Here is a 112,134-nt window from a genome sequence, read left to right on the forward strand (position 1 = left end):
GTCCGACCCTCAACATCACCAGACGCCGAAACCCCATTCACAACCATCTCAATCCGAGACATCTCAAAAACTCCCTTATTAATGCTTGTTGCGGCGAGTTAAGCACGCCCCTCCCCGGTTGAGAACCTAAATCTTCGTCCAATGCGAGACGCTGCACCCTGCTGCATCGCCCTAGCGGGCCGCTCGCTCAGGCGCGCGGCTTGGCTGCACGCGGCTGTGGACGAGATGGGATTTCCTTCAACAGGCCCCCAACGCCCATCGCCGCGATATCATCGTCGCTCACATCCAGCCCGCAGATGACGCGCGCCAAAACCCAATCCGCCCCGTTCAGCGCAGGCGACCGGGCGCACCCCGGCAAGCCGATCACCGGATGGTCCGCAAAACTGCCCAGGAACAACAGGTTGCCGGGATCTACCGGCATGCCGAAACGCTCAACACGCCCGCCCGCCAAACGCACAGCCGCAGGCGCGGTATCGTCGATGTCGGAGGTGGCGGATCCGTTCAGGATCAGGATCAACTCATCGTCACTCTTCAACAGCGCCTGGGACAAGGACTGCTCTTCATGGGGCACAACCTGCGGCTCCGACAGGGTCAGATCGTAGGCCGCCACCCGGTCTGCAATCGCCTTGAGCCCTTTTGATCCGGCACCACCTTTGATGTCGGTGATGATCAGCCCGACGCTGCGGATCTTTGGCGGCGCGAGCCGGATCGCCGCCTGCGCCAGCGCACAGGCTTCCTGCAACGCGCCTTCCGGCACCGCATAGGAGATGATCTTGATCGTTGCGACCATGCCCCCCTCTGCCATCTGCTGAAACGGCGGGACCGTGGCCAGGGTGATCATGGGATGCACCCGGTTGACCGCCTCCAGCGCAGCGACATCCAGCACGGCAACGCCCGGCCCCTGGGCGAGCAGGTTGACCCGCCCGGTGAAGGCCTCCGTCAGGCACAGATGCTGCCCTGCCGGATCGGGCACCAAGGCCTGCGCCAGCGCCAGGGCGGCGTCGTTCTCGATCACATCACCCGCTTCCAACCGGGCCACGGTCACCTGATCAATGCCAGCGCCCGTGAGCGCAGCAATATCATCGGCGGCCAGCACACGCCCCTTGCGCAGGCGTCCGGCAGCGCCAAGCGCGACCGAATGGGCCAGCACCGCGCCTTCGGCCAGGGCGGTCTCGACGGGCCCGAATTTCACGCGCCCTGCCTTAACACACGGGTCATCTCGGCCAGAATGGACACTGCGATTTCGGGTGGGCCCGCTGCCCCGATGTCCAGCCCGATGGGACCGTGAATGCGCCCGATCTGATGTGGTTCAAAACCGGCTTCCGCCAGCCGCTCCAACCGGGCGGCGTGGGTGCGTTTCGATCCCAACGCACCGACATAGAACGCATGGGATCGCAGCGCGATATGCAGCGCAGGATCGTCAAGCTTGGGATCATGGGTCAGCAACACAACCGCGGTGCGACTGTCGACACCAACATCCTCCAGAGCTTCATCCGGCCAATCGGGCAGAATGCGCTCCCCGGGAAACCGCGCCTCGGACCCGAATGCCGCGCGCGGATCGACGATATAGGGATCATAGCCGGCAATCCGCGCCATCGGCACCAGCGCCTGTGCGATATGTACCGCGCCGACCACGACCAACCGCAGGGGCGGGTTGTGAATGGCGACAAAGACATCGCCATCTTCTTCAAACCCGGATCTGTCCATAGCAAAGCGGTCTTCGTAGATGTCGGCGACCAACCGCCGCGCGCCAGTTTTGAGATTGGCCTCATAAGCCACGGGTTTGCGCGCCGCGCGCGCCTGCATAAGGCCCTGCAACACATCTACCGGCAAAACCGGGCCGACCGGCTCCACCAGAATGCGGATGGTGCCACCACAGGCCAATCCGACGGCAAAGGCGTCACCGTCACTCACCCCATATTCCAGCAGCCGCTGTTCACCCTTCTCCAACGCCTCGGTGGCCTCCAGCACGACAGCACCTTCCACGCAACCGCCGGAAACGGACCCCTGCATTTCGCCATCACCGGCAATGACCAACTGCGCGCCCACCCGGCGGGGCGCCGAGCCCCAGGTTTCCACCACAGTGGCCAGCACTGCACCGCGGCCCGCCTCATGCCAGGCCAGCGCCTGTTCGGGGGCGTTTTCGAAAATTTCCATACCGTCTCTCCTTATCGGCGACTATTCACCATGATTTTCGGATTGTCTTCCCGAAAACCACACGCCCCCCAGTTGATGATCCTTGCGTGACGCGCGCAATTTGGCATCTTGTCCCCGCCCGCCCCGCCTACTACATCTGGTACAAGACTAAGTTGGAGCCGACCCCATGCCCATGCAAGCCCGCGAAATCGAAGATCTGCTGCGCGAGAGCTTTCCCAATGCCCAGATCACGGTGGAGGGAAACGATGGTGTGCATATGGCCGCCATGGTGGTGGATGAAAGCTTTCGCGGCAAAAACCGGGTGCAACAGCAACGCGCCGTCTATGCCGCGCTCAAAGGCAAGATGGATGGCTCGAATGGCGAGCTGCACGCGCTGGCGCTGACCACCAAGGCGCCTGACTGAGCAAATTCAATTCCGGCGCCGTCTGACATGGACCCAGCGCCCCGCGATCCGAAGGGAAGAAATATGACTGACGCAACCACACAAATTCAGGAAACAATCGGCGCAAGCGACGTTGTCTTGTTCATGAAAGGCACCAAGGAGATGCCGCAATGCGGGTTTTCCAGCCGCGTGGCAGGGGTGCTGAACTACATGGGCGTGGAGTTTTCCGACGTTAATGTGCTCTCAGACGAAGGCATACGGCAGGGCATCAAGGATTTCTCCGACTGGCCGACGATCCCGCAGCTTTACGTCAAGGGCGAGTTTGTGGGCGGCTGCGATATCATCACCGAAATGACCCTGTCGGGTGAGCTGGACACGCTGCTGGAAGAAAACGGCGTGACCTTCGACAAGGATGCAGCCGACAAGATCCGCGAAGCCAACGGGTAACCCCGCGCGCCGTCTGCGATCCGATGTGAGGGGAGCTTTGCGCTCCCCTTTCTTTCAGGTCCCGAAGTGCAGGCTTAGCGCTCGACTTTGGTGCACTCCGAATAGACCGGTGTTTCCTGGCCGGAAGACGCATCAAACCACGTGAGCAAAGCCGCATCGCCCTTTGTCCACCAGACATAACCCGACAGATCTGGCGAGCCTGCATACCGGGCGCCGGACGCCGCCGATGTGGTCTCCAGATTGACCATTTCGCCCTCGACCAGCAGGACAACCACACCGACCCCGGTTTCACCGGAGACATATATCACCGGCAATTCCACCGTCCGTTCGCATCTGTAGATTTCAGCGATCGATGTGGCGGCAGCGGGCATCGCCATCATCATCTGCACCAGGGCCGCGGCGATGATGTGCCCTCGGCACATCACGCTTTTGCTTTCTCTTCGACCGACGCGGCCAGCGCTTCGGCCCGCGCGGCGAGCTCGGCCAGCGTATCGGTCACGGTTTGCGGCACAACGGGCACTTCGACCCGCTCCGGTGTTGCCGCGGTTTCGCGCAGGTTGGCCAATTCGGCTTCGCGCTCGGTCAGCTTGGCCTGCACCTCTGCCACGCGATCTTCGACACTCGCGGTCTTGTCTGCCAGCATCAGGCCCGCCATCAGCAACATCCGGGCCTCTGGCATGCGCCCGGCCTGATCCGATAGCACCTGCGCCTCGTCATCCAGCATTTTCGCGGCTGTGTGCAAATAATGTTCTTCGCCCGCCTGGCAGGCCACATCGAACTGGCGACCGCCAATGGTAATTGTCACTTCAGGCATCAGGCGGTCTCCTCTGTCTGGGCATCATTTGCGTCAAGCAGCGGCGTGAGGGCCGCGATAATCTCATCCGCCTGCGAAATCTCTGCGGTCCGGGCCGCGCGTAAGGCCTCCAGTTCCGCCATCATCGCCTTGTTGATCAGATGCGGCTCACCGACGCCTTCGGCATTGGCGTTGCGCAGCGCCTCGCAGGCCTCGCTCAATTGCCCGTTGGCCCGGCGCAGCCGCTGCAAATCCTCGTCAAATTTGCTCATGCGGCCCGCCGTTTCCTCAGCGCGCGCTTCCAGTTCTTCGAGCGCCTTGGCCTGGCGTTCACCCAAGGCCCGCACCCGCTCGTTCAACTGCGCATTGACGGTTTTTTCTTCATCAAGCGCCTGCTTCAAGGCCTCCACGCTCTCGCCGCCATCGCCAAGCGCATCCACGCCCTGTGCCACACGGTCCAGGGCCTGCATAATCCGGCTGTTGAGTTCTTCGATTTCGCTCATGCCCACCTCATTTTCCCACATGCGATCCCGCCCATTTTGTTTCGCGGCTGCCGAATCGCTCTTTCGTCGTTCGAGGTTAACGCTATTCATGTGGCGCAACAAATGCGCCTTTGTTTGGGATCAAGCGCTTGGCGGACGCTGTTGAAGTCCTCCGCCCGGCAATGGCCTCCCCCGGCTCTTGATCTTTGCGAAGCGACTGTTATGCAGCGCTGAAACCTTGGCCCAAAGGCCTCCAAGCCCCGAACTGGGGCCGCTTCGAACCGACAAAGGATTCTACCTCGTGGATTTAAAAGCCCTCGCTGCCGCCAACCCTGATCACTGGTCGAAAGCCACCGCCATTCGCGCTCTGACGCTGGATGCCGTGGCCGCCGCAAACTCAGGACATTCCGGCATGCCCATGGGGATGGCGGATGTCGCCACCGTGCTCTTTGAAAAGCATCTGAAGTTTGATCCGACACAGCCCAACTGGCCGGATCGCGACCGGTTTATCCTGTCCGCAGGTCACGGCTCGATGCTGCTCTATGCGCTGCTGCACCTCACGGGCTATGCCGATATGACGCTGGAAGAGATCAAGAATTTCCGCCAGTGGGGTTCGCGCACTGCGGGGCACCCGGAATATGGCCATGCTTCCGGCATTGAAACCACCACCGGGCCTTTGGGCCAGGGCATTGCCAATTCGGTCGGCTTCGCCATGGCCGAGGAAATCCAGCGCGCGCAATACGGCAAGAAGGTCATTGACCACTATACCTATGTGATCGCGGGTGATGGCTGTTTGATGGAAGGCGTGAGCCAGGAAGCCATCACACTGGCCGGGCGCCACCAGCTCAGCAAACTGATCGTGCTTTGGGACAACAACAACATCACCATCGACGGGCCGGTCACGCTCTCGGACCGCACCGATCAAGTGGGCCGTTTCAAATCCGCTGGCTGGGCCGTGCTGGAGATCAACGGCCATGATCCCGCGGCCATCGACGCCGCGCTGACACAAGCCAAAAAGGGCAACAAGCCCACGATGGTGGCCTGCAAGACCCATATCGCCCTGGGCCATGCCGCACAGGACACCTCCAAGGGTCACGGCGCGCTGACGGATGCCGAACAGCTGATTGCCGCCAAAGAGGCCTATGGCTGGAAAACCGGTCCTTTTGAGGTGCCGGCGGAGGTAAAGACCGCATGGGAGGCCATCGGCGCGCGCGGCGCCGAGACACGGCACGCCTGGGAGGAGCGGTTCGACACCCTGCCCCGGGGCAAGCGCGAGACCTTCAACCGCGCCTATGCGCTGGAGGCACCCAAGAAGCTGACCGCCGTGATCAAGGCGTTTAAAAAACAAATGTCCGAAAGCGCGCTCAAGCTGGCCACCCGTGCAAGCTCCGAGAAGGTGCTGGAAGTTATCAACCCGGTGATGCCGGAGACCGTCGGCGGATCTGCAGACCTCACAGGCTCCAACAACACCAAAACCGGCGATCTGGGTGTCTTCGACGTCGACAGCCGCGCAGGTCGCTATGTCTATTGGGGCATCCGCGAGCATGGTATGGCGGCGGCGATGAACGGTATGGCGCTGCATGGCGGCATCCGCCCCTACGGTGGCACCTTCATGTGTTTCACAGATTACGCGCGCCCCTCGATGCGTCTGGCGGCCCTGATGAAAATTCCCACGGTCTTTGTCATGACCCACGACAGCATCGGTCTGGGCGAAGACGGCCCGACCCACCAACCGGTCGAGCATCTGGCGATCAGCCGGGCCACGCCGAACACCCATGTGTTCCGCCCCGCCGACACCATTGAAACGGCGGAGGCCTGGGAACTGGCGCTGACCTCGAAAGAGACGCCATCGGTATTGTCGCTCACGCGTCAAGGGCTGAGCACCGTACGTACCGAGCACAAGACCAAGAACCTCACCGCGCAGGGCGCCTATGTGCTGGCCGATGCCGAAGGGAAACGTCAGACGATTTTGCTGGCCACCGGGTCGGAGGTGGAAATCGCCATGGCCGCGCGGGACATCCTGCAGGCGGAAGGGATCGGCACCCGCGTTGTGTCGATGCCCTGCTGGGAGCTCTTTGAGGAACAGGACGAAGCCTACCGCAAGCGGGTCTTGCCGGGCGGTCCGGTGCGTGTGGCTGTCGAAGCAGGCATTCGCTTTGGCTGGGATCGCTGGCTCTTTGGCGAACGCGGGCGGCGTGAAAAATCCGGCTTTGTCGGCATGCATGATTTCGGGGCCTCCGCCCCCGCGGGCACGCTCTACAAGGAATTTGGCATCACGGCGGAAGCTGTCGCAGAGAAGGCAAAATCCCTGATCAAGTAACACGGGGGGTGCCAAGCCCTAGAAATGCGCCGCGATTTCGCGGCGCATTTTCGTTTGCGGCTGTCCAATCGCTGACGTCACCGGACCCTCGAACCAGCCCTGAAGTGACCATTACCGACCAATGCCTGCGCGCTGGCGATTTCTGGCCGAAACTGCGCGATTTTCAGCCGAGTTAACACAACCTTAAGTAGTGTTAACTAGACAGGGTGCAGGAGGAGCTTTGATGGTCATTGCCTTTGCCCTGGTGGGCGGCATTTCCGGTTTTCTGTCCGCAATTGTCGCTTTGCTCTTGGGTCACGGCATATGGCAGGCGCTGTTGATCTATTGGCTGGTTGGAACCCTTGCCGCGATCAGCCTGCTGCTGTGTCATATGACGCGGCGGGCCTTGTGCCGGGTTACCCCGGTTGCCCACGAAACGTCAGAGCCTGCCCCGCATCCCAAAAGACAGGTCTGAATCGCACCGGGCGAGGCGGTTTCAACCGATTGTCTTGCGCAAAATGGGCGTGATGAGTTTCTCTCCCACTGGGATCAGTGCAAATCCAAGCGCCAGACCAAAAACGCCATCCATGAAGGCCTTGACCGCCCATTCTCCGGCACCGATCAGGTTTTCCGGCAAGGCGTGGCCCACCGCATAGGCCACATCATGGATGAAATGCCCCAGCCAGGGCGCGCCCAGAACTTCGAGCCCGTGCACGATGATGCTGCCACCAACCCAGAGCATCGCCGCCGTACCAACCACCGTCAGGGTCCACATCACGCCCGGCATCGCCTTGACGATGCCCCGCCCAAGCGCGCGTGTGACGCCCAGACGCCCCGTGCTGGCCAGCGCCAGGCCGACGTCATCCGCCTTCACAATCAGCGCAACGGCGCCGTAAACCGCGACGGTGATCATGACGGCCACCGCCGCAAGCGTCGCGGTTTCCATCCAGAAATTGCTGGGCGGGATCGCCGCCAGCGCGATGGTCATGATCTCGGCGGAGAGAATGAAGTCGGTCTTGATGGCGCCCGCCGCCTTTTGCTCTTCCAGATGCGCGGGGTCCTTGACCTCGGTTTCCGCACCGGGATGGTCCTCATGCCCGTGCCCGCCTATGCCCATCGCATGGGCGACTTTCTCAGCCCCTTCAAAACACAGATAGCAACCGCCGATCATCAACAGCGGCGTGATTAACCAGGGTGCGAAATTCGACAGCAACAGGCCCACCGGCAGCAGGTACACCAACTTGTTGATCATGGAGCCTTTGGCAATCCGCCAGATCACCGGCAGTTCGCGATCCGCTGAGAACCCCTGGACATACTTCGGGGTCACGGCGGCATCGTCGATCACCGCGCCCGCCGCCTTGGCCCCGGCTTTGGCCGCCTGACCGATGACGTCATCCACCGAGGCCGCTGCCACCTTGGCGATTCCCGCCACGTCATCCAACAATGCCAGCAGCCCACTCATCACAATGCCCCTTTTTTCAACATCTGTGCTTTGCGATGACCTAGAGCGCCCGGTCCGGATTGGCAATTGTGGTTAATATGCACGCAATGCGTGTGTGCAACAGTCTGTTGCCGAGGTTTAACGCTAACATTCTGAAAACACGCCGTTTTACGCGTTTCATCAAATTGCGATTAAAGGTATAGAGCCCGCAAATGATCCGAGTGGAGTGCAAGTATGACCATCAGAGTTGGTATCAACGGGTTTGGACGCATCGGACGGTGCACCCTGTCTCACATCGCAACATCCGGCCGCAACGACATTGATGTCGTCGCCATCAATGCTACGGGCCCGCTGGAAACCTCGGCGCATCTGATCAAATACGATTCCGTGCACGGGCGCTTCCCCGGCGATGTGATCGTCGGTGCAAATTCACTGGACCTGGGTCGCGGCCCGATCCGGATGATGTCCACCTACGACATGAACGAGCTGGATTGGGACGGCGTCGACGTGGTGCTGGAATGCACCGGCAAATTCAACGACGGTGACAAGGCCAAAACCCACATCGACCGTGGTGCCAAGCGAGTGCTGATCTCCGCTCCGGCCAAGCGCGTGGACCGGACCATCGTCTACGGTGTCAACCACCGCGATCTGCTGCCCTCTGATGCGGTGGTCTCCAACGGCTCCTGCACCACCAACTGTCTGGCACCGCTGGCCAAGGTGATGGATGAGGCCATCGGGATCGAACGCGGGATCATGACCACGATCCACTCCTACACCGGCGATCAGCCGACGCTGGACCGTCGCCATGATGACCTCTATCGCGCCCGCGCGGCCGCCATGGCGATCATCCCAACCTCCACCGGTGCCGCCAAGGCTTTGGGCGAAGTGCTGCCAAACCTGGCGGGCAAGCTCGACGGGACAGCCATGCGGGTGCCGACGCCCAATGTCTCCGCCGTTGATCTGACATTTGAGGCACCGCGCGACGTGACGGTAGAAGAAGTCAACGCTGCATTGGAGGCCGCTGCATCCGGCGCGATGGCGCGGGTGATGGGCTATGATGCCGAGGCCAAGGTCTCCATCGACTTCAACCACACCGAACAAAGCTGCATTGTCGCGCCGGAACAGACCAAGGTTGTCGGCGGCCGCACCGTGCGCGTTCTCGCATGGTACGACAATGAATGGGCCTTCTCTGCCCGGATGGCAGATGTCGCCGTCAGCATGGGGCATCTCGGTTGATCGCACAGGTGCTTGCGGGCGCCTGAACAGGCTGTCATACCCTCACATGAAACCGACCGCTGAAACAGTCGGTCGGTTTTTCGCAATGCGACAAGGGTGGCAGGGAACAAGGCGTCATGACCAATAGCATCGCAATCGCGCTTGGGCTGCTCCTGGTTTGTCTGGCGGTCGTGGACGTCTTCATCTTTGGCACAGAGCATCTTGTTTTTCTTGGAAAAAAGCTGTTTGAGTTGATCGAATGGCTCGCCTTCTGGCGATAAGGCGTAGTTCAGCCACAGGCGGGATTTGGAAGACATCGGATGACACTCAGGCTTGGTATAAATGGGTTTGGCCGCATCGGGCGGACGGTACTGCGCGTGCTGATGGAAAGCGCGCGCGACGACATGCAGGTGGTGGCGATCAACGACCCCGCCCCGGCAGAGACGCTGGCGCATCTCTTTGAATTCGACTCGGTGCACGGCCCCTATCGCGGCCCGCTGAGCTATACCGACGCAGGGCTGGACCTCGGCTATGGCGCCATTCACATGACGTCGGTGCCGGACCCCGAGATGATCACCTGGCCGGATCTGGACATCGTTCTGGAATGCAGCGGGCGCTTCACCGATCCCGTGCGCGCCCGCACGCACCTGCGGCGCGGCGCACGTAGGGTGCTCTTATCGGCACCCGCTAAGGGGGCTGCAAAAACCATCATCCGAGGCGTGAACGACGATTTGATCCTGGCGGATGATCGGCTGATCTCCAACGGCTCCTGCACCACCAATTGTCTCGTGCCCATCGTGAAGGTCCTGCACGACGCCTTCACGATCAAACGCGGGATGATGACCACGGTGCATTGTTATACCAGCAATCAGAGCCTGCATGACGCGCCGCACACCGATCTCTACCGTGCGCGAGCGGCGGCACAGTCGATGATCCCCACAACAACCGGAGCCGCGCAAACCTTGGGCGAAGTGCTGCCCGAGATGGTCGGGCGGATCACCGGTCAGGCGATCCGCGTGCCCGTGCTCAACGTCTCCTGCATTGACTTATCGGTCGAGGTCGCCTCGGCAACGGATGTGGATGCGGTCAACGCCGCTTTTCGTGCCGCGGCACGAGGCCCGCTTGCCGGGATTGTTGCAACCACCGACCGGAAACTGGTGTCCTCCGACCTCAAGCAGGCCGCCGCCAGCGCCACTTTCGCCGAAGATCAGACCCGCGTGCAGGATGGCACCTGGGTGCGGGTGCTGGCCTGGTATGACAATGAATGGGGATTTTCCAACCGGCTGCTCGACACCGCCCGCCGGATGGGCGACCTGCTCTAGGCTTTGCCCAGACGCGCCAGCAATTGCGAATTTACCCGTGGGGTGACGAATTTGCTGATGTCCCCGTCCAGCCGGGCAATCTCTTTGACCAGCTTGCTGGCAATGGCCTGATGCTGGGCTTCGGCCATCAAAAACACGGTTTCAATCCCATCATCCAGCTGCCGGTTCATGCCAACCATCTGATATTCGTATTCAAAATCCGCCACGGCCCGCAGACCCCGCACAATGATCTGCGCGTCCACATCGCGGGCGCAGTCGATCAGCAGATTTTCAAAGGGATGCACGAGGATCTCGACCCCCGTCTGCGTGGCCAGGGCGGCGCATTCGGCCTCGACCATCTCCACCCGCTCTTCGAGGTCAAACATCGGGCCCTTGTCACGATTGATGGCAACGCCGATGACCAATCGGTCAACCAGCACGCAGGCCCGGCGAATGATATCAAGATGGCCCAAAGTGATCGGATCAAATGTGCCGGGATAGAGGCCAACGCGCATGTGGTCTCTCCTGTCGTGAGTATTGCGGTGAAACGATCACTTTGATCCCGGGATTGCAAGCCTTTTGACAATGCCGCGGGAACGGATCAGTGGCCCATGATCATGCCTTCGAGGGCGTCTTTTTCCATCGCCAGTTCCATCAGCTTGGCCTTGACCACGTCGCCCAGCGAAATCACGCCAATCAGGCCGCCACCGCTCAACACAGGCATATGCCGAAACCGACCATCGGTCATCTTTTGCAGGACCGCATCGGCGGCGTCATCCTGGCTGCAGGTCACAAGTTTGGTGGTCATCAGTGTCTCCACCGTATGCGTCAGACACCCGGCCCCCCGGGCGCCGATCTCGCGTACGATGTCGCGCTCGGACAGAATGCCGTCCGCCGTGGCCCCGTCACGCGATACAACCACCGTACCAATACGCTTTTCCGAGAGTATTCTGGCCGCCTCGGCGATTGATAATGTGGGGGAAACCGTCACAACGTCTTGCAGCGATTTGGTTTTCAGGATCTGGGACACCAACATGTCGGACCTCCTTGCAACGTGTTGAACACCTCTCCAGCGTCACCGCAAAGCGGCATCAAGTCAAGCCAGCGCTTCCAATCTTGCAACTTCTGCGCGCAGGCGCGCGCTCAGGGCTTCGGCGAAACGGCTCAACCTCGGGTTACGCCGGTCATCCGCATGCCGGATCAGGTAGAAGGCGCGCTTGAGGCTGATCTGATCGGTGAGGATGCGGCGCACGCCAGGCATCGCGGGCACCGAGAAATCATGCGCGATGCCCACCCCACCCCCCTGCCGGATCCAGTTGATCTGCACCGAGACCGAATTGGACGCCAGCGGCACGCGTTTGATCCCCAAATCGCTCAGATAATCGAGCTCCCGGTCGAAAATCATATCCGGGATATAGCCGACCAGCCGGTGCTGGCCGAGATCATCGATGTTCTGAATGGGCGGGTGCCCTGCCAGATAGCTCTCTGAGGCGGCGAGGTGGAGATGGTAGTCGGACACCTTCTGCACAACCAGACGCCCCGCTGTGGGCGCGCTCACCGCGATGGCCATATCCGCCTCGCGCCGCGACAGGTTGAACACCCGCGGCAGGGCCACGATCTGAATGTCGAGATCCGGGTTTTCGTCCGAAATCGCGGCGCAAACCTGTGGCAACAGGTAATTCGCACTGCCATCCGGCGCGCCAATCCTGATCTGCCCGGACAGCTGGTCACTTTGCGCGGGCAGTTCAGCAATGGCGCTGCGCATGGCACGCTCCGCCGTCTCGGCGCGCGACAGCAGCGAGGCCCCGGCATCGGTCAGCGTATAGCCCTGCGGCGATTTGGCGAAGAGCGTGGCCTGCAGGGTGGCCTCCAACCGTTGCATGCGGCGCCCGACAGTCGCCGGATCGAGCCGCAGCACCTTGCCCGCGCCTGACAGGGTTTCTTCGCGCGCGACGGCAAGAAACAAACGCAGATCATCCCAATTCGTTTGCAAACCGTCGATCTCCCAGTTGCGCCGCTGGCCGTGTCTGTCGCGCGTCAGAAGTCTGAGACGCCACCGGAACAACAGCAAACCCTGCAAAAACGCAAAATAACTTTGCCACCTTGCCCCTTTCGCCTTGGTTTTTGCAAGACTATCATCACCCCAATCGCGTTTTCAAAGGTCGGTGCACAGACAAGGGCCTGCGCACCGGCGCTACAACAACAGTCCTGCAACTCGGAGAGATTGATGCAAGAACTCACCCACTACCTGAACGGTCAGCATGTCAAAGGCACATCCGGTCGTTTTGCTGATGTCATGAACCCGGCCACCGGCGAGGTGCAGGCCCAATGCCCGCTGGCCTCCAAGGCCGAGGTGGAACAAGCTGTCGCCTATGCCGCCGCGGCGCAGCCTGCCTGGGCCGCAGTCAACCCGCAGCGCCGCGCCCGCGTCATGATGAAATTCGTGGACCTGCTGAACCGGGACATGGACAAACTGGCCGAAGCGCTCAGCCGTGAGCATGGCAAGACCCTGCCTGACGCGGCGGGCGACGTGCAGCGCGGATTGGAGGTGGTGGAATACTGCATCGGCGCACCGCAGCTGCTGAAAGGTGAATACACCGACAGCGCGGGCCCCGGCATCGACATGTATTCGATGCGCCAGGCGCTTGGGGTGACCGCAGGCATCACGCCCTTCAACTTCCCTGCCATGATCCCGATGTGGATGTTTGCGCCCGCCATCGCCTGCGGCAATGCCTTCATCCTGAAACCCTCCGAGCGGGACCCTTCCGTGCCCCTGATGCTGGCGGAACTGATGGAAGAAGCCGGTCTGCCCAAGGGGGTCCTGCAGGTGGTCAATGGCGACAAGGAAGCGGTCGATGCCATCCTCTATGATCAGGTGATCCAGTCCATCGGCTTTGTCGGCTCTACGCCCATTGCCGAATACATCTACGGCACCGGCTGCGCGCAGGGCAAACGTGTGCAATGTTTCGGCGGCGCCAAGAACCACATGATCGTCATGCCTGATGCCAATATGGATCAGGCGGCGGATGCGCTGGTCGGCGCAGGCTATGGGGCTGCCGGGGAGCGTTGCATGGCCATTTCGGTTGCGGTTCCGGTTGGCGATGAAACGGCGGACCGTCTGATCGAAAAGCTGGTCCCGCGCATCGAAAAGCTAAAGGTCGGCCCCTATACCGCGGGCAAGGATGTGGACTATGGCCCGGTGGTCACCGCTGCGGCCAAGGCCAATATCGAGCGCTTGGTGCAGACCGGGATCGATCAGGGCGCCAAGCTGGTCGTTGATGGCCGTGATTTCAACCTTCAGGGCTATGAGGACGGGTTCTTTATCGGGCCACATCTTTTTGACAATGTGACCAAGGACATGGACATCTACAAACACGAGATCTTTGGCCCCGTCCTGTCGACCGTCCGCGCGCAAAGCTATGAAGAGGCGCTGGGGCTGGCGATGGACCACGAATACGGCAATGGCACCGCGATCTTCACCCGCGACGGCGACGCGGCGCGTGATTTCGCCAACCGGGTCAACGTCGGTATGGTCGGGGTGAATGTGCCGATCCCGGTGCCGCTCGCCTACCATACCTTCGGCGGCTGGAAGAAGTCGGTGTTTGGCGATCTGAACCAGCACGGGCCGGACGCCTTCAAGTTCTATACGCGCACAAAAACGATCACATCGCGCTGGCCATCAGGCATCAAGGAAGGCGGCGAATTCTCCATTCCCGTGATGGAGTAAGCGCGCCGTCAGTGCGTCGAGACACAAAGCGAAAGCGGCTCTGAAAAGAGCCGCTTTTTTATTGTCCAGACTTTCGAACGGGTGCTCAGGCCGCTTTCTTGCGACGGCGCATCCCGACAAGACCACCAACACCGGCCAGGAGCATCCAGCCCGCTGCCGGCAGCGGCACCGCACTTACTTTTTCAATCTCCGCATTAATGATCAGGCGGCTGGTGCCATGCTCATCTGTCCGCCATTTGGTCTTGCCATTCTTCTGACGCAGCGCACCATCCCCGTCGAGGGAGACAGAGAAGCTTTTCAGCGTGATCCCTTTTCCGAGCACGAAGGGCAATGCCAGATCAAAATCGTCGAATTGCGTGATCACGGCCAGATCGCTGGGATCGCTTGCGTTGTTGTTGGAGGTGTCGATCTTCAGCTTGACCGTATCATTTGTCGTCTGGTCCAGCGGATCGTCCAGGTCCAGCTGCAGATTTGCAAAGACACGGAACAGATCGTCAAAATTATACCAGGTCGCGTTGAACCATTCCAGCGCGCCAATCTGGTAGGAATTGGTGCCCGACTGGAGGCTGTGGCTGAACGAATAGTCCAAAATCTCCATCGTGCTTTTTCCGGGGCGACCCCATGCGATGCTGGAGGTTCCGATGCCCGTCAGCGAGCCGGAGCCATCAAATCCATTGGCCCGCAGAAAGGTGCCGCTGGTGCCGCCAGAAAACGTCGCCGCCTGGGCGGCCCCCGTCAAGAATGTCACAGCAGTCAAGCCAATTACTAAATGCTTAATACTCATTTTCAAACGCCTCTTTATCAAAAAAACTGCGTGACATTCTGGGGCACTCAATACGCCACTGACTACGGAAGCATGTCTAACATGAGCGGATTTCCGCTGCAATTGATTTTCCTAAAATTTTCTATTTTTGACTTTTTGTCATTTTTCATCAGATAGATGCACGAAGACGCCAGCACTAGAAAGGATTACTTTCAGAGGTGTCACAAGCATATCGGCGAAAATCCACGCAGATTAAGAATCCTTTTGATGCCCTTTTCGGCAGCCAACAGCCCGGCGATTTCCGGATGCGCCACGCAGGCCCTGCACCGGAAGAAATCTGGCACAGCGGGTCTTCATTCGGTTGCTGTAGCCAAAGCGCTCCCGTATTGAAACGGATATGCAAGACGTCCTGATCCGCACCATCGGCCGCACCGGCCGTATCACCCTGAACCGGCCCTCCGCCTTGAATGCCATTACCTATGATATGTGTCTGGCGATTGAGGCCGCATTTGAGGCGTGGCGCGACGATCCGGGTGTGGTGCAGATCGTGCTTGATGCTGCCGGAGATCGTGCTTTTTGCGCGGGCGGCGACATCGCCGAGCTTTACGAGACCGGAACGCAGGGCAACTTTGCCTACGGTCAGAAGTTCTGGGCCGATGAGTATCGGCTGAACGCGAAAATCTTCCTCTACCCCAAGCCGGTGGTGTCATTCCTTCAAGGCTTCACCATGGGCGGCGGCGTTGGCATCGGTTGTCACGGATCACACCGGATCGTTGGCGAAAGCAGCCAAATCGCCATGCCGGAATGTGGCATCGGGCTGGTACCGGATGTGGGCGGCTCGCTGATGCTGGCGCTCGCGCCGGGACGTTTGGGTGAATACCTTGGGACGACGGCTGCGCGCATGTCTGCAGGGGACGCGATTTTGGCCGGGTTTGCGGATATCTATATCCCGCAGGAAAAATGGTCTCACGTGATCAGACAGCTTGAAGAAGGCGGGACACCGGATCTGTTGAACGTGGCAGCGGAAACCCCGCCCGAGGGCACGCTTGCGGCACATCTGGAATATATCGATCAGCATTTTGCAGGTGAAAGGCTGGGCGATATCCTGACCACGCTGCGCAAAGACGACAGCGATTTCGCGCAACAGAGCCTGAAACAAATCAGCCGGAACAGCCCCCTGTCGATGGCCTGCACAATCGAGATGATCCACCGTCTGCGCGGCCCCTCGCTGACCATCGCCAAGGCGTTGGATCTGGAATACCGGTTCACCTATCGCGCGATGGAGCATGGTGATTTTCTGGAGGGCATTCGCGCGGCGATCATCGACAAGGATCGCGCGCCCAAATGGCAATTCAGCGATCAGAACGTACCCGCAGCGGCTGTAAGCAAGATGCTGATGCCCTTGGGAAATGACGCATTGAAACTGGAGGGGACCGAGATGGAAGCGCTGAACGTTGGATTTATCGGATTGGGCAATATGGGCGCGCCGATGGCGGCCAATCTGGCCAAAGCGGGCTGCGTGGTGCGCGGGTTTGACACCGCCGGTACCAGTGCGGAAGGCGTGCAGATGGTCGCCTCCGCGACAGAAGCGGCAACAGGGGCGGATGTTGTCCTCACCATGCTGCCGAACGGCGCGATTTTGCGCAGCGTCGCAGCGGAAATCCTGCCTGCGATGAAACCCGGCGCCCTGCTGCTGGATTGCTCTACCGTGGATGTGGAAAGCGCCCGCGATGTGGCCGCTCAGGCCGAAGCGTCAAAGCTGCTCTTCGTGGATGCGCCGGTCTCAGGCGGGATCGGCGGCGCCGCGGGGGGTACGTTGACCTTCATGGCCGGGGGCACAACCGCGGCATTCACCAAGGCACGGCCGCTTTTCGACATCATGGGGCAAAAGGCCGTGCATTGCGGGGATGCGGGTGCAGGTCAGGCCGCAAAAATCTGCAACAACATGATCCTTGGGGCCACGATGATCGCCACCTGTGAGGCCTTTGCTTTGGCGGATAAACTCGGGCTCGATCGGCAGAAAATGTTTGACGTGGTCAGCACGTCATCGGGCTACAGCTGGACCATGAACGCCTATTGTCCTGCCCCGGGCGTCGGCCCGCAAAGCCCGGCAGACAATGATTACACCCCAGGATTTGCTGCCGAATTGATGCTCAAGGACCTCGGGCTGTCACAGCAGGCCGCAGAGGCGGTCGACGCCGATACCCCGATGGGCGCGCTGGCGCATGCACTTTACGCCAAATTTGTCGAAGATGAGGATGGTATGGGCAAGGATTTTTCAGCGATGTTACCACGGTTTTCGGCGCGCGGCAGAACATCATAGGTCGCAAACAGACGCATCGATGGATCAAGCCACGGTAAGCTGCGGTGAGATCATAAAGAGCTTGTATGCCCAAAGCCTTTCACGAATTTGCCGCCGACCTGACCTACGATGACCTGACTGAGCCGGTCTTGCAGGTCCTCAGGCGATCCTTTCTCGATACCATGGGGGTGGCGGCGGTGGCCTCGACCACCACCATGGCTGGTATTGCCCGACAGGGCGCGATGGCGCTCTTTGGCGCCGGACAGGCTGGCAGTAGCCGCATCCTGATGCACGGCGCGCGCGTCAGCCCCGCAGGGGCCGCCATGGCAGGCGCCTTCACGGTCGATAGTGTCGACGCACACGACGGGACATCCCCGTGCAAAGGTCACGCGGGCTCCGCGGTTTTCCCCGCCCTTCTGGCGATGAGCGACGTTCAGGACGGGATGCAGGGCGCTGATTTTGCGACGCTTTTGGCGATTGCCTATGAGGTCAGTTACCGCGCGGGCCTGGCACAACACGCGACCTGTGCGGAGTATCACACCTCCGGCGCCTGGACGGCTGTGGGTGTCGCCACCGCCTGCGCCCGCGCGCTGGACTGTACGCCAGACCAAATACGCCATGCCGCGGGGATTGGAGAATACCACGGCCCGCGCAGCCAGATGATGCGCTGCATCGACCACCCGACCATGCTGCGGGACGGGGTGGGCTGGGGCGCACCTTCGGGTGTCACGGCAGCCTATCTCGCTCAGATGGGTTTCACCGGTGCGCCAGCGTTGACCTGTGAAGACGCGCCCGCGTTCTGGGAGGATCTTGGCACGGCCTGGCGCATGGTCACAGACACGCATTACAAACCCTACCCCTGCTGCCGCTGGGCTCATCCCGCCATTGATGCAGCGCGGGATTTGATGCGGGAGCACAGATTGCATCACAGCCAGATTGCAGGGGTCGATATCCGAACCTTTCATAACGCCATCCGGTTGGCCGGGCATCACCCTGCAACGCCGGATGAATTCGCCTATGCCATCGCTTTTCCGGTGGCCACCATGATCGTGCGCGGCCAGGTCGGTGTGCCGGAACTGGCCGAAAGCACGTTGCAGGATGCCGATATCCTGCGGGTCAGCGGTGCCATCCGATTGATTGAGGATGACCACTTTACAGCCATCAGCGAGGGCAAACGATGGGCGCAGGTCACGTTAAGACTTGTGGACGGCGCGGAACTGTCATCGCCCCCGCGCACGCCGCGCGGCGACACCGATTTGCCGCTGTCGGACTTGGAGATTTCGGAAAAATTCCACCTCTTTGCCGACCCGGTTCTGGGCACCAAGCGCGCTGGCGAGATTGAGGCGCTCTGCGCGGAGTTTGATACACTCGCCGCAGATGATTTCGCACGGCTATGTGATCTGTGCCTTGAACCGGCGGTATAGCGACCCGCCCGCCGCCGCCTGCCCAGTGCCTCTCGCCACCTACTCCGCAGCAACCTTTCGACGGGACTGCAACATCGGTTTCAGGTACTTTCCGGTGTAGCTTTCGGCAACCTCCGCCACCTGTTCCGGGGTGCCGGTGGCGACGATCCGACCACCCCCATCGCCGCCTTGAGGCCCGATGTCGATGATATGGTCGGCGGTCTTCACCACGTCCAGGTTGTGTTCGATCACGATGACCGAATTTCCCTGATCCACCAGTTCATGCAGCACTTCCAACAGCTTGCGCACATCCTCGAAATGCAGCCCTGTGGTGGGTTCATCCAGAATGTAGAGCGTCCGCCCGGTGGAGCGTTTGCTCAGCTCTTTCGATAGTTTCACCCGCTGCGCTTCCCCGCCCGAGAGCGTCGTCGCCTGTTGACCCACCTTGATGTAGCCGAGCCCCACACGCATCAGCGCATCCATTTTCTCGCGGATTGACGGCACCGCCTGGAAAAACGCCTGCGCGTCCTCAACTGTCATGTCAAGAACGTCTGCTATACTCTTGCCTTTAAAGGTAACTTCCAGCGTCTCACGGTTGTAGCGCTTGCCCTTGCAGGTTTCACATTCCACGTAGACGTCAGGCAAAAAGTGCATCTCGATCTTGATCACACCATCGCCCTGACAGGCCTCACATCGCCCGCCCTTGACGTTGAAGCTGAAGCGTCCGGGCTTGTATCCGCGCGTTTTGGCCTCCGGCAGCCCGGCAAACCAATCGCGGATTGGCGTGAAGGCCCCGGTATAGGTCGCGGGGTTTGACCGTGGCGTGCGCCCGATGGGGCGCTGATCGATATCGATGACCTTGTCGAGATGCTCCAGCCCCTTGATGGTCTCACAGGGAGCGGGCGTCTGGCGCGCGCCGTTGAGCCGCATCGAGGCAGTCTTGAACAGGGTCTCAATCGTCAGCGTGGATTTGCCACCGCCCGACACCCCCGTCACGCAGACAAATTTGCCCAGCGGGTAGTCAACCGTGACGTTTTGCAGGTTGTTGCCGGTCGCCTTGACCACCTGAACCTTCTTCTTGTTGCCCTTGCGGCGGGTGGCTGGCACCGGAATTTCCCGGGTCCCGGTCAGGTACTGGCCAGTGATGGACTCGGTGTCGCCCGCAATCACATCCGGCGTACCGTGGCTGACCACCTGCCCGCCGTGCACGCCCGCGCCCGGACCGATGTCAAAGACATAATCCGCCTCGCGAATGGCCTCTTCGTCATGTTCAACCACGATCACGGTATTGCCCTGATCGCGCAGGTTTTTCAGGGTGAGCAACAGGCGGTCGTTATCGCGCTGGTGCAGGCCAATCGAGGGCTCATCGAGTACGTAAAGCACGCCCGTCAAGCCCGATCCGATCTGGCTGGCCAGCCGGATACGCTGGCTTTCACCGCCCGAGAGCGTGCCAGCATTGCGGCTGAGCGTCAGATATTCGAGACCCACGTTGTTCAGAAAGCCCAGACGTTCGCGGATTTCCTTGAGGATCGCACGGGCGATCTCGTTTTTCTGCACAGTCAGATGATCCGGCACGGTTTCGCACCAGTCAAAAGCCTCGCGGATCGACATCTGAACGACCTCGCCGACATGCAGCCGCTGCTCCGGCGCACCATCGACGGGTCCGATCTTGACGGCCAGCGCCTCTTCGCGCAGACGGAAACCGCCGCAGGTGCCGCAGGAGCGGTTATTCTGATACCGCTCGAATTCCTCGCGAATCCAGTTGCTGTCGGTCTCGCGGTAGCGGCGTTCCATATTCGGGATCACGCCTTCGAACACACGCGTCACCTGATAGACGCGCCCACCCTCATCGTAGCGGAAAGCGATCTCTTCTTCACCAGAGCCATAGAGGAAGACCTGTTGCACCTTCTTGGGCAGGTCCTTCCACTTATCGGTCTGTTTGAACTTGTAGTGTTTCGCAATGGCTTCAATGGTTTGCAGGAAATATGGGCTCTTGCCCTTGCGCCAGGGGGCCAATGCGCCATCGGCGATTTTCAGGTTCTGGTCGGGTACAACAAGGCGTTCATCAAAAAACAATTCCACGCCCAGACCATCGCACTCCGGGCAGGCCCCAAAAGGTGCGTTGAAAGAGAAGAGACGCGGCTCGATCTCCGGGATCGTGAAACCGCTGACCGGACAGGCGAATTTTTCGGAGAAGGTTGTGCGTTCCGGATCCCCCTCGCTCGGCGCGGTCTCCAGAATGGCGATGCCGTCCGCCAGATCAAGCGCCGTGCGCAAGCTGTCAGCCAACCGCGTTTCCAACCCTTCGCGGACCACGATCCGATCGACCACCACATCGATATCATGGCGGAACTTCTTGTGGAGCGTGGGCGGTTCGTCCAATTCATAGAACTCCCCATCCACCTTAACCCGCTGGAACCCCTGCTTGCGCAGCTCCAGAAACTCCTTGCGGTATTCGCCCTTGCGGTCCCGGATGATCGGGGCGAGCAGGTAGGCACGCGTCCCCTCCTCCATCGCCATCACACGGTCCACCATGTCCTGCACCTGCTGCGCCTCGATGGGCTTGCCGGTGGCGGGCGAGTACGGCGTGCCGACGCGGGCGAACAGCAACCGCATATAGTCGTAGATTTCCGTGACCGTACCAACGGTGGAGCGCGGATTCTTGGAGGTGGTTTTCTGCTCAATCGAAATCGCGGGCGAGAGACCGGCGATATGGTCTACATCCGGTTTCTGCATCATGTCGAGGAACTGGCGGGCGTAAGCGCTGAGCGATTCGACATAGCGGCGCTGGCCCTCGGCATAGATCGTATCGAAGGCCAGTGAAGACTTGCCCGAGCCGGAAAGACCAGTGATCACAACCAGTTGGTCGCGCGGAATATCCACGTCGATGTTCTTGAGGTTATGTTCGCGCGCCCCGCGCACTTCGATATGTTTTAACTCGGCCATCAGGCACCCCCGTGTAACGTGCTAGACATAGGCCCATTGCGCGCATTAGCCAATGAAAAAATGAGAACAAAAGGTAAACTTTAGCGATGACGGCGACGATGGGCCAGCACAAGATGCGCGCAGCCCCCAAGGACAAAGGCGCAGCCCGCCAAAAGCGGCAATCCCGCATAGCCGATGGCCCCGGAGGTCATTGCCATGACCGGCGTGCCCAGGGTATTGCCGACATTGCCCATCTGGGCCACCGCGCCATTGGCCTGCGCCTGCGTTGCCGGGGTGTGGTTCAGCTGTGGGACGGCGGCAAAGCTTGCGCCCTGGATCAAACCCATCGTAGCGGCGAGCATCAGGCAGCCCATGGGATCACCCGGGATCGCCCAAAGCCAGATCATGGTCATCGCACTCCCCGCGAAACCGATCAGGATGACGGAAACAGCGGAAATGACACGTAGCAGGGCAACGCCCAGGGTCATCGAGATCAGGATGCTGGTCAGGGGCATCGCGCCCATCACAAAGGCGCGGCTGTCCTCGGCGATGAAGGGCGGCAGAACCGTCAGGATGGAGACGAAACAGAAGGTGTAGAAAAGCCAGCCGATGGCAGGCGCTGAAATCGCCGGGGAGCGGTAGATCGTCAGGTGATCCCGCAGAATTTGAGCCGGTGACAACGCGGTGGCTGGGGTGTCAATTGTGAGCACGCTCAGCCGCATCCCGAGATAGAGCGCGAAAACCGCCATGTAGAGCGCATGCGCTGCCAGCAACGCCGGCAGGCCCTGCCAGGCCACCAGCGGCAAACCGGCCCAGGCGAGTACCGCGAACGCGACCCCAAAGAACGTGCCCCATAGCGTCAGCGCCAGCCCCCGATCCTTGGGTGCGCAGATCTGCGCGATCAGCGTGGGCGCCGCCACAACAAGGCCCAGATGCGACAACCCTTCCAGCGCACGGCTGAACAGCAGCCATGGCAGCGGTGGCAAAAACGCCTGAAACGCGGAGAGCGCGGCCCCGGCCCAAAGCGCCCAGAGCAGCGCGCGGCGATAGCGAATGCGCGCGACCATCAGCCCGGCCGCAACGCCAAAGAAAATGCCCAGCAGCCCCACGATGGACACCACAAAACCCAGAGCCGCGCCCGCATCGGGGTAAATCGCGGGCAGTTGATCGAAAGTGGCGCTGAACTTGCCATATTGAGCAGCGGCACCAAGGCCCGCCCCCCACAGCGCCAGCACCAGACCCCATGGGGTTTTGTCAATCATTTCAGGCCTGTCCTGCATGAAGGAGCTCCGACCGGAGACCCTTTGCACCGCTTACATGTGAATCACGCGGTCGTAGGCATCCAGCACACTTTCGTGCATCATTTCAGAAAGCGTCGGATGCGGGAAGACCGTATTCATCAGATCTTCTTCGGTGGTTTCCAACTGGCGGCCGACCACGTAACCCTGAATGAGCTCGGTGACTTCGGCCCCGACCATATGCGCCCCAAGAAGCTCGCCGGTCTTGGCATCGAAAATCGTTTTGATCATGCCTTCCTGTTCACCAAGAGCGATCGCCTTGCCATTGCCAATGAAGGGGAAGCGTCCGACCTTGATCTCGTAGCCCAGCTCCTTGGCCTTGGCTTCGGTATAGCCGACGGAGGCCACCTGCGGATGGCAATAGGTGCAGCCCGCGATGGTTTCCGGTTTGACGGGATGCGCGTGTTTGCCCGCGATCAAATCGGCGACCATGACGCCCTCATGGCTCGCCTTATGCGCCAGCCAAGGCGCGCCCGCGACATCGCCAATGGCATAGAGCCCGTCGACCCCGGTGCGGCAAAACTCGTCCGTGACAACATGGGTGCGGTCGACCTTCACGCCCAGGTCTTCGAGGCCCAGACCCTCGACATTGCCAACGATGCCCACGGCGGAAATCACCGTGTCAAAGTCGTGTTTCTCGACCTTGCCGCCGACCTCGATATGGGCGGTCACCTTGCCCTTGGCGCGGTCGAGTTGTTTGACCATCGCCTTCTGCATGATCTTCATGCCCTGCTTCTCGAACGACTTCTTCGCGAAGGCTGAGATTTCCGCGTCCTCAACGGGCAGCACGCGGTCCATGACCTCGACCACTGTCGTATCGGCCCCCAGCGTGTTGTAGAAACTGGCAAATTCGATACCGATGGCCCCCGACCCGATCACCAGCAGCTTTTTCGGCATGTGCTTGGGTTCCAGCGCGTGTTTATAGGTCCAGACCAGATCGCCATCGGCCTCCAGCCCCGGCAGCTCACGCGCGCGCGCACCGGTGGCCAGCACGATGTTCTTTGCGGTCAACTCCTCAGCGCCCTTATCGGTCTTAACGCTGACTTTGCCCTTGGCGGGGATGGTGGCCGCGCCCATGAAAACGGTGACCTTGTTCTTTTTCATCAGGTGGCCAATGCCGCCCGACAGTTGCCCCGCCACCTGGCGCGAGCGTTTGACCACCGCGTCGAGATCATAGCCTACGTTGTCCGCTTTCAGGCCGAACTCCTTGGCGCGGTGCATCAGGTGAAAGACTTCGGAAGAGCGCAGCATCGCCTTGGTCGGGATGCAACCCCAGTTGAGACAGATACCGCCCAGATGCTCGCGTTCGACGATGGCAACAGACATCCCCAGCTGCGCCCCGCGAATGGCTGCAACATAGCCGCCAGGGCCTGCACCGATCACAATAAGATCAAAGGATTTCGCGGCCATGGTGTGTCCTCGCTGATGGAATATCCGGAATATAGTTCACCGTTAAACTATATTCCCATCAGCGGCAACAGCGGCTGCGGCGCGACATATGCGCACCGTGCAAGGGGGCATATCACCCCATGCAATCGGATTTCTCAGGCGGCTTTTGCGGTCTGCAGGCTGCGGATCATTTCGCCGTATCCACCCCGCGCCGTAAACTCGTTTTCGAGCTTTGTCGGCGTCCGGCCCAAAGCCTTGTTGCGGAAGGGGAAGCGCCCGAATTCACGGATCACATCGCGGTGTGCCCGGGCGTGCAACAGGTTTTCGGCACCGTGTTCCGGCATCCGTTCACACATCAGCCGCACGCAACGTTCCTGATCGCAGAGGTTTTCGGAATGCATCAGCGGCAGGTAAAAGAACTGTCGCGCGGGCTCATCAATCCGCATGTCCCAGCGTTTGTCGATGGCCGACTTTGCTGCCGCCAGGGCAACCTTGTCGCTGGCAAAGGCCTGGGCCGTGCCGCGGAACATGTTGCGGGAGAACTGATCCATCAGGATGACATAGGCCAGCGCGCCGGAGGGGTATGTCAGCCAGAGAGAGAACCGGCCTTCGCAGGCGCCGTGCCAACTCTCTTCAAACCGGGTCCTGATTGCACCATCCAAAGCATCGGATTGCGTGTACCAACCGCTCTGACCAACTTCATCCAGCCAGAAGCTCAAAATCTCTTGCGGACCAACCATACCTACCGTCTCCATTAAACATACCGTGTCATTAACGTATGCTCTGTTTACTTCAATCACCTAGTCACTTTTTGCATCATTACGACACATTCAACCAGCATTTGTGGCGTTTTCGTCGCTCAATTCGCTCTCAATGGCGTATTCCTGAGCATATTCGAGGGCAACCGAGGTCGAGGATGGGGCCACAGCAACATACGCCCCCGTTTCCTGAACCGGAATCGACTTGCGCACCGTCGATCGATAGGCCGCGTAGATCACCAACATGGCAAAAAGCACACCGGTGAAAAGATAGAAGCCGCCCGGCCCCACCACGTCCATCATATAGCCGGTGATGATCGGGCCGAGGATCGCGCCAAGCCCGTTGATGAAGATCAGCCCGCCCGATGCCGCGGCCATGTCTTCATGTTCCAGAAAGTCATTGGTGTGGGCAATCAGCAGAGAATAGAGCGGGTTCGACATCCCGCCCACCACAAAGGCCGAGACCAGCAGCATCGTGAAGTTCCCGCCGAGCAACATGCCGATGGCCGAGCCGATGACGCCAACCGCCGACACGATCAGGATCAGAAAGCGCCGGTCCATCCGGTCAGAAATCCAACCAATCGGGTATTGCAGCAGCATTGCACCGACAAAGAACATCGCCACGAAGGTGGAGATCTGCGCGACAGAGAGCCCGGCCTTGGCGCCATAGACGGAGGCCATACCGAATTGCGCGGAAAAGACACCGCCCAGCAGGAACATGCCGACGCAACCCATTGGGGAGTAACCGGCAAGCTCCCGAAGGCTCATCGGTTTGGTGGTATCAAAGGCCGGTGTCGGGCTGATCGACAACAGGATGGGTGTGACCGCAATCGACACCAGAACCGATGGGATGACGAAGAGGACATAGCCCGAGGGATCGGCGGCCAGCAGCAGCGCCTGGCTGAGCACGATCCCCGCGGTCTGCACGATCATGTAGAGCGAGAGCGCCTGACCGCGGTTTTCGTTGGTGGCCGCATTGTTGAGCCAGCTCTCTGCCGTCACATACACGGCCGAGAAGCAAAACCCGATCAGCACCCGGCCCAGTGTCCAGACCCAGACCTCGGTCAGCGTGGGGTAGATGATCATCACCGCAGAGATCAGCGAGGCCAGCGCAGCAAAGACCCGCACGTGGCCGACCCGCCGGATCATCCCGGGGGCCATCCGCGACCCGCCCAGAAAGCCGACAAAATAGGCCGACATCACTATGGACATCTCCAGCGTGGAAAAACCCTCGATCTCGCCACGGATGCCCAGCAATGTGCCTTGCATCCCGTTCCCGACCATCAGGAGCGACATGCCCAGCAAGAGCGCCCATGCGCTTGATAAAACCTGAAGCATGTTGATCTCCGTCTTATCTTGGGAGGGGTGTTTCGCCCTCCTTGCCGCATGGCCGTGGTCAGGTCCGTCTCATGTGCGACTTCGCAGGTCGCTTTGCGCCCATGAGGGATTATTTCGGAAAGAGAAGCGACGCATCCCCATAGGAGAAAAAACGATATTCCGCGCGGATGGCGTGATCGTAAATGCGCCGCACGGTGTCGGGGCCCATCAGCGCCGAGACCAGCATCATCAGGGTGGATTTGGGCAAGTGGAAATTGGTCATCAGCGCGTCGGTGACCTGGAACGCAAACCCCGGATAGACGAAGATATCGGTATCCCCCTCCCAAGCGGTGATCTGCCCCCCGCGTGCGGCGGTTTCGATCAACCTGAGCGCAGTTGTGCCGACCGGGATCACGCGCCCGCCGGTCCGTTTCGTCTCCGCGATCTCGGCGGCGGCCTGCGCGCTGACCCTGCCCCATTCGGAATGCATCTTGTGGGTGGTCACATCGTCGACCTTCACCGGCAGAAATGTGCCTGCGCCCACATGCAGGGTCACATGGCTGAAGGTGACGCCCTTCTCGGAGAGCGCCGCGAGCAGAGCATCGTCGAAATGCAAGGAGGCGGTTGGCGCGGCAACGGCCCCCTTGTTGCGGGCAAAGACGGTTTGATAGTCCTGCATGTCTTGCGCATCCGCCGGGCGTTTGGCCGCGATATAGGGCGGCAGCGGCATGGCACCGGCGGCATTCAGCGCCGCATCAAAATCATCCCCCCCCAAGTTGAAGGCAAGATGCCCCTGCCCGTCAGCGGTGCCTTGCAAACTGGCCCGCAAAGCATCGCTGAAGATGACCTCTTCCCCGATTTTCAGCTTTTTCAGCGGTTTGATGAGGGCCGCCCATGTGCCGTCACTGCGCGGTTCCAGCAGGGTCACCTCGATCCTGGCCTGCGTGGCACCCTGCGCGCTGATGCGGTGGCGCACCCCCGTCAGCCGCGCCGGAATGACTTTGGTATCGTTCAACACCAGACGGTCGCCGGGGCGGAGAAAATCAACAAGGTCCGACACCACCGCATCGGTGATTGTATCTCCCTTGGCGACCAACAGGCGCGCAGCTGTGCGCGGCACCGCCGGGCGGGTCGCAATCAGGTGTTCGGGAAGATCGAAATCGAAGTCGCTGAGTTTCATGGCGGCCCCCTAGCGATCTTCTCCGGTCGTTGCAACAGGCGGGGCGCGCTCGATGACGGGTGGCGGTGTTTCGCCTTCGGCCAGGGGCACGTCAGGCTTGGGCGCGCGGAAGAGATCGCGGATGCCGCCCGGTGTCAGCGCCGTCAGCGGATTGACAAAAACATCCGGGTTCTTTGCTGTGCCGGTGATCGAATAGTTGAAGGCAAAGAGCCCCTCGCCCTTCCGGGTAAACACGCTGCCGATACCGTTGAGAATATAGACCGGGGTGATGACACCCTGCATCTGCAACTGCCCGGTGCCCAGGGCGTAGATCCCGTCCATGGAAATCCCCATCGAGGGACCCACGGCACTGCCTTCGCGCAGGGTGATCTGCGACGGGGACAGGCGAAAATCCGCGCCGACCTCGGAGAAATAGAGGCTGTCGCCGCCTTCCGCGTTGAAGAGCCCGACGATGCTGACCGCATTGAGCAAGGCGGCCATCGCGGGCGCGTCGACAATGCTGGTGTCCAGCACCCTCAGGGTGCCGTCAAACGCACCACCGGTGCCCACCGGGATCAGGATCAGTTCAAACTTGCCGCCTCGGGCCTTCTGCAAAACATTTGCCGAGGAAAACACCGATCCCGCGTCGTTTGCCGTCAATCGGATCGCGCTGCGCCCGCCCTGCGGGATCATCCGCCCATTGACCGGTGCGCCGCCATTGACCCGTCCCGAAAAGGTGCCGTCCAGACCCGCGCCCGTGGTGAAGTCCCCCCGGATGTTGGTGATGGCGATGGTGTCGCTGACCTGCAGCCGGTCCAGCGCCACGGTCAGGGGCGTGTTTTCTCCGGTGGCTGCGTCATCCGGGATATCGGCCCGCCGCAGATCAAGCGTGCCGCCGCGCAACACAACGCCCACGGGCACATCCGCACCCCGCCCCACCAGATCAACCTGCGCATCCAGCCAATCCGAGACAAGCACGCGCGACAACCGGACCCTGTCCAGCTGACCGGCCCCGGACAGCGTAATGTCCCCTGTGGCAGAAAGGCCCGGCGCCTGCAGCGACAGGCTTTGCACGGTCGGGATTTCCGACAGCGTCGCCACGAGCTTGAACTCCGCCGCCGTGGCCGCGCGCTTGGACCAGCCGATGGGCGGAATGCTCAGCGTGATGCCCCGCAGATCGGAGCTGAGTTCAAGTTTCGGCGGCTGATCCTTGACCAGTTCCACCACAATATCCGCCTTGCCCTCACCGGTCACATATTCGGGCGGCAGACCGACCTTCAGATCCTCCAGCGCTTCGGTTGAAATATCGATCTGACCCGTGACCGTGCCCGGCGTGCCGGGCTCCCCAAGCGGTTGCTGCCATGTCACGTCGAAGGGCAAACCATCCAGATCCCCCGGCCCCCGCACCGTCACCAATTCATCAGAGGCCACAAGCGACAACAAAGGCGCACGGACCGTCCGGTCCTTGATCAGTTGGGTGCTGCTGACGTTGGCAAGCGCGCCGGTGACATGGAATGCGACCTCTTCGATCTGGGCTTCTTTCTTGAGCGGGAGCGCCAATGTGCCCGCCAGTGTCGCGCGCCCGTCGGCCAGCGTCACCGGCTCCCCGGCTTTGCTCAGCACCTCAAGCGGCGGTTGATCCAGCATCGACAGGGCTGCCGTCACCGATGAATCGGTGAGCAGTCGGACCACCGCCGGGGTGTCCTCCTTGGCCCGGATATCCGGGATGATGAAGGACGAACCGGCCAGATCGACACTGCCCCCTTCAGGGGCTTCGACGCCGCCCTTGTCCACCACCAGCACAAAGCGGTCCTTGAGGATCGAGGCGTGCCCCTGGGCCTGTTTGATCAGGGGCATTTCTTTCAAAAACCGAACATCGGCTTCTTTGAAGTCAAACCCCAGGAATGTCTCGGGGGCCGCGCCCGCGCGCCAACGCAACGCCGCGTTGACATCCTGCAAGGTCCCGGCAAAGAGGTTTTCGTTAAGCCATTTGCGCGTTTTCGGTCCCAGGGCTTCGGGCCAGAGCCCCATCAGGCGTGCAGAATCGAAGCGGTCCATCTGCGCGTCCACGGCGATGTCCCATCCACTGGCATCCGCAGCCACCTCTCCCTTTGCGCGCAGCAGGTATCCCTCGTCCAAAATCTGCAACCGGCCCAAATGCAGCGAAAAGGGCTGCGGGGTAAGGCGGAAATCAAGCTCGGCCTCGGAAACGGTGACCGGCACGTCGTAGAAATCCGCCGGGTTGATCTTGAGATCGCTGAGCCGCAATTGCCCAACCAGATCTTCGATCCGGCCATTGCCGTCGTCGGCCAGCGACGCGGTCCCGTCAAGGCGGCCGCTGACCCATTTGCTTTCCACCGAAAGCTCATCGAACCGCAACAGGCGCTCTGCTGGGATATAGCTGAAATAGCTGCGCGCGCTGTCGATGGGGATGGCACGGGTTTCGGGTGTGGGCTGGATGACGCCAGCACCGATCTGAAAGGTCGCATTGAGCGGGTCAAAGGTGCCATCGGCGTTCATGCCCCCGCGCAACGATCCCGAAATCGGCGCACGCAGCGCCTCCAGCCAGCCAAAGGCCGGACCCTGCACCGCGACATCGCCAGCATCGACATTTGCGAAGGTGACACCGAAATCCGACGCCGTGTCGCCAATGCGGCCCGCGTAATTCGCCGCCACGGTGGCCACCTCTGCGCCGCCGCCCAGAACGGCAAGATCAACGCTCAACTGAAGGGTCTCGCCCGTTCGGCGCAGCCCCAAACGCCCGCCATCCACCGTCCAGGCGCGATTGGCGCGTTCGTCCTCATAGCGCAGGGTCAAGGCGTTCAGATTGGCCTCGTTCAACTGTGCCAGCCCTGGGCGCAACAGAAACTCGTCCATCTCCGCGATCAGCTGCACCAGATTGGGCGCGCGCCGCACCGGCGGCGATGTGCCGGTCCCGGACGACAGGGAAATACCCCCCTCGGGGCTGCGGCGCAGGTTGAGGAACACACCGCTGAGGTCCAGCGATTTCAACTCCAGCGTCCCGCGCAGCAATCCGCGCATCGACAGGCTGGCGCGGACTTCTGAAAAGGCGACGATCTCGCCGCCCGCCGGGGTCGTTGCCCGCACATCGCGCACGCTGGCGCGCGGCCGCCACCCCTCGTCAACGATCAGCACCATTTCGCCGTAGCTCACCTGAGCATCCGGGATCGCCTCGGCCAGACGGGTATCGATCTGCGCCCGCGCCCAATCGGGCACGATGATTTCACGGTCCTTGACCCACATAAGCGCACCGCCTGCCCCCGCCAAAAGCAAGGCCAGCAGAAACCAGGCCACAAAACCTCTTTTTCTGCGGCGCGGCTTGATGGGACTGGGCGTTTCAGGTTCCAAAACGGGGTACGGCTTCTTGGGTTGCGAAGGAACGATTGTTATCTTGGATGCAGGCCTTCCCTATGGCCCGCGCTGCTCTACTATGTCATTGCAACGCCAACCTTAAAACCCAAGAGAGTGCCATGCCAGAGATTTCGCAACCTGCCCCGGATTTCACCCTGCCCAGCACCGATGGCGGCGACGTCACGCTGTCTGCATTGAAAGGCAAGCCCGTCGTCCTGTTCTTTTACCCGCGCGACAACACGCCGGGCTGCACCAAGGAGAGCGTCGGATTTTCCGAAAACCGTGCGGCCTTCGAAGAAGCGGGCGCGGTGGTCTTTGGCATCTCCAAGGACAGCATGGCGAGCCACGAGAAGTTCGTCGCAAAGAAGGAATTGACCGTACCACTTTTGTCCGACGAGAACGGCACTGCCTGCGAAGACTATGGTGTGTGGAAAGAAAAGAGCATGTACGGCAAGAAATTCATGGGGATCGAACGCAGCACCTTCCTGATCGCTGCGGATGGCACGATTGCGCAGATCTGGCCGAAGGTGAAAGTCCCCGGTCATGTTGACGCGGTTCTGGAAGCGGTCCGCGCCCTGTGATCCCCCTGGCGGCAATGGCGGAGGCGGTCCTGCGCACGGCAGACGGGCGGGAAAAGACCGCCCTCTCCCGCCAGTTTGCCGCCGCATGGCAGGCCGCCCGCGAGGAAGGGCAAAAACCGGCGATCGGCAGCGCCACGCCGCCGCTGCACCCGGCACGCCCGGATGCGCCGGAACTGCTCAGCCCGCGCGATGTGCCGCGCCGCCGCCCTGGCACGCCCGAGGGACGCATTGCCTTGCTGCATGCGGTCGCGCATATCGAACTCAATGCCGTGGACCTGCATTGGGACGTCATCGCACGCTTCACCGAGACGCCGATGCCGATGGGGTTCTACGACGATTGGGTGAAAGCGGCGGCTGAAGAATCCAAGCACTTCAACCTGATGTGCGATTGTCTGGAGGAGATGGGCAGCCACTATGGCGCCCTACCCGCGCATGCCGGCATGTGGCGTGCCGCCGAAGACACCGTGGATGATCTGATAGGGCGCCTGGCCGTGGTGCCGATGGTGTTGGAGGCGCGCGGTCTGGATGTCACGCCCGGCATGATCGAGATTTTCCGCAAGGCAAAAGCCGGATCAGCCGTTGCTGCCCTTGAAACCATCTACGCCGAAGAAGTCGCGCATGTGGCCTATGGGTCAAAATGGTTTCACTTTCTCTGCGGTCGCCACGAACAGGATCCCAAGGAAACCTTCCATGCGCTCGTCCGCAAATATTTCCATGGCGCGCTGAAACCGCCCTTCAATGAAGAGAAACGCGCAGAGGCCGGCATTCCCCCCGATTTCTACTGGCCATTGACAGAGACCGTTTGACGCCGAGCTTCCGGAGAAATCAGCAGTTTTTTGCCGATTTGCAACAATTCAACGACAAGTTGCAGGCTGAACGTGAAAGCCACTTGCCCCCTCAATGCCGCCTCATTAAGCACTTCGTGGCGGAGGGTTAACCATCCACAGAAGGTGTGCGCTCCGGGGAAACAGGCAAAGGGACAGCTTTGTGCGGACACGTTTGGCTATCAAAGTTCACGGTATGCTGGAACGGCATTTCCCTGAGCGCCGCGTGTTTCTCAAATCAGATACCGACACCAGATTCATACGCCTGCGTCCGGAAACCCAGCTGATCGCCTTTGCCGGTGGCTCGCTGCTGGTCGCATGGACCATCATCGCCACAGCGGTTCTGCTGATGGATAGCATCGGCGCTGGTAACTTTCGCGAACAGGCCAAACGCGACCAGGTGACCTACCAGGCGCGGTTGAACGATCTCTCCGCACAGCGTGACCGCCGGGCCGCGGAAGCATCGGCCGCCCATGCGCGGTTCAACGCGGCGCTTGATCAGATTTCAGTGATGCAGTCCCAATTGCTGACCTCGGAAACCCGGCGCCACGAATTGGAAACTGGCATCGAGGTCATTCAGACCACCCTGCGCAGCACCATGAAAGAACGCGAAGAAGCGCGCCTGGCCTTGGCCAATCTGCAGGATGATGCTGCTGATGAGGCGGCGACAAATCTTCTGGCGGCAAAAGACGCCGGTGCCCCGGTTGATTTCCTGTCCGAAGCCCTCGCCCGTACTGCGGCCGAGCGGGACAAGGTGGTCGCCGATGCGCAGGAAGCGCTGCACCATGCCGACGAGCTGACGCATGAAATCGCGCTGATGAAAGAGAACAACGACCAGATCTTCCGCCAGCTCGAAGAGGCTATGACGATTTCGGTGGCGCCGCTGGACAAGATGTTCAAAGCCGCAGGCATGCCGCCACAGCGCATTCTGGATCAGGTGCGGCGCGGTTATTCCGGCCAGGGCGGGCCACTGACGCCGCTGTCTTTCTCCAGCCGTGGCGAAGAACTGTCCCCTGACTTCATCCGTGCAAACCGGCTGCTGGAACAGATGGATACGCTGAACCTCTATCGCATCGCGGCAGAGAAAGCCCCCTTTGCGCTGCCCGTCAAACAGGCGTTCCGCTTCACCAGTGATTATGGCTTCCGCCGCGACCCCAAGACCGGTGGACGCCGGATGCACCGCGGCGTCGATTTTGCAGCACCGGCTGGCACCGACTTGCATGCCACAGCGGATGGTGTGGTGACCCACGCGGGCTGGCAATCCGGCTACGGGCGGCTGGTGAAAATCGAGCACGACTTCGGGATTGAGACAAGGTACGCTCATCTGTCAAAAATTCGCGTTAAAGTTGGGCAAAGGGTCTCGCGCGGCGAACATATCGGTGATATGGGTGCATCCGGACGGGTGACCGGCGTGCATCTGCACTACGAAGTTCGTGTCGGTGGGAAAGCTGTAAACCCAATGATCTATATCAAGGCTGCAAAAGATGTTTTCTAAGAGCAAAATCAACGAACCAGGCCAGAAACCGGCCGAGGCAGATACTCCGGCGAAAGCGCCATCTTCTTCTGCACCGGCAAAACCGGCCTCAAGCGAGTACAAGGCCAGCCCCCCCAAAGCCAAGCCTCCAGCTTCGCTGCTGTCGGCTGATCTGCATGTGACCGGCAACATGAAGACCACCGGTGACATTCAGGTTGAGGGGACTGTTGAAGGTGATATCCGCGCGCATCTGCTGACCATCGGCGAAACGGCGACCATCAAAGGTGAAGTCATCGCCGATGATGTCGTTGTGAACGGTCGTATCGTGGGCCGCGTGCGCGGTCTGAAAGTGCGTTTGACCTCCACGGCGCGCGTTGAGGGTGACATCATCCACAAGACGATCGCCATCGAGTCCGGCGCCCACTTCGAAGGCTCCGTGCAACGCCAGGACGATCCGCTGAACCCGGGCGCCAAAACCGCGCCTGCGGCGAAAGCGAACCCTGCTTCCTGAGCAACACGCGGCCCGAACAACCAGCTGGCCGCTGTGTAGGCAAATATCTGTAAACAACCGCGCCCCGCTGTGGGGCGCGTTTTTTTTTGTGCGGTGCATATGAGCAGCGTTTGGATGCGTCCTGCGGAGCTTTGCTGCCGTTGGAAAACAGACACATTGGAGAGAAAGACCCGACAACAAGCACGACAGGCAGGTGGTAGATGCAAAGATTGATTGTCACCGGCGCGAATGGGGCGGGCAAGAGCCATATCGCAAGGCAATTGAATGATCTGCGCCCTGCAATACCTTTGATTTCATTCGATGCGATCAAATTGACCAGCGGCTGGAAACAGCGGCCAAGACGGGAAATCGAAGCAGAACTGTCCGACATCGTTGCGACGCACGCGTGGATACTCGAGGGGGGTCCAAGCCTTCTTCACCACGCACTGCCAAGAGCGCAAGCCGTTATTTGGCTCGACCCCTCGGAGCTGGTTCGAGCATGGCGTCTCATCTCGCGACCGTGGCGCAACCTTGGCAAGACGCGCCCAGAGCTCCCACTCGGGAATGTCGACTGGCCTCTGCAGCAGTACCGATTTGCCTTTCGAAGCATCAAGAAACGCGCCACGTTTCGAAACTATATCGCCACCACATTGGACGCTGCAGAAGACAAAGTTATCTGGCATTGCCGGAGCCAAAGGCAAATAGACGATGTTATCGATCATTGGCGCAGTGCTGGCACTCAAAGCGTTTCGGGAAACACCTGAACCGCATCACGCTCCGATCATTGCTGCGATTTCTTCCGCCAGAAGAAAAAAAGCCGCCGCTTGGGTCAGCGGCGGCTTTTGATCACGCAAGAACGGGATGCCGTTTCACTCGGTCACGGTCACCTTTTCCATAATGTCCGGCGCGCCGATCACGGCGCCATTTGGGCCTGCCCCCAGCTTGATCGCGTCCAGCACGTCGAGCCCTTCGGTCACACGGCCCACAACAGTGTACTGGCCGTTCAGGAAATAGCCTTCCTGAAACATGATGAAGAATTGGCTGTTGGCGCTGTCGGGACTTTGCGCGCGGGCCATGCCGACGACACCCCGATCAAAGGGCACATCGGAAAACTCCGCCGCCAGGTCAGGCTGATCGGAACTGCCGGTCCCAGCGCGGCGCATGTCCCCACCGGTCTTGCCATGTTCCACATCACCGGTCTGCGCCATGAAGCCTTCGATCACCCGGTGAAAGACGACACCATCATAGGCGCCCTCTTCCGCCAGCGCGGTGATCCGCGCCACATGGCCAGGGGCCACATCTTCGAGCAGATCGATGACAATCGTGCCCTCGGCCTCGCCGGACACCTGAATTTCGATGCCCGTCGCCGCCGCCGGACCTGCGAGCATCAGCGATGCAACCAGCGCCTTATACATCCGCAGCCACCTTCACGGAAATCATCCGGTCCGGCTCCGCAGGCGGCTCGCCACGGGTGATGGCATCCACGTGCTCCATCCCTTCGATGACCTGACCGTAAACGGTGTACTGACCGTTCAGGAAATCATTGTCCTTGAAGTTGATGAAAAACTGGCTGTTGGCGCTGTCAGGGTTTTGCGACCGGGCCGCCCCGATGGAGCCGCGCGCATGCGGGATCTTGGAGAACTCCGCCGGAACATTCGGCAGGTCGGATCCGCCTGTACCCGCCATGCGCAGGTTGAAACCGTCTTCCATATCGCCGTGCTGCACATCGCCGGTCTGCGCCATGAAACCTTCGATCACCCGGTGAAAGGCCACGTTGTCATATTGCCCGGACCGCGCCAGTTCCTTCATCCGGTCGACATGTTGCGGTGCGACGTCCGGCAAAAGCTGGACGGTCACGGTGCCGCCTTTCAGCTCAATCAGGATTGTGTTTTCGGGGTCTTTGATCTCAGCCATCTGGCGCTCCTTCGATAATCGTTGCCGATTACCTAAGCCGTGGCGGCGCGAATGCCAAGCAAGTCCATTGACCTCTGGGCAGATAAGCGCAAAACACGGGCCAGCAGGGATGAAAGGAACAGGCGATGGGTTGGAAAACACTGGACGATATGGACCTGGCGGGCAAACGCGTGCTGGTGCGGGTGGATATCAATGTTCCGGTCGAAGACGGGCGCGTCACCGACACCACGCGCATCGACCGCATCGTACCCACAATCAAGGACATCGTTGCAGGCGGCGGTCTGCCGATCCTGCTGGCGCATTTCGGCCGCCCGAAGGGAAAATACGTGCCCGAAATGTCGCTGCGTGTGACCCTGCCCGCGCTGGAAGCGGCGCTAGGCCAGGACGTCACCTTTATTGAACGGCCTGAGGTTGACGCGCTGAAGGCCCTGCCCGCGGGATCCGTGGTCTTGGTTGAGAACACCCGTTTCGCCGCAGGAGAAGAGGCGAATGACCCCGGCATGGCCAAGTTCCTGGCAAGCCTCGGGGACATCTATTGCAACGATGCGTTTTCCGCCGCCCACCGGGCGCATGCCTCAACGACAGGGGTAGCGCAGTTGCTGCCATCTTGCGCGGGACGACTGATGCAGGCGGAACTCTCCGCGTTGGAATCCGCTTTGTCGACACCACAACGCCCCGTCGGCGCGGTGGTGGGCGGCGCCAAGGTGTCGACCAAAATCGCCTTGCTCGAAAACCTCGTGGGCCGGTTGGATCTTCTGGTGATCGGCGGCGGCATGGCAAATACCTTTCTCGCCGCGCAAGGCGCACAGCTGGGCGCATCCTTGCAGGAACCAGATTTCATCGACACCGCCAAGGCCATCATGGCCCGCGCGGCCGAGGCCGGTTGCCGTATCCTGCTGCCGGTGGACGGGCTGGTAGCACGCGAGTTCAAAGCAGGTGCTGCGCATGAGGTGATCGCCCTTGGCCCTGACACGGTTCTGGACGCGGATCAGATGGTGCTCGATGCGGGCCCGGAAAGTGTGAAGGCCGTCACCGCCGCCTTTGCCGATCTGAAAACGCTGATCTGGAACGGTCCGCTCGGCGCCTTTGAAATCGCGCCTTTTGATCAGGCCACCAATGCCGCCGCCGCAGATGCCGCGCGCCAGACCAGGGCGGGCACATTGATTTCGGTGGCTGGCGGCGGCGACACTGTGGCGGCCCTGAACCAGGCAGGGGTAGCGGATGACTTCACCTATATCTCCACCGCGGGCGGCGCCTTTCTGGAATGGATGGAAGGTAAGGAATTGCCCGGGGTCGCGGCCCTCAATCAGTGACATCGCGCCGGGCGACTCTGGCAGATATGCGTAAAAGCGCCTGATTCTTAAAGGATTTGCGACAAAGGGGATTCCCTTGATGCGTCACATGTGCCATACAGTTGTCACGCCCGATAAGAGGCGACCATGAGGCACGATCAATGACCCGAACACCCCGGCCCGCTCTAGGAGCATTTGTGTTCTTCGCCCTGGCCCTTGGGCTTGCAACCTATTTCACCTTTGCCGCTGTACAGGGAGACTTTGGTCTCTTTCGCCGTGCGGAGATTGTCGCGGAAGCCGATGCCCTGCGTCTGCAATTGACCCATGTCACGGGTGAAGTCGCGCGGATGGAAAACCTCACGCAACGTTTGTCGGATGATTTTCTCGATCTCGATCTGCTGGACGAACAGGCGCGCTCGGTGCTGGGCATGATACGGGCTGATGAGATCGTGATCCGCTAAAGGTTTTTCCTTTTAAAATCAACGCATCTACCAGCAAACTGACCACGCGTCAGATTGTCCCTCGCATTAGCGTCCCGAATCCGATAAAGAATAGTTTAACGCTAAACTATCTGCCCGCACCCGGGCGAGACGAGGGAGAACCGCTCAGATGGCACCGCGAAAATCCACCAAAAAACCCAATGTATCGGCGGAGGAGCTCAAGGCCTATTACCGCGACATGCTGCTGATCCGGCGATTTGAGGAAAAGGCGGGCCAGCTCTACGGCATGGGCCTGATCGGCGGCTTCTGCCACCTCTATATCGGGCAGGAAGCGGTTGTTGTCGGGCTTGAGGCCGCAGCAGAGGAAGGTGATAAGCGCATCACATCCTATCGCGACCACGGTCACATGTTGGCCTGCGGCATGGACCCGAATGGCGTGATGGCAGAGCTTACCGGGCGCGAGGGCGGTTATTCCAAGGGCAAGGGTGGCTCCATGCATATGTTCTCCAAGGAGAAGCATTTTTATGGCGGTCACGGCATTGTCGCGGCCCAGGTGCCGCTGGGGGCGGGCCTCGCCTTCTCTGACAAGTACAAGGAAAACGACCGTGTGACCTTCACCTATTTTGGCGATGGCGCGGCCAACCAGGGGCAGGTCTACGAATCCTACAATATGGCGGAGCTGTGGATGCTGCCGGTGATTTTCGTCATTGAAAACAATCAATATGCGATGGGCACCTCGACCAAACGCTCCACCATGTCGCCCAGCTATTGGGAGCGGGGCGCCTCCTACGGCATTCCCGGCGAGGAAGTGGACGGCATGGATGTGCTGGCTGTGAAGGCCGCCGGTGAAAAAGCGGTGGCGCACTGCCGGGCGGGCAAGGGTCCATATATTCTGGAGATCAAGACCTATCGCTATCGCGGGCACTCGATGTCGGATCCGGCCAAATATCGGACCCGCGAAGAGGTTCAGAAAATGCGCGATGAGCGCGACCCGATTGAAAACGTGCGTTCGCTTCTGCTGACCGGCAAACATGCCAGCGAAGAAGATCTCAAGGCGATCGACAAGGAGATCAAGGAAATCGTGAACGAAAGTGCCGAATTTGCCAAAACCTCGCCGGAGCCTGCATTGGACGAGCTCTGGACCGATATCTATGCAACCGAAGTACCGCAGGAGGCTTGAGCCATGGCGACTGAAATTCTGATGCCCGCCCTCTCGCCCACCATGGAAGAAGGCACGCTGGCCAAATGGCTGGTCAAGGAGGGCGACACCGTCTCCTCTGGTGACATCATGGCCGAGATCGAGACCGACAAGGCCACCATGGAGTTCGAAGCTGTCGACGAAGGGATCGTCGGCAAGATCCTCGTCGCTGAAGGCAGCGAAGGGGTCAAGGTCAACACGGCGATTGCCATTCTGTTGGAAGAAGGCGAAAGCGCAGACGATATCGACACATCGACATCAGCGCCGGAGGCGGCATCTGCCGCCGACGCGGTCAACGAGGTGGCCCCTGCGGCCTCCGAGGCGCCCGCCCCTGCCCCTGCCCCCGCCGCTCCCCAAACCGACACCTCCCCCGATTGGCCGGAAGGCACCACCCTGAAGGAACAAACAGTGCGCGAAGCGCTGCGCGATGGCATGGCCGAGGAAATGCGTCGCGACGACTCTGTCTTCCTGATGGGTGAAGAGGTCGCCGAATACCAGGGCGCCTACAAGATCAGTCAGGGCATGCTCGACGAATTCGGCGCCAAACGCGTGATCGATACCCCGATCACCGAGCATGGTTTTGCCGGCATCGCAACGGGTGCCGCCTTTGGCGGTCTGCGCCCGATTGTGGAGTTCATGACGTTCAACTTCGCGATGCAGGCGATTGACCAGATCATCAACTCCGCCGCAAAAACCCTCTACATGTCCGGCGGTCAGATGGGCGCGCCCATGGTCTTCCGCGGCCCCAACGGCGCCGCTGCCCGCGTCGGCGCGCAGCACTCCCAGGATTACGCGGCGTGGTACATGCAGGTACCGGGCCTGAAAGTCGCGATGCCCTACTCTGCCTCTGACTACAAAGGCCTGATGAAAACCGCGATCCGTGATCCCAACCCGGTGATCTTCCTGGAGAACGAAATCCTCTACGGGCGCAGTTTCGACGTGCCGGACATGGAGGACTATACGGTACCGTTTGGCAAAGCACGCATCTGGCGGACCGGCACAGATGTGACCATCGTGAGCTTTGGTATCGGCATCCAATATGCGCTCGCAGCAGCAGATCAATTGGCCGAAGACGGCATCTCCGCCGAAGTCATCGACCTGCGTACCCTGCGCCCGATGGACACCGGCAGCATCATCAAATCGGTCATGAAAACCAACCGCTGCGTGACCGTCGAAGAAGGCTGGCCGCAGGGATCCGTCGGCAATTACATCAGTTCGGTGATCATGCAGGAAGCGTTCGATTACCTTGACGCGCCGGTGATCAATTGCACCGGCAAGGATGTCCCTATGCCCTATGCAGCCAACCTTGAAAAACTGGCGCTGGTAACCACCGACGAGGTGATCGCCGCCGTCAAACAAGTCACCTACAAATAAGGAGCGCGCAAGATGCCAACAGAGATACTCATGCCCGCCCTGAGCCCGACCATGGAAGAGGGCACACTCGCCAAATGGCACGTCAAAGAGGGCGATACCGTCTCCTCCGGCGACATCATGGCCGAGATCGAAACCGACAAGGCGACGATGGAATTCGAGGCCGTGGACGAAGGCACGGTCGGTAAAATTCTCGTTGCTGAAGGCAGCGAAGGGGTGAAGGTAAACACGGCCATCGCAATCCTGCTGGAAGAGGGCGAGAGCGCGGACGACATTGGAAGCACCCCTACCCCGGCAGCTGCAGCCGCCCCGCAACCCGCTGCGGAAGCAGCGGCCGCGACACCACCGGCACCAGCGCCCTCACCGGCGCCTGCAGCGCCTCAGGCAGCGGATGGGACACGCATATTTGCCTCACCTTTGGCGCGGCGCATTGCGGCTGATAAAGGTCTCGATCTGAGCACCGTGAAAGGCTCCGGCCCCCACGGTCGTATCGTAAAAGCGGACGTGGAAGGTTTGAGTGCTTCCGCCGGGCCAACCGCAGCGACCAAAGCACCTGCTGCCACCGCAGACGCCAAGCCCGCCCTTGCGGCCGGACCAGCAGCAGACGCGGTCATGGCGATGTATGAAGGGCGCGAATACGAAGAGATCAGCCTGAATGGCATGCGCAAAACCATTGCGGCGCGGCTGACCGAAGCCAAGCAATCGATCCCGCACTTCTATTTGCGCCGCGACATTGAATTGGACGCGCTGCTGAAATTCCGGGGCGATCTGAACAAGCAACTTGAAGCCCGTGGTGTGAAGTTGTCGGTGAATGATTTCATCATCAAGGCCTGCGCTTTGGCCCTGCAATCTGTCCCGGATGCAAATGCCGTCTGGGCGGGGGATCGGATGCTGAAGCTGAAACCTTCAGATGTGGCCGTCGCCGTGGCCATCGAAGGTGGACTTTTCACACCAGTGCTCAAGGACGCGGAGATGAAATCGCTCTCCGCACTCTCGGCGGAGATGAAAGATCTGGCCGGGCGCGCAAGAGACCGCAAGCTGGCACCACATGAGTACCAGGGCGGCAGCTTTGCGATCTCCAATCTCGGGATGTTTGGCATCGACAACTTTGACGCGGTCATCAATCCGCCGCATGGCGCTATTCTGGCCGTGGGCGCCGGGGTCAAGAAACCGGTCGTGGGTGCTGATGGCGAATTAGCTGTGGCAACCGTCATGTCGGTTACCCTGTCCGTGGATCACCGCGTGATCGACGGCGCGTTGGGTGCGCAGTTGCTGCAGGCGATCAAAGACAATCTTGAAAACCCGATGACAATGCTGGCCTGATCTAAACGCTGGACAAAAAAAAGCCGGAGGCATCGCCTCCGGCTTTTCTGTTTTATAATTTGCTTACGCGTCAGGTCCGAACATGTGGTTCATGGAAATAGACGGTTGATCGCACCCTGCCTCGCCGACAATCCGAGCCGGAATACCCGCAACGGTCTTGCATGGTGGCACCTCTTCCAGAACAACCGACCCTGCGGCAATGCGGCTGCAATGCCCAACAGTGATGTTGCCCAGGACCTTGGCACCTGCACCAATCAGCACACCATCGGCGATCTTTGGATGGCGATCCTCTTCTTCCTTGCCAGTCCCGCCCAAAGTCACGGAATGAAGCATGGAGACATTGTCGCCCACCACAGCGGTCTCGCCGATCACAATGGAATGGGCATGATCGATCATGATGCCCTTGCCGATCCTGGCCGCCGGATGGATATCGACGCCAAAGATCTCCGAGACCCGCATCTGCACGAAATAAGCCAGATCGCGGTGACCTTTCTGCCAAAGATGGTGCCCCACGCGGTAGGCCTGCATCGCCTGATACCCTTTGAAATACAGAATAGGCTGTAAAAGACGGTGGCATGCGGGATCACGTTCATAGATTGCAACCAGGTCAGCCCGCGCGGCCTGAACCAGACTTGCATCCTGCGAATAGGCCTCTTCGACCATTTCCCGCACAACAACCATCGACATCTCGTTTGATGCAAGCTTTGCCGCAATGCGATACGACAAGGCCTTTTCGATGCTTTTGTGATGCAGGATGCAGGCATGCAGAAAGCCGCCCATCAGCGGTTCATCCTGAGTCGCCTGACGCGCCTCGGCGCAAATCTGATCCCAGGTCGGATCAACGGAGGAAATGTTTGGTTTTAGCTCAGCCATCGCGATCATCCTTTTGCGAATGCTTTTACTTTATCTAGTATCTAAAAACCAAACGCAAACCTGTGATGGACTACATTTCGGATGTTGATGAGCGAAAGCCGGCGGAAAAATCCGCGCAGCTTTCGCTTCGAGCTGGGGGGTCAACGGTGCAAACGAGGACAAAACGGCCCAATCAGATTGCCGTTTAAGCAAATGATAAAAAAGGAAAATACATGATGTGAGGCCGACCAAAGTCGACGTCTCAAGCCGCAACTTCCAGTTTACGTGAAAGACCCACGCCATAGACGGCCGAAATCTGCGCCACTTCGATCTCGAAAGGCGTCGCAAGCCCATCTACCATTTGCTGCGTCGCGGGGTACTGCCATGCTGCCTCTGACACGATCTGCTCACGGATGGTTTCCCCGTTTTTAAGAACCCGAACCAGATAGCTTTCGGTCTCCTCCGCAAGCGGCACCTCCGGCACGTCCCAGCTGTCGCCGTCCACACGCGTGCGCCGGACCCAGGATGCAGAGAGATCGCCATTCGCCTCCAGATCCGCGCGCAGATGGACGGGTGCGTAAGGTCGCTCACCGTTCCCGTCAAAAGCATAATTCTGTTGTTCAAAAGATTGATCGTCCACTGGGCGTCGCGCCGGCCCAACGCGATAGGTTTGCGATACCCGACGCAGATTGCGGCTCAGATCGATTTGTTCCGGCAAACCATTGAGAAGCACAAACCATGATCCCGTGGGCCATTGATCCGGCATCAAGCCATCACTGCCCAACTGGCCTCTCAAGCGTGCACTCAAGCGATATGTGTTGGTATCGATGAGTTCTGCTTCACCGAATTGAAAGAGTTCCCAGTTGCCAGGGCTGCCGTCGCCGATCGCCGCAAGATTTGCGCCACTCAGCATGGCATTCATCACCATTGAACTCAGGGAACCGCTGATCAGTTTAACCTCCAACGGCGCACCGTGATCCAAGCGGCCCGCAGGTGCGGCATACATTGGGCTTTGCGTAGTGCCTATGACGGATTTTGCCGCCACCTGGCTGATCAACCGAAAATCGCTGTCACTTGGCGACTGATAGACGGCCACCGATCCGGGCCACGGGCTAGCTGTTGCCGCGACGTGCGGTGCATGTGGTACTTCATCCCCGGTAATCAGCGGCAAATCCAGAAACAGGGATGAGACCGGTACCGGCGGCACAAAGGCGCGCGGGCTTGGCAAATCATCAATCATCTCGGCAGATGTATAGACATCGGGTTCAATACGAACCGCTTCAACAAGCTGCAGCATCCCCTGCTCCACCCTGTCAATGCGATAAAGCGCGCGGCCCTCAGTCTGGTCCCCCAGCATTTCGACCACGTCACCAGCCCCCATCGTCAAACAAGACGGCGGCAAGGCGAACCTGATCGCTTCACGCGCTACGCGGGCTTCGGTCAGCCACCGTTCCGCAGTCTGCCGCCCTTCACCGCGCGTCAAGGCAATCGGGATTTCCGATGTAGAAACCGAGTGGGTACGTTCATCTGCCAGCACCGCCTCTTCCGCAAGCACATCGAATTCCGCATCCGCCTGGACAAAACGCAGCCTGACACGCCCGGCCATTTCCGCCTGAGCGGACCGGGATTGTTCGACCGATCCGTCCAATTCTTCGCTCAGAGCCAGAACATCACGATCAAGCGTGATCGCGTTTTGTCCTTGCCGCATCTTGAAGCTCAGCAGACCGTCCCGTTCAACAGCATCAAATGAATACCGCAACATAAGCGGCTGCAACGAAGCGCGGGCATCATTGACGTCATTAACCATGTAGCCGCGGACAGTGCCGTAAAGCTGGCTGGTGTCGTAATTCGTCAAACCGGCCTTTGTGCAGATTTCCCCCACCACCGAAGCCAGCGAGCGCGCCGACGTTCGACCGTTGATCCAGTGTCCACGAGAGTAGTTCTCGGCATCGCTCCAAAGCCCCGAATTATTCGGGAAATAAGGATAGGGTCGCGCATCCCACGCCCAGACAAAGGCGCGGCTCATGTTCACCATAGGCGCGCCATAGGTAGCAGAGACCGGGTTGTTTTCCGTATCACCCCAGAACGAAACCATAGCGCGCAGATATTGCGCTTGAATAAAGTCGTCTCGCGCGCCGTTAGAGTAGTTGGGAAGGCTGCTTTCGGAAGATTTCAGATCAAGGAACTTATTCGGCTGGTTTGTACCCTTGTCGATTGATGCACACCCCATCTCGGTAAACCAAAATGGTTTTGACTCAGGCACCCATTGCGTTGGGTTGGCGGATCTGACACCTCCAATGCGCTCGTGATGCGGATTGGACCACCAGTTTTTAAGATCCTTATACCGGAAAACCCATGGTTCGTCGTGGGCGCCGTCCTCGATCGGGGTACGGATCTGGTTTTCAGCTGCGTCTTCGGAGGCATAAAACCAGTCATATCCCTCACCGCCCGCGATATTACTCTTCAGATAGTCGAGGTCATAAATCGATCCGACATCCGCATCCAGATGCGCATCCCCTTCGCGCCAATCGGACATTGGCATGTAGTTGTCGATGCCGATGAAATCGATGTTGGAATCTGCCCAGAGTGGATCAAGGTGGAAGTATCTGTCATCGGAGCCGTCTTGTGGCTGATACCCAAAATACTCGCTCCAGTCCGCCGCATAGCTGATCTTCGTACCCGATCCCAGAATTGCACGTACCTGACCAGCAAGCGCGCGCAACCGCTGCACCGCTACGAAGGTATTCCCGGCGCCCCTGATCTGGGTCAGGCCCCGCATTTCGGAACTGATGCAAAAGGCCTCAACGCCGCCCGCGGCTTTGCACAAGGCCGCATAGTGCAGCACGAAACGGGAAAGCGTCCATTCATTTGGACCGCTATAATTCACTGAAAATCCCGAGGTCGAAAAATCTGCGGCGGTCGCGCTGCCAAAGAATGCATTCACCTCGGTGTCCGCGGTTGCCGTACCATCAGGCGAGCCATTAACACCCGGCGCAACCGACAGCGTGATCCTGCCGCGCCAGGGCAGCCGTGGCTGCGTCTCGTCCGGCGCATAGGGGTTGGGCAGCGTGTTCGTGCTCAGCTGATCCATCAGGATGAAGGGATAAAACATAACCTTTTTGCCAGCTGCATTCATCGCTCGGATGGCCTGAACCACAGACAAATCGGTCGGGGTACCACCATAGATCGGACGCCCATCGACAGTTGGCATTGCCTGTGCCGCCGCCCGCGTCAGGCCAGAAACCGACCAGGGCATATTCTCCCCATCGAATTGCTTTTTTTCCACTCTGGGACGCACGCGGCAGGACCCACAGCGCAGATCATTACCGAACCATGAGACAACCAGCGAGACCCCTTCACAATTGGGTAGATCGTCCACCAGGTTGTCGAGAGACACCTTGAAGTCGGTCTTTTCGTTGGGCGTGTTAACATTCGCGCTCCAACGGCTTCCCGGCCCGCTGGTGTAATGCACCGGCGTTGTCGCAAGTGAATACTCACCGGTGCCGGGGATAAGCGCCACGCTGCGCACCGCATAGGTCAGAGCGAGATCTGCGTCTTCTTCATCCAGCTGTTCCGGCCGCGACACTTCGAATGAGAATTGGGGCACGCGGTTGCCAAAGCGTTCCAGCGCAAGGTTTTCAAAGACCACATAGGCCGTACCGCGGTAGGCAGGGGTTGCGCCGGTGCCTTCGATCGCTTCGATCACAGGATCGGGCAATTGGTTCGGCGTCCCCTTGTAGACACGCAGGTTCAGATCATCCGGCGCAATTTCTTCGCCGTTGGCCCAAATACGTCCGATCTTGGTGATCTGACCTTCGCAAATCGCAACGGCCAGATTCACAGAATAGGAATAGCTGCGCGTCTGCGTCTGCGGCTGGCTGGGCGCACCTTTGCCGCCACCTCCGCCGCCCCCGGAAACGGTCACGGTTTCGGCAAAATCAGACGCCCAGATCACCTGCCCACCAAGGCGCATCCGCCCGTAGATCTGTGCCAGTGCCTCACCTTCCCCAACGCTGGAGATCCGAAAACGGTCAACACGTCCGGTTTCGACAACCTCGGAGCCTTGTCCTAACAGCTTCTGGTCAATGACCCGGCCAATTGTTGCACCAACCGCGCGGCCAATCACCGCTGTGGAGAGCCCGGCAACCGTACCGCCAATGGAGCCGCCAATCGCTGCGCCGGCCGCAGAAAGAACTATCGTTGCCATCAGCTGGCCTCCTCAGGGAATGTGAACCGCGCCACGATGCGGCGGCGCCACGGAAGGCTCAGCGAGCTTTCGATGACGCCATGTTTTGAATAGGCATGGATAAAACTGGCGTGATCGCCCAATCGCCCGGCCACCCCCAGATGTTTGGCAACCGCGCTGTCGCGCATCCGAAACAGTAGCACATCGCCCACCGCCTCATCCTCCAATGGCTTGGGTCGCAGGTGACGGAGCGCCGCCGTCCACAGCCGTTCTTCGCCCTGAGGTTCCGACCAATCCATCGAATACGCTGGAATTTCCTCAGGCTCGGACCCATGTAGCGTGCGCCAAATACCGCGCAGCAATCCCAGGCAATCGGTGCCCGCCCCTTTTACCGCAGACTGGTGAACATAGGGTGTCCCAATCCAGTCTCGGGCCTCGGTGACGATCTGCTCCTGCATCGGGGTCATCTGCGGCTCCCGCCCGTATTGGCACCTGTCGATTTCGGCACTGCCAGCATCCAATCTTCCCCGGGAACATCCGGGAATCCTTGGAAATTCGGCAGGTTCGCAAATTTGACCCGACAGGTTTCGCTGCGTTTGTCACAGCCTGCCGTGAGGCGTACGATTGTTCCCGCCTCCAACGGACTGCGAATGGGCTCCCAGAGTTCGATCACGCGCGTGGAACCTTCATAGCGGTCCTGCTTGACCATGCCCCACAAACCTTTTGCGGAGCCGGAGAGTACCTCCATGCGTCCCCGCGCGAACCAGCCGTTGTCGAAACCGTCAAAGAATTCCCACCGAAAGACCCGCGCCTGCGAGACCTGATCGATTGTAAGTTCAATGGAATATTCGGGGGCGGTCAAATTCACGCCGCAGCTCGGATCGCCCAACACGGCGGTGCAGGGTTTTTGATAAACCCGACCCAAGGGACGGTTTAACACCTCCGTCAATCCGCGTAGTTCGGCTTGAAAGCCCCCATCGGCGCGGCGCAACTCGCCAATGGTGCCACGAAATTGCAACCACCGCTGACTGACATCTTTCCAGTTCACCAGCCAGGCGCGCACTTCGGCCTCATCAAACCGGCCCTGCTCGATTTCATCTTCCCGGATGGACAGATCGCTCAAAGCACCAAGCGCTTCGGTGTTGTCAACAGACAGGCCTGTGCTCTGCGCCAGGGATACCGCGCTCAAGCCGGTATCAGCCCGAAACGTCACGCCCTCAAACGCCAGTTCCCGGTCATGATCGGTAAACCCAAGCACCACACCGTCTTTCCGCGTGATCGCCCAAGCGTGTGCAACCGTGGTAAGGCCGCCCTCAAGATGGGCCTGCAGCCCCGCATCCATTCCCGCCATCAGACCCGCACCTCGACAATCGGCACATTGGGCACTTCGCCCGCCTTGAAGCTTGCAATGCTGGTCTGGATGCGGTCGGTATCGAAACGCACCGGCACGTCAAATTCAAACCCCGCTGTCACGGCTTCTCCGACACCGGGCGCCTGCACAAAAGTGATCTCTCCGCTTGTCAGATCCACCGTGTAGTCGATGGTTTCCTGCAGGGCGGCGCCGGCGACGCCCACCTGGATCGTCCCCGAAACGGGTTTGCTGATCGGACGCACATACTCGTATGTGCCGGACTGATAGGTCTTGATCATCGAGAATGTGGTTTGCACACCATCTCCGGCGCCTAACGTCTGGTCAAAGGCGGTGATGTCCTGCGAGGGCTTTGACGAACGATAATCCGACCAGTCTTTCCAGCGGAATGCAAAAAGCTGGCCAAACCGCGCCTCGAAAAACGCGATCAACGTCTCGATATCATCGAGCGAGCGCATGCCCATGCCGGCGTCATACCGTCTGCGTGAATGCGCCCAAGGCGCGTTACGCTCCTCGTACCCATTGCTGATTGTGACGACATCGGTGCGCCGCTCGGGCCCGCCAACGGAGCCAAAGCTCAATGTGGCCGGAAACCTGACTTCATGGAATTGCATTGCTTTGCTCCCCTCAATTTAGCGATTGCGTTGCCCGCGCCCCAGGGCGCGTGACATCTGGGCCGCGATCTGGCCCTGGCTGCGCTGGAACCCCTGAACGTCCGGGGTGCTGATGTTCATCACAACGGTGCTGCCACCGCCGCCTGCGCCGCGCACGCCCAACTTGCCATCGGGACCCCGTGCAAGCGGCATGATGGCCTCTGGTCCAGCCTCCCCCATGATGCCCATGCCGCCGCGCATCCCAAAGGGTGTTGCACCGCTGACGATGCCACCGGTTGCAAAGGGCATCACGCGGCCCTGGCTGAAGGGCGCGCCATCGGCGAAAGGCAAAACGCTGCCAATCAGCCCATCAACGCCCTGCGCCAGCAGCCCGCCCACCTGATTGGTCACTGGTGTGATCGCAGCGTTATAGGCGGTATTTGCCAGGCTCTCGGTGAGCTTTGACAGCGCGTCTGACAGGTTCAACCCATCAAAAACCACCCCGTCGAAAGCACGACGCAGCCCGCGGCTCAGCCCTTTCTCCAGGACGGCGATATCCCGTCCCGTTGCTTCGAGCGAGGTCTTCATCCGCCGCAGTTCGCTGTCAAAACCAGTCACCAGCACACTGGTCTGTGCCAGCGTATCGTTCAGGTCATCGGCGCGTTGCTCAAAATCGTCAAAGCCTTCATCCATCATCGCCCTCGTCCTTATTCTCATTGTCCGGGTAGGCCGCCATCAGCGCGTCAAGGCCAGTGCTCAGCAGCGGCCCCGTCTTTCCTGGCTCGTCCAGCATCAGTTGAAATTCAGCGGGGGTCAGCGCCCAAAACGCTTCGGGCGACAACCGCAATCCCCGCAACCCGACTTTCATCAGGGCGGGCCAGTCCAACCTGCTCATGCGTCAGGCACCGTGAAGGCCCGCGCCAGCAATTCTGCCGCCGCACGGGCCGCAGCCAACGGCCCGCCTTCGATATCCGCGTGATAAAGTGCATCGTCGGATACATCGCATTTGCCGCCGCGCAATCCCGCACGAAGCAGCGCCAGAACATCCTGACTGGTAAAATTGCTGCTCTCAAAGCGTTCGACCATCGCCATCAGCGACTGAGACTCCAGCTCAGCCTCCAACTCGGCAATCGCCCCCAGCGTCAACCGCATCACCTGGGTTTCCCCATTGATGCGCAAGGCCACATCGCCCCTCCAGGGATTTGCCATGATCAGATCGCCGTGAAGGTCAGCGACCCGGCGCTGGCCAGAGACAATTCATAGGTCGCCTCGCCGTTGTGGCTGCCGCCGTATTCGATCGACGTCACCTGAAACGGTCCCTCGACAATGCCGAAATCCGGGATTACAATCTGGAAATTCGGCGCTTCACCGTCAAAAAATAACTGCCGCGCGCGCTCGTCGGTATCGGCGTCGCGGAACACGCCCGAGCCGCTGATTGACACCGACCGCACACCGGCGCCCGACAGCAGCTCGCGCCACCCGCCCTGACTCTCCAGGCTGGTCACATCGATGGTTTCGGCATTGAAGCTCACCCGCGTGGCGCGCAGACCCGCAAGCGTGGTGAACGAACCACTGTCCGTCATGTCGACCTTGATCAAAAGGTCTTTTCCGTTCTGAGCACCCATGGGTTATCTCCTGTTTGAAATCAAAAAGTTATTCGTCTTCGACCCGCGCGCGAAACCGCATCCGGATCTCGCGACCAGCGTTTTTGTCGATGCGCCGTGCTTCGGCGCGCTGGAACCGCAGATAGACAAGCCGCCCGCGGCTTAACGGCAAATCGGCATCCTGCAACGCGTCTGAAATCGCCCCTGCAACCGCCTTTGCCCCGGCAAAACCGGGTTGCGTGGTGATCACCGAAATATCGATGGTATGCAGCGCCCCATCGCCCGTCTGGTCGGACGCATCACGCGCTTGTTCCCGCCCGAGGCTGACGTAGGTCTCCGGCAGATTACCGCTCGGCACGGCGTCGTAGACATTGTTTCCAACCAGCGCGGTCACGGCAGCATCATTGGTGAGGGCATCGAAAATGGCGGCCTGTAGCGCGCCCGACATGGCGTAGCTCATACCGCTGTCTCCTCGGTGGCAAAGCAGGTGATGTAGCGGCCATCCGCATCTTCATCCGCCACAGCTTGAATGACGAAAAACCGAGCACCATCACGAAACCGCTGTTCCGGCTTTGGGCGGTCAGGCGCGCCGTGCGGGGCACCGCGCACCATGATCCGGTAGCTCATCGACGAGATTGGCGCGCCCGAGAGCGCGGTCTCGCGCCCGGTACGCGCTGTGACCTGCGCCCAGAGTGTGCCCAACGCCTGCCAAACCTCGACATAGCCACCGGCCCCATCGGGGACCTTCTGCGGGTCTTCCAGCACCAACTGCCGGTTCAGGCGAGGCGTCTTCATCGCACCGACCCCGCGCCCAGGCGCAGCACCTTGTAGCGCTCGATCAGGCTGCTGACACCAAAGGGCATACATCCATCGCTCAGCGAGGTCTCATGCCGGTATTCGTAGTAATGTGCGGCCAGCAGCAGCACGGCCTGACGCAGATCAGCAGGCAAAACATCCCAGGTCGGACCGTAGCCAGCCTCGAATTCCACCACGGCGGACCCACCCTGCGGGATCACCGGCAGGCAGGCGCCAACAGACCGCAGCCGCGGGCGCTGACTGTCGCGTTCCAGCCAATACTGTCCTGCATCAATCTCAACCTGGGTGCCATCACGCGCTACGGTCGACAATCGCGACAGCGCGGAAATCGGGGCAACCGGCAGAACCTGTGCATCGCGATCGCGCCAGAAGGTCAAAGACCAGCTGAACGGTCGCGTCATCAATACTTTTCCGGTGCGGGCCTCAACAGCGGCCATTGACGCTCGCAAGAACCCGGCCAGCACCTCATCCTGCGCGCTATCCTGACCGAAGCTGGTGCCCAGCCGCAGATGCGCTTTGAATTCATCGACTGGAAGTGCAGCATCCGGCACCGTCGTCTCTTCGATCAACATCATGGAATGTCTCCAAAAAATTGCTCCCCACCTTAAGAGGAACCGGGCGCGCGCCCATCTGTATTGCTCGGTCGGAGGGGAGCAGCTAGACAACACAAACGTTCACGCACGCACCCGGCCCGAAGCCCGGGGTGAAACCCCCGGCCCCGGTTTCAACACCCCGGTTTAGGAAGTGCCGAATTTCAGCAGTTTGATCGCGGCAAAATCGCTGACATCACCACCCACACGCTTGGTCGCATAGAACAGAACATGCGGCTTGGCGCTGAAGGGGTCGCGCAGAACCCGCAGGTCGGGACGCTCGGCGATGGTGTAGCCGGTTGCGAAGTCGCCAAATGCGATGGCATTGGCGTCGGTGGCCGCATCCGGCATGTCTTCGGCGATCAGCACCGGATAACCCATCAGGCGCGCAGGCTCGGCTGCCGCCAGACCGTCGGACCACAGGAAGCGGCCATCGTTGTCTTTCAGCTTGCGCACAAGACCGGCTGTCTTGGAGTTCATCACGAAGGTCGCGTTGGCGCGGTACTCCGCCCCCAGCGCGTAGACCAGATCGATGATCGCTTCTGCCGATACATCGCCTGCGATACCCGTTGGGACATAACCAAGGTTGCCCCAGGCCCAGACGTCATTGTCGACCGACGCGTGGCTCAGGAAGCCCATGGGCTTGTCGGTGCCGTCACCATTCACAAAGGCTGCGGCCTCTGCACGGGCGAACTTGTCGGCAATGCGGCTGGCCAACCACGTCTCGATGTCGAATGCGCTGTCGTCCAGCAGACGCTGGGACGCTTTTGGCAATGCGCTCAATTCGTGCAAACCAATGGTGATGCGGTCAAGCTGCGGCGTGTCAGTTTCAACTGTGGAACCTGTTTCCGTTGCCCAACCGGCGCCCACATCCGTGTGATCGACCAGCACGTCATAGGAGGTCGCTTCCACGTTCACCACGGCGGCGATGGAACGGATCGAGGCGGTCGCATTCAGAACCGATTTCACGGTGTCCGACGTCTGTGGATCCACCAGGTACCCGCCATCGGAATTCACCGCGGTGGAGAGAGACTTCACGTCCATCTCAAGGCCGCGCAGCCCATCGTCATCGCCCGAACGCAGGTAAGCGTTGAACGCCTTCTGGTGCGGTGCGCCAGCATCTGTGGCACCGCCAAGGGGGCTGCGTTGGGGGGTGTGTGTTTTACGGTCCAGCATGGTCAGTCGCTCTTCTGTTTGTTGAAGTTTGGTCTCGATGTCGGTTTGGAAACTCTTGAAATCAGTGACAAAGCCGGTCACGGCCTGTCTGACGTCCTCAGCGGGGGACAAACCTTCCCCGCCCGCCGCCTTTGCTTCGGTCTTGCTCATTGGCAGTTCCTCGATGATGTGATGTTAGGGCCGCATGGAACCTCCCATGCGACCGGGACGACAGGTGCGCGTTAGCGGCGCGCCAGATCAGCGCGCGCGCCTGCAAAGACGGCGGCCATGTCACGCAAATGGCGGTCAAGATCGGTATCCTCCGATTTGCCCGCAACCCGCGCACTGGGAAGCATCGGGAAGGTCACCAGCGACACCTCCCAAAGCTCCAGTTCCTGCAAGAGCCTTTGGCCCTTGGTGTTCTTGGTGGCTTTCTTGGTCCGGTACCCGATCGACAACCCGTCAATCGCGCCCGCTTCGATCAACGCGGCGGCTTCCCGGCCCTTGGTGACGCTCTCCAGCAACCGCCCCTTGACCCAGAGACCCCGTGTGTCCTCGCGCACCTCGTCCCAGATCCCGATGGGCTGGGTCGGGTCATGCTGCCACAGCATCTTGACCTTGGTGCCCTTGGCGCTCAGCGCGGCCAAAGACGCCGCATAGGCGCCCGGCTCGACCACGTCATTGCCCTGATCAATCGCGCCGAAAAGGCTCGCATAGCCGCTGATCACGCACCCGTCTTCGACTTCCAGCGCCTCGCCGAAACGGGCGAATTTGCGCTCCAGCCCGGTCTCGATATCCATGGCCTCACTCCTCATTGTTGTTATGTCTGTCCGCGCACTCATGGCACCGCCACCAGCACCGATTGCAGCGCTTGCCCCAGGATCATCGCGACGATCCCGTAGACGGTGAGCCACAGGCGTTTCTCCAGCCGCTCCATCATCTCCTCGACCCGGTCGAGCCGTCGGATCAGATTGTCGTGCTGGATCTGGGCAACGCGTTCATGCGCCTGCAGGCGCAGGCCCGGGGCACATTCAAACCGCTCCAGGCCGGCATCACTCATCGGGGCTCACCGCGGGCAACCCCAAAAGCGCGCGCTTTTCGGCCTGGGTCAGAAAGTCCGCCCCTGCGACGCGGCTCCACTGGGCGTCCCGCTCAGCGGCCAAGGCCGGCACCTGATCCAGGTCCGGTTTCAACGCCAGTTGCTCACCGGTATAGGCCGCGATCCAATTGGACAGCGCCGCCGTGACCCGCGTGGCCAGTGGCAATACGGTCAAGCGATAAAATGCCCGATGCGCTTCCTGATAATTGGCATAGGTCGCATCGCCCTGAATGCCCAACAGCATCGGCGGCACGCCAAAGGCCAGCGCGATTTCTCTTGCCGCGGCCTCCTTCGTCTTCTGAAATTCCATGTCGGAGGGCGAAAAGCCCATGGGCTTCCAGTCCAGCCCGCCTTCGAGCAGCATCGGACGCCCGGCATTGCGCGCGCCCTGATGATGGCTCTCCATCTCGCTGACCAGACGTTCGTATTGATCCGTGTTCATGGAGCCTTGCCCTTCGGCACCCCGGTAGACGATGGCACCCGACGGGCGCGCGGCATTGTCCAGCAGCGCTTTCGACCAGCGGCTGGCGGAGTTATGCACATCCACCGCCATGGCCGCCGCCTGCATCGGGCTGAAACCGTAGTGATCATCCTGGGGGTGGAAGCTCTTGATATGGCAGACCGGCGCGACCGGCCCGGTGGCGTCAAAGCGGTGCTTGCGCCCGCCCACCGCATATTCATAGGCGATCGGCCAGCCATCGCTGCCGGGCACCACGCTCATCCGGTCCGACCGCAGCACGTGCAACTCCACAGGCAGCGCCGCTTCGCCGGACACGGCTTCGACATATCCGTTGCCGGTGAGCAGCAACTGTGCATAGAGCGCTTCGAGCAATTCCGCCCGACCCTGCATCGGGTTGGGCCGCGACACCAGATTGATCAGCGGATGGACCTCAAAGCGCTGTTCGCTGTCCTGCAACACCAGCGGCAAGGCGGCTGCGGCCTCGGCAATCAGTTTGACCGACCGGAACCCCACCGGATTGCCGGAAAAGCCCGTGCGCGTCAGCGACACCGCATCCCGCGGGCTCCACGCCACGCGCCCCGAAGATTGGTAGGCCACGACAGGCCCGGTGGCGCTCGCCTTCTGCTCTGGCGCCTCCATCGGCACACCGCGCTTTAGAAAGTCAAAAACCATGTCGTTTGCTCCTCGATTAATCTTCTGAGCGCGTCAAAGCAGCCCGCGCCAGATACACTGCCGCGCGGGTCCGATCCCATCGCCTCGTTTGTCGGTAAGTCCCTCAGCCCGGGTCGCTTAAAGCGAGCGTACCCGGGGTGCCCGCCACGTCGCGGCAGGCTCAATCATCAATTCGTGCAGGGCCCAGACAAGGGCATCGACCCGGTCCGGCGATCCCTTGCCCTCATACCCCTGCAATGTCATGCGGCACATCTGATCCTCGAGACCATCCAGCCCCAGCATATGGCGCACGCGCCCCTGCTCATAGAGCGCCGCGACGGGTTCGGCCCGTGCGACTTTGCCCCGGCTGGCATGCACCCCCTTGTAGGGCACCAGCGGGTCAACCTGGCGCAACACCTCTGCGACCATCTGCCCGCCCTGGTTCACTTCAGCCACCAAACGATCCGCGCCGTATTGCTCCATCGCCGAAATCGCCGCCTGCGCCCAGCCCGCAGGCGATGCGCCTGCAACCGTACAATCGGCCAGCACCACGGCACGCCAATCCTGTGGGGCGCCGCCCATCTTGACGCCGGCAACGACAATGCCGCATTCGTCCGCGGCAGAGCCACCCGTGGTGGCCGGGTCAATCGCAACGACGATCCGGTCAAGCTCCGGTGTCTCGCGCACCCGGCAGGCCTCCAGGCCTGCGGAGGTCCAAAGCGCGCCCTCCGCGTCTTCCAGCAACACGCCGTCCAACTCCTGTCGGCCCAGCCGTGTACCCTTGTATCTCTCCCGCACCTCTTCCAGAAACGAGGCGGCCAGATTGGCCGCATTGGCTTCGGTCGGGGCCTGCGTGATCACTGTCGAGGGTGACTTGAGCAGGGCTTTCAATACGCCAACATTGCGCGGCGTTGTGGTTACACAGACCTGCGGTTTGTCTCCAAGCCGCAGGGCAAACTGCAACATGTCCCAGGTGTCCTCGGCCTTCTTCCACTTCGCCAACTCATCCACCCAGGCCGCATCGAACTGCGGCCCTCTCAGGCCCTCGGGATCAAAAGCCGAATGCACGGAGGCAATCGCGCCATTGGGCCACACGAGCCGCTTTCTTCCTGCCTCCCAGACCGGCCTGCGGTCGGGTGGCGAGCAGGCCAGAATGCCGCTGTCGCCAAAAATCATCACTTCACGCACCTGATCGAAGGTTTCTCCCACCAGGGCCACGCGCCGTGCGCGCCCCTCGTCTGTCGGTCTCGATCCTTCGACCTGTGCGCGCACCCATTCTGCGCCTGCGCGGGTCTTCCCCGCCCCGCGCCCGCCCATGATCACCCAGGACCGCCAGTCTCCCTCCGGCGGCAACTGATGCTCCATTGCCCAAAACTCAAACAAATAAGGGAGAGCCAGAAGCTCTCCCTCGTTAAGGTCATTCAGAAATTGTTCCTGTAGGTCGTGTGCAGCGGAGCCGAGCCAGCTTGCACCCAATCGAAGCCCGTGCTCTTTCGAGATCGAGGGCATAGCCCCCACGGACGATACCTGCGTGTTTGCTGCGGCATTCGACAAGGCGGTTCTCCACTTTCTGGCAAGTCTCCAAAAGCGACACGGCTTGTGTCACGGTCTTGGTGCCCTGCGCTGTCACTGCACCATCAGTTTCGCGGACCCGTTCTTTGAGGTCTTCTAGTTCTTTCCGCAAATCTTTGATGGATCCGATGACCGAGTTCAAAAGGTCTTCGGTTTGCGACTCTACGAGCTCTGGGGTGATTAAGGTCATTCAGGTCTCTACCTCTCATGCGCGTAGTCTCCGCACGAGAGAAACGAAAAAACGACCCAACGGGATCACTCCCGGGGTCGCCTGCCCACTTCTTCTAGCATGTCACAAGTTATACGTGTAACCGTTCGCAAAGTCAAGACAATTCCGACCAAGCGAAAATGCTAACCGTACGGTGCCATTAACAAATTCCTAATTCAAACACACGTTAAACGGTATTTGAAAATACTGCAGGAAAGGTAAAACGCCCGTCTGTCATGTGCTAAACTAGCGATTGTTCCGGCCTAGTTGTCTGTTGATTGATTGGCGCGATCCGCCTCAATCTGCCGCCATTTCGCGACGTTCCGATTGTGCTCATCCAGCGTTTCCGCGAAGGCATGGCCGCCCGTGCCGTCCGCAACAAAGAACACATAGTTAGTCTCCAACGGTTGTGCGGCAGCCTCAAGGCTTGCCGTGCCCGGATTGGCAATCGGCGTGGGCGGCAAGCCTTCGATCACATAGGTGTTCCACGGTGTTGCCGCGCGCAGCTCGCTCTGCCGCAACCCGCGCCCCAACACGCCCTGCCCCTTGGTCACGCCATAAATGACCGTCGGGTCGGTTTGCAGCCGCATCCCGCGATTGAGCCGGTTCACAAAGACGCTGGCCACCTGGCCGCGCTCTTCGGCCACACCAGTTTCCTTTTCGATGATCGACGCCAGCACCAGCAGTTCTTCCGGCGTCTGCACCGGCAGACCCTCATCCCGGTTCTGCCAGGCCTCGGCCACCCGCAATTCCTGTGCGCTCTGCATCCGCTCGACAATCGCCGCGCGGTCATCCCCCGGACGCACCTCATAACTGTCTGGCGCTAACGATCCCTCAGGTGGCAATTCCGCGACCGACCCTTCCAGCACATCCATCGATTTCAGGCTCTCGACCACCTGCCAGCTGGTCACGCCTTCCGCCAATGCGATCCGGAACCGCGTATCCGCTTGTGCCTTTTTCTCAGCATAGATCTCCGGCGTCTCTTCTTCCGCGGGGTTGAAACTTGCGCGTTCGGCAAAACGGTTCGTTTCCGGATCCAGCTCACGCACCTGAACGCCCAGACGGTTGACCCCGATCCGGTACACCACCTCGGTGCCGCAGGTGCTTGCACCACCACGGGTCACAATATCAACGATCTGCGCCATGGACGCCCCGGGATCGACCAGATAGCTGCCCGCTTTCAACTGGCTGGTTTTTTCGGAGTAATCCGCGCCCATCCGGAAAATGGTGGATGAGCTCACCGCGCCCTGCTCTTCCAAATCGACGCTCACGCGGCGCATGTTGGTGCCGCTGGGCACCTGCAAACAAATCGCCTGCTCCAAGGGGCCGGCCGCATCATACTGCCCCTTGCCCCACAGGATCACCCCGCCCATCAGGAAGAGCAAAACAATCAGCATTGTCACCGCGTTAGACGCGATATGTCGCCACATCAGCTGGTTTTCCCAAAAATCACACTGGCATTTGTGCCGCCAAAGCCAAAGGAGTTCGAAAGCGCCACGTTCACTTCACGTTCGCGCTTGGCATTCGGCGCCAGATCAATGGCCGTTTCCACAGCCGGATTATCGAGGTTGATCGTCGGCGGCGCCACCTGATCGCGGATCGCCAGGATCGAGAAGATGGCCTCGATCGCCCCGGCAGCGCCCAGCAAATGCCCTGTCGCCGATTTGGTCGAAGACATGGTGACCTTGCTGGCATGATCGCCCATCAGGCGCTCCACCGCGCCCAGTTCAATCGTATCCGCCATCGTCGACGTGCCATGCGCGTTGATGTAATCCACCTCGCTGGGCTCCAGACCCGCGTTACGAAGCGCATTGCGCATGGCCCGCTCACCGCCCTCGCCGTCCTCGGACGGGGCCGTGATGTGATAGGCATCACCCGACAGACCGTAGCCCAACACCTCGGCATAGATCTTCGCACCACGTGCCTTGGCGTGTTCGTATTCCTCCAGCACCACAATCCCGGCGCCTTCGCCCATGACAAAGCCGTCGCGGTCTTCGTCATAAGGACGGCTGGCCTTTTGCGGATCATCTCCGCGTTTGGTGCTCAGCGCCTTGCAGGCATTGAACCCGGCAATACCGATCTCGCAGATCGCCGCTTCCGCCCCGCCCGCGATCATCACATCCGCGTCGCCAAAGGCAATCAGACGGCTGGCATCGCCAATCGCATGCGCGCCCGTCGAGCAGGCCGTCACCACCGAATGGTTCGGCCCTTTGAAGCCGTATTTGATCGAGACCTGACCCGAAATCAGGTTGATCAGCGCCCCCGGCACAAAGAACGGCGAGACCCGGCGCGGGCCTTTTTCATTCATCATGATTGCGGTGTTCGCAATGGAGTTCAGCCCGCCGATGCCGGACCCGATCAGAACGCCGGTGCGCTCAAGGCTTTCGGTATCTTCCGGCTGCCAGCCCGCGTCTTCCACGGCCTGTTGCGCGGCGGCAAGACCAAAGAGGATAAAGGTATCCACCTTGCGCTGATCTTTTGGCGCCATGTAGGTGTCTGCGTTGAACGTACCGTCCGACCCATCGCCCAATGGCACTTCGCAGGCGTATTGCGTGACCAGCTTGCTGGGGTCGAACCCCGTGATCGGACCCGCTCCCGACTGACCGTCGAGAATCCGAGACCAACTCGCCTCAACCCCATCTGCCAGCGGTGTAACCAGGCCCAGACCTGTGACAACTACTCTGCGCATCGCAATGCCCCTTCCAATTCCGTTCCCCCCCATACAGCGTTGCGCGGTTTTTGTGCAAGAGCACACCGTCTTGTCATGGTCATGCCGTTGCTATTGCGGGGGGCCTTTGCGCACCATCAGGCGTGCGGCACTTCCTTCATATTCCGTATCGCGCAGAAACTCATAGCCAACGGCTTGCGCAATGCGCAACGATGCTTCGTGTTCCGGCGCGATCATGCAGACCAGCTGCCCCGTTACCACGCGGTCAAACCAGTCATGCGCCGCGCGCACCGCCTCGATGCCGAACCCCTGACCGTGCGCCTCTGGTGCCAGCACCCAGCCGGCCTCGGGATAGGCGTCGAAATCCTCACCCAGGTCCCGCTTGGCATAGAAAAACCCGACCTGCCCCGACATGTCAGGCTCCCGGTGGCGGTGAATCGCCCATTGGCCAAATCCGGTGATCTGCCAGTGCCCGGCATGCCGCAGGAAGGCCGCCCAGGCCTTGCTGCGCGGCCAGGGCGCGCCATTGATGTGCTCGACAACTTCCGGCATCGCCCAGATCTCGGCAAACCGGTTGAAATCCTCTGCCCGCATGCCGCGCAGGGTCAATCGTGACGTGTTAATCGTCGGTATGGTGCGCGACATTTCGCTGCCTCTGCTCTGAAGACGGGGCTTTGCGCCCTCTGGCCAAAGAATTGCGCAACTCCGGCACGCAATTCAACCCCTGAGCGAACTCCGGACAGCAAAAAGCGCCTTTCCTCGCGGAAAGACGCCTTTGATTTAGCAGAACCGGGCCAAACCCGGCAGCTGTCAGGAGGCTTCGGTAATGAACTTTACCGCGTCGCCAAACGTCTGAATGGTTTCGGCTGCATCATCGGGGATTTCGATGCCGAATTCTTCTTCGAAGGCCATCACCAGCTCAACGGTGTCAAGGCTGTCTGCGCCAAGGTCGTCGATGAACGAAGCATTCTCAGCCACTTTGTCCTCTTCCACACCCAGGTGCTCCACAACGATTTTCTTAACGCGATCTGCGATGTCGCTCATAATAGTCCCTCATTCGTTCGGGCCAAACTGGCCCCTTTCGGTTGCCCCCCGCCTCGGCTCTGTCGAGGTCGGAAAACGTTTGCCCCAAAAGGGGCGGCTCTGTCCGGTCAGGCGCAAAAACCATCGCGCTGTCTCAGACGGGTCCACATGCGACAGGTCGCATGCAGGGTCAAAAACTGCGCCCCCTTTAGCACAAGCGGCCTGAATGGCAAACGCATTGTGCACACTCTTTACGGGAGGCGCAAATCTGACCTACAACATGGCCATACCGCCGTTCACATGCAAGGTGGTACCGGTAACATAGCCAGCCTCGGGGCTTGCCAGATAGAGCACGGCGCTGCTGATTTCCGATGGTGTCCCCATCCGCCCGGCGGGAATTTGCCCCATGATTCCAGACTTTTGATCGTCGGTCAGCTTGTCGGTCATCGCCGTCTCGATAAAGCCCGGTGCGACAGCATTTACCGTGATCCCGCGGCTCGCGACCTCATAGGCCAGGCTTTTGGACATGCCGACCATCCCGGCCTTGGAGGCGGCATAATTGGCCTGACCGGGATTGCCGGTTGCCCCAACCACCGAAGAGATATTCACAATCCGGCCCCAGCGCGCCTTCATCATGCCGCGCATCACGCCCTTGCAGAGCTTGAACGTCGCGGTGAGGTTCACGTCGAGCACCGATTGCCATTCGTCATCCGACATCCGCATGAACAGATTATCACGCGTGATCCCGGCGTTGTTGACCAGAATATCCACCGACCCCATGGCCTCAGCCGCCTGCTTCGGCAACGCGTCCACGGCGGCCATATCGCTGAGATTGCAGGGCAGCACATGCGCCCGATCCCCCAGCTCGGCAGCCAGCGCCTGCAGCGGATCAATCCGCGTGCCCGACAGGCCCACCGTTGCACCGCTTGCGTGCAATTGCCGGGCAATCTCTGCCCCGATCCCACCTGATGCGCCCGTGACCAGCGCGTTTTTCTGCGTCAAATCAAACATGATTGCCCCTTTATCCTGCCAAGGCCGCCTGGATGTCCTCCGGCGTGCCAATGTTGCGTGTGCCAGCCTCTCTGGCGATGCGGCGGATCATGCCGCTCAGCGCCTTGCCTGCGCCAATTTCCCAAAATTCGGTGACGCCCTCTGCCGCCATCCATTCCACGGATGTCTTCCACCGCACCCGGCCCGTGACCTGATCGACCAGCAGCGACCGGATGTCCGCAGGGTCACTGACAGCAGAGGCCACGACATTGGCCACCAGCGGTACTTTCGGCGCGTTCAACGTCACCTGCTCCAGCGCCTCGGCCATCTCGGCGGCAGCAGGTTGCATCAAGGCGCAGTGAAAGGGCGCGGACACCGGCAGCATCAGCGCCCGTTTGGCCCCGGCCTCCTTGGCCAGCACCGTGGCGCGTTCGACCGCCGCCTTATGGCCGGACACGACATTCTGCGCCGGATCGTTTTCATTAGCGATCTGACAGACCTCGCCTTCCGCCGCGCGTGTCGCGACATCCGCCGCCGCCGTCGCATCCAGTCCGAGAATGGCGGCCATCGCGCCCTCGCCCACCGGTACAGCCTGCTGCATGGCACGCCCCCGGATCCGCAGGAGCCGCGCCGCATCCGCCACGGAAAATGCGCCTGCCGCCGCCAAAGCGGAATATTCGCCCAGCGAATGACCCGCGACGAAATCCACGCGGTCCAGCCCGATGCCTTCCGCCTCCAGACTGCGCACCGCCGCCATCGATGTCGCCATCAAGGCAGGCTGCGCGTTTTCCGTCAGGGTCAGCGTTTCAATATCACCGTCCCAGATCAGATCGCTGAGCTTTTTGCCCAAGGCGTCATCCACCTCGTCAAAAACCGCCCGCGCCGCCGGATAGGCCTCGGCCAGCGCCTTGCCCATGCCGATGGTCTGCGCCCCCTGACCCGGAAAAACAAATGCGATGCTCATGAAATCGCCTCCCCTCTCGTTTGTTCTCCCCGGCTTAGCCTGACCGCGCAGGCGAGGCAACGGCCCAAAATCCAAATCGCGAAAGCGCAAACAAGCAGGCCGGTTTGCGCCTGCGCGCAAAGACTGTGCATCAGCGGTCATTGCCGTGACGTTTGAAGCACCTACTCTTGAACCGACGCATAAATACCGGAAACACCCGATGTCTCTTTCAAATACGGCCACGCACTACGGTGCGATCACCAAGACGTTTCACTGGCTCACCGCGCTTTTGATCCTGACGCTGATCCCGCTGGGCATCTATGCCAACGGCCTGCCCTTCGACACCTCCGAGCAGCTGGCGCAGAAGGCACGGCTTTTCTCCTTGCACAAGACCCTTGGCGTTACGGTCTTCTTCGTGGCCCTGGCGCGCATTCTCTGGGCGCTCAGCCAGCCGAAACCGGGGCTGTTACACGCGGACCGCAAGATCGAAAGCCTCGCCGCCGAAACCGTGCACTGGTTGCTCTATGGGTCGCTGCTGTTGGTGCCCCTGTCGGGCTGGGTGCACCACGCGGCCACGGACGGGTTTGCGCCGATCTGGTGGCCGCTGGGCCAAAATCTGCCGTTTGTGCCCAAATCGGAAAGCCTCGCGGCCACGGCTGCCGGATTGCATATCGTGTTTGAACGGGTGCTGGTGGCCTCCATCTTTCTGCATTTCGCGGGTGCCCTGAAACACCACATCATCGACAAGGACGCGACCCTGCGCAGAATGCTGCCCGGCACGCCCACGGTTGCGGATACAGGCGGCGGGCACCGCGTGACGGCCCCTTTGATCTCCGCGCTTGCGATCTGGGCCGGGGCGCTTTTTGTCGGCAGTACGCTGGACATCTATGCCAAACATGACGCCGTGGCCGCCGTCGCGGCACTGGAAGACGTGCAATCGGATTGGACGGTGCAGGACGGCGAGCTTTCCATCACCGTGCAGCAACTTGGCTCAGACGTGCGCGGCAGTTTTGCCGATTGGACCGCCGCCATCAGCTTTGATGAGACTGTCACGACGGGTACGGCAGGCACGGTGGATGTGACCATCTCCATCGGCTCCCTGACCCTCGGATCCGTCACCAGCCAGGCGCTTGGGGCGGATTTCTTCAACGCGGAAAACTTCCCCACCGCGCAGTTCACCGCCGACATCATCAACACAGAGGCCGGCTATCAGGCGGAAGGCACGCTTACGATCAAGGACAAGAGCATGCCCGTGACCCTGCCTTTCACGCTGGACGTGGCCGAAGGCATTGCGACCATGACCGGCAGCACGCAATTGGACCGACGCAATTACGCCATTGGTGACAATCAAAAGGACGAAGCGACGCTTGGGTTTACCGTTGCGGTGGATGTGTCACTGACCGCCCAGCAATCGCAATGACGCCTTGGTCGTGACCGCAAGAAAAAAGCCGCGCTGGAATGGCGCGGCTTTTCCCTGTTGAAAGATGGGGGCGGTTATTCTGCCTTCATCGCCTCGACAGAGATCACAATCTCGACCTCATCGCTCACGAATGGCGCAAAGGCGCCCAGCTCAAAGTCTGACCGCAACACGGTTGTTGTCGCGTCAAATCCCGCCCAGGGCTTGCCCGCTTGCGGGTGATCGCCGGTCTGGTTCAGCTTGGCATCCAGAACAACGGGTTTGGTGATGTCATTCATGGTCAAGTCACCGGTAATCAGTGCCGTGCCCTCTCCCGTGACTTCGATTGCGGTGGAGGAGAAGGTGATCATGTCGCCCTCTTCCGCGCCAAAGAAATCGCCGGACATGAAATGCCCGTCGCGCTTCTCCCACCCGGTGAACATGCTCATCACCGGCATCGATACGCTCACCGATGAGGCCGCAGGATCTGTCTGATCGAACATGATCTCGCCCTCAAAGCCGGAGAACATGCCGTAGGTGGTGGAAAAACCCAGGTGGTTATAGCTGAACAAGACCTGGCTGTGGCTGGCATCCAGCACGTATTTTTCCGCAGCGGCAGACGCCATGCCCGCGGTTGCAGTCAAAGCAGCGGCAAGAAGAAGTGATTTCATTGAGGTGACCTCCAGTTGTAAAACATGCAGGTAATGTGGGGTTGTTCTACCGCTTAGCAATTCCGCAGGCGCAAACAAGTGATGCGCGCTGATGAACAGCGCGCAATTTCGCCGATGCGAAGTGGCGGATCAGAGTTTACCGGCAACCCGCAGGGCAGTGACGAGGCTGCGGTGGGCGACGCGGTCGCTTGCGGCCACTTCAGCGAGCAGCGCGTCGTTCTTGCCCCAGAGCTTCACGTAGGTCCCGCTGTTTTCAACGCGTGTGAGGTTTTTGAAGCTGCAGCGATCCAGAACGAAGCGGTCCTTGCCGCGGGTCCGCACCAGGCGCACCTCATGGCGGATGGTGTCCACTTCCACCTTCGGGGGCGCGGGCCGCGCGAAGCCCTGCAGCAACGCGATGCCCATCATTCCACCCACCGCAGAGGCCAGCAGCTTGAAAAGCATCAGCTCATGGTCCCAGCTGGCGCCCGGCGCCACCCAAAGGCCGAGGGCCGTCAGGATCAGGGCCACGCCCACCATCCCCTGAACGCCCCGCATGATCATGCGACTGCCATCCAGGGTCCGCACGGGTTGTGGTGCGATCGATTCAAAGCTGACGGGATCAACTGTGCTGGACATGTGCTTTCCTCTCTTGGTTAATGACGAGAGAAACGCCCAATCAAGACGCAAATAAGACGGCTTTCGGGCTCTGTCTGGGCCATTTCGTGGAGGTTACCGGCACAGTTGTCGTTTACGGGCTGACCTGCAGCCTTGCGCTGCACGCCAAAGCGTGTATATCGGCGCTTCCTTTTGCAAAACACTTGAACCGCGCAGTCTCTCGTGGCGGGGCCGCAAAAGGAGTATCGGCCTCACCTTTGAAATGCGCCTTGATATAAATGAGGAAGCTACATGCCTAAATATGAGCATGTTATGATCGCGCGTCAGGACCTGTCCAACACGCAAGCCGAAGGGCTGATCGAACATTTCGGCGCCGTCCTGTCCGACAACGGTGGCGCACTCGTGGACCACGAGTACTGGGGCGTCAAGACGATGGCCTATAAGATCAACAAGAACCGCAAGGGCCACTATGCCTTCCTGCGCTCGGATGCCCCGGCACCGGCCGTTCAGGAAATGGAACGCCTGATGCGCCTGCATGACGATGTGATGCGCGTGTTGACCATCAAGGTCGATGAGCACGCCGAATTGCCTTCCGTGCAGATGCAGAAACGCGACGAACGCGACCGTGGCGAACGCCGCGAACGCCGCTGACCCGCTTTAGGACAAGGACATAAATCATGGCCGCTAAACCATTTTTCCGCCGTCGCAAGGTCTGCCCCTTCTCGGGCGACAACGCGCCGAAGATCGACTACAAAGACACCCGTCTGCTGCAGCGCTACATCTCTGAGCGTGGCAAGATCGTACCGTCCCGCATCACCGCAGTCTCCGCCAAGAAGCAACGCGAACTGGCCCGTGCCATCAAACGCGCCCGCTTTCTGGCACTTCTGCCCTACGCTGTGAAGTAAGGAGAAACCGATGCAAGTTATCCTTCTCGAACGCGTCGCAAAACTGGGCCAGATGGGCGAAGTCGTCGATGTGAAACCCGGCTACGCGCGCAACTTCCTGCTGCCGCAGGGCAAAGCGCTCAGTGCGTCGAAATCCAACATCGAAGCTTTTGAGCAGCAAAAAGCGCAGCTCGAAGCCCGCAACCTGGAAACCAGAAAAGAAGCGGAATCGCTGGCAGAGAAACTCGACGGACAGCAGTTCATCGTGATTCGCTCTGCTTCTGATTCCGGCGCGCTTTACGGTTCTGTGACCACCCGCGACGCAGCAGATGCTGCAACCGAGGCCGGTTTCTCCGTGGACCGCAAGCAGGTTGTTCTGGCACCGATCAAAGAGCTGGGTCTGCATTCCGTGCAAATCGTTCTGCACCCGGAAGTCGACGCCACCATCGAACTGAACGTGGCCCGCTCGACCGAAGAAGCCGAGCTGCAAGCAGCCGGTAAATCCATTCAGGAACTGGCTGCGGAAGAAGAAGCTGCCGCGGAATTCGAAATCGCGGAACTCTTCGAAGACATCGGTGCTGCAACTTCTGACGATGAAGAGCTGGCCGAAGCCGTGGCCGAGCCCACGGAAGAGGCCTCCGGCGATCAGGAAGATACGGCCGATAAAGCCTGATCTTTACGATCACAGAAATGGAAACGGCCGGGTGTATCAGCGCCCGGCCGTTTTTCTTTGCGATACTTAAAGTGCCAACTGCAACCGCGCATGCGCCTCCCGGTCAGAACATCCCCGGCATACGGCAATCCGCCGCATCCAGTTCCAGCACAGGATCGTTGGGACCGCATTCTTCGCCGGTGATCGGGTAGGTTTCCGGCTCCGTGCACCCCAAAAGGGCCAGGGATGCGGTCAAAAACGCCATGTGTATCAGTTTCATATTCTTGCCTTTGTACGTGTCGATACCCGCTCCATAGACACTCGCAAATGATCTCGACTTGACGCAGGTCAATTGCGGTGCGCACGACGTCGGGTCACCTGTTTTCACCGATCACAACGCGTCCTTTCGCGCAGGACGCTGGCGCGTGAATCATCCGCAGATACCAGCAAACCAATCGACCTCACATCAGACCGCAGGCGGCTTGTCGCGCATCTGCCTCTCCTCCCTTGTGGTCCTCACGCCAGCGGTCAATATCCGCCGAAAAGACAGAAGGTCACCCGCCGTGCAGACACGCCGCCATTTCATTGCCACCTCCGCCGTGCTCATGCTCGCGGCCTGTGGCGCACGTGAGCCCGCAGGGTTCAATCCCCCGCTTTACCCGAATGAAACGCCGGAACTGCGCCGCCTGATCAATGAATACGCTGACTTCTACGACCTGCCGCGCTCACTGGTGCACAAGCTGGCGATCCGCGAAAGCACCCACCGCCCCTGGGCGCGCAATGGTCCTTATTATGGGCTGCTGCAAATCCTGCCCGAAACCGCGCGCACCATGGGGTTTCGCGGCAGACCGGACGACCTGCTGGATGCGGAAACCAACCTGAAATACGCGCTGAAATACCTGCGCGGCGCCTGGCTTTTGTCGAATGGTAATCAGGACACGGCCATCATGTGGTACGCCCGTGGCTATTATTACGAGGCCAAACGGCGCGGCATGCTGGTTGAAACCGGTCTGCGTCCTGCGGGATAACCTCAACCCCGGCGGGAATTTCGACTTGACGGACCGAAGCGTGCGGGATCATCGTGGGTGTCATGAAGCTGTGATCCCTGCGCGGCATCGTCCACACCACTGATACCATAAGGATATTCGCCATGACCCTGCGTCTTTCACGTCGTTCATTCATCGCTGGCAGCGCCGGCTTGCTGGCGGTGCACCCCTTCTCCGCCCATGCCAGCGCCGGTCAGGCACACCTGCGGCTGATGGAAACGACGGATCTGCATGTGCATGTGTTTCCCTATGATTACTACGCGGACAAACCGCGCGACACCGTGGGGCTGGCGCGCACCGCCTCGATCATCGGCGACATCCGTGCGGAGGCAACGAACGCGCTGCTGCTCGACAATGGCGATTTCCTGCAGGGCAATCCGATGGGTGACTACATCGCCTATGAGCGGGGCATGAAGGAAGGCGACATGCATCCGGTGATCGCCGCGATGAACGCCGTGGGCTTTGATGCCTCGACGCTGGGCAACCACGAATTCAACTATGGCCTTGATTTCCTGATGAAATCACTGGCCGGTGCAGATTTCCCCGTGGTCTCGGCCAATGTCGTCAAGGAAAGGGACAGCACGCCGACTGCAGATACAACGCTGGTCAAACCCTACACCATCATCGAACGCAGCCTGACCGATGGCGCGGGTGAAACGCACCCGATCAAGATTGGCCTCATCGGCTTTGTGCCGCCGCAGATCATGAACTGGGACCGGCGTCATCTGGAAGGTAACGTGCAGACCCGCGACATTCTGGAGGCCGCGCGCGCCTATGTGCCCCAGATGAAGGAAGAAGGCGCCGAGATCATCATCGCCCTCTCCCACTCCGGGATCGGATCGGCAGATGAGACCGAGATGATGGAAAACGCTTCCGTGCCGCTGGCCGCCGTGCCGGGGATCGACGCGATCCTCACCGGGCACAGCCATCTGGTTTTCCCCTCCGCGACCTATCAGGACTACGCCGCGGTCGATGCCGAGGCCGGCACGATCCATGGCAAACCGGCGACCATGGGCGGGTTCTGGGGCAGCCACCTGGGTCTGGTTGATCTGATGCTGGAGCGGGACGGCAACAGCTGGCGCATCACTGGGCATAGTTCTGAAGCACGCCCAATCTCGAAACGCAACGAGGACCGCTCGATCACCGCGCTGGTGGAGAGTGATCCAACGGTTCTGGACAGTGTGCAGCAGGCTCATGACGAAACCCTCGCTTACGTGCGCCGCGCGGTTGGGAAAACCGATGCCAACCTGCACAGCTATTTTGCCTTGGTGGCGGATGATCCATCGGTGCAAATCGTCTCGAACGCGCAAACCTGGTACATTAAAGAAATGCTGCAAGGCACTGAATACGAAGCGCTTCCGGTGCTATCAGCTGCCGCACCCTTCAAGGCGGGCGGTCGAGGTGGCCCGGAGTATTACACCGATGTGCCCAAGGGCGATGTGGCGATCAAGAACGTCTCCGACCTCTACCTCTATCCCAATACCGCACGGGCGGTTTTGGTCACCGGCGCCGAGGTTAAGGATTGGCTGGAACGTTCCGCAGGCATGTTCAATCAGGTGACCCCCGGTGAGGCGGATCAGCCGTTGATCAACGACGACTTCCCCTCCTACAACTTCGATGTGATGGATGGGGTGACCTATCAGATCGACCTCAGCCAGCCGTCGAAGTTCGACCCCAAGGGAGTGCTGATCAACCCGGATGCCAATCGGATTGTCGATCTGCAATTTGACGGTCAACCGGTTGATCCCAATCAGAAATTCATCATCGCAACAAACAATTACCGGGCCAGCGGCGGCGGTGATTTCCCCGGCGCCAAGGGTGACAGCATCGTCTTTGAGGGCCCGGACACAAACCGTGACGTGATCGTGCGCTACATCGTGGAAAACGGCACCATCAGCCCCAAGGCCGACGCAAACTGGACCTTCAAACCGCTCGATGGCGCCTCGGTGCTCTTCGACACGGGGCCCAAGGCCGAAGACTACGTCGATGAGGTCAAAGGTGTCACCGTGGCCCCCGCGGGCGAAGGTGACGATGGGTTTGCACGGTTCCGCATCCAGCTCTGATGTCCGCCCAATAAAAACGGGCCGCGACAGAGATGCGCAGCCCGTTTTCTATTCTGTAAGAAGGCGCGTTACTCTTCTTCAAGCGCCTCGACAGCTTTTTGCAGATCGTCCTTGGAAACCTCTTTTTCCTTGATGGTCGCCTGCTCAAACACGTGATCCACTACTTTGTCTTCGAACAGTGGTGCGCGCATCTGCTGTTGCATCTGCTGATTTTGCTGAACGAATTCAAAGAACTGGCGTTCCTGGCCCGGGTACTGACGCGCCTGGTTCATAATCGCCTGGGTCATTTCCGCATCTGTCACTTCCACTTCGGCTTTCTGACCGATCTCGGCCAGCAACAGCCCCAGCCGCACGCGACGTGTCGCCAGCTTGGTGTGCTCCTCGGTGGTCTCGATCTCGGGATGATCGTGGCCTTCCACATCCGGGTTGTCCTCATGCCACAGCTGATGCGCGATCTGCTTGGCTTCCGCCTCCACCAGCGAGGGCGGCAGGTCGAAATCAACAAGGCCATCAAGCGAGTCCAGCAGGCTGCGCTTCATCACCGCGCGGGCCGCCCCGGCGTATTCCGCTTCCAACCGCTCGGAGATTTGTGTCTTCAACCCGGCCAGATCTTCGGCACCGAATTTCGTGGCCAGATCATCGTTGATCTCAGCGGCCACAGGCTCTTTGACTTCCTTGATGATGCAGTCAAACACAGCTTCCTTGCCCGCCAGGTTTTCGGCCTGATAGTCCTCCGGGAAGGAAACCGTTACGGCCTTTTCCTCACCGGCTTTCACGCCAACAAGCTGCTCCTCGAACCCGGGGATAAAGGAGTTTGAGCCCAACACCAGTGGATAATCCTCTGCGGCACCGCCGTCAAAGGCTTCGCCGTCCACTTTGCCGAGGAAATCCATGACAACCTGATCGCCGTCCTTGGCCTTGGAGCCCTTCTTGCGCGCTTTGAAATCCTGCGCGGTTTCGGCCAGGTTCCCCAGGGCTTCTTCGACCGCCGCGTCCTCGGCCTTCACCACCAGCTTTTCCAGCTTGATCTTACTGTAATCAACCTCGGGAATTTCGGGCAGCGCTTCGTAGGACATCGAGACTTCGACGTCATCGCCCTCTTTCCAGTCTTCGTTGGTCATCTTGACTTCCGGCTGCAACGCCGGGCGATCACCGGATTCCTCAAAATGATTGCTCATCGCGCCATCGATGCTTTCCTGCATCGCTTCGCCCATGACCTTCTGACCAAACTGCTTTTTCAGCAGCGCCATCGGCACCTTGCCCTTGCGAAAGCCCTTCATCTCGACTTCGGGCTGCGCTTCGGCCAGTTTTTCGTTAACCTTGGCGTCCAGCTCAGCGGCAGTGACCGTGATGGCATAGCCGCGTTTCAGACCTTCGTTCAGCGTCTCGGTGACCTGCATGTGTGCTCCATGTAAATAAGGCGCGCCGGGCGGGCGCGTGCGTAAATTTCCGCTCTTCTATTTTGCCAGCGACAAAGGTGCAAGAGGCGTTGTCCCGCACGTCAATGCGCCCTGCGCAAACGGCGATTGAAGTGGTGCGGGTGAAGGGACTTGAACCCCCACGCCTTGCGGCGCCAGAACCTAAATCTGGTGCGTCTACCAATTCCGCCACACCCGCACGAGACCGGGGATGACCGCCGGCTCGCGCGGTCCTTAGCAAACCATTGCGCGCAGCGCGAGTGCAAATTTATCGAAGACATTAAGACAACGTTATATTAAATCGTGCAGACCTTGAGGCAGGTTGAATAAGGAAGAACGCCCATGAAGCCGAAAACGGCCGGGCGCGCGAGTGGTAACATCCCCCCAACGGACCGTTCGGCACAACCGAACATGTCCGGTGCGGGACTGGTATCCGGCGCGCGCATCTTGACACTGAGGGGCGAGCAACCCGTTGAAACGCTGCGGGCGGGCGACCGCGTCATTGCGCGGGGTGGCGGGGCGGTCCCTCTCACCGGAATCGATGTCGTCAGCATGGTGACCCATGTCGTCTACATCATCGCCGGATCAATCGGGCACAGCCGGCCGGACAGCGATACCCTGCTGACCGCGGATCAGACGGTTCTGATCCGGGATTGGCGTGCAATGGCTTTCTATGGCGCCCCGCAAGCCCTTGTTCCGGCACGCCGGCTGATCGACGGTGAATTTGTCCGCAATCTGGGGCAACAGGCTGTCACCCTCTACCGGCTTCACTGTGCGGCCCCTCAGGTGGTCTTTGCCGATGGTCTGGAATTGGGCACGGCCAACAGCTTTGCCCAGGAGATGCCACACCACACGGCTTAAAGCCCCAGGGACCGGAACACCTTTGGCAGCACTTCAGGCAGATCTTCGGCGATCAGCCCCGGCCCAAAGGCGCGCGCGCAGGCCGCGTGCAGTTTCGCCCCGGTTGCGGCGGCTTCCAGTGGCGGCAGCCCTCTGGCCAGCAACCCGCAGATAAACCCGGCCAGAACATCGCCCGACCCCGCCGTGGCCAGCCAGGCAGCCCCCTCCTCCAGCGCATTCACGATGCAGCGGCCCCGGGGGTCCGCCATCACCGTATCCGCCCCCTTGAACAGCACGACACAGCCCGCCCGTTCCGCTGCCGCCCGCGTCGCGTCGATTTTGGAATAGGCCGGTCCTTGGGTAGGGTCGGCTGCCAGCCTCTCGGCAATATCCGGAAAGAGGCGGCTGAATTCGCCCCCATGTGGGGTCAAAACGCAGCCTGGGTGCAGATCGGCAAACATTTCAGGCTCTTCCGCCAGAAGCGTCAAGGCATCAGCGTCCAGAACGGTTGCGCGGCGCAACGCCAGCGTGGTTCTGATCAGTTCGGCGGCAACAGCGTCCTTGCCCAGAGCCGGGCCAAGGCAAAACGCATTGGCGCGCGCATCCTCGGCAAACCGGGCGTGCAATGCGCTGGCCCCCTCTATCGGCACCACCATCACGGCGGTCGACTGCGCCGCAACCTCCGAAAGCGCATCAGATCGCGTGGCGAGGCTCACCAATCCCGCGCCAATGCGCAGCGCCCCACGTGCGGCCAAGCGCGCAGCACCCGTGTGCGCCGCCGGGCCGCTGATCACCACCGCGTGGCCATAGTCATATTTGTGCCGCCCGCCGTCCTTTGCCAATACTGCCGGGGCTGGCAGGGCATTTCGGAAAATGCCTGCGACATCTCCGTTCGTGCTTTGGAACGGCGGCAGGCCGATGTCCTTGACCACCACGTTTTTGGAACAGCTAATCCCGCCTTCCGCCAGCAGATGGCCTGGTTTCTCGCTGTGAAAGATCACCGTAAGGTCAGCCCGCACAGAGGCCCCGAGAGAGCGACCGCTGTCCGCGCATAGGCCGGATGGGATATCCACCGCGACGACGCGAGTTCCACCGCGCGGCGCAGGTGCATTGACGTAACGCTCGATCACCGCGACAAGGGGTGGGTCTAACGGGCGGGTCAAACCGGTCCCGAAAAGCGCATCGACAATAAGATCGGGTGCCGCCTTTGGATCGAATGCGACCTGATCCAGCGGGCGCACCGGCCCCAAATCGATCCACCGAAGAGCGTTGGCCTTTGCATCCGGCGGCAGGTTTTCGGTGCTGCCAAGGGCAAAAACCTGCGCGTCCCAGCCGCGATTTTTCAAGAGGCGCGCCACCACATAGCCATCGCCGCCGTTGTTGCCCGGCCCGCACAGCACCACCGCACGATGCCCGCCGGAGGCGAACTCCGGCCAGCTTTCAAAAACCGCCTCAACCACCCCCTGACCGGCCTTCTCCATCAGCCCCAAACCCGTCACAGCACCCGACTCAATCACCGCCTTTTCATGGGCGCGCATCTCGGCGCTGGTCAGAACTTCGTTCATTTTTGGCCCTCACGATTCACTTTCGCCTATTTTTTGTGCGACATGCCCTCTAAATAAGCGCGCCCATGCCAAAGCCACATGGGATGTGACCCAGTTTACGCCTATCGATGGACCGCTCCAGCCCGAAATGATCTGAAACCTTCTGAAACACGCCAAGGGAGGCTCCAATGAAAAAGATCGAAGCGGTTATCAAACCGTTCAAACTCGACGAGGTCAAAGAGGCTTTGCAAGAGGTCGGGGTTCAGGGTCTTTCCGTGATCGAAGTGAAGGGGTTTGGCCGCCAGAAAGGTCATACGGAGCTCTACCGGGGCGCTGAATACGTCGTGGATTTCCTGCCCAAGGTGAAGATCGAGATCGTGCTGGACGATGACATGGTCGATGCGGCCATTGACGCCATCGTCGGCGCTGCGAAAACCGAGAAAATCGGAGATGGCAAGATTTTCGTCACCCCTGTCGAGCAATCGATCCGCATCCGGACCGGCGAAACCGGATCAGACGCGCTCTGATCCGCGCCCACACACCATTATCATTCCAACAACAAGGGATACACGAGAATGAGCCAAGAATTGCTGAAGATGATCAAGGATGAGGACGTGGAATACGTCGACATCCGCTTCACGGACCCGCGCGGGAAACTGCAGCACGTGACCGTGATGTCTGATCAGGTGGACGAGGATTTCCTCGAAGAAGGGTTCATGTTCGATGGTTCCTCCATTGAAGGTTGGAAATCCATCGAAGCCTCCGACATGAAGCTGATGCCGGACACCGATAGCGCCTACGTCGATCCGTTCTACGCAGAGAAAACCGTGTGTCTGCATTGCTCCGTCGTGGAGCCGGACACCGGCGAAGCCTACGAGCGCGACCCGCGTGGTACCGCCCAAAAGGCTGAAGAATACCTGAAATCCACGGGTATCGGTGATGTGGCCTATATGGGCCCGGAAGCGGAATTCTTCCTGTTTGATAACGTGCGCTATTCCAACACGATCAACAAAGTGTCCTACGAAGTGGACGCGGTTGATGGCTCCTGGAACACCGACACCGATTACGAGATGGGCAACATGGGCCACCGTCCGGGCGTCAAGGGCGGGTATTTCCCGGTGAACCCGATCGACGAATCCCAGGATCTGCGCTCCGAGATGCTCTCGACCATGAAACGTTTGGGCATGAAGGTGGACAAGCACCACCACGAGGTGGCGTCCTGTCAGCACGAGCTGGGTCTGATCTTCTCCTCGCTGACAAAACAGGCGGATGAGCTGCAGAAGTATAAATACGTGATCCACAACGTGGCCCACGCCTATGGCAAATCGGCGACCTTCATGCCGAAACCCATCGCGGGCGACAACGGCACCGGCATGCACGTGAACATGTCGATCTGGAAAGATGGCAAGCCCGTCTTTGCCGGCGACAAATACGCCGACCTTAGCCAGGAAGCGCTCTATTACATCGGTGGCATTCTCAAGCACGCCAAGACGCTGAACGCCTTCACCAACCCCGGCACCAACAGCTACAAGCGCCTGATCCCGGGCTTTGAAGCGCCGGTGCTGCGCGCCTATTCCGCGCGTAACCGGTCGGGCTGTGTTCGGATCCCATGGACCGAAAGCCCCAAAGCCAAGCGCGTTGAGGCACGTTTCCCGGATCCGTCCGCGAACCCCTATCTCGCGTTTGCGGCGCTGCTGATGGCGGGCATCGACGGCATCGAGAACAAGATTGATCCCGGCGAGGCGATGGACAAGAACCTCTATGATCTTCCTGCGGAAGAGCTCGAAGGTATCCCAACCGTCTGTGGCTCGCTGCGCGAGGCGATGGAAGCCTTGACGGCAGACCATGACTTCCTGCTCAAGGGCGACGTCTTCACCAAGGATCAGATCGAAGGCTATATCGACCTGAAAATGGAAGAGATTGAGCAGTACGAACACACGCCGCACCCGGTCGAGTTCGCCATGTACTACAGCTGCTGATCTCTCAAGGCGCCTTTGCGCCTGAGCCGAAATTGACGACACCAAAGGCGCCCTTTACGGGCGCCTTTTTTAATTTCCGCCTCACGCCGACATCGAACAGTTTGAGATTTCAACTTTTTAGTGCATTATTCGATTTTATTTTATGTATCAATTTTGGAGACGTCCCTATGACGCTGTTTTTCTCGCGCCGCACGTATAATGCTTCCAAGACGAAATTTACCAATAACCCGGCGCAACTCACCCGCTATGTCAGGATCACGGAGGGCCCGGACGCCGATGGCACATGGAGCGGCGGCATCATCAGCCAGAAGGATTGGCTCGATCAGGTGCATGCCGAGGCTGAAACGGATGAGGTGACGATCTTTGTCCACGGCTTCAACAATGATCAGTTGGACATGCTGCGCCGCTTCGACAAGATCAAAAACGGACTGCGCGCTCAGGGGTATCGTGGTGCGGTCGTCGCCTTTGACTGGCCCAGCGAGGGCAACGTGCTGGCCTATGACAACGACAAGCGGAATGCCAAGGCTACGGCTCAATGTCTGGTCGAAGACGGGATCATTCCGCTCACCACCCGCTCCAACGCGACGAAAATCAACCTGATCGCCCATTCGATGGGTGCCTATCTGACCCTGCGCGCGCTCTCTGATTTCGGCGATGCGGCCAGCCCCGGATCAGGCGTGTGGAAGCTCAACCAGATCATGTTTGTCTCAGGCGATGCGGATGCCAGATGGTTTGCGCGCGGGGCCTGGGGATCGCTGTTGCTCGCGCATCGCAGCAACAGATTTACAAATTATTTCAGCCAGTTGGATCAGGTTCTTAATCTTCCCGCCGTGATCGGAAATGGCCTGCAAAAACGCGTTGGCCGCAGCGGGATGCCGCAGGTCATCGACAAGAACCACGTGGATGTCTACAGCCATGAACAATACCTGCAGGATGTCATTTTGCAGGATCGTACGACCGCGTTTTCGCATCAGTGGTGGTTTGACAACGACAAGTTCTACAAGGACGCGGCGCTGACGATTGCCGGGGAGGACGCCCAGCAGATGCCCACACGCCGGCGGATGAATACCACGGATCTGGCGCTACTCAGCTGAGCGTTTCACCACATAGGTGTGGATGGAAAAGACGACAGCGCCGGTCTGCGGCAACCTGACGAGGCTTTGGCGCTCGGCGCGCTGATACGCGGCCTCCGCCTGCCCCGGCGCGAGGCGGCGGGGTTCGGAGGCGGACCGCGGCTGAAACAGTTCTGGATCGTCGTACCAGAGCCTGTTGTACCGCCAGAGCGGCCGCCCCACCTGCACCCCGTCAAAGAGCCGCTGCACCCGGCGCGCGATGGCGTCATCGTATTCAGCAACCGTGTCATGGATGGCGATCAGCGGCCGCCCGACTTTCTCGCGCAGCCGCCAGCTGGCCGGAAAACATAAGATCGCAGCGTTCAGCACATGGGCATCTCTGCGCTTTTCCATCAGGCAGATGTCCTCCTGCAGGATTTGCCCAAGCGCGAGCAGAGGCGCATCGCCTGCCAGATCGACCACCGCACCATCAGGGCAACGACACATCTGCCCCGACACCTCGAACCCCAAGGCTGGCAGATGCTTCAGCGCTTCCGACAACACCTCGCGCGCGGCATCGGCGGCGGTTGGATCCTGCCAATAAACATCGGCGCGCCGGGTTGCGATCAAATGCCGCCGGTGCGCCATTTGTGCGGCATAGGCCTCATCCACCCGCAACCAGGCCGTCGGATCCAACGGCTGGACGCCGGGCAAGGCGCGCGCATCCACCATATCGCGTGGCATATGATCCTGCAAAATCTCCGTCATGACGGGCATTTAGCCCTCACCGGGGATGTTGTCTTCAAAAAACGACGCACTGGTGTGTCGCATTCGAGCAAACCTGACGCTGCGATTCCGCACAAGATTTAGGCAAGACAGCGCAGGGAGGCATCGATGAACCAGCATTACCGCGACACACGCAAGATCGATCCGGCGCGCGGGGCAACGCTGGGCGATGGCAGCCCGAACGACATGGACCGCGTGGAGATTGGTCCGACACAGCTGGCTTTTACCGAATGGGCCGCGGCCGGGCTGGAGCTGCCCAACCTTGCCGCCATGCGCGCCTATCGGCACGCCCGCCTGACGCAACATATCGTTGATCGCGGCTATGCCGGTCTGCTGATGACCGACCCGCTGAACATCCGCTACGCCACCGACAGCACCAATATGCAGCTGTGGAACACCCACAATCCGTTTCGCGCAGTGCTCCTCTGCGCCGACGGCTATATGGTGATGTGGGATTACAAGAATTCGCCCTTCCTGAGCGAATTCAATCCGCTGGTGCGCGAACAGCGCTCCGGGGCCGATCTGTTCTATTTCGACCGGGGCGACAAGGTCGATGTGGCGGCTGACATCTTTGCCAATGAGGTGCGCGTGTTGCTCGCCGGACATGCGCCCGGTCATCGCCGCCTTGCGGTCGACAAGGTCATGCTGCATGGGCTGCGCAGCCTCGAAGCCCAGGGGTTCGAGGTGATGGACGGCGAAGAAGTCACCGAAAAATCCCGCAGCATCAAAGGCCCGGATGAGATCAAGGCGATGCGGTGTTCCTCACATGCCTGCGAAACCGCTGTGCGCCTGATGGAAGATTTCGCACGCGCCAATGTCGGCGATGGCAAGACCTGCGAGGATGACATCTGGGCCATCCTGCATGCCGAAAACGTCCGACGCGGCGGCGAGTGGATCGAAACTCGGCTGCTGTCGTCCGGCCCCCGCACCAATCCGTGGTTTCAGGAATGCGGCCCGCGCATCTGCCAGCCCAACGAGATCATCAGCTTCGACACCGATCTGGTGGGTGCTTACGGCATCTGCACCGATATTTCCCGCAGCTGGTGGATTGGCCCCGACCGCCCCCGCCCTGACATGATCTATGCGATGCAGCACGGGGTTGAGCACATCATGACCAATATGCAGATGCTCAAACCCGGCGTCATGATCCCGGAGCTCTCGGCGGGAACACATGTGCTGGACGCAAAGTTTCAGAAATTGAAATACGGCTGTCTGATGCATGGGGTGGGTCTGTGTGACGAATGGCCCCTCGTTGCCTATCCCGATCACGCGGTCGCGGGGGCCTATGATTATCCGCTGGAGCCAGGCATGTGCCTTTGCGTCGAGGCCCTGGTGTCTGAGGAGGGTGGCGATTTTTCCATCAAACTCGAAGATCAGGTCCTGATCACCGAAGACGGGTTTGAGAACCTGACAACATATCCATTTGATCCGTTTCTCATGGGCGAATGACGGATCAGGCGCTTCGCTGATTCGCAAAATCGGGCCTGCGACCCGGTGCAACAAAGTTAATTTCCCGCGCTGCGCGAAGACAATTCACCCGCGACGAGAACACTGTTCACGCAAGAGGTGAAAGCGACAGATTTGCACCCGGATCCTGTAAATTCCCCTTTCCTCCCCGACCACCATCATTGTATTTAAATTCTAATTTCCGGTTCGTGAAAAGCACCTTTGTCATGTCCGGGTCATGTTCATTCGGACCGGCCTTTCAGATGGTCGCACGGTAACAAGTTGGAGACACGACTTTGAAACTTATCGCCCTCGCGGCTGCGGCTGCGCTTTCCCTCACAACATATGCCACACAGGCTCAGGCAGCGACGCTGTCGGGCATCTTTGAAGTGCAGGTTGTCAACTTCAACGCCGGTGGTTCCGGCAAAGGCGCCCGCGCCAACCGCGAAAACTTTGACGCGCGTTTCGCAGCGGCAAACGACACGCATAAAGACACGTTTGTGTACAATGGCGCGCTCGACTTTTTCGTCGACAACTTCCCCCGGGATCTTGATCTGGAAACCATCTCCGACTTTCTCGGCTCGCTGAGCGCCGGTACGGTCAGCGGCCTGGACGCGGGCGTTGCCGGTCTGCGCCTGAGCAACCCAAAGTTCCAGACCACCACGCTGTTTTCCTTCACCGAAGTCTACGCCAACGCTTTTGACACATCGGTGACCCATGACGACGGCTTCACCATCTATGACGACGGTGAAGAGTTGATTGGCTTTGCGAACCCAACAGGTGTGCGCACAACGCCAAAGACCGGCACCATCAACTTCACCGGTGGCGAGTTTAACCTGATCTACGCTGCGGCAAACGGGAACCCCTCCAAACTCTTCGTTGAGGGTGATGGCGTGCCAGCGGTGCCGCTGCCTGCCTCCGCGCTTCTGCTGATGGGTGCGATGGGTGGCTTCGGTGTCGCCGCACGGCGCAAGGCCCGCAAAGCGGCCTGAACGCAGCTACTCACCGCATGATTTGAAAAACGCGCTCCTCGTCGGGCGCGTTTTTTGTTGGAGGAGGCAAGTTCTCCGCTCAGGTCGTCACCTCCGCGTGATGTGGCTGTCACAGACCTTGCTACCGGCGGTTCTGCGCCCCACTCTGACAGTCGAAGGAGCGCCGCAATGCCCACAGAACGTATTACATTTTCCGGACATGATGGGTCGCAGCTTGCTGCCCGGTTGGATCTGCCGGAGGGCCCACATCTGGCCACGGCAGTTTTTGCGCATTGCTTCACCTGCGGCAAGGACATCCCTGCCGCACGCCGCATTGCCGCGCGTCTCTCCGCCATTGGCATCGCGGTATTGCGGTTTGATTTCACCGGCTTGGGGCATTCGGGGGGCGAGTTTTCAAACACCTCCTTCACCTCCAATGTCGACGATCTGATCGCGGCCAACGCATACCTGGAAAGCCGCGCGATGACGTCCTCGCTGATCATCGGGCATTCTCTGGGGGGCGCGGCCGTGCTCAAGGCGGCTGCGGCCTTGGATAACATCAAGGCTGTCGCGACACTTGGCGCGCCCTTCGACCCGGAACATGTGACCCACAACTTCGCAGATGCGCTGCCGGAGATTATTTCCAATGGCGTCGCAGAGGTGTCGCTGGGCGGGCGCCCTTTCCGTATTGGCAAGGGCTTTATCGAGGATGTTGCGAAGGGCCAGCTCACGCCATCAATCGGCTCGCTCAATGCCGCGCTGCTGGTCCTGCATGCGCCACGTGACGAAATCGTATCCATCGATAACGCGAGCCAGATCTTCCTCGCCGCCAAGCACCCCAAGAGCTTTGTCACTCTGGATAGCGCCGATCATCTGATCACCCGCGCCGAGGATGCGGAATATGCCGCCGATGTGATTGCCACCTGGGCGCGACGCTATATCGCCCTGGCCCCACCTGCCCCGCCGCCCGGTGCGCCGGAGGGGGTCCTGCGGGTCTCGGAAGCGGATAAGAACGGTTATCTCACCGATATCACCTCCTCGGACGGGCATCACCTGCTGGCGGATGAACCGCTGGCCTATGGCGGCACCAACAAGGGGCTCAGCCCCTATGGGTTTCTCTCGGCCGGATTGGGCGCCTGTACCTCCATGACCATCCGCATGTACGCGCGGCGCAAGGGCTGGCCATTGGATCATGTCTCGGTCGATGTGAACCACAACAAGGTGCATGCGCAGGACGCGGAAACCGCCGTGGGCGAAAAGATCGACACCTGGCGGCGGCGCATATCGCTCGCCGGCAAGCTCAGCCAGGAACAACGCGCCAGGCTGCTGGAGATTGCCGACAAATGCCCGGTGCACCGTACGCTGGAGCGCAGCTCTACCGTCATCACTGAACTGGCAGAATAACGGGCTCACGCCGCAACAGGCCCCTTAAAACAGAATGAGGCGCAGCTTTTGGCTGCGCCTCTCCTTTTACCTGACCTGCGCTCAGATCAGCTGCGGGCGTCACCCACCAGTTTCCAGACCAGCGGCAACAGCACGGCGGCCAGCGCCAGTTTCAGCGCATCCCCCAGCAGGAAGGGCGTGAGGCCCCAGGCCAGAATGGGTTTGTCCCAGCCATAAAGCTGACCCAGCCACAGCAAACCCGGCACATAAAGCAGCACGTTGCCGATCAGCATTGCCAGCGCCATCCAGACCATGGAGCGGTCCCAGCCGCGCTGCGCCAGCGCGCCCAGCACCACCGTCGCCATCACGTATCCGACGAGATACCCGCCAGTGCCACCCATCATGTATTCAATGCCATTCAGATCCGCGGTCGAGCTTTGAAAGATGTCAAATCCCAGCGCCCCGATGATCATATAGCCCAGAATGGTCGTCAGACCGAGCCGCGCGCCATAGGCCGCACCGATGGTCAGCACCGCAAAGGTCCCCATATTCATCAGGACGGGCGAACCCGGCACCGGCACTTTGATGTTCGCGGCCACGGCCAGCAGCGTGATGCCCAAAACAACCAGAACGGCCTGTTTGATGCGCCGCGCGGTGCCGGTTGTGGGCCCGAAGGTCTCTGCCAGAACGGAATGAGAGGCGGACAGTTGCATGGATTTGTGTCTCCTGTTGAGAAATCTTGCCCCCCTGAATGCCGCAGCCGCAGCATCAGCGCAAGACCTCTTGCGCTAACGGCGGCTGTATTGGCTGTGCAGGGTGTAGGATTTCCGCGGCCCGGCCACCCGCCACACGGCGGTGAAGGCAGGCCAGTGGGCAAAATCATAGGTCACCTTGTAGGTATCTGGATCACACCAATGCTCTGCCCCACCGCCGAACTCCGGCACCCGGTGAAAAAACCGCCCGTCCTCGAAATAGACCTCCAGATCGGGCCGCCACTGATACCGCCGTTCCGCCTGCAGCGAAGGGCCCTGCGCCAACTGCAGCTTGCCCGTTTCCGTGTAACGCAGGCCCTGACCATCAGGCACCCAGACGGCCTGGCCTTCAAAATGCGCTCGGGTCCCATCGGCGTGGGTAATCTGCCGGGTCAGGTCCCAAGTGCCTTCGAAATCCGCCAGGACACGGGCGCGCACCTCAGTCGGCATAGACCGCATCTGTGATGTCATCACCCTGCCCGATGAAACGCAACCGGTCACCCGACCGCGCCATGCCATAGCAGGCCCAGAGGTCCGAGGGCGGCCATTGGCTGCAATACTGATCGCCTTCCACCCGCCAATACCCCCAGCTGTCGGCCCCTGCATTATAGAGCGTCCGACCTGACACACGAAAATCCTGCCAGGCGTTGGCATACTGCAACTTGCGGTCTGTAAGCGCTGCGCGGATCTCCTCCCCGCTCATCGGCACCCAATCCTCTGCCGCGGCGCAGACCGGGCAAAACACCAATGCGGTCGCCATCAATACTCTCATTTCACCGGCTCCTGCCTTGTGGTCCCTGCCCCCGCAGTTTAAGAGCGCGGCATGCCCAAGACAAACGCGAAAAAGGTGCGCTGATGATCCCCCGCTATTCCCGTCCCGACATGGTTGCCATCTGGTCCCCCGCCACGAAATTCCGCATCTGGTACGAGATCGAGGCCCATGCTTGTGACGCCATGGCCGATCTGGGCGTGATACCCCGCGAGAATGCCGAGGCCGTCTGGAAGGCTAAGGATGTGGAATTCGATGTCGCCCGCATTGACGAGATCGAGGCCGTGACCAAACATGACGTCATCGCCTTTCTCACCCATCTGGCAGAACATGTGGGCAGCGACGAGGCGCGCTTTGTGCATCAGGGCATGACCTCCTCAGATGTGCTCGACACCTGTTTTAACGTGCAACTGGTGCGCGCCTCCGACATTCTGATCGCGGATGTGAAGGCGTTGCTCGCCGCCCTGAAACGTCGCGCGCTGGAGCATAAGGACACGGTGCGGATCGGGCGCAGTCACGGCATCCATGCCGAACCCACCACCATGGGTCTGACGTTTGCGCGCTTTTACGCGGAGATGGACCGCAACCTGAACCGTCTGGAAAAAGCCCGTTACGAGATTGCGACGGGGGCCATTTCCGGCGCTGTCGGCACTTTCGCCAATATCGATCCGGCGGTCGAAGAGCACGTCTGCGCCAAGCTGGGACTGGCACCCGAACCGATCAGCACGCAAGTGATCCCACGCGACCGCCACGCGGCCTTCTTTGCAGCGCTCGGCGTCGTTGGCAGTTCCATCGAAAACATCGCGACCGAAATCCGCCACATGCAGCGCACCGAGGTTCTGGAGGCCGAGGAGTTCTTTTCCGCCGGGCAGAAAGGCTCCTCTGCGATGCCACACAAGCGCAACCCGGTGCTGACCGAAAACCTCACCGGTCTTGCGCGCCTGGTGCGCATGGCCGTCGTCCCCGCGATGGAAAACGTAGCACTTTGGCACGAGCGCGACATCTCGCACAGCTCGGTGGAGCGCAACATCGGCCCCGACACCACGATCACGCTGGATTTCGCGCTGGCACGCCTGACCTCCGTGGTCGACAAGCTGGTGATCTACCCCGACAACATGCTGGCCAATATGAACAAGTTCCGCGGGCTGGTGATGAGCCAGCGGGTGCTGCTGGCGCTGACCCAGGCCGGTGTCAGCCGCGAAGATGCCTATAAGCTGGTGCAACGCAACGCGATGAAGGTCTGGGAAGACGGCAAGGATTTCAAAACCGAACTTCTGGGGGATCAGGACGTGCTCGCCGCCCTCAGCGCCGAGGAGATCGACGAAAAATTCGACATCGGCTATCACACCAAACATGTCGATACGATCTTCAAACGGGTGTTCAAGGACTAGGCGACGCAGGCATCAGACACGGCGCATTATGTCATTTTTGTTGACCGGAGGCTGCGCGCTGCTACCTTGAAGGCATCAACCAAGGAGACCCGCAATGACGATCAAGACTTTGGCCGCCGCGGTGGCCCTCACAATTCTCCCCGCAGTGAGCTTTGCTGCCGGGTGTAGTTACGACAAGCAAACAACGATGTCCTGTGCGCCGGGCACCGCATATGACGCCCAGACCGGGACCTGTGTCACCAGCGTAAACAGCTGAGCCTGACCGAGTTTTATTCAATCACGCGCCTGTGATTGAATAAAACCGCGGGCTGAACCGTTACCCCCATACAATGTGTATTTGATTGAGGAGTTTCGCAATGATGCGGATTTTACTGGGGGCAGCCCTGCTTTTTCCAACCACAGTGCTGGCCGCAGGCGGCAATGACGAGCCGCCCAGCAAACCTGCCGTGTCCTGCAAAGGGGCGCAGGTCTATGACAAGAAGACCAAGACATGTGTCAATCCGCAGGAAAGTAGCCTGGAACGCGAGCAGCTTTATCAGACCGTGCGCCACATGGCCTATGCCGGGCGCTATCACGACGCGCAGACTGTCTTGGACGCAATGGACAAGGATGATCCGGGCCGCTTGACCTACATGGGGTTCACCCACCGGAAACTGGGCAATGTCGAGCTTGGCAACATGTTTTACGAACAGGCCATCGCGCAGGACCCCGGGAACATTCTTGCGCGCTCCTACATGGGTCAAGGGTTGGTCGAGGCCGGCGATATGGCCGGGGCCTTGGTGCAGTTGCGCGCCATTCAGGAACATGGCGGTGCCGGTTCGTGGTCAGAGGCGTCGCTGCGCAAAGCCATCGAGACAGGCACAACTTACAGCTACTGATTTCAGCCAATGTTTACCTTTATCTGCCAAGGATAGGAGCAACTTCTACCAAGGCGGATAAAGATGACAGATATGGTTCCAATGGCGCCGTTCCCGGCCCTGCCGGGCGCGGGAGGAAGTACCCCTGCAACCCTCACCCGTCGCGCAAAAGCGGCGATTGTTGTGCGGCTTTTGCTGAATGAAGGGGCTGACATTCCTTTGGAAGACCTGCCGGAAGATCTGCAGGCACAGCTGACCAAGCAAATGGGCTCCATGCGTCTGGTGGACCGGAACACACTCTCCAGCGTCGTTTCCGAATTCGCCGACGAGTTGGACAGCATCGGCCTGTCCTTTCCCGGTGGCATCGCGGGCGCACTTGATTCGCTGGATGGCCGGATCTCCAAACAAACCGCCGCAAGGCTGCGCAAGGAGGCTGGAGTGCGCCAATATGGTGACCCCTGGGCGCGCCTGAAGGATATGGGCGTCGAAAAACTATTGCCCATTCTGGAGAATGAAAGCATCGAGGTGGCTGCGGTTCTACTATCGAAAATTGACGTTGCGCGCGCCGCGGAGCTCTTGGGGAAACTGCCCGGCCCACAGGCGCGGCGTATCACCTATGCCGTTTCACAAACCAGCGCGGTCACGCCGGATGCGGTTGATCGCATCGGTCTGTCCCTCGCAGCGCAGCTGGATGCGGAGCCACTGCAGGCTTTCGACGACGGCCCTGTCGAACGTGTCGGCGCTATTCTGAACTCGACAACCTCTATCACCCGCGACGACGTGCTCGAAGGTCTGGATGAAACGGATGCGGGCTTTGCCGATCTTGTGCGCAAGGCAATCTTTACCTTCGCCAATATCCCGAAACGGATCGCGCCCCGCGACATTCCACGTGTCGTGCGCGAGCTGGAACAGGAAGTGCTGTTGATTGCATTGGCAGGGGCCGAGGCCGCAGGCGTGAAACCTTCGGCGGATTTTATTCTGGAAAACATGTCGGGCCGCATGGCCGATCAGCTCCGCGAAGAAGTCGAAGAACTGGAGAAAGTAAAACCCGCAGAGGTCGAAGAGGCCATGTCCACGATCATCACCACGATCCGCGAGATGGAAGCCTCCGGCGATCTGCTGTTGGTGGTCGATGACAACGATGACGATTGATCAGGCCGCGTAAGCGCATACCCTTGGCGGGTCGCTTGCCCCGCGCGATAAGAATAATGCGTGTGCAGGAGACGGATGACCCGACCAGGACCCGAATGTGACGCCCAAAGGTCGGATCACTTCAGCTGGGCGGCGGCCAGAATAGGGCCCATCTGCTCTGCCTGGATCAAGACAACAATCGGATCCTTCCCGGGCGCCATGGCCGACATCGACAGCGGCGCGCGGCCATCCCATTCCGCGAGCACTTTCCAGTCCTGCGTCACATTGGCGTAGGAAATTGTCCGCCCGGCATTCTCGCCTCGTGTGATCCGTGCCTCACGGTTTGGTTTGTACCGCAGCAATTGCACAAGCATTGGTCCCGTCGCGCGCCGCAGCGTTTCCGCCGTGATCTGCACCTCGTCGCCGCTGCGCTCCAAGGAGACTTTCACGGTCGCGGGATATTCCTTGTGCACAGCGATGGCCTTGGAGATTTCCATGGGCTTCGCGCCGACAATATCCGTCAGCCCGTTCACGATCATCTCGGGCGTATAGATCGACCGGCGCCCCGCTTTGGTCGCATAGGCCCGTTGGCGATCCGCATTTCTGGGGTCCGCGAATTCGTCTTTCCAGCCGATGTAATCCCAATAGTCCACATGCAGCGCCAGCGCGATCACATCATCCCGATCGGCAAGCGCATGCAGCAACTCATCCGCGGGCGGGCAAGAAGAACACCCCTGCGAGGTGAACAATTCCACCACGACGGGCGAGTTTTGCGCAAAAACCGGAGTTGCCATCAACCAGAGCGCGGCAAAGAGATGCGACAGTCGTTTCATGTGATTCCTCATCTGGCCACCTGAGCCGTTCGAGCACATTAGAATCTCCAACCTGTAATGACCAATCAAGGTTTCTTGAGAGATAGAGAGCGCATTTGACGAAAAACGGTACACAATGGTATACATTTCTGTGAATCGGCACCGAATTGAGTTGATCTGCCCCGCTCCTTAGGGCATTCAACGGCCAATCCATAAAGATGATCCAGCTCAAGCCAGAGGAACCCTCTTATGCCCATTACCGTTGGTCACGACACCTCCAAGACCCGCAAAACCCTGAGCGTTGGCGCCCAAAGCGTCGATTATTATTCCATCCCCGCAGCGACCGCCGCAGGCCTGGGCGACTTCGCCAAATTGCCTGCTGCGTTGAAAGTGGTTTTGGAAAACATGCTGCGGTTCGAGGACGGCAAGACGGTCACGACCGACGACATCAAGGCCTTTGCGGAATGGGCCAGCAAGGGCGGCAAGAACCCCCGCGAGATTGCCTATCGCCCTGCCCGCGTTCTGCTGCAGGACTTCACCGGCGTGCCAGCGGTCGTTGATCTGGCGGCGATGCGCGATGCGATCATCAGCCTTGGCGGCGATGCAGAAAAGATCAACCCGCTGAACCCGGTCGACCTGGTCATCGACCACTCGGTGATGATCGACGAATTCGGCAACCCACGCGCGTTTCAGATGAACGTGGACCGCGAATATGAACGAAATATGGAGCGCTACACCTTCCTCAAATGGGGTCAGAAGGCGTTCAACAATTTCCGTGTTGTGCCCCCCGGCACCGGCATTTGCCACCAGGTGAACCTGGAATACCTCGCGCAAACCGTCTGGACCGACACCGATCAGAACGGCGCCGAGGTTGCCTATCCCGACACGCTTGTCGGTACCGACAGCCACACCACCATGGTCAATGGCGCCGCCGTTCTGGGCTGGGGCGTTGGCGGGATCGAGGCGGAAGCCGCGATGCTGGGCCAGCCGATTTCGATGCTGATCCCGGAAGTCATCGGCTTTGAGCTGACGGGCTCGATGATGGAGGGCACCACCGGCACCGACCTGGTGCTGAAAGTGGTCGAGATGCTGCGCGCCAAGGGTGTTGTCGGTAAATTCGTGGAGTTCTACGGCGAAGGGCTCGACCGGCTGCCGCTGGCGGATCGGGCCACCATCGGCAACATGGCACCGGAATACGGCGCCACATGCGGCTTCTTCCCCATCGACAATGAAACGCTGCGGTACCTGCGCACCACCGGCCGGGATGAGGACCGCATTGCGCTGGTCGAAGCCTACGCCAAGGAAAACGGGTTCTGGCGCGGCGATGACTATGCACCTATCTATACCGATACGCTGCACCTCGACATGGGCACGATTGTCCCGGCGATCTCCGGGCCAAAACGCCCGCAGGACTATGTGGCGCTGGATCAGGGTCAAACCGCCTTCCGCCGCGAAATGGAAGAAACCTTCAAGCGCCCGATGGGCAAAGAGGTTGCCGTCGCGGGCGAAGACTACACGATGGAAAGCGGCAAGGTCGTGATCGCCTCGATCACCTCCTGCACCAACACCTCGAACCCCTACGTGATGATCGGCGCAGGCCTCGTGGCGCGCAAAGCGCGGGCGTTGGGGCTGAACCGCAAGCCCTGGGTCAAGACATCGCTGGCGCCGGGGTCTCAGGTCGTCTCAGCCTATCTGGAAGCGGCCAACCTGCAGGAAGATCTCGACAGCATCGGGTTCAACCTCGTGGGCTACGGCTGCACCACCTGCATCGGCAACTCCGGCCCTATCCAGAAGGAGCTGTCTGACGCCATCGCCGAGGGTGACCTGGTGGCCACATCCGTCCTGTCGGGCAACCGCAACTTCGAAGGGCGGATCAGCCCGGACGTGCGCGCCAATTACCTGGCCTCCCCCCCATTGGTGGTCGCCTATGCGCTGGCGGGCACGCTCGACATCAACCTTGCCGAGGATGCCATTGGCACCGACAAGGACGGCAACGACGTCTTCCTGAAAGACATCTGGCCCACCAGCCAGGAAGTGGCCGAACTGGTCGAACAGACGGTCACGCGCGAAGCCTTCCAGACCAAATATGCCGACGTCTTCAAGGGGGACGACAAATGGCAGGGCGTCAGCACCACCGACAGCAAGGTCTATGACTGGCCGGTGTCCTCGACCTATGTGCAGAACCCGCCCTATTTCCAGGGCATGGGCAAGGAGCCCGGCACGATCAGCAACATCGAGAACGCCTCGGTGCTCGCGATCCTCGGCGATATGATCACGACTGACCACATCTCCCCCGCCGGCTCCTTCAAGGACACGACACCCGCCGGGCAGTACCTGATTGAACGTCAGGTGCCGCAACGCGAGTTCAACTCCTACGGCTCCCGGCGTGGCAACCACGAGGTGATGATGCGCGGCACCTTCGCCAACATCCGCATCAAGAACGAAATGCTGGACGGCGTGGAAGGTGGCTACACCAAGGGTCCTGATGGCAATCAGACCTCGATCTACGATGCGGCGATGGCCTATCAGGAGGCGGGCACCCCGCTGGTCATCTTTGGTGGTGAACAATACGGTGCCGGATCCTCCCGCGACTGGGCGGCGAAGGGCACGGCGTTGCTGGGCGTCAAGGCCGTGATTGCCGAGAGCTTTGAGCGCATTCACCGCTCCAACCTCGTAGGCATGGGCGTGATCCCCTTCGAGTTCACCGGCGGCGACACCCGCAAATCGCTGGGTCTGACGGGCGAAGAAACCGTGTCCATCTCCGGTCTCGACACGATCCAACCATTGCAGGAAGTGCCCTGCACCATCACCATGGGCGACGGCAGCGTGAAAGAAATCACGCTGAAATGCCGGATCGATACCGCGATCGAGATCGAATACATCGAACACGGCGGCGTCCTGCACTACGTGCTGCGCAACCTCGCGCAGGCAGCGTAACACAGATGCGCGTGGCACTGATCACCGGTGCCGCGCGGGGTCTTGGACGCGCGATGGCCCATGATCTGGCGGCGGATCACGACGTCGCGATCACATATAACACCACCGAACCCGGGCCGCTTCTGATGGAGCGGCCCGACATCTTTGCGATCCAGGCGGATCTGTCCGATCCACAGAACGCCAAAGATGTGATCGACCAGACGGTGGCGCAGTTTGGCCGGTTGGACGTGCTGGTGAATAATGCCGGAGCGGTGGTGCCTAACGCCTACGATGCCGAGGCATTTGACGATACAAAGCTGATTTTCGACGTGAATGTGGTGGCACCCATGGCCCTGCTGTCGGCAGCCTTACCACATTTGCAGCCCGGTGCGTCGGTGATCAATATCTCCTCGACCAATGCGGTTTTGCCTGCCAAAGGCGCCTCCGCCTATTCCGCCAGCAAGGCGGCGCTGAATACTTGGACCCGCGCGATGGCCAAGGAACTGGGTCCGCGGGGCATTCGCGTTAATGCCGTTGCGCCGGGGGCGACCGAGCGCCCGAAAAGTCCACGACCGGACGACCTGATCAAAGTGTTTGTCGACATGACCGCGCTTGGACGGGTGGGCACGCCTGAGGACATCGCCGCCGCCGTTCGGTTTCTGGCCTCAGACGCGGCGGGGTTCATCACGGGTGAGATCCTCAACGTGAACGGCGGCTACAGGCTGTGACGATCTGCAGGATTTTATGCCTGCGGCGCGGATATTTTTTAGCCAGAAGAAATCAGGACCCTTCGCCCATGGCTTTTTCCAATGCGGGCAGGAACCGCTGCTCGTAGTCGCTGCCGACCAGGGGGCCGGCGAAGCGGAACAGCACCACGCCTTCCGCATCCAGAATGAAGGTTTCGGGCGGGGCGGTTACACCCCAGTCGATGGCCGTACGCCCCTGCGGATCATAGGCCACGGCGGCAAAAGGATTGCCGTCGTCATGAAGGTATGAGGTCGCGGGGCCTTCGGTGTCCTTGAAATTGACCCCGATGATGGGCATGCCCGCCGCCGCCATTTCCAGCAGGTTGGGGTGCTCCGCGCGACAGGGCGGGCACCAGCTGGCCCAGAAATTCACCAGGGTCACTTCGCCTGTCGCCATGGCTTCGGCTGTGACGGGTGGGTAGTCCCCGAGGGCCACCGGGGTGATGGCCGGTGCGCTTTGCCCGATCATGGTGGAAGGCAATCGGCTGGGGTCATCGCGGAACATGCCGATGCCCGCGAGTGCCACGAACCCGGCGAAGATCAGCGGCGGTGCGATCATCAGCGGGGAGACTTTAGCCATTTTTCTTGCTCCTTGTCTCAACGGCCTCAAGGGCCGCACGGGCCGCGCGGCCTTTGCGCAGGGTGATGATCACCAGCAGCATAATCAGCAGGATCGACACCCCATAGGCCGAGAGAACGGCATCGGCGTATTTTCCCAGATCAGGCATCATGTGCGGGCCTCCCGCGCTTGCAGCGCACGCGCCCGGCGCAGGCGGATTTCAGTGCCCGTACGGTAGAGCACAAGGGCGAGAAACAGGAAAACAAAACCCGCGATGCAGACCAGCAACGGGATGTAAAAGACATCTGCGACGTTTTCTTCCTTGTCGAGGCTCAGGGACGCGCCCTGATGCAGCCCCTGGTTCCAGAAGTTCACCGCGTAGCGCGACAGCACCGCGAAGACGGAGCCGACAAGGCAGAGCACAGAAGTCAGATCCGCAGCCGTATCCGGGTCCTCAATGGCCTCCCAAAGGGCGATGTAGCCGAGGTAGAAGAGGAACAGGATCAGAAAGGAGGTCAGGCGCGGATCCCAGGCCCACCAGGTGCCCCACATCGGCTGCCCCCAGACGGCGCCGGTGAAAAGCGCAATCAGCGTCATCACCACCCCCACCGGGGCGGCGGCCTTGGCCGCAAGGGCGGAGACGTGATGGCGCCGAACGATCCAGATCAGCGAGGCCACCAGCATCATGAACCACGCATTGATCGCCATCAGGGCGGAGGGTACGTGCAAATAGATTATTTTGACGGTGGAGCCCTGGCGGAAGTCGTCCGGCGTGAAGAAAAACCCCCAGATCAGCCCGACAATGAGCGAGACTGCGGCCAACCCCCAAAACGCCGGAAGAATACGCTCGCTGAGCCCGAGAAATTTCACCGGGTTGGCGTAGCTCCAGAACCCGGACGGGCGTTTCGGCGTGGGCGTGTCTTCGGTCAATGACATGGCAATGATCTAAGCCTTCCTGCGCTTTGGCTCAATGGGCAAATGGTCCTCTTCACCGCAAGTTCACCCGCAAGGCCGCAGCGGAGGCAAAGGGCATGATGGCGATGACTCCGGCGGTGATGCCCGCTAGCATCAGGAGCGAGGTTGTGGTGTCCATCCCGGTGGCCCCCCGGCGCGCGGCCTCTGCGCCGAAAATCAGGGTCGGCACGTAGAGCGGCAGGACCAGCAGCGACATTAGTAGACCCCCGCGCTTGACGCCCACCGTCAGGGCCGCGCCAAAGGTACCGATGACCGAAAGCGCGGGCGTACCCAGAAGCAGCGAAAGTACCAGCCATGTGTATCCGGGTGTGGGCAAGTTGAGCAGGATGCCCAGCACCGGAGCGGCCAGAACCAGCGGCAGACCTGTGGTGATCCAATGGGCCAGCGCCTTGATGCTGAGTGCTGCTTCGAGCGGCAACGGCGAGGTGGCGAGCAGATCGAGCGTGCCGTCTTCCCAGTCCAGCGCCAGCAGCCTGTCCAGCGACAGCAGGCACGCCAGCAAGGCGCCCAGCCAGAGGATGCCCGGGGCGATGCGCGACAAAAGCTCGGAATTCGGGCCGACGCCGAAAGGTACCAGCACTGTAACGATCAGGAAAAATGCAAGCCCCAGCCCAAAGCCGCCCCCTGCGCGGAAGGCCAGCATCAGATCGCGGGTGAGCAGCGCCCTCACAGGAAAGCCTCGTCGCTGGCGCCTGCCCTGAGATCCAGCGCCGCACGGTAGGGGGTGACGTCCAACATGTCGGCCTCAAGATGCAGGTCGATATGTGTGGCGATCAGAGCCGCGCCACCTGCGTGAAGATGTCCCTGCACCGCTTTTGCAAACTGCGCGACCGCATCGACATCGAGCGAGACGGTTGGCTCATCCATCACCCAGATCGGTCGCCCCGTCACCAACATCCGCGCCAGCCCCAGGCGGCGTTTTTGCCCAGCTGAAAGCGTTCCGGCGAGCCGATCCTTCAGACCTTCCAGCGAAAAGGCGGCGATTGCCGGGGCGATGTCCCGCTGCCCAAAAACATCCGCCCAGAACGTCAGGTTTTCGGTGACGCTGAGCATGGATTTCAGCCCGTCGGAGTGACCGGAATAGGCGATTTGCTCCTCCGCCCCGTCGATCTGACCTGACAGTGGTGGCTGTAGACCCGCCAAGGTCCGCAACAGGGTTGTCTTGCCTGCCCCATTAGGCCCGCGCAGGATCAACGCCTGACCGGGCGCGAGGGAAAAGGACAGCCCTTCAAGGATCGGCACACCGCCACGGGCCACGCAAAGATCACGGATCGTCAAAGTCATGGGCCCAGCGTTAACCGATTGAGGCGGCGTGCAAAAGCCCGATCAGACCGGGATCAGCGCCAGAGCGATGCGGCGGCCTTCGCTCAGCAACACGTTGTAGGTACGACAGGCGGCGGGCGAGGCCATGACCTCCACCCCCACGCCCGCGTCTTCCAGGGTCTCACGCAGGTCATCCGGTAGATGCGCGATCTCGGCACCAGTGCCGACAAAGAGTACATCGATCTGGTCTTTCAGAACCAGCAGCGCATCGCGGTCTTCGTAGCCTTTCCAGGCGGTGGTCCCTTGCGGCCCCGCGATGACAGGGCCGTGAAATACCTCGCCGCCAATGCGAAAGAACCCGGTCCCGTAGCCTTCGACAGGTTTGGCATGGGTAAAAGAGATTTCATTCAGGCGCATGGTCCCTCCTAATTCCAGATTGGCAGACCCAGAATAGCCGAAGCCGCGATGACGAGGTAGGCCACGCGGCGAAAAACCACTTCGGCATGCGGATTGAAGAGGCGCGCGCCCACCATATTGGCCAGAACATTGGGGAGCCCGGCCAGCAGCCCCAGCAAGGCGATCTTCCAAACGAACAGGTCTAATACGAAGAAAACCGCGATCATCACCGCATCAATGGCGAGCAAATACAGCAGAAAATTGGCGCGGATCACGGCAATGGGCAAACGGCTGGACATGTAGAGCATGATCACTGGCGGCCCGGGCACCCCGGCAAAACCGCCCATGAAACCTCCCAGCCCACCTGTGGCAACCGTCAATTTCGGGGTGAGCACCCCTTTGTAGCGCCACCCGGTCATCAACAGGATCAGCAGGATTGTGACAGAGATCGAGACCACCCAGCCAAAGAAATCGGTGTCCATGATGGACAGGCAAAGAATGCCGATGGGAACGGTCAGCGTGGCCCCCAGCATCAGGCGCCCGACATCGCGCGGGGCGCCCTCTCGCCAGGCGGCGGGCAAGTTTGGCAAAGGTCCCAGCAGTTCGGCCATCATCATGAAGGTCACCGCCGCCACCGGTGACAACACGGACGACGCCACGGGCATGATGATCATGCCACTGCCAAAACCGGCAAAGCCCCGCACCAGCCCGGCGGCCAGCACCCCGATTGTCAGCCAGATCAGCCCACTTGTATCGACAACGCCCGTGAGCGCCTCAGGCATCTATGTTGGCGTATTGATTGCCGGAGTTTGCATCTGGTTTTGACCAATCGCGTTTGACCCCGAGATAGAGCAAGGCCGCCGAGGCCACAAAGATCGAGCTATAGGTCCCCACGATCACACCCCAGATCATCGCGAAAACGAACCCGCGGATCACGTCGCCCCCGAGCACAAAGAGCGCGATCAGCGCCAGAAGCGTGGTCACGGAGGTCATGAAGGTTCGGCTCAAAGTCTCGTTGATCGAGATATTCAGCACCTCGTTCAGCGGGCGTTTCTTGTATTTGCGCAGGTTTTCCCGCACCCGGTCAAACACCACCACGGTGTCGTTAAGCGAGTAGCCCACGATGGTCAGCAGCGCGGCGATGATCGCCAGATCGAAGCGGATCTGAAGTTCCGAAAACACCCCGATGGTCAGGATCACGTCATGCACCAAGGCCAGAACGGCCCCCAGCGCAAACTGCCATTCAAACCGCAGCCAGATGTAGATCAGCACGGCCCCGATGGCGAGGATCACCGCGATGGCCGCGGTCTGGATCAACTCGCCCGATACTTTGGGGCCAACGGATTCCACCGAGACGAACTTGATGTCCGGTCGCACAGTTTTGAGCGCCTGTTCTACCGCCGAGATGACTTCCGTGGTCACAGCTTCCTGCCCATCCTGTGCCTGAATGCGGATCATAGCGACATTCTGATCCGCCTCGAAGGTCGGATCGAAGACCTCGGTGATCGACACATCGCCCAGCTCCAGCACCGCGATGGCATCGCGATAAACGCCGATTTCAACCGGCAGCGGGCTTTCTGTCCGGATCGTGGTGCCGCCCCGGAAATCGATGCCGAAATTCAACCCCTGAATCATGAAGGAGGCAAAGGCCACCACCATCATCAGGGCGGATATGCCCAGCCACATCTTCCAGCGTTTGAAGAAATCGAAGTTCGTGTTCTGTTTGACCAGTCGCAGACGCATGTCAGACCTCGATTGTTTTGGGGCGGCGGCGCTCGAACCACATCACAATGATAAGACGTGTCACGAAGATCGCGGTGAAGACCGATGTCAGGATGCCCAACCCCAGCGTGATGGCAAAGCCGCGCACCGGGCCGGAGCCCATGGCAAAGAGGATCACGGCGGTGATGAAGGTGGTGATATTGGCGTCCAGAATGGCGCTGAGCGCTTTTTCATAGCCCAATTCGATGGCGCGCGCGGGGCCTTTGGAGGTTTTCAACTCCTCGCGGATACGCTCGAAGATCAGCACATTGGCGTCCACCGCCATACCCACCGTCAGCACGATCCCGGCGATCCCCGGCAAGGTGAGCGTGGCGCCCACAAGGCTGAGCAGACCGAAAATCAGGCCGATGTTGATGATCAGGGCGATGTTAGCAAAAAGCCCAAAGAGGCCGTAACTCAGCCCCATGAAGACCAGCACGGCGACAAAGGCGACAATGGTTGCAACCTTGCCTGCATCGATGCTGTCCTGACCCAATTCCGGGCCGATGGTGCGCTCTTCAAGGAAATCAAGGCCCGCGGGCAACGCCCCTGCCCGCAGCAAAACGGCGAGATTGGTAGATTCCTCTACGGAAAACCGCCCGGTGATGATGCCGGATCCGCCGGGAATGTGGCTCTGGATCGTGGGCGCGCTGACCACTTCGTCATCCAAGACGATGGCAAAGGGCGAGCCGATGTTTTCTGCGGTATAGTCGCCAAATTTCCGCGCGCCCGCCGTGTTGAAGCGGAAATTCACCGCGGGGCGACCGTTCTGATCGAAGGCGGGCTGCGCATCCACCAGTTCCTCGCCGGTGACCACAGGGGCGGCCTCAATGGTGTAAAAGACGCCGGGTTCGTCCAGCGAGGGTACGATCTTGTTGCCGATCCCCGCCGCCGCGCTGGCATCCGTGCCGCGCGTGACAACCGGGTTGAACGTCAACTGCGCCGTCGTGCCGATGATTTCCTTCAACTCGCCCGCCGAGCCGATGCCCGGCACCTGGATCAGGATGCGGTCCGAGCCTTGCCGCTGGATCGTCGGCTCGCGGGTACCGACCTCATCGATCCGCCGGCGGATGATCTCCAGGCTTTGCTGCACGGTACGTTCGTCCGTGGCGAGTTTTTCAGCCTCAGAAAGCGTGACAATGATCAAATCATCTGCGGCGCGCACTTCGATGTCATTGGCGCCGACACCGGTGAGGGTCTGCACCGGGCGGGCCAATCCGCGCACAATTTCCAGTGCGCGCGGCATGCCCTCGGGCTGACTGATGCGCACCCGCACCTCATCCTCGGCGGAGGGTTGCAGGCGAATGGTGCCCACGGTCGTGCGCTCGGGGCGCAGCGCATCGCGAATTTCGGGCCATGCCGCCTGCATCCGCGCGGCATAAACGTCCTCGACGCGCACTTCGGCCAGCAGATGCGCACCGCCGCGCAGGTCAAGACCGAGGTTGACCAGACCCGAAGGCATCCATTCCGGCCAGAGACCAAGATCGGCTTCGACCTCTGCCGTGCCGCCGCTCAACTCAATGGCGGCCAGGGCGTCGTTGTGCTTTTCAACATTGGTGTAAAAGGCGTTCGGAAGGGCCAGCCAGAGGCCAACCGCGCAGGTCAGCCAAATCGCGATCCGTTTCCAAAGATCAATCTGCAGCATAAAAACGCCTTTTCAACGCGTTAAAGGGCGCTTTTATTTCGCCGGTTCGGTCTTGGAAATCACCGTCGCGATGGTGGATTGAATGACCCGGACTTTGACGCCGTCCGCGATTTCCAGCTCCAGCTCACCATCGTCTTTGACCTTGGCAACCTTGCCGACGATACCGCCCTGCGTGACCACCTGATCGCCGCGGCGCAATGCAGAAACCATCGCCTGGTGCTCTTTCACCTTTTTTTGCTGTGGGCGGATCAGCAAAAAATACATGATCGCAAAGATCAGAATGAGGGGCACAAATTGCGCAAACGCTTCCATGAAATGGTCCTTCCGGGTAGGCCGCGCCGGGTTAGGTTGTTTGGCGCGAATTTTGGCGGAACCTATGGTCTGAGGGGCCGCTTTGCAAGGGACGCCGTGCACGAAATCCATTTGGCCACGCTCGTGCTATGCGGTGCTGCGGGCGGCCTCTTGGCGCGCGTTGCGATTCAGTGCATCCTTACCGGCATCAGCTTGTTTTGGAGGGCGCATGCAGCGACTGGCAGCGATCATTCTGGCGATGCTCTTGGGCATATCACCGGCCGTTTTAGCCCCAATGCAGGGCCAGGCGGATCCAATGCCCGCCCTCGGCCCCGAAGACCGCAACGCCTGGATGACCGTGGGGCTGGTGAATGCCGCCGGCTATCGTGGCAAGGCCTCCTGCACCGGGACCCTGATCGCGCCCGATCTGGTGCTGACCGCGGCGCATTGCGCCAGCACGATCGCCGGGACCGGAAAAAAACGGCATTTCGTGGCCGGGTGGGACCGTGGCAGCTTCGTTGCGCATCGGCTGTCGTCCGAAATCCATGTGCATCCCGGATATATCAGCACAACGGGCAATGAGCGGTTCAAATACGACATTGCGGTTTTGCAATTGGAAACCCCCATTGATGCAGCCAAGGTGCCCCCCCTGCCGCTCAGCGATGCAGCCCCCCTGCGCCTCGGTGAACTGGCCGTTCTGGGCTATCACCGCAAACGTCCGAATGTGATCAATGGGCGCTTTGACTGCGTGACGCAACCGCAGTCCTCCCCCGCTATGGTGCTGCTTGATTGCGAGGTGATCTCGGGCAATTCCGGCGGCCCCGTGCTGGCGCAAACCGGCAATGACTGGACCGTGGTTGCAGTCGTTGCGGGCCGCACCGGTGGGAACACGCCGCAAGCCTTGGCGGTGCCGGTGGGCGATTGGGTCATGTCCCACTGGCGCGATGCGATGAACAGAGCCGAGGCGCGACGTTCCGAAGGCTAAACAGCGCCCGTAAATCTCACGGTTACGTGTCGCGAAAAGATCGGTCATAAGCTTCCCTCAAGACGACTCAGATCCAAGGACAAAACCATGCATGATATTCGTGCCATTCGTGAAAACCCGCAGGCTTTTGATGCCGCCGTGGCGCGGCGTGGGGATGCCCCAGTGTCATCCGAGATCCTAGCGCTGGACGAAGCCCGGCGCGCCAAGATCAGTGCCGCCGAAACCGCACAGGCGGAACAGAATAAGGCATCAAAAGCGGTCGGCGCGGCGAAGGCATCCGGTGATGAAGCCGAGTTTGAGCGGCTGCGCGCCCTTGTGGGCGAAAAGAAGGCCGAGGTTGCCGCGATGCAGGCTGAAGCCAAGGAGCTGGACACGCAGCTGACCGACAAGCTGGCGTGGATCGCCAACCTGCCCGCCGATGACGTGCCAGCGGGCGCGGATGAAAATGACAACGTCGAGGTGAACCGCTGGGGCGATCTGCCCGATTTTGATTTTGCGCCCAAGGAGCATTACGAGATTGGCGGCGTCGCGGCGTCGATGGATTTCGAGACGGCGGCAAAAACATCCGGTGCGCGGTTTGTTATGCTCAAAGGGGCAGTCGCGCGCATCCATCGAGCGCTGGCGCAGTTCATGGTCGATACGCATGTGGATGAAAACGGGCTGACGGAAGTGAATTGCCCGGTGCTGGTGCGCGATGAGGCGATGTACGGGACCGACAAGCTGCCGAAATTCGCCGAAGACAGCTATAAAACCACAGACGGGGCCTGGCTGATCTCCACCTCCGAAATCACCCTGACCTATTCCGTGGCAGGGGATGTACTGGAGGCATCGGACCTGCCGCGCCGGATGACGGCCCATACCTTATGTTTCCGCTCTGAGGCCGGCAGCGCGGGCCGCGACACTGCCGGTATGCTGCGACAGCATCAATTCGAGAAGGTGGAGATGGTCTCGGTCACCCTGCCCGATCAGTCGGATGCGGAACAAAAACGCATGCTGCGTTGCGCCGAGGATATTCTGGAGCGGCTGGGCATTCCCTATCGCACGGTCATTCTATGCACCGGCGATATGGGCTTTGGCGCGCGGCGCACCTTTGACATCGAAGCCTGGTTGCCCGGTCAGAATGCCTATCGCGAGATTTCGTCGGTCTCGACCACGGGTGATTTTCAGGCGCGCCGCATGAATGCGCGGTTCAAGCCAGAGGGAGGCGGTAAACCGCAGTTTGTGCATACGCTGAACGGCTCCGGCCTCGCCGTTGGGCGCTGCCTGATCGCGGTGCTGGAGAACGGCCAGCAAGCGGATGGCTCGGTGATACTGCCGGGAGTTCTGGATCCCTATCTCGGCGGGAAAACCACGCTCACTGCCGATGGCATGCTGGTCTGAGGGATGGCACCGGGGCGCTGCCCCGGACCCCGGGATATTTTTTGCCAGAAGAAGGGCTGAGACGCGTTACCGGTTTGGGATGACTTCGTATCCGGGCGCTTCGGGTTCGGTATCGATCAATTCCTGCGGAAAGCCGGGGGCGCGGATGCTGAGCCCGGTGGCCTCTTCCAATCGCTCGATCATCCGGTCGGACTGCGCCCGATCGCCGTAGCGGTTTTGCCCGTCCGCCATCATCTCGATCACCAGCGGCGAGATTTCGAGCGGTACCTTGTGTTGATCGGCGATCTTCTGAAAGAGACCAATGTCCTTTTGCACAAGATCCATCGTGAAGTTCACATCCCGCGATCCCGACAGGATGAGCTGGCTTTCGGTTTCATGCACAAACGACGTGCCCGAGGACATGGCGATGGCCTCATAGGTCATGCCAAGATCCATGCCGGCCGCCTTCATCACGGTGAGCGCCTCGCAGAGCGTCAACAGGTTTGCCGTCGCCAGATAATTCGTCATCACCTTGAGCAGGCTGGCATTCCCCATTTCGCCCACATGCAGAATGCGGCGGCCCATTGAGGTCAAAATCGGCAGCACGCGGTCGAAGGTGTCACGGTCACACCCCGCATAGATGGAAATATTGCCGGTATCGGCCCGGTGACAGCCGCCGGACACCGGGCAATCCACTGCTGCTCCGCCCCGCGCTGCGACCAGGGCGCCAAGGCGCTTGACCTCTGCGGCGTCGGTTGTCGACATCTCCATCCAGACCTTGCCCGGACCGACATGAGGCAGCATGTCGTCCAGCACCGCAGCCGAGGCCGCCGGCGACGGCAAGCAGGTGATCACCACATCGCAGGCTTGCATCATCTGCGCCGGGCTCTGACCATCCCGTGCACTTTGCGCCACCTTCTCAGCCACAAATTCCGCATTGAGATCATGCACCTCGACGTCAATCTTATTCCGGATCAACGCGCCAGACAGCTTGCCGCCGACATTGCCCAAACCGATAAACCCAACCTTCATGGCTGCCTCCGTTTCCTGTTGTTTTGGTGCAAACTGGCACAGGTGGCGACCGGGTCGCGCCTGTTTGCGACCTTTGCGATTGACCAAATCGCCCGCCTGCGTAGGCTATGATCCATGCACGACGCCGCGCCCGAAAATGATACCGACGCCCGCGCCGGGATCGACGTGACCGATGATTTCGAGCGCTTCGCGCAGCGCAACGATATTTTCACGCGGGCGTTCTGGGACCCGACCGTGCGGACCAAGCAGACGGACGCCTTTTTTGCGTCTTACCGGATGGAGGCAGCACCGCGCCGTGGCGATGGATTTGGACAACGCGATTTTGCCTTGCGCAACGCGTCCTGGCTGATTTCTGACGTGATGACTGACCGCTTTGCCCAGGATGGTCGCCGCGAAGGGTTTCAGGCTCCGATCAGCGCGGACACACCCGTCGCGCCGATCCGGCTCGACGTGAGTGATCCCACAGAGATGTCCCGTGAAATCAGAAAGGTGTCGCGGTTTTTTAAAGCAGATCTTTGCGGCATCACCAGCGTCGATGCGCGGTGGCATTATACCGCGCGCATTGATGTGCGGGATATGTCGGACGCCCCGAATGATCTGCCGGAAGGCATCACATCGGTCATTGTTCTGGGCCATGAGATGGATGCGGAGCTGGTGGACACTTATCCTGCCGCAACGGCGGGAGCGGCCACCGGACGCGCCTATAGTCAGGAAGCCGCAATCGTGATGCAGGTCGCCGCCTACATCCGCAATCTGGGCTATGAGGCTGTGCCGTCGATGAATGACACCGCGCTGGTGATCCCCTATGCGCTCAAGGCGGGACTGGGCGAATACGCGCGCAATCAGATGGTGATCACGCCCGAATTCGGCCCCAGATTGCGATTTTCGAAGATTTTCACATCGCTGCCGCTGGCCCATGACGTGCCGGAACCTTTGGGCGTGAGGGCCTTTTGCGACATTTGCACAAAGTGCGCGGAGGCCTGCCCGGTCAAAGCCCTGCCCTTTGGGGCCCCCGAGGTCGGCGGCGCAAATGTCTCTGCGCTGAAGGGCGTGCGGAAGTGGACGTCTGATGCAGAGAAGTGTTTCGGGTTCTGGGCAAAGCTGGCGTCCGACTGCGCGATTTGCATGCGGGTCTGCCCGTTCAACCGTGATTTCCGCAAATGGTATCACCGGTTATGGCTGAGACTTGCGTTGTCCCCCTTGCGGCGCGCCGCGCTTTGGCTGGATGCAAAACGCGGCGCTCGTAAAAAACCCAGCGTGTGGTGGGAAAACGGGTGATCATTGCGGCGAATAGGACCGCCGTACATTGCCGTGCCAGTCTTCACCGGGAATATCTCCTGTGTGCAAAAAAGTGCCGGAGACCGGTTCGGATGGCGTTGTTTCAGCGAGCATCAATCCGATGAGCACACCTGCGCCGATCATCAGCAGCGTCTTTGCCGTGCCGCGCAGGCGCGATGGGAGTACATTGCGATCTTGAATAGTGGCTTCAAAAGCCATGGGAGGATCCTTTCAAGTGTTTACCCGAAAGTGGGATACCCCTGTATATAGCCACCTCTAAAATATTCTTAAAACGAATATATTTTATACCTCACATCACGAATTATGATCTCATCGCAAAGCGACCTGCAGTGCGCCAGTGTTTGTGCACACACGGGGCCCACTATCCCGGGACGTGTCACCCCTCGGCAGAAACCGCCTTGCGCACCATCTGCCAATATTGCGCCTCCACATCCTCCAGCGACAGCCGCCCCCCGGCCCGGAACCAGGTATTGACCCCGGTCAGCATCGCAATCAGCGCCAGGGTCGCGATCTTGGTATCCGGCACATCAAAGGACCCGGAGGCCACGCCCGCCCGCAGAATATCTTCGAGGCGATCCTCATATTGACGGCGCAGCGCTTCGATCACGGCGAAATTCTCAGGCGTCAGATTGCGCAATTCCATATAGGCGATGAAAACCGCATCCGGCCGGTCATGGTGAAATCGGATGTGAAACTGTACGAAGTCATGCAGGCGGGCCTCGGCTGTCACCGCCGAGTTATCCGCGTAGGCGGCCAGCAGCCCATCCATGTGGCTTTTCATCAGATCAAACAGCAGGCTCTGCTTGTCCGGCGTGTAGTTGTAGAGCGCGCCAACCTGCACCCCAACCTCGCCCGCGATCTGGCGCATCGACACGGCCGCAAACCCCTGTTGCGCAAAGAGCTTCAGGGCCGCCTCGCGGACCCGCGGGCCGGTAATGTCTGAATGTGATCCTGCTGTGCGCGCCATGGCGCATGATTAACTGAACGCATGTTCAAAACAAACCCTTCTTGCGCCAGAAAGATGCATGAGGCACAACATCACCACCAATCGGAGCCTGCAGTATGCGCGTCCTTGCCCTTCTGATCTTGCCACTCAGCCTTGTGGGCTGCGTCCAATTTCCTGAAATCGATGACGCCACCGGTCAGGTGGCCGAGCAGGCGGATTATCCCGATCTCGTGCCGCTGGAGCCCGTGCTGGGCGCGCTTCCTACCACAACTGGCGACAGCGACGAGACACAAGCACAGATGGAGGCGCGCGTGAGCGGTCTGAAGGCACGCGCAAATGCCCTGCGCGGGCCGGTTCTGAGCGATGGAGATCGCGCCAGACTGGAAGAAGACCTGCAGTAGCGCCAAGCGCGTTGCACGCAGGCGCCGAACCGGCTAAACGGCGCAAAAGAACACCCCTGCCCTTAAATCAAAGGATTTCCCGTTATGTCTGCGCCTCTTCGTCTCGGAATCGCTGGTCTGGGCACAGTCGGCATTGGCGTGCTGCGGATCATTCGCCAACACAGCGAGATGCTGGCGGCACGCACCGGTCGGGAAATCACCCTTTCTGCCGTCTCCGCTCGTGACAAATCCAAAGATCGCGGCGTGCCGCTGGATCGCTACGACTGGGAAGATGACCCCGTCGCGCTGGCCCGGCGTGACGATATCGACGTCTTTGTCGAACTGATCGGCGGGCACGACGGACCCGCGCGTCAGGCTGTTGAGGCGGCATTGGCTGCTGGCAAGGATGTGGTCACCGCAAACAAGGCCCTGCTGGCCATTCACGGCCAGTCGCTGGCGGAAGCAGCGGAGAATGCTGGCAGGGCCCTACGCTATGAAGCGGCGGTTGCAGGCGGCATCCCGGTGATCAAATCGCTGATGGAGGGGCTTGCGGGCAACGACGTGACCCGCGTCATGGGGGTGATGAACGGCTCGTGCAACTACATCCTGACCCGTATGGAAACCGCCGGCCTCAGCTACGCCGAGGTCTTTGCCGAGGCGGATGGTTTGGGCTATCTCGAAGCCGACCCGCAACTGGATGTGGGCGGGATCGACGCGGCCCACAAGCTTGCCATTCTGTCATCGCTGGCCTTTGGCACCCGGGTGGATTTTGACGGGATCGCGCTGGAAGGCATCGACCGGGTCAGCATCGACGACATCCGCGCCGCCGCGGACATGGGCTACAAGATCAAGCTGCTGGGGGTCGCACAGATGACCGGTCGTGGGCTGGAGCAACGCATGCAGCCCTGCCTCGTGCCCGACACTTCTCCGCTGGGACAGCTGGATGGCGGCACCAACATGGTGGTGCTGGAGGGCGACGCGGTGGGTCAGATTGTCCTGCGCGGCCCCGGCGCCGGTGAGGGCCCGACCGCCAGCGCGGTCATGGCGGACGTCTGCGACATCGCAAAAGGCGCGCGCGGCCCGGTCTTTGGTGTCCCGGCGGCGCAACTCAAAACCTCAACACCCGCGCGCGCGCAGATGCCCGCCCCCTATTACCTGCGCATGTCGCTGGAGGACAAACCCGGCGCATTGGCCAAGATTGCATCGGTGCTAGGAGAAGCCGGCGTTTCCATCGATAGGATGCGTCAATACGGCCATGACGACACCAAAGCCCCGGTGCTGATCGTCACGCATAAGACCACGCCCGATGCGCTCAACACCGCCTTGGCGGAGATGAGCAGCACCGGCGTTTTGTCAGGCACGCCTGTTGCCCTGCGCATCGAGGCGGTTTGACCCTTGGCCCAAGCCAACAGTTGTTAACGCAACGCCACAGCGATACACCTACCCTCATATTTAGTGCCCAAAGAAGGACAGTTTCATGCCAGCCAATGCCGAATTCCAAGATCGTATGCTTTCCCTGGGCCTCGCCCGTGTGTCAGAGGCGGCAGCTTTGGCCTCGGCGCGGCTGGTCGGGCACGGCGATGAAAAAGCAGCGGATCAGGCCGCGGTCAACGCCATGCGCGAACAGCTCAACATGCTCGACATCGCGGGCGTTGTGGTGATCGGCGAAGGTGAGCGGGACGAAGCGCCCATGCTCTACATCGGCGAGGAAGTGGGCACCGGCAACGGCCCCGGTGTGGACATCGCACTCGACCCGCTCGAAGGCACCACGCTGACGGCCAAGGACATGCCCAACGCGCTGACGGTGATTGCCATGGGGCCGCGCGGCTCCATGCTGCACGCGCCGGATGTCTATATGGACAAGCTGGCGATCGGACCGGGCTATGCCGCGGATGTGGTGACGCTGGACATGACACCGGGGGACCGGGTCGCTGCGCTGGCCAAGGCCAAAGGATGCAGCCCCGCAGATATCACCGTGTGCATTCTGGAACGCCCCCGTCACGAAGAGATGATCGCCGAAGTCCGCGCCACAGGCGCTTCGATCCGCCTGATCACCGATGGCGACGTCGCGGGCGTGATGCATTGCGCGGAGCCCAACACCGGCATCGACATGTATATGGGCGCGGGCGGCGCGCCTGAGGGTGTTCTGGCCGCTGCAGCGCTCAAATGCATGGGCGGTCAGATGTATGGTCGTCTGCTTTTCCGCAACGATGACGAGCGGGGACGCGCCAGCAAGGCGGGCATCACCGATTTTGACCGCATCTACGGTCGCGACGAAATGGTCACCGAAGACGTGATTTTTGCCGCGACCGGCGTGACCGATGGCAACATCCTGCCGTCGGTGAAACGCGAACCCGGCTGGATGACAACCGAGACGCTTATCATGCGCTCCAAAACCGGCTCCGTGCGCCGCATCAACTACCGCACGCCGGTGGATCCCAAGTAACGGCGCCCGGCGGGGTTTGGGGTGAGCTTCCTCAGCGTCGAAAGCAGCCTGACCGGGCGGCGCTGGGTTGGCCCGCCCATCGAGGTGGAGCGCGCCGCCGAAGCAATTGCCCAGCATTCCGGCCTGCCAGCTGCGGTGGCGCAGATTCTTGCCCGTCGTCAGGTGCCCCCCCTCGAAGCGGAGGGGTTCCTATCCCCGTCCTTACGGGAGCTGCTGCCGGACCCACAGGCATTGAAAGACATGGAAAAAGCCGCCGCGCGGCTGCTGAGCGGCCTGAAAAAACGCGAACGGATCGCCATTTTTGCCGATTATGACGTGGATGGCGGCTCATCTGCCGCCCTTTTGCTGATCTGGCTGCGCCACATGGGGCATGGGGCGACGCTCTACGTGCCCGACCGGATTGATGAAGGCTATGGCCCCAACGAGGAGGCCATGGCGCAATTGGCCGCCGATCATGATTTGATCATCTGTGTGGATTGCGGAACCCTGTCGCACGGCCCGATTGCGGCGGCAAAGGGTGCCGATGTACTGGTGCTGGACCACCACCTGGGCGCTGAAACCCTGCCCGACGCGCTGGCGGTCGTGAACCCGAACCGGCAGGATGAAACCGGCGATCTCGCGCATCTTTGCGCGGCGGGCGTGGTGTTTTTGCTACTCGTTGAACTGGGGCGACAGCTGCGCGGCGCCGAAACATCCGGCCCGGATCTGATGGGGATGCTCGACCTCGTGGCCTTGGCTACCGTTGCCGATGTAGCCCCGCTGATTGGCGTCAACCGCGCATTTGTGCGCCAGGGTTTGCGGGTGATGGCGCGCCGCGAACGCCCCGGTCTGGCGGCCCTCGCCGATGTGGCACGGATGGACACGGCACCGACCGCCTATCACCTGGGTTTCCTGCTCGGGCCGCGGGTCAATGCCGGTGGGCGGATCGGGGCTGCGGACCTCGGCGCGCGGCTTTTGGCCACCGAAGACCCGCATGAGGCCGCGGCCCTGGCCGAACGGCTGGACGTATTGAACACCGAGCGCCGCGAGATTGAAGCCAGCGTGCGCGCGGCGGCCCTTGATCAGGCGGAGACACGCGGGCTGGACAGCGCGCTGGTCTGGGCTGCCGGACCGCGCTGGCATCCGGGCGTGGTGGGGATTGTGGCCTCGCGACTGAAAGATGCCTCTGGGCGTCCCAGCATCGTGATCGGCCTCGAAGACGGTATTGGCAAAGGATCCGGGCGCTCGATCTCGGGCGTCGATCTGGGCCAGCCCATTCAACGGCTGGCGGCAGAAGGCCTGTTGCTCAAGGGCGGGGGGCATAAGATGGCTGCAGGTCTGACGGTGGCGGAGGACAAGCTGGAGGCTGCGATGGCCCGCCTAACGGAACTGCTCGAAAAGCAGGGCGCCCACCTGGCAGGCGCCGCGGATCTGAAACTGGACGGGCTGTTGATGCCCGCAGCTGCCACCGTGGAGCTGACGGAGATGGTTGAGCAGGCCGGGCCCTTCGGCGCCAGCGCCCCCGCCCCGCGCTATGTTTTTGCAGATATGGCCATTCGGTTTGCCAAAAGAGTGGGCGAAAGCCATCTCAAGCTTTCTTTTGGTGATGCCGGTGGCACAACCATGGAGGCGATCTGCTTTGGCGCTTTTGACGGTCCTCTGGGGCCTGCGCTGGAAAACCAAGGTGGCAAGCATTTTCACCTGGCGGGACGTTTGGACATCAACACCTGGCGCGGACGCAAAAGCGTGCAATTGCGCCTGGAGGACGCCGCCCCCTCCTGAAAGCGCACTGCGTTAAAGTTTATTGGCTTTGGGCAAAATTTCCGCTTGCGCGCCGCGCACGGATTGCCTAATCAACCGCTCACAAGCACGTGGCCCGTTCGTCTATCGGTTAGGACGCCAGGTTTTCAACCTGGAAAGAGGGGTTCGATTCCCCTACGGGCTACCACTTTTCCATCTACCTATGCTTCCTGTCGCCAACCACGATCCGCTAAGAAGGGGTTTTCGGGAAAAGCCGGTTTGTTTTCAGGGAAATCAAACAAGACCCTTGCCGGGCGAAGGATGCATTTCAGCGCATATGACGCTTGCTGTACGCAGCGCCTGCCCTGTGCGCGTCAAGATGGAGCCTATGGCTCGGCAGTCATGTCATGAAGATAAGGAAGACGCGCCGCAATCTGACAGTGCTTTACAGACCACGACGCGCCTTCGATTCATACTCGCAAAATTGCTGATATAAATTTGGATGCGAAAACATCCTGAGATTCTCGTTAAATACTGGACCTCAGTCACTCGGTATAAAAAAGCGCCTAAACTGCGCAGAACAGCCAACACCCACACTGTGCTCAGAGTGTGAACTATGGCGAAAAGATGGTAAATTCGTGTGGTTACCTAGGTAAAATTACCTATGCCGAAAATTAGATTAAGATTTTTCAAATAGATGCGTTGTGATCGAAAGATCGACAAGCTCCGCAACGGAATTCACCCGCATCTTTTCCAGGATACGTGCGCGGTGATGATCAACCGTTCTGGGGCTGATATCGAGTTGCCGCGCCACGTCTTTGCTGGAAGAACTGGAGGGGTTTGACACCAGCAATTCGGCAATCTCGCGCTCACGCTCCGTCAGGTTTTCAAAACGCCGCCGCGCATCCCGAGCGCGGTTTCGCCCCTGACGCGCCTGCGCATCAAGTTTCAATGCCGCGTCAATCTGCTTGATCAACACTTCTTGCCGGAAGGGCTTTTCCAGAAAATCGACCGCGCCAAGCTTCATGGCCTGAACCGATTCAGGTACCCCGCCATGCCCGGTGATGAAAATGATCGGCAACGAGGCACCACGGGCGACCAAGGCCCTCTGAAGGTCCAGGCCGGACATTTCCGGCATTCCATAGTCAAGGATCAGGCACCCCGATAACTCCGGATCATAGGCATCCAGAAATTCATGTGCCGAGCCAAAGGTACGCGTGACATAGCCGCGTGTCTTCAGGGCGCGAGACAAGGAGGTGCGGATGTCCTCATCATCATCGACAACAAAAACTGTTTGCTCAGACTCTGACTGCATCTTGTCTTTCGTTCAGCGATTTTGGCGTCAGAGCCGGAAGAGAGAAAATGAAGCGCGCGCGCCCCTGCGCATCGGGCTGATACCACAGCTTGCCACCATGCGAGTCAACGATGGTGCGGCAGATCGATAGGCCCAACCCCATCCCGTCTTCCTTGGTTGTTTCAAACTGTTCAAACAAATTCGCACCTTCATCGAAACCCGGACCGGAATCCGTAATTGAAATCAAAACACCGAAGTCCGTCGTTTCAGCCTTCAATTCGACCGTTCGGACAGTATCGTCGCTCTCTGCAATGGCCTCTATCGCATTTCGCAAAAGGTTGACCAGCACTTGCGCAATCTGAACGCGTGACCCGTAAACGGGCTCCAACTCCCGCGCCGAGATGTCGATCTTGATCCCGTTATCCTTGGCCTCAGAACGCACCAGATGCAGGGTTTGTTCCAAAAGCTCTTCAAAATCGAATTCCGCCTTTTCGATCCCGTCTTTTTTGACGAAGCCACGCAAGGCCTTGATGATATCGCCCGCGCGATGTGCCTGGCGATCAGTCTCCTGCAAGATGGTCTTCAACTCGTCAGTTTTGCCGGCATTTTCCTCAAGCGCGAATAGAGCGGTATCCATGTTTTGCGTGATAGCCAGAAGCGGCTGGTTCAGCTCATGTGCCAGACTGGTGGCCATCTGTCCCATGACATTGACGCGCGAGGAATGTGACAAATCCCAGCTCAATTGCTGAATTTTCAGGTCCGCAGCCTTACGCGCCGTGATATCATCCACGGTGACGACAGCGTGCAAGGGCGTACCGCTATCGTCACGAATGACAATGACATTCTCGCTGACCCAGATGATGCCGCCATCTTTGCGCAGCAGCCGCTTTTCATGCAGGTAGCCGGATCGCTCGTGCCCACCGTCTTCAAAGAAAAACGCAGACACGGGATCGTCGGGGTGCGAAATATCATGCGCTGTGAGGTCCAGAATCTCGGTCTCGCTATATCCGAGCATGCTGGCAAACTTTGAATTCACCCGGATGAATTTGCCCGTCCCCGCTTGAATTTGCGCCATGCCACGGGAGGCGAGATCAAAAGTCCGACCGAATTCCGCTTCTGACATCTTCCGCTCGGCAATGGCGCGCACAAGGGTTTCGTTTGCGCGCTCCAACTCCCGGTAGGTTTTGGGCAGCGGTTCGGTTGAGGAGACTTCACCCTGCGAAACAAGCGAGGCACGGACAGCGAAGGCCCGAACAGGCTTGTGAATGTAGTTGGCGAGCACCAGGCCAAAAACACCGGTCATCAAAGCGATAAAGGCCGCGATCCAGACATTTTGGGTTCTGTTGGCCTTGATTTCGCCGGTAAAATCGCTTTCTGGCGCATACACAGCGATTGTCCAGGGCAGCGCCTCGCTGATCGCCGGCATGACGGTCGACACAAATGTTGACCCGTTATAGTCGAAACGCGACGAGATTTCAGCGTCTACCGAGATCACCTCGTTTGCCGCCAGACCACCGAAGGCTGCACGCGCGACCGGATCACCGATTTCTCCGATATTCACAAAGCTAAAGGTGTTATCCGCATTCCTTTTTCGGATCAGATCCTGATCGGGGTGCGCGATAACATCCCCATTCTCGTTCAGAATCAGGGCTTTACCGCTTTCACCGATGTTCAATCGGGACAAAAACTCTGAGATCGCTTGAATACCGATATCGACGCCGACAACGCCCTTGATCTCTCCTAATTCGTCGAAAACAGGGGAGGCTGCGGTGATGCCCGGCTGCTGCGAGGTAAAAAATATGTAAGGGTCCGTCCAGATGCTTTGTTTCTTCGCGCGCGCGTCGATGTACCAAAGGCGGGTGCGCGGGTCATATGTGTCCGTCGGGTCATCCCGTTCTTCGACAACCGCATAGCTGTTTTCGCGCCAGATCAGATTTGTGCTGCGGGTCCCACCGTCATAAGAGATGAATTTCGAACGAAACGGCCCCGGCCCACCGCTGCGCATGACGTAGACAAAATTTCCCTGTTCATCGCCGTAGAACACGCCGGAAAACTGCGGGGAAATCTGGAGTTGTTGGAACAGAAGCTTTTCAAGTTGCGCGCGGTCATCGCTGGAAATGACCTGGTTTTCGGCCAAACGCGTCGCCAGTTCGGCAGCCCCTTTTGCGGGGGTCAGGAAACCCTTGGAATGCTCGATCGTATTGGTGCCGACGTCGCTCAAAAGATCCCGCGCGTGATCGAGCAAGACGCGTTCCGATGTCAGAAACGACGAGAAAACCACCACGGTAACCGCCAAGAATTGCAGGCCAGCGAGGCACAAGGCCAAGATCATTCCGAGTGAAAGTTTCATGGTCGGAGTGCTCTTGCTGGAATGGCAGACGTGGCGGCGCGGGTTACGATCAATCGCTGCGCCTCACAACGTTGCCGCTTGGGCGCATTGCGATAGCGAATGCGCATCATGGCGCACACCGTTTCAAATCGAGCTTTCACTGTACCTCATCAATTTCGCTCCAGCTCTTTCGATGGTTCCGGCGGCGTCGTGACACGACGAAGCATCTGTCGGGCGGTGTTTCGCAGTTGCTCAATGTCATCATCTTCCCAACGTCGCCTCTTTGTATCGACGGTACAGAGAACTCCCTGAAAGCCGCCTTGCTCACAATAAATTGGTGTGCCCGCAAAGGCACGAATGCGATGGCCAGACAAAATGTCCTGTCGGCGGATCAAAGGATGGGCGTAGATGTCGTCAATGAAAAGCACTTTTTGCAAAACAGCAACGTGATCGGCCAAGTGCCGCGCTTGAAGCACCTCCGCCTGATCATGGTCGCGGTACTCTCGAAGGTCCGCGATCAGCATATCACCCGTCTCGCGGTGTTGCCAGAAAACGTAGGTTGCCAACGTCTTCATGGCGGCAGTGATACGGAGCGCATCTTGCCGATTCAGGGAGGAAAATTCTGTCATTCACCAGCGCCCACTGAGAAAAGGTTCTTTGCGAGCACCTTGTTCAAACATTCCAGAAACCTGGAAAACCAAAATAACTGACCACATACAGTTCTCGTTACAAGCCTT

116 protein-coding genes, 2 tRNA genes and 1 pseudogene are annotated in these 112,134 nt (G+C 60.2%); 48 read left to right on the forward strand and 71 right to left on the reverse strand.

The annotated features are described in order from the left end of the window. Positions 1–187: 187 nt before the first annotated feature. Together Q1A63_RS08095 and Q1A63_RS08100 are read right to left on the reverse strand one after the other, a co-directional pair. The gene (locus Q1A63_RS08095) at positions 188–1,192 is read right to left on the reverse strand and encodes a molybdopterin-binding protein (RefSeq protein WP_298971557.1); all 1,005 of its coding nucleotides are present in this window, start codon (positions 1,190–1,192) and stop codon (positions 188–190) included. Then, entirely contained in the window at positions 1,189–2,157 is a 969-nt protein-coding gene (locus Q1A63_RS08100; protein ID WP_298971555.1) for an XdhC family protein, read from the reverse strand. The genes Q1A63_RS08095 and Q1A63_RS08100 overlap by 4 nt, the downstream gene beginning before the upstream one ends. A 166-nt stretch (positions 2,158–2,323) precedes the next feature. On the opposite strand from Q1A63_RS08100, the gene Q1A63_RS08105 reads away from it, so the two are divergent. Together Q1A63_RS08105 and grxD are read left to right on the forward strand one after the other, a co-directional pair. Next, positions 2,324–2,560: a BolA/IbaG family iron-sulfur metabolism protein gene (locus Q1A63_RS08105; RefSeq protein ID WP_298971552.1), complete on the forward strand. Its 237-nt coding sequence runs from the start codon at positions 2,324–2,326 to the stop codon at positions 2,558–2,560. A gap of 63 nt (positions 2,561–2,623) precedes the next feature. Further along, positions 2,624–2,986 carry a Grx4 family monothiol glutaredoxin gene (gene grxD / locus Q1A63_RS08110; protein WP_298971550.1) on the forward strand — a complete coding sequence of 121 codons (363 nt, stop codon included), beginning with the start codon at positions 2,624–2,626 and terminating at the stop codon, positions 2,984–2,986. 74 nt (positions 2,987–3,060) lie between these two features. On the opposite strand, the gene Q1A63_RS08115 is transcribed toward grxD, so the two are convergent. The 3 genes from Q1A63_RS08115 to Q1A63_RS08125 are packed head-to-tail and all read right to left on the reverse strand — an operon-like array spanning position 3,061 to position 4,282. Next, a complete protein-coding gene (locus Q1A63_RS08115; protein ID WP_298971548.1) occupies positions 3,061–3,408 on the reverse strand; it encodes an MliC family protein in 348 nt (115 codons plus the stop codon). Continuing rightward, positions 3,408–3,800 carry a cell division protein ZapA gene (locus Q1A63_RS08120; RefSeq protein WP_298971546.1) on the reverse strand — a complete coding sequence of 131 codons (393 nt, stop codon included), beginning with the start codon at positions 3,798–3,800 and terminating at the stop codon, positions 3,408–3,410. Before Q1A63_RS08120 ends, Q1A63_RS08115 begins: the two co-directional genes overlap by 1 nt. Then, on the reverse strand, positions 3,800–4,282 hold the full coding sequence (locus Q1A63_RS08125) for a hypothetical protein (protein ID WP_298971544.1): 483 nt from the start codon (positions 4,280–4,282) through the stop codon (positions 3,800–3,802). Before Q1A63_RS08125 ends, Q1A63_RS08120 begins: the two co-directional genes overlap by 1 nt. Positions 4,283–4,562: 280 nt before the next feature. Here Q1A63_RS08125 and tkt point away from each other — a divergent pair, with 280 nt between their 5' ends. Both tkt and Q1A63_RS08135 read left to right on the forward strand, forming a co-directional pair. Then, positions 4,563–6,581, forward strand: coding sequence for a transketolase (gene tkt, locus Q1A63_RS08130; RefSeq protein WP_298971543.1), 2,019 nt, complete (start codon positions 4,563–4,565; stop codon positions 6,579–6,581). Positions 6,582–6,804: 223 nt separating this feature from the next. Then, entirely contained in the window at positions 6,805–7,035 is a 231-nt protein-coding gene (locus Q1A63_RS08135) for a hypothetical protein (RefSeq protein ID WP_298971542.1), read from the forward strand. 21 nt (positions 7,036–7,056) lie between these two features. Here Q1A63_RS08135 and Q1A63_RS08140 read toward each other — a convergent pair whose 3' ends face one another. After that, positions 7,057–8,022, reverse strand: coding sequence for a DUF808 domain-containing protein (locus tag Q1A63_RS08140; RefSeq protein ID WP_298971540.1), 966 nt, complete (start codon positions 8,020–8,022; stop codon positions 7,057–7,059). 213 nt (positions 8,023–8,235) lie between these two features. On the opposite strand from Q1A63_RS08140, the gene gap (Q1A63_RS08145) reads away from it, so the two are divergent. From gap (Q1A63_RS08145) to gap (Q1A63_RS08155), 3 genes are all read left to right on the forward strand, one after another. Next, the gene (gap, locus tag Q1A63_RS08145) at positions 8,236–9,237 is read left to right on the forward strand and encodes a type I glyceraldehyde-3-phosphate dehydrogenase (RefSeq protein ID WP_298971538.1); all 1,002 of its coding nucleotides are present in this window, start codon (positions 8,236–8,238) and stop codon (positions 9,235–9,237) included. Between the two features lie 116 nt (positions 9,238–9,353). After that, positions 9,354–9,497, forward strand: a complete 144-nt coding sequence (locus Q1A63_RS08150; protein WP_298971536.1) for a hypothetical protein — start codon at positions 9,354–9,356, stop codon at positions 9,495–9,497. 39 nt (positions 9,498–9,536) lie between these two features. Continuing rightward, complete coding sequence (gene gap, locus Q1A63_RS08155; protein WP_298971533.1) at positions 9,537–10,538, forward strand: type I glyceraldehyde-3-phosphate dehydrogenase; 1,002 nt, start codon at positions 9,537–9,539, stop codon at positions 10,536–10,538. On the opposite strand, the gene coaD is transcribed toward gap (Q1A63_RS08155), so the two are convergent. From coaD to Q1A63_RS08170, 3 genes are all read right to left on the reverse strand, one after another. Beyond that, positions 10,535–11,032, reverse strand: a complete 498-nt coding sequence (gene coaD, locus Q1A63_RS08160; protein WP_298971530.1) for a pantetheine-phosphate adenylyltransferase — start codon at positions 11,030–11,032, stop codon at positions 10,535–10,537. The two genes, gap (Q1A63_RS08155) and coaD, sit on opposite strands and share 4 nt — an antisense overlap. Before the next feature lie 86 nt (positions 11,033–11,118). Further along, a complete protein-coding gene (locus Q1A63_RS08165; protein ID WP_298971527.1) occupies positions 11,119–11,553 on the reverse strand; it encodes a CBS domain-containing protein in 435 nt (144 codons plus the stop codon). Positions 11,554–11,613: 60 nt separating this feature from the next. After that, positions 11,614–12,510 carry a LysR family transcriptional regulator gene (locus Q1A63_RS08170; protein ID WP_298971630.1) on the reverse strand — a complete coding sequence of 299 codons (897 nt, stop codon included), beginning with the start codon at positions 12,508–12,510 and terminating at the stop codon, positions 11,614–11,616. A gap of 234 nt (positions 12,511–12,744) precedes the next feature. Between Q1A63_RS08170 and Q1A63_RS08175 the strand changes: the two genes are divergently transcribed. Further along, a complete protein-coding gene (locus tag Q1A63_RS08175; protein WP_299631182.1) occupies positions 12,745–14,244 on the forward strand; it encodes a CoA-acylating methylmalonate-semialdehyde dehydrogenase in 1,500 nt (499 codons plus the stop codon). An 85-nt stretch (positions 14,245–14,329) separates the two neighbouring features. On the opposite strand, the gene Q1A63_RS08180 is transcribed toward Q1A63_RS08175, so the two are convergent. Continuing rightward, entirely contained in the window at positions 14,330–14,992 is a 663-nt protein-coding gene (locus Q1A63_RS08180; RefSeq protein ID WP_298971629.1) for a VPLPA-CTERM sorting domain-containing protein, read from the reverse strand. A gap of 412 nt (positions 14,993–15,404) precedes the next feature. On the opposite strand from Q1A63_RS08180, the pseudogene Q1A63_RS25600 reads away from it, so the two are divergent. The 3 genes and pseudogenes from Q1A63_RS25600 to Q1A63_RS08190 form a co-directional block, all read left to right on the forward strand. Then, positions 15,405–16,421: pseudogene (locus Q1A63_RS25600) on the forward strand (enoyl-CoA hydratase/isomerase family protein); the annotation flags it as partial. Further along, entirely contained in the window at positions 16,404–17,330 is a 927-nt protein-coding gene (gene mmsB, locus Q1A63_RS25605) for a 3-hydroxyisobutyrate dehydrogenase (protein ID WP_366524326.1), read from the forward strand. The pseudogene Q1A63_RS25600 and the gene mmsB, both read left to right, overlap by 18 nt. Positions 17,331–17,395: 65 nt before the next feature. Continuing rightward, on the forward strand, positions 17,396–18,733 hold the full coding sequence (locus tag Q1A63_RS08190) for an MmgE/PrpD family protein (protein ID WP_299631183.1): 1,338 nt from the start codon (positions 17,396–17,398) through the stop codon (positions 18,731–18,733). A gap of 39 nt (positions 18,734–18,772) precedes the next feature. Here the strand turns inward: Q1A63_RS08190 and uvrA are convergent, their stop codons facing one another. The 7 genes from uvrA to Q1A63_RS08225 all read right to left on the reverse strand — a co-directional run bounded on the left by uvrA (position 18,773) and on the right by Q1A63_RS08225 (position 30,873). Then, complete coding sequence (gene uvrA / locus Q1A63_RS08195) at positions 18,773–21,658, reverse strand: excinuclease ABC subunit UvrA (protein ID WP_299631184.1); 2,886 nt, start codon at positions 21,656–21,658, stop codon at positions 18,773–18,775. Between the two features lie 80 nt (positions 21,659–21,738). Continuing rightward, positions 21,739–22,899 (reverse strand): MFS transporter, encoded by a 1,161-nt coding sequence (locus Q1A63_RS08200; protein ID WP_298971512.1) that lies wholly within the window; start codon positions 22,897–22,899, stop codon positions 21,739–21,741. 51 nt (positions 22,900–22,950) lie between these two features. Beyond that, positions 22,951–24,345 carry a dihydrolipoyl dehydrogenase gene (gene lpdA, locus Q1A63_RS08205; protein ID WP_298971511.1) on the reverse strand — a complete coding sequence of 465 codons (1,395 nt, stop codon included), beginning with the start codon at positions 24,343–24,345 and terminating at the stop codon, positions 22,951–22,953. Between the two features lie 134 nt (positions 24,346–24,479). Then, positions 24,480–25,064, reverse strand: a complete 585-nt coding sequence (locus Q1A63_RS08210) for a DUF924 family protein (protein ID WP_298971510.1) — start codon at positions 25,062–25,064, stop codon at positions 24,480–24,482. Between the two features lie 90 nt (positions 25,065–25,154). Further along, a complete protein-coding gene (locus tag Q1A63_RS08215) occupies positions 25,155–26,420 on the reverse strand; it encodes an MFS transporter (RefSeq protein ID WP_299505254.1) in 1,266 nt (421 codons plus the stop codon). Between the two features lie 109 nt (positions 26,421–26,529). Next, on the reverse strand, positions 26,530–27,579 hold the full coding sequence (queA, locus tag Q1A63_RS08220) for a tRNA preQ1(34) S-adenosylmethionine ribosyltransferase-isomerase QueA (RefSeq protein ID WP_299631185.1): 1,050 nt from the start codon (positions 27,577–27,579) through the stop codon (positions 26,530–26,532). A gap of 9 nt (positions 27,580–27,588) precedes the next feature. Next, positions 27,589–30,873, reverse strand: coding sequence for a DUF3971 domain-containing protein (locus tag Q1A63_RS08225; RefSeq protein ID WP_299631186.1), 3,285 nt, complete (start codon positions 30,871–30,873; stop codon positions 27,589–27,591). 176 nt (positions 30,874–31,049) lie between these two features. On the opposite strand from Q1A63_RS08225, the gene Q1A63_RS08230 reads away from it, so the two are divergent. The 4 genes from Q1A63_RS08230 (at position 31,050) to Q1A63_RS08245 (ending at position 34,320) form a co-directional block, all read left to right on the forward strand. Next, on the forward strand, positions 31,050–31,511 hold the full coding sequence (locus tag Q1A63_RS08230; RefSeq protein WP_299631187.1) for a peroxiredoxin: 462 nt from the start codon (positions 31,050–31,052) through the stop codon (positions 31,509–31,511). Further along, positions 31,508–32,317 (forward strand): ferritin-like domain-containing protein, encoded by an 810-nt coding sequence (locus tag Q1A63_RS08235; RefSeq protein ID WP_299631188.1) that lies wholly within the window; start codon positions 31,508–31,510, stop codon positions 32,315–32,317. Before Q1A63_RS08230 ends, Q1A63_RS08235 begins: the two co-directional genes overlap by 4 nt. A 181-nt stretch (positions 32,318–32,498) precedes the next feature. Continuing rightward, the gene (locus Q1A63_RS08240) at positions 32,499–33,830 is read left to right on the forward strand and encodes a M23 family metallopeptidase (protein ID WP_299408992.1); all 1,332 of its coding nucleotides are present in this window, start codon (positions 32,499–32,501) and stop codon (positions 33,828–33,830) included. Next, on the forward strand, positions 33,820–34,320 hold the full coding sequence (locus Q1A63_RS08245; RefSeq protein WP_298971492.1) for a polymer-forming cytoskeletal protein: 501 nt from the start codon (positions 33,820–33,822) through the stop codon (positions 34,318–34,320). Before Q1A63_RS08240 ends, Q1A63_RS08245 begins: the two co-directional genes overlap by 11 nt. A gap of 293 nt (positions 34,321–34,613) precedes the next feature. On the opposite strand, the gene Q1A63_RS08250 is transcribed toward Q1A63_RS08245, so the two are convergent. After that, the gene (locus Q1A63_RS08250; protein ID WP_299631189.1) at positions 34,614–35,021 is read right to left on the reverse strand and encodes a hypothetical protein; all 408 of its coding nucleotides are present in this window, start codon (positions 35,019–35,021) and stop codon (positions 34,614–34,616) included. Between Q1A63_RS08250 and Q1A63_RS08255 the strand changes: the two genes are divergently transcribed. Further along, positions 35,008–35,145, forward strand: a complete 138-nt coding sequence (locus Q1A63_RS08255; RefSeq protein WP_299631190.1) for a hypothetical protein — start codon at positions 35,008–35,010, stop codon at positions 35,143–35,145. The two genes, Q1A63_RS08250 and Q1A63_RS08255, sit on opposite strands and share 14 nt — an antisense overlap. A 23-nt stretch (positions 35,146–35,168) precedes the next feature. Here Q1A63_RS08255 and Q1A63_RS08260 read toward each other — a convergent pair whose 3' ends face one another. Further along, a complete protein-coding gene (locus Q1A63_RS08260; RefSeq protein WP_298971489.1) occupies positions 35,169–35,714 on the reverse strand; it encodes a peptidylprolyl isomerase in 546 nt (181 codons plus the stop codon). Beyond that, positions 35,707–36,213 (reverse strand): peptidylprolyl isomerase, encoded by a 507-nt coding sequence (locus Q1A63_RS08265; protein ID WP_298971487.1) that lies wholly within the window; start codon positions 36,211–36,213, stop codon positions 35,707–35,709. The genes Q1A63_RS08260 and Q1A63_RS08265 overlap by 8 nt, the downstream gene beginning before the upstream one ends. A gap of 125 nt (positions 36,214–36,338) precedes the next feature. Between Q1A63_RS08265 and Q1A63_RS08270 the strand changes: the two genes are divergently transcribed. From Q1A63_RS08270 to Q1A63_RS08290, 5 genes are all read left to right on the forward strand, one after another. After that, positions 36,339–37,526, forward strand: coding sequence for a phosphoglycerate kinase (locus tag Q1A63_RS08270; protein ID WP_298971485.1), 1,188 nt, complete (start codon positions 36,339–36,341; stop codon positions 37,524–37,526). 140 nt (positions 37,527–37,666) lie between these two features. Continuing rightward, on the forward strand, positions 37,667–37,966 hold the full coding sequence (locus Q1A63_RS08275) for a septum formation initiator family protein (protein ID WP_298971483.1): 300 nt from the start codon (positions 37,667–37,669) through the stop codon (positions 37,964–37,966). A 148-nt stretch (positions 37,967–38,114) separates the two neighbouring features. Beyond that, entirely contained in the window at positions 38,115–39,125 is a 1,011-nt protein-coding gene (pdhA, locus tag Q1A63_RS08280) for a pyruvate dehydrogenase (acetyl-transferring) E1 component subunit alpha (protein ID WP_299631191.1), read from the forward strand. Positions 39,126–39,128: 3 nt separating this feature from the next. Further along, positions 39,129–40,517: a pyruvate dehydrogenase complex E1 component subunit beta gene (locus Q1A63_RS08285; protein ID WP_299631192.1), complete on the forward strand. Its 1,389-nt coding sequence runs from the start codon at positions 39,129–39,131 to the stop codon at positions 40,515–40,517. Between the two features lie 12 nt (positions 40,518–40,529). Beyond that, the gene (locus tag Q1A63_RS08290) at positions 40,530–41,837 is read left to right on the forward strand and encodes a pyruvate dehydrogenase complex dihydrolipoamide acetyltransferase (RefSeq protein WP_299631193.1); all 1,308 of its coding nucleotides are present in this window, start codon (positions 40,530–40,532) and stop codon (positions 41,835–41,837) included. A 63-nt stretch (positions 41,838–41,900) separates the two neighbouring features. On the opposite strand, the gene cysE is transcribed toward Q1A63_RS08290, so the two are convergent. The 24 genes from cysE to fabD form a co-directional block, all read right to left on the reverse strand. Beyond that, the gene (cysE, locus tag Q1A63_RS08295) at positions 41,901–42,710 is read right to left on the reverse strand and encodes a serine O-acetyltransferase (protein WP_298971473.1); all 810 of its coding nucleotides are present in this window, start codon (positions 42,708–42,710) and stop codon (positions 41,901–41,903) included. A 241-nt stretch (positions 42,711–42,951) separates the two neighbouring features. Further along, complete coding sequence (locus tag Q1A63_RS08300; protein WP_298971470.1) at positions 42,952–46,896, reverse strand: glycoside hydrolase/phage tail family protein; 3,945 nt, start codon at positions 46,894–46,896, stop codon at positions 42,952–42,954. Continuing rightward, the gene (locus tag Q1A63_RS08305) at positions 46,896–47,342 is read right to left on the reverse strand and encodes a peptidase (RefSeq protein ID WP_298971466.1); all 447 of its coding nucleotides are present in this window, start codon (positions 47,340–47,342) and stop codon (positions 46,896–46,898) included. Before Q1A63_RS08305 ends, Q1A63_RS08300 begins: the two co-directional genes overlap by 1 nt. Then, positions 47,339–48,226 (reverse strand): DUF2163 domain-containing protein, encoded by an 888-nt coding sequence (locus Q1A63_RS08310; RefSeq protein ID WP_299631194.1) that lies wholly within the window; start codon positions 48,224–48,226, stop codon positions 47,339–47,341. The genes Q1A63_RS08305 and Q1A63_RS08310 overlap by 4 nt, the downstream gene beginning before the upstream one ends. Next, on the reverse strand, positions 48,226–48,858 hold the full coding sequence (locus Q1A63_RS08315) for a DUF2460 domain-containing protein (protein WP_298971463.1): 633 nt from the start codon (positions 48,856–48,858) through the stop codon (positions 48,226–48,228). The genes Q1A63_RS08310 and Q1A63_RS08315 overlap by 1 nt, the downstream gene beginning before the upstream one ends. A gap of 18 nt (positions 48,859–48,876) precedes the next feature. After that, positions 48,877–49,533: a phage tail tape measure protein gene (locus tag Q1A63_RS08320; RefSeq protein ID WP_298971462.1), complete on the reverse strand. Its 657-nt coding sequence runs from the start codon at positions 49,531–49,533 to the stop codon at positions 48,877–48,879. After that, positions 49,523–49,732: a rcc01693 family protein gene (locus Q1A63_RS08325; RefSeq protein WP_298971460.1), complete on the reverse strand. Its 210-nt coding sequence runs from the start codon at positions 49,730–49,732 to the stop codon at positions 49,523–49,525. The genes Q1A63_RS08320 and Q1A63_RS08325 overlap by 11 nt, the downstream gene beginning before the upstream one ends. Then, a complete protein-coding gene (locus tag Q1A63_RS08330; RefSeq protein WP_299631195.1) occupies positions 49,729–50,046 on the reverse strand; it encodes a gene transfer agent family protein in 318 nt (105 codons plus the stop codon). The genes Q1A63_RS08325 and Q1A63_RS08330 overlap by 4 nt, the downstream gene beginning before the upstream one ends. A gap of 2 nt (positions 50,047–50,048) precedes the next feature. After that, positions 50,049–50,462, reverse strand: coding sequence for a phage major tail protein, TP901-1 family (locus Q1A63_RS08335; RefSeq protein WP_299631196.1), 414 nt, complete (start codon positions 50,460–50,462; stop codon positions 50,049–50,051). A 28-nt stretch (positions 50,463–50,490) separates the two neighbouring features. Next, on the reverse strand, positions 50,491–50,901 hold the full coding sequence (locus Q1A63_RS08340) for a DUF3168 domain-containing protein (protein WP_299631197.1): 411 nt from the start codon (positions 50,899–50,901) through the stop codon (positions 50,491–50,493). Continuing rightward, the gene (locus Q1A63_RS08345; RefSeq protein WP_298971452.1) at positions 50,898–51,236 is read right to left on the reverse strand and encodes a head-tail adaptor protein; all 339 of its coding nucleotides are present in this window, start codon (positions 51,234–51,236) and stop codon (positions 50,898–50,900) included. Before Q1A63_RS08345 ends, Q1A63_RS08340 begins: the two co-directional genes overlap by 4 nt. Continuing rightward, positions 51,233–51,832: a head-tail connector protein gene (locus tag Q1A63_RS08350; protein WP_299408956.1), complete on the reverse strand. Its 600-nt coding sequence runs from the start codon at positions 51,830–51,832 to the stop codon at positions 51,233–51,235. The genes Q1A63_RS08345 and Q1A63_RS08350 overlap by 4 nt, the downstream gene beginning before the upstream one ends. 162 nt (positions 51,833–51,994) lie before the next feature. After that, entirely contained in the window at positions 51,995–53,173 is a 1,179-nt protein-coding gene (locus Q1A63_RS08355; RefSeq protein ID WP_299408954.1) for a phage major capsid protein, read from the reverse strand. Positions 53,174–53,244: 71 nt separating this feature from the next. After that, complete coding sequence (locus tag Q1A63_RS08360; protein ID WP_299408951.1) at positions 53,245–53,802, reverse strand: HK97 family phage prohead protease; 558 nt, start codon at positions 53,800–53,802, stop codon at positions 53,245–53,247. Between the two features lie 38 nt (positions 53,803–53,840). After that, a complete protein-coding gene (locus tag Q1A63_RS08365) occupies positions 53,841–54,062 on the reverse strand; it encodes a hypothetical protein (protein WP_298971444.1) in 222 nt (73 codons plus the stop codon). Further along, positions 54,055–55,233, reverse strand: a complete 1,179-nt coding sequence (locus Q1A63_RS08370) for a phage portal protein (protein WP_298971442.1) — start codon at positions 55,231–55,233, stop codon at positions 54,055–54,057. Before Q1A63_RS08370 ends, Q1A63_RS08365 begins: the two co-directional genes overlap by 8 nt. 117 nt (positions 55,234–55,350) lie before the next feature. After that, on the reverse strand, positions 55,351–56,577 hold the full coding sequence (locus Q1A63_RS08375; protein WP_299631198.1) for a terminase family protein: 1,227 nt from the start codon (positions 56,575–56,577) through the stop codon (positions 55,351–55,353). A 52-nt stretch (positions 56,578–56,629) separates the two neighbouring features. Beyond that, complete coding sequence (locus Q1A63_RS08380) at positions 56,630–56,974, reverse strand: hypothetical protein (RefSeq protein WP_298971439.1); 345 nt, start codon at positions 56,972–56,974, stop codon at positions 56,630–56,632. A gap of 281 nt (positions 56,975–57,255) precedes the next feature. Then, complete coding sequence (gene mltG, locus Q1A63_RS08385; RefSeq protein WP_299631199.1) at positions 57,256–58,422, reverse strand: endolytic transglycosylase MltG; 1,167 nt, start codon at positions 58,420–58,422, stop codon at positions 57,256–57,258. Beyond that, positions 58,422–59,681 carry a beta-ketoacyl-ACP synthase II gene (gene fabF / locus Q1A63_RS08390; RefSeq protein ID WP_298971437.1) on the reverse strand — a complete coding sequence of 420 codons (1,260 nt, stop codon included), beginning with the start codon at positions 59,679–59,681 and terminating at the stop codon, positions 58,422–58,424. The genes mltG and fabF overlap by 1 nt, the downstream gene beginning before the upstream one ends. Positions 59,682–59,771: 90 nt before the next feature. Beyond that, on the reverse strand, positions 59,772–60,305 hold the full coding sequence (locus Q1A63_RS08395) for a GNAT family N-acetyltransferase (RefSeq protein ID WP_298971436.1): 534 nt from the start codon (positions 60,303–60,305) through the stop codon (positions 59,772–59,774). 165 nt (positions 60,306–60,470) lie between these two features. Then, on the reverse strand, positions 60,471–60,704 hold the full coding sequence (locus tag Q1A63_RS08400) for an acyl carrier protein (RefSeq protein ID WP_035247318.1): 234 nt from the start codon (positions 60,702–60,704) through the stop codon (positions 60,471–60,473). A gap of 252 nt (positions 60,705–60,956) precedes the next feature. Then, a complete protein-coding gene (gene fabG / locus Q1A63_RS08405; RefSeq protein ID WP_298971428.1) occupies positions 60,957–61,694 on the reverse strand; it encodes a 3-oxoacyl-ACP reductase FabG in 738 nt (245 codons plus the stop codon). A gap of 10 nt (positions 61,695–61,704) precedes the next feature. Continuing rightward, the gene (gene fabD / locus Q1A63_RS08410; RefSeq protein WP_299631203.1) at positions 61,705–62,637 is read right to left on the reverse strand and encodes an ACP S-malonyltransferase; all 933 of its coding nucleotides are present in this window, start codon (positions 62,635–62,637) and stop codon (positions 61,705–61,707) included. A gap of 199 nt (positions 62,638–62,836) precedes the next feature. Here fabD and Q1A63_RS08415 point away from each other — a divergent pair, with 199 nt between their 5' ends. After that, positions 62,837–64,036: a cytochrome b/b6 domain-containing protein gene (locus Q1A63_RS08415; protein ID WP_298971417.1), complete on the forward strand. Its 1,200-nt coding sequence runs from the start codon at positions 62,837–62,839 to the stop codon at positions 64,034–64,036. A gap of 74 nt (positions 64,037–64,110) precedes the next feature. On the opposite strand, the gene Q1A63_RS08420 is transcribed toward Q1A63_RS08415, so the two are convergent. Next, positions 64,111–64,683, reverse strand: coding sequence for a YceI family protein (locus Q1A63_RS08420; RefSeq protein ID WP_298971415.1), 573 nt, complete (start codon positions 64,681–64,683; stop codon positions 64,111–64,113). Between the two features lie 129 nt (positions 64,684–64,812). Beyond that, positions 64,813–65,301, reverse strand: a complete 489-nt coding sequence (locus Q1A63_RS08425; RefSeq protein ID WP_298971412.1) for a hypothetical protein — start codon at positions 65,299–65,301, stop codon at positions 64,813–64,815. Positions 65,302–65,571: 270 nt separating this feature from the next. On the opposite strand from Q1A63_RS08425, the gene rpsF reads away from it, so the two are divergent. From rpsF to rplI, 3 genes are read left to right on the forward strand one after another with little or no spacing between them, the layout of a single operon-like run. After that, entirely contained in the window at positions 65,572–65,931 is a 360-nt protein-coding gene (rpsF, locus tag Q1A63_RS08430; protein ID WP_298971409.1) for a 30S ribosomal protein S6, read from the forward strand. A 26-nt stretch (positions 65,932–65,957) separates the two neighbouring features. After that, a complete protein-coding gene (rpsR, locus tag Q1A63_RS08435) occupies positions 65,958–66,185 on the forward strand; it encodes a 30S ribosomal protein S18 (protein ID WP_005982441.1) in 228 nt (75 codons plus the stop codon). 10 nt (positions 66,186–66,195) lie between these two features. Beyond that, a complete protein-coding gene (rplI, locus tag Q1A63_RS08440) occupies positions 66,196–66,837 on the forward strand; it encodes a 50S ribosomal protein L9 (RefSeq protein WP_298971407.1) in 642 nt (213 codons plus the stop codon). 103 nt (positions 66,838–66,940) lie between these two features. Here the strand turns inward: rplI and Q1A63_RS08445 are convergent, their stop codons facing one another. Next, the gene (locus tag Q1A63_RS08445; protein ID WP_298971404.1) at positions 66,941–67,096 is read right to left on the reverse strand and encodes a hypothetical protein; all 156 of its coding nucleotides are present in this window, start codon (positions 67,094–67,096) and stop codon (positions 66,941–66,943) included. A gap of 325 nt (positions 67,097–67,421) precedes the next feature. On the opposite strand from Q1A63_RS08445, the gene Q1A63_RS08450 reads away from it, so the two are divergent. Both Q1A63_RS08450 and Q1A63_RS08455 read left to right on the forward strand, forming a co-directional pair. Beyond that, positions 67,422–67,844 (forward strand): lytic transglycosylase domain-containing protein, encoded by a 423-nt coding sequence (locus Q1A63_RS08450; RefSeq protein WP_298971626.1) that lies wholly within the window; start codon positions 67,422–67,424, stop codon positions 67,842–67,844. Between the two features lie 122 nt (positions 67,845–67,966). Next, complete coding sequence (locus Q1A63_RS08455; RefSeq protein WP_298971402.1) at positions 67,967–69,925, forward strand: bifunctional 2',3'-cyclic-nucleotide 2'-phosphodiesterase/3'-nucleotidase; 1,959 nt, start codon at positions 67,967–67,969, stop codon at positions 69,923–69,925. Positions 69,926–69,993: 68 nt separating this feature from the next. On the opposite strand, the gene tig is transcribed toward Q1A63_RS08455, so the two are convergent. Then, on the reverse strand, positions 69,994–71,325 hold the full coding sequence (gene tig, locus Q1A63_RS08460; RefSeq protein WP_298971400.1) for a trigger factor: 1,332 nt from the start codon (positions 71,323–71,325) through the stop codon (positions 69,994–69,996). 132 nt (positions 71,326–71,457) lie between these two features. Next, positions 71,458–71,542: transfer RNA gene (locus tag Q1A63_RS08465), tRNA-Leu, on the reverse strand. 143 nt (positions 71,543–71,685) lie between these two features. Between Q1A63_RS08465 and Q1A63_RS08470 the strand changes: the two genes are divergently transcribed. Then, a complete protein-coding gene (locus Q1A63_RS08470; protein WP_298971398.1) occupies positions 71,686–72,204 on the forward strand; it encodes a Hint domain-containing protein in 519 nt (172 codons plus the stop codon). On the opposite strand, the gene Q1A63_RS08475 is transcribed toward Q1A63_RS08470, so the two are convergent. Next, complete coding sequence (locus tag Q1A63_RS08475) at positions 72,201–73,748, reverse strand: NAD(P)H-hydrate dehydratase (protein ID WP_299631209.1); 1,548 nt, start codon at positions 73,746–73,748, stop codon at positions 72,201–72,203. The two genes, Q1A63_RS08470 and Q1A63_RS08475, sit on opposite strands and share 4 nt — an antisense overlap. Positions 73,749–73,915: 167 nt before the next feature. Here Q1A63_RS08475 and Q1A63_RS08480 point away from each other — a divergent pair, with 167 nt between their 5' ends. The 3 genes from Q1A63_RS08480 (at position 73,916) to Q1A63_RS08490 (ending at position 76,800) form a co-directional block, all read left to right on the forward strand. Then, positions 73,916–74,254, forward strand: a complete 339-nt coding sequence (locus Q1A63_RS08480) for a P-II family nitrogen regulator (RefSeq protein ID WP_263843478.1) — start codon at positions 73,916–73,918, stop codon at positions 74,252–74,254. Between the two features lie 48 nt (positions 74,255–74,302). After that, positions 74,303–75,706: a type I glutamate--ammonia ligase gene (gene glnA, locus Q1A63_RS08485; RefSeq protein WP_298971390.1), complete on the forward strand. Its 1,404-nt coding sequence runs from the start codon at positions 74,303–74,305 to the stop codon at positions 75,704–75,706. 167 nt (positions 75,707–75,873) lie between these two features. Further along, the gene (locus Q1A63_RS08490; RefSeq protein WP_299631211.1) at positions 75,874–76,800 is read left to right on the forward strand and encodes an alpha/beta fold hydrolase; all 927 of its coding nucleotides are present in this window, start codon (positions 75,874–75,876) and stop codon (positions 76,798–76,800) included. On the opposite strand, the gene Q1A63_RS08495 is transcribed toward Q1A63_RS08490, so the two are convergent. Beyond that, positions 76,789–77,535 carry a DUF3445 domain-containing protein gene (locus tag Q1A63_RS08495; RefSeq protein ID WP_366524301.1) on the reverse strand — a complete coding sequence of 249 codons (747 nt, stop codon included), beginning with the start codon at positions 77,533–77,535 and terminating at the stop codon, positions 76,789–76,791. The two genes, Q1A63_RS08490 and Q1A63_RS08495, sit on opposite strands and share 12 nt — an antisense overlap. 117 nt (positions 77,536–77,652) lie before the next feature. Between Q1A63_RS08495 and dddP the strand changes: the two genes are divergently transcribed. The 3 genes from dddP to Q1A63_RS08510 all read left to right on the forward strand — a co-directional run bounded on the left by dddP (position 77,653) and on the right by Q1A63_RS08510 (position 81,365). Next, positions 77,653–78,993, forward strand: coding sequence for a dimethylsulfonioproprionate lyase DddP (gene dddP / locus Q1A63_RS08500; RefSeq protein WP_298971387.1), 1,341 nt, complete (start codon positions 77,653–77,655; stop codon positions 78,991–78,993). A 293-nt stretch (positions 78,994–79,286) separates the two neighbouring features. Beyond that, the gene (locus tag Q1A63_RS08505) at positions 79,287–79,982 is read left to right on the forward strand and encodes a VPLPA-CTERM sorting domain-containing protein (RefSeq protein ID WP_298971385.1); all 696 of its coding nucleotides are present in this window, start codon (positions 79,287–79,289) and stop codon (positions 79,980–79,982) included. A 168-nt stretch (positions 79,983–80,150) separates the two neighbouring features. After that, on the forward strand, positions 80,151–81,365 hold the full coding sequence (locus tag Q1A63_RS08510; protein ID WP_298971383.1) for a bifunctional alpha/beta hydrolase/OsmC family protein: 1,215 nt from the start codon (positions 80,151–80,153) through the stop codon (positions 81,363–81,365). Between the two features lie 86 nt (positions 81,366–81,451). Here Q1A63_RS08510 and Q1A63_RS08515 read toward each other — a convergent pair whose 3' ends face one another. From Q1A63_RS08515 to Q1A63_RS08525, 3 genes are all read right to left on the reverse strand, one after another. Beyond that, positions 81,452–82,057 carry a biotin transporter BioY gene (locus Q1A63_RS08515; protein ID WP_299631213.1) on the reverse strand — a complete coding sequence of 202 codons (606 nt, stop codon included), beginning with the start codon at positions 82,055–82,057 and terminating at the stop codon, positions 81,452–81,454. 75 nt (positions 82,058–82,132) lie between these two features. Further along, the gene (locus Q1A63_RS08520) at positions 82,133–82,546 is read right to left on the reverse strand and encodes a DUF6314 family protein (RefSeq protein ID WP_299631215.1); all 414 of its coding nucleotides are present in this window, start codon (positions 82,544–82,546) and stop codon (positions 82,133–82,135) included. Further along, positions 82,536–82,868 carry a hypothetical protein gene (locus Q1A63_RS08525; RefSeq protein WP_299631217.1) on the reverse strand — a complete coding sequence of 111 codons (333 nt, stop codon included), beginning with the start codon at positions 82,866–82,868 and terminating at the stop codon, positions 82,536–82,538. The genes Q1A63_RS08520 and Q1A63_RS08525 overlap by 11 nt, the downstream gene beginning before the upstream one ends. 83 nt (positions 82,869–82,951) lie before the next feature. Between Q1A63_RS08525 and purB the strand changes: the two genes are divergently transcribed. The 4 genes from purB to Q1A63_RS08545 all read left to right on the forward strand — a co-directional run bounded on the left by purB (position 82,952) and on the right by Q1A63_RS08545 (position 86,265). Next, the gene (purB, locus tag Q1A63_RS08530) at positions 82,952–84,256 is read left to right on the forward strand and encodes an adenylosuccinate lyase (RefSeq protein ID WP_298971376.1); all 1,305 of its coding nucleotides are present in this window, start codon (positions 82,952–82,954) and stop codon (positions 84,254–84,256) included. Positions 84,257–84,350: 94 nt separating this feature from the next. Beyond that, positions 84,351–84,512 (forward strand): chitin binding peritrophin-A domain-containing protein, encoded by a 162-nt coding sequence (locus Q1A63_RS08535; protein WP_298971374.1) that lies wholly within the window; start codon positions 84,351–84,353, stop codon positions 84,510–84,512. A 100-nt stretch (positions 84,513–84,612) separates the two neighbouring features. Further along, complete coding sequence (locus Q1A63_RS08540; RefSeq protein ID WP_366524302.1) at positions 84,613–85,134, forward strand: hypothetical protein; 522 nt, start codon at positions 84,613–84,615, stop codon at positions 85,132–85,134. Positions 85,135–85,206: 72 nt separating this feature from the next. Beyond that, positions 85,207–86,265 (forward strand): FliG C-terminal domain-containing protein, encoded by a 1,059-nt coding sequence (locus tag Q1A63_RS08545; RefSeq protein ID WP_298971620.1) that lies wholly within the window; start codon positions 85,207–85,209, stop codon positions 86,263–86,265. A gap of 116 nt (positions 86,266–86,381) precedes the next feature. On the opposite strand, the gene Q1A63_RS08550 is transcribed toward Q1A63_RS08545, so the two are convergent. Next, complete coding sequence (locus Q1A63_RS08550) at positions 86,382–87,077, reverse strand: thioredoxin family protein (RefSeq protein ID WP_298971372.1); 696 nt, start codon at positions 87,075–87,077, stop codon at positions 86,382–86,384. Between the two features lie 228 nt (positions 87,078–87,305). Here Q1A63_RS08550 and acnA point away from each other — a divergent pair, with 228 nt between their 5' ends. Both acnA and Q1A63_RS08560 read left to right on the forward strand, forming a co-directional pair. Then, a complete protein-coding gene (gene acnA, locus Q1A63_RS08555; RefSeq protein ID WP_298971371.1) occupies positions 87,306–89,993 on the forward strand; it encodes an aconitate hydratase AcnA in 2,688 nt (895 codons plus the stop codon). 5 nt (positions 89,994–89,998) lie between these two features. Next, positions 89,999–90,700 (forward strand): SDR family oxidoreductase, encoded by a 702-nt coding sequence (locus Q1A63_RS08560; protein ID WP_299631220.1) that lies wholly within the window; start codon positions 89,999–90,001, stop codon positions 90,698–90,700. A gap of 52 nt (positions 90,701–90,752) precedes the next feature. On the opposite strand, the gene Q1A63_RS08565 is transcribed toward Q1A63_RS08560, so the two are convergent. Genes Q1A63_RS08565 through yajC form a run of 10 tightly spaced genes read right to left on the reverse strand, consistent with a single transcriptional unit; the run spans position 90,753 to position 97,629 of the window. Further along, positions 90,753–91,298: a DsbE family thiol:disulfide interchange protein gene (locus tag Q1A63_RS08565; protein ID WP_298971368.1), complete on the reverse strand. Its 546-nt coding sequence runs from the start codon at positions 91,296–91,298 to the stop codon at positions 90,753–90,755. After that, entirely contained in the window at positions 91,291–91,446 is a 156-nt protein-coding gene (ccmD, locus tag Q1A63_RS08570; RefSeq protein WP_298971619.1) for a heme exporter protein CcmD, read from the reverse strand. The genes Q1A63_RS08565 and ccmD overlap by 8 nt, the downstream gene beginning before the upstream one ends. Then, positions 91,446–92,213, reverse strand: coding sequence for a heme ABC transporter permease (locus Q1A63_RS08575; protein ID WP_298971367.1), 768 nt, complete (start codon positions 92,211–92,213; stop codon positions 91,446–91,448). Before Q1A63_RS08575 ends, ccmD begins: the two co-directional genes overlap by 1 nt. A 52-nt stretch (positions 92,214–92,265) precedes the next feature. Further along, positions 92,266–92,922, reverse strand: coding sequence for a heme exporter protein CcmB (gene ccmB / locus Q1A63_RS08580; RefSeq protein WP_298971366.1), 657 nt, complete (start codon positions 92,920–92,922; stop codon positions 92,266–92,268). Further along, entirely contained in the window at positions 92,919–93,536 is a 618-nt protein-coding gene (gene ccmA, locus Q1A63_RS08585; protein ID WP_299631223.1) for a heme ABC exporter ATP-binding protein CcmA, read from the reverse strand. Before ccmA ends, ccmB begins: the two co-directional genes overlap by 4 nt. A gap of 42 nt (positions 93,537–93,578) precedes the next feature. After that, the gene (locus Q1A63_RS08590) at positions 93,579–93,932 is read right to left on the reverse strand and encodes an Mth938-like domain-containing protein (RefSeq protein ID WP_299631225.1); all 354 of its coding nucleotides are present in this window, start codon (positions 93,930–93,932) and stop codon (positions 93,579–93,581) included. Positions 93,933–93,940: 8 nt separating this feature from the next. Next, positions 93,941–94,693, reverse strand: a complete 753-nt coding sequence (locus Q1A63_RS08595; protein ID WP_299408863.1) for a sulfite exporter TauE/SafE family protein — start codon at positions 94,691–94,693, stop codon at positions 93,941–93,943. After that, positions 94,686–95,654, reverse strand: a complete 969-nt coding sequence (gene secF, locus Q1A63_RS08600) for a protein translocase subunit SecF (RefSeq protein WP_299408861.1) — start codon at positions 95,652–95,654, stop codon at positions 94,686–94,688. The genes Q1A63_RS08595 and secF overlap by 8 nt, the downstream gene beginning before the upstream one ends. 1 nt (position 95,655) lies before the next feature. After that, entirely contained in the window at positions 95,656–97,317 is a 1,662-nt protein-coding gene (gene secD, locus Q1A63_RS08605; protein WP_299631228.1) for a protein translocase subunit SecD, read from the reverse strand. A gap of 33 nt (positions 97,318–97,350) precedes the next feature. Beyond that, entirely contained in the window at positions 97,351–97,629 is a 279-nt protein-coding gene (gene yajC / locus Q1A63_RS08610) for a preprotein translocase subunit YajC (protein ID WP_298971333.1), read from the reverse strand. Between the two features lie 208 nt (positions 97,630–97,837). Between yajC and Q1A63_RS08615 the strand changes: the two genes are divergently transcribed. Together Q1A63_RS08615 and serS are read left to right on the forward strand one after the other, a co-directional pair. After that, on the forward strand, positions 97,838–98,593 hold the full coding sequence (locus Q1A63_RS08615; protein ID WP_299631230.1) for a trypsin-like peptidase domain-containing protein: 756 nt from the start codon (positions 97,838–97,840) through the stop codon (positions 98,591–98,593). An 87-nt stretch (positions 98,594–98,680) separates the two neighbouring features. After that, positions 98,681–99,973, forward strand: a complete 1,293-nt coding sequence (serS, locus tag Q1A63_RS08620; protein WP_298971331.1) for a serine--tRNA ligase — start codon at positions 98,681–98,683, stop codon at positions 99,971–99,973. A gap of 66 nt (positions 99,974–100,039) precedes the next feature. Here the strand turns inward: serS and Q1A63_RS08625 are convergent, their stop codons facing one another. Further along, positions 100,040–100,984 carry an NAD(P)-dependent oxidoreductase gene (locus Q1A63_RS08625; RefSeq protein ID WP_298971329.1) on the reverse strand — a complete coding sequence of 315 codons (945 nt, stop codon included), beginning with the start codon at positions 100,982–100,984 and terminating at the stop codon, positions 100,040–100,042. A 114-nt stretch (positions 100,985–101,098) separates the two neighbouring features. Here Q1A63_RS08625 and Q1A63_RS08630 point away from each other — a divergent pair, with 114 nt between their 5' ends. Next, positions 101,099–102,262, forward strand: coding sequence for a reductive dehalogenase domain-containing protein (locus tag Q1A63_RS08630; RefSeq protein WP_298971328.1), 1,164 nt, complete (start codon positions 101,099–101,101; stop codon positions 102,260–102,262). Here Q1A63_RS08630 and Q1A63_RS08635 read toward each other — a convergent pair whose 3' ends face one another. Together Q1A63_RS08635 and Q1A63_RS08640 are read right to left on the reverse strand one after the other, a co-directional pair. Next, positions 102,263–102,481, reverse strand: coding sequence for a hypothetical protein (locus Q1A63_RS08635; protein ID WP_298971326.1), 219 nt, complete (start codon positions 102,479–102,481; stop codon positions 102,263–102,265). Between the two features lie 178 nt (positions 102,482–102,659). After that, a complete protein-coding gene (locus Q1A63_RS08640; RefSeq protein WP_299631234.1) occupies positions 102,660–103,250 on the reverse strand; it encodes a TetR/AcrR family transcriptional regulator in 591 nt (196 codons plus the stop codon). Between the two features lie 95 nt (positions 103,251–103,345). Between Q1A63_RS08640 and Q1A63_RS08645 the strand changes: the two genes are divergently transcribed. The 5 genes from Q1A63_RS08645 (at position 103,346) to Q1A63_RS08665 (ending at position 107,982) form a co-directional block, all read left to right on the forward strand. Then, entirely contained in the window at positions 103,346–103,630 is a 285-nt protein-coding gene (locus Q1A63_RS08645) for a hypothetical protein (protein WP_299631236.1), read from the forward strand. An 84-nt stretch (positions 103,631–103,714) separates the two neighbouring features. After that, positions 103,715–105,001: a homoserine dehydrogenase gene (locus tag Q1A63_RS08650; protein ID WP_299631238.1), complete on the forward strand. Its 1,287-nt coding sequence runs from the start codon at positions 103,715–103,717 to the stop codon at positions 104,999–105,001. A gap of 85 nt (positions 105,002–105,086) precedes the next feature. Continuing rightward, positions 105,087–106,055: a class II fructose-bisphosphatase gene (gene glpX / locus Q1A63_RS08655; protein WP_299408833.1), complete on the forward strand. Its 969-nt coding sequence runs from the start codon at positions 105,087–105,089 to the stop codon at positions 106,053–106,055. 21 nt (positions 106,056–106,076) lie between these two features. Beyond that, on the forward strand, positions 106,077–107,816 hold the full coding sequence (gene recJ, locus Q1A63_RS08660; protein WP_298971317.1) for a single-stranded-DNA-specific exonuclease RecJ: 1,740 nt from the start codon (positions 106,077–106,079) through the stop codon (positions 107,814–107,816). Between the two features lie 91 nt (positions 107,817–107,907). Then, a tRNA-Glu gene (locus tag Q1A63_RS08665) sits at positions 107,908–107,982 on the forward strand. A gap of 471 nt (positions 107,983–108,453) precedes the next feature. Here Q1A63_RS08665 and Q1A63_RS08670 read toward each other — a convergent pair. From Q1A63_RS08670 to Q1A63_RS08680, 3 genes are all read right to left on the reverse strand, one after another. Further along, on the reverse strand, positions 108,454–109,089 hold the full coding sequence (locus tag Q1A63_RS08670) for a response regulator (RefSeq protein ID WP_298971315.1): 636 nt from the start codon (positions 109,087–109,089) through the stop codon (positions 108,454–108,456). Further along, complete coding sequence (locus Q1A63_RS08675) at positions 109,073–111,418, reverse strand: cache domain-containing protein (protein WP_299631241.1); 2,346 nt, start codon at positions 111,416–111,418, stop codon at positions 109,073–109,075. Before Q1A63_RS08675 ends, Q1A63_RS08670 begins: the two co-directional genes overlap by 17 nt. 149 nt (positions 111,419–111,567) lie before the next feature. Next, complete coding sequence (locus Q1A63_RS08680; RefSeq protein WP_298971309.1) at positions 111,568–112,026, reverse strand: GAF domain-containing protein; 459 nt, start codon at positions 112,024–112,026, stop codon at positions 111,568–111,570. Positions 112,027–112,134: the final 108 nt, after the last annotated feature.

The sequence above is a fragment of the uncultured Roseobacter sp. genome, assembly GCF_947499265.1.
GTDB lineage: Bacteria > Pseudomonadota > Alphaproteobacteria > Rhodobacterales > Rhodobacteraceae > Roseobacter.

Coding starts and splice junctions, on each gene's coding strand:
- fabD (WP_299631203.1), bottom strand. CDS start 62,637: ATGAGCATCGCATTTGTTTTTCCGGGTCAGGGGGCGCAGACCATCGGC.
- Q1A63_RS08345 (WP_298971452.1), bottom strand. CDS start 51,236: ATGAAGACGCCTCGCCTGAACCGGCAGTTGGTGCTGGAAGACCCGCAG.
- Q1A63_RS08535 (WP_298971374.1), top strand. CDS start 84,351: ATGACGATCAAGACTTTGGCCGCCGCGGTGGCCCTCACAATTCTCCCC.
- Q1A63_RS08375 (WP_299631198.1), bottom strand. CDS start 56,577: ATGGAGCATCAGTTGCCGCCGGAGGGAGACTGGCGGTCCTGGGTGATC.
- lpdA (WP_298971511.1), bottom strand. CDS start 24,345: ATGGCCGCGAAATCCTTTGATCTTATTGTGATCGGTGCAGGCCCTGGC.
- secD (WP_299631228.1), bottom strand. CDS start 97,317: ATGCTGCAGATTGATCTTTGGAAACGGATCGCGATTTGGCTGACCTGC.
- Q1A63_RS08165 (WP_298971527.1), bottom strand. CDS start 11,553: ATGTTGGTGTCCCAGATCCTGAAAACCAAATCGCTGCAAGACGTTGTG.
- Q1A63_RS08650 (WP_299631238.1), top strand. CDS start 103,715: ATGTCTGCGCCTCTTCGTCTCGGAATCGCTGGTCTGGGCACAGTCGGC.
- cysE (WP_298971473.1), bottom strand. CDS start 42,710: ATGGCTGAGCTAAAACCAAACATTTCCTCCGTTGATCCGACCTGGGAT.
- Q1A63_RS08545 (WP_298971620.1), top strand. CDS start 85,207: ATGGTTCCAATGGCGCCGTTCCCGGCCCTGCCGGGCGCGGGAGGAAGT.
- Q1A63_RS08275 (WP_298971483.1), top strand. CDS start 37,667: ATGACCCGAACACCCCGGCCCGCTCTAGGAGCATTTGTGTTCTTCGCC.
- Q1A63_RS08230 (WP_299631187.1), top strand. CDS start 31,050: ATGCCAGAGATTTCGCAACCTGCCCCGGATTTCACCCTGCCCAGCACC.
- Q1A63_RS08260 (WP_298971489.1), bottom strand. CDS start 35,714: ATGTATAAGGCGCTGGTTGCATCGCTGATGCTCGCAGGTCCGGCGGCG.
- rplI (WP_298971407.1), top strand. CDS start 66,196: ATGCAAGTTATCCTTCTCGAACGCGTCGCAAAACTGGGCCAGATGGGC.
- acnA (WP_298971371.1), top strand. CDS start 87,306: ATGCCCATTACCGTTGGTCACGACACCTCCAAGACCCGCAAAACCCTG.
- Q1A63_RS08675 (WP_299631241.1), bottom strand. CDS start 111,418: ATGAAACTTTCACTCGGAATGATCTTGGCCTTGTGCCTCGCTGGCCTG.
- Q1A63_RS08455 (WP_298971402.1), top strand. CDS start 67,967: ATGACCCTGCGTCTTTCACGTCGTTCATTCATCGCTGGCAGCGCCGGC.
- rpsF (WP_298971409.1), top strand. CDS start 65,572: ATGCCTAAATATGAGCATGTTATGATCGCGCGTCAGGACCTGTCCAAC.
- Q1A63_RS08370 (WP_298971442.1), bottom strand. CDS start 55,233: ATGGTTTTTGACTTTCTAAAGCGCGGTGTGCCGATGGAGGCGCCAGAG.
- Q1A63_RS08640 (WP_299631234.1), bottom strand. CDS start 103,250: ATGGCGCGCACAGCAGGATCACATTCAGACATTACCGGCCCGCGGGTC.
- Q1A63_RS08645 (WP_299631236.1), top strand. CDS start 103,346: ATGCGCGTCCTTGCCCTTCTGATCTTGCCACTCAGCCTTGTGGGCTGC.
- Q1A63_RS08265 (WP_298971487.1), bottom strand. CDS start 36,213: ATGGCTGAGATCAAAGACCCCGAAAACACAATCCTGATTGAGCTGAAA.
- Q1A63_RS08315 (WP_298971463.1), bottom strand. CDS start 48,858: ATGCAATTCCATGAAGTCAGGTTTCCGGCCACATTGAGCTTTGGCTCC.
- glpX (WP_299408833.1), top strand. CDS start 105,087: ATGCCAGCCAATGCCGAATTCCAAGATCGTATGCTTTCCCTGGGCCTC.
- Q1A63_RS08495 (WP_366524301.1), bottom strand. CDS start 77,535: ATGCCCGTCATGACGGAGATTTTGCAGGATCATATGCCACGCGATATG.
- pdhA (WP_299631191.1), top strand. CDS start 38,115: ATGGCACCGCGAAAATCCACCAAAAAACCCAATGTATCGGCGGAGGAG.
- Q1A63_RS08625 (WP_298971329.1), bottom strand. CDS start 100,984: ATGAAGGTTGGGTTTATCGGTTTGGGCAATGTCGGCGGCAAGCTGTCT.
- Q1A63_RS08305 (WP_298971466.1), bottom strand. CDS start 47,342: ATGACCCCGATGCAGGAGCAGATCGTCACCGAGGCCCGAGACTGGATT.
- grxD (WP_298971550.1), top strand. CDS start 2,624: ATGACTGACGCAACCACACAAATTCAGGAAACAATCGGCGCAAGCGAC.
- Q1A63_RS08340 (WP_299631197.1), bottom strand. CDS start 50,901: ATGAGCTACGCCATGTCGGGCGCGCTACAGGCCGCCATTTTCGATGCC.
- ccmA (WP_299631223.1), bottom strand. CDS start 93,536: ATGACTTTGACGATCCGTGATCTTTGCGTGGCCCGTGGCGGTGTGCCG.
- Q1A63_RS08300 (WP_298971470.1), bottom strand. CDS start 46,896: ATGGCAACGATAGTTCTTTCTGCGGCCGGCGCAGCGATTGGCGGCTCC.
- Q1A63_RS08540 (WP_366524302.1), top strand. CDS start 84,613: ATGATGCGGATTTTACTGGGGGCAGCCCTGCTTTTTCCAACCACAGTG.
- fabF (WP_298971437.1), bottom strand. CDS start 59,681: ATGCGCAGAGTAGTTGTCACAGGTCTGGGCCTGGTTACACCGCTGGCA.
- Q1A63_RS08200 (WP_298971512.1), bottom strand. CDS start 22,899: ATGATTGACAAAACCCCATGGGGTCTGGTGCTGGCGCTGTGGGGGGCG.
- Q1A63_RS08135 (WP_298971542.1), top strand. CDS start 6,805: ATGGTCATTGCCTTTGCCCTGGTGGGCGGCATTTCCGGTTTTCTGTCC.
- rpsR (WP_005982441.1), top strand. CDS start 65,958: ATGGCCGCTAAACCATTTTTCCGCCGTCGCAAGGTCTGCCCCTTCTCG.
- Q1A63_RS08365 (WP_298971444.1), bottom strand. CDS start 54,062: ATGAGTGATGCCGGCCTGGAGCGGTTTGAATGTGCCCCGGGCCTGCGC.
- Q1A63_RS08380 (WP_298971439.1), bottom strand. CDS start 56,974: ATGACCTTAATCACCCCAGAGCTCGTAGAGTCGCAAACCGAAGACCTT.
- Q1A63_RS08355 (WP_299408954.1), bottom strand. CDS start 53,173: ATGAGCAAGACCGAAGCAAAGGCGGCGGGCGGGGAAGGTTTGTCCCCC.
- Q1A63_RS08480 (WP_263843478.1), top strand. CDS start 73,916: ATGAAAAAGATCGAAGCGGTTATCAAACCGTTCAAACTCGACGAGGTC.
- Q1A63_RS08100 (WP_298971555.1), bottom strand. CDS start 2,157: ATGGAAATTTTCGAAAACGCCCCCGAACAGGCGCTGGCCTGGCATGAG.
- glnA (WP_298971390.1), top strand. CDS start 74,303: ATGAGCCAAGAATTGCTGAAGATGATCAAGGATGAGGACGTGGAATAC.
- Q1A63_RS08550 (WP_298971372.1), bottom strand. CDS start 87,077: ATGAAACGACTGTCGCATCTCTTTGCCGCGCTCTGGTTGATGGCAACT.
- mmsB (WP_366524326.1), top strand. CDS start 16,404: ATGCCCTTGGGAAATGACGCATTGAAACTGGAGGGGACCGAGATGGAA.
- ccmD (WP_298971619.1), bottom strand. CDS start 91,446: ATGCCTGATCTGGGAAAATACGCCGATGCCGTTCTCTCGGCCTATGGG.
- Q1A63_RS08395 (WP_298971436.1), bottom strand. CDS start 60,305: ATGTCGCGCACCATACCGACGATTAACACGTCACGATTGACCCTGCGC.
- Q1A63_RS08680 (WP_298971309.1), bottom strand. CDS start 112,026: ATGACAGAATTTTCCTCCCTGAATCGGCAAGATGCGCTCCGTATCACT.
- Q1A63_RS08445 (WP_298971404.1), bottom strand. CDS start 67,096: ATGAAACTGATACACATGGCGTTTTTGACCGCATCCCTGGCCCTTTTG.
- Q1A63_RS08595 (WP_299408863.1), bottom strand. CDS start 94,693: ATGCCTGAGGCGCTCACGGGCGTTGTCGATACAAGTGGGCTGATCTGG.
- Q1A63_RS08525 (WP_299631217.1), bottom strand. CDS start 82,868: ATGAGAGTATTGATGGCGACCGCATTGGTGTTTTGCCCGGTCTGCGCC.
- Q1A63_RS08190 (WP_299631183.1), top strand. CDS start 17,396: ATGCCCAAAGCCTTTCACGAATTTGCCGCCGACCTGACCTACGATGAC.
- Q1A63_RS08475 (WP_299631209.1), bottom strand. CDS start 73,748: ATGAACGAAGTTCTGACCAGCGCCGAGATGCGCGCCCATGAAAAGGCG.
- Q1A63_RS08425 (WP_298971412.1), bottom strand. CDS start 65,301: ATGTCCAGCACAGTTGATCCCGTCAGCTTTGAATCGATCGCACCACAA.
- Q1A63_RS08270 (WP_298971485.1), top strand. CDS start 36,339: ATGGGTTGGAAAACACTGGACGATATGGACCTGGCGGGCAAACGCGTG.
- Q1A63_RS08450 (WP_298971626.1), top strand. CDS start 67,422: ATGCTCGCGGCCTGTGGCGCACGTGAGCCCGCAGGGTTCAATCCCCCG.
- coaD (WP_298971530.1), bottom strand. CDS start 11,032: ATGCGCGTTGGCCTCTATCCCGGCACATTTGATCCGATCACTTTGGGC.
- Q1A63_RS08125 (WP_298971544.1), bottom strand. CDS start 4,282: ATGAGCGAAATCGAAGAACTCAACAGCCGGATTATGCAGGCCCTGGAC.
- Q1A63_RS08630 (WP_298971328.1), top strand. CDS start 101,099: ATGCACGACGCCGCGCCCGAAAATGATACCGACGCCCGCGCCGGGATC.
- serS (WP_298971331.1), top strand. CDS start 98,681: ATGCATGATATTCGTGCCATTCGTGAAAACCCGCAGGCTTTTGATGCC.
- mltG (WP_299631199.1), bottom strand. CDS start 58,422: ATGTGGCGACATATCGCGTCTAACGCGGTGACAATGCTGATTGTTTTG.
- Q1A63_RS08575 (WP_298971367.1), bottom strand. CDS start 92,213: ATGTCATTGACCGAAGACACGCCCACGCCGAAACGCCCGTCCGGGTTC.
- Q1A63_RS08215 (WP_299505254.1), bottom strand. CDS start 26,420: ATGCTTCAGGTTTTATCAAGCGCATGGGCGCTCTTGCTGGGCATGTCG.
- Q1A63_RS08635 (WP_298971326.1), bottom strand. CDS start 102,481: ATGGCTTTTGAAGCCACTATTCAAGATCGCAATGTACTCCCATCGCGC.
- Q1A63_RS08140 (WP_298971540.1), bottom strand. CDS start 8,022: ATGAGTGGGCTGCTGGCATTGTTGGATGACGTGGCGGGAATCGCCAAG.
- Q1A63_RS08560 (WP_299631220.1), top strand. CDS start 89,999: ATGCGCGTGGCACTGATCACCGGTGCCGCGCGGGGTCTTGGACGCGCG.
- Q1A63_RS08565 (WP_298971368.1), bottom strand. CDS start 91,298: ATGGCTAAAGTCTCCCCGCTGATGATCGCACCGCCGCTGATCTTCGCC.
- Q1A63_RS08250 (WP_299631189.1), bottom strand. CDS start 35,021: ATGATCGATAACATCGTCTATTTGCCTTTGGCTCCGGCAATGCCAGAT.
- Q1A63_RS08120 (WP_298971546.1), bottom strand. CDS start 3,800: ATGCCTGAAGTGACAATTACCATTGGCGGTCGCCAGTTCGATGTGGCC.
- queA (WP_299631185.1), bottom strand. CDS start 27,579: ATGAAACTCAGCGACTTCGATTTCGATCTTCCCGAACACCTGATTGCG.
- Q1A63_RS08105 (WP_298971552.1), top strand. CDS start 2,324: ATGCCCATGCAAGCCCGCGAAATCGAAGATCTGCTGCGCGAGAGCTTT.
- Q1A63_RS08510 (WP_298971383.1), top strand. CDS start 80,151: ATGCCCACAGAACGTATTACATTTTCCGGACATGATGGGTCGCAGCTT.
- Q1A63_RS08330 (WP_299631195.1), bottom strand. CDS start 50,046: ATGGCAAATCCCTGGAGGGGCGATGTGGCCTTGCGCATCAATGGGGAA.
- tig (WP_298971400.1), bottom strand. CDS start 71,325: ATGCAGGTCACCGAGACGCTGAACGAAGGTCTGAAACGCGGCTATGCC.
- gap (WP_298971538.1), top strand. CDS start 8,236: ATGACCATCAGAGTTGGTATCAACGGGTTTGGACGCATCGGACGGTGC.
- fabG (WP_298971428.1), bottom strand. CDS start 61,694: ATGTTTGATTTGACGCAGAAAAACGCGCTGGTCACGGGCGCATCAGGT.
- Q1A63_RS08400 (WP_035247318.1), bottom strand. CDS start 60,704: ATGAGCGACATCGCAGATCGCGTTAAGAAAATCGTTGTGGAGCACCTG.
- Q1A63_RS08615 (WP_299631230.1), top strand. CDS start 97,838: ATGCAGCGACTGGCAGCGATCATTCTGGCGATGCTCTTGGGCATATCA.
- Q1A63_RS08115 (WP_298971548.1), bottom strand. CDS start 3,408: ATGTGCCGAGGGCACATCATCGCCGCGGCCCTGGTGCAGATGATGATG.
- uvrA (WP_299631184.1), bottom strand. CDS start 21,658: ATGGCCGAGTTAAAACATATCGAAGTGCGCGGGGCGCGCGAACATAAC.
- secF (WP_299408861.1), bottom strand. CDS start 95,654: ATGCGTCTGCGACTGGTCAAACAGAACACGAACTTCGATTTCTTCAAA.
- Q1A63_RS08350 (WP_299408956.1), bottom strand. CDS start 51,832: ATGATGTTGATCGAAGAGACGACGGTGCCGGATGCTGCACTTCCAGTC.
- Q1A63_RS08210 (WP_298971510.1), bottom strand. CDS start 25,064: ATGGTTGGTCCGCAAGAGATTTTGAGCTTCTGGCTGGATGAAGTTGGT.
- Q1A63_RS08175 (WP_299631182.1), top strand. CDS start 12,745: ATGCAAGAACTCACCCACTACCTGAACGGTCAGCATGTCAAAGGCACA.
- Q1A63_RS08590 (WP_299631225.1), bottom strand. CDS start 93,932: ATGCGCCTGAATGAAATCTCTTTTACCCATGCCAAACCTGTCGAAGGC.
- Q1A63_RS08415 (WP_298971417.1), top strand. CDS start 62,837: ATGTCTCTTTCAAATACGGCCACGCACTACGGTGCGATCACCAAGACG.
- Q1A63_RS08285 (WP_299631192.1), top strand. CDS start 39,129: ATGGCGACTGAAATTCTGATGCCCGCCCTCTCGCCCACCATGGAAGAA.
- yajC (WP_298971333.1), bottom strand. CDS start 97,629: ATGGAAGCGTTTGCGCAATTTGTGCCCCTCATTCTGATCTTTGCGATC.
- Q1A63_RS08255 (WP_299631190.1), top strand. CDS start 35,008: ATGTTATCGATCATTGGCGCAGTGCTGGCACTCAAAGCGTTTCGGGAA.
- Q1A63_RS08335 (WP_299631196.1), bottom strand. CDS start 50,462: ATGGGTGCTCAGAACGGAAAAGACCTTTTGATCAAGGTCGACATGACG.
- purB (WP_298971376.1), top strand. CDS start 82,952: ATGATCCCCCGCTATTCCCGTCCCGACATGGTTGCCATCTGGTCCCCC.
- gap (WP_298971533.1), top strand. CDS start 9,537: ATGACACTCAGGCTTGGTATAAATGGGTTTGGCCGCATCGGGCGGACG.
- Q1A63_RS08245 (WP_298971492.1), top strand. CDS start 33,820: ATGTTTTCTAAGAGCAAAATCAACGAACCAGGCCAGAAACCGGCCGAG.
- Q1A63_RS08310 (WP_299631194.1), bottom strand. CDS start 48,226: ATGGCGGGAATGGATGCGGGGCTGCAGGCCCATCTTGAGGGCGGCCTT.
- Q1A63_RS08490 (WP_299631211.1), top strand. CDS start 75,874: ATGACGCTGTTTTTCTCGCGCCGCACGTATAATGCTTCCAAGACGAAA.
- Q1A63_RS08515 (WP_299631213.1), bottom strand. CDS start 82,057: ATGCAACTGTCCGCCTCTCATTCCGTTCTGGCAGAGACCTTCGGGCCC.
- Q1A63_RS08290 (WP_299631193.1), top strand. CDS start 40,530: ATGCCAACAGAGATACTCATGCCCGCCCTGAGCCCGACCATGGAAGAG.
- dddP (WP_298971387.1), top strand. CDS start 77,653: ATGAACCAGCATTACCGCGACACACGCAAGATCGATCCGGCGCGCGGG.
- Q1A63_RS08470 (WP_298971398.1), top strand. CDS start 71,686: ATGAAGCCGAAAACGGCCGGGCGCGCGAGTGGTAACATCCCCCCAACG.
- Q1A63_RS08320 (WP_298971462.1), bottom strand. CDS start 49,533: ATGATGGATGAAGGCTTTGACGATTTTGAGCAACGCGCCGATGACCTG.
- Q1A63_RS08325 (WP_298971460.1), bottom strand. CDS start 49,732: ATGAGCAGGTTGGACTGGCCCGCCCTGATGAAAGTCGGGTTGCGGGGA.
- Q1A63_RS08150 (WP_298971536.1), top strand. CDS start 9,354: ATGACCAATAGCATCGCAATCGCGCTTGGGCTGCTCCTGGTTTGTCTG.
- Q1A63_RS08360 (WP_299408951.1), bottom strand. CDS start 53,802: ATGGATATCGAGACCGGGCTGGAGCGCAAATTCGCCCGTTTCGGCGAG.
- Q1A63_RS08420 (WP_298971415.1), bottom strand. CDS start 64,683: ATGAAATCACTTCTTCTTGCCGCTGCTTTGACTGCAACCGCGGGCATG.
- Q1A63_RS08520 (WP_299631215.1), bottom strand. CDS start 82,546: ATGCCGACTGAGGTGCGCGCCCGTGTCCTGGCGGATTTCGAAGGCACT.
- Q1A63_RS08670 (WP_298971315.1), bottom strand. CDS start 109,089: ATGCAGTCAGAGTCTGAGCAAACAGTTTTTGTTGTCGATGATGATGAG.